We start from the raw sequence: 115,343 nt of genomic DNA, 5'->3' as shown, positions 1-115,343 counted from the left end.
GGTATTAGTTTGCGATATTAAAAAAATCCCCCGATCAAATGGCTTATCGGTACGTTTATCACTGCGTAAATAAACAAACTGTTTCTTAGGATTATAAAAAACTGGCTCATGCTGGGTTAGGATATTTTTTAATAAAAAATCTATAGGTAATTGCGTCGAATTATATCCTGGCTTGTGTGAGGGACTTTTTACAGCAAAAAAAGTATTGTATGTCTTCGTTATATTTATTGGAGTAAATGAGTAACTTTTTTTGCCACTTGGTTTGGGAGTACGGAAACCATGATCGCCGTGAATTATAATCGTACTGTTTCTTGTAGCGGGATTACTTGCCAAAACCGCAAGAAATTCCCCCATCATTTTATGGGTACATTTAATTTGGTCTATGTAAGTAGCTGACGTTTTCCCGCGATCGCCCATGTATTCGCAATTAGCATTAAACACATAAGGATAATGTGGCATTAACAAATGAATAAAGTAAGCATTGCCAGGCTCAGCTTCTTTGGCTAGTTTAAGAATTTCAGGAAAAATTTTGTAAGTTGCTGTTGAGGCTTCAACTACAGTCTCTTTCTTATTCCCCGGAAACAAAATAAATAATATCTTATGGCTCAATTTGTCCATTAATGGGACTGTAGAAAAAATATCATGGATCATTGCAATTGATTTTTCTCTGACACTTACTAGAGGTGAAGATATAGGTGTAGCATAATTATAAGTATTACATTTTTTAATGTTGACGTTTTTTCTATAGGTGCACAGATCAACATATGTACTCTGTAAGACATTAATTGCATAACCTTGCTTACTTAATAGCTCAAAAAGTTTATTCTTGGTGATTAAATTCATTCCTTTTTCTTGAAGTAAATAGTCGTCAAGCTGGTCTAAAGGTTTAAAATTAAGAAAACTCGCGAAAGAGGACAGGGTCTGAAAGTCTCGGCTATAGGCCTGACCATATACTGTGAAATCCTTTTTAACATAATCGTTGATTAACTCTCTAGAAAAATAATCCGCTTTTTTATCTTCTAAAAGCGTGCCTCCGGCAATCCCGATTTGTTCATCCAGGACTATTTCAATATATGGGGGTAATTGGGAGTTCCCTTGAGTTGAGTGGAATTGTTTAATTGAGAAGGGCGGGGTTTTTGCTGTAAAAAAAGCGCCAACCCAAAAGACAGTGAAAACAATAAGAAGAAGCTTGTCGAGTTTTTCACGGATGCAATATAAGACTGCCATAAGCCCCATAACGATAAAGGGCGCGCTATAACGGTACTTTAATCCAAAGGGCAAAACAGGTACTGCTTTCAATTGGCTTAATAGGAAAAGAAAAAGTAATCCTGAGAGGATAAGCAATCGTAATGCAGTTCCACTAAAAACCATAATGGCAGAAGGAGTCAAACCAAGTAGAAGTAATAACAGATAAGAATATAATGCCTCTGGACGCGTTATACTTATTCCATTATGTTGGAGGTATGCAGTACATAATGCAGTGAAAAATAAAGGAATTACCAAAAGATAACGCCAGTTTTCATTTAATTTTTTCAACATGCTATTAGCCTATTTTTTTCATCAAAAAAAGCATCCGCGAAGTTTCTTGAATCGAGCGCTCCTCTAAGATGGTATAGTAATTAGAAAAAGTATTTCTGAACGATTCTAAATGATAGTTCGGGAAAATATCCTCCCTACTTGCTAAAAGGCGTTGAACTTGTGAGTCTTCCTTAGGTACAAATTCTATAAGCAAATAATCACCTAATCGGGAGAAATATTCAGCAATATGCTCCAGAGGTACATTATTGGAAATTGCTAAATGGTGGATTAATGCCAAAGCCATAATTAAATTTACTTTGCCGCCTCGTTCAAGTAACCCATCCCGTTCCGTTTGTTGCCACCCAAGGCTTGAACTTGGATTAGTTAAATCCTGTAGTAAAGGTAGAATGGATTGGGTCTTATCTTTTTTTATTTTTTGATAATTTGTCTCGACTGCCATGGGATCAATATCAAAGCAAATAACATTTGCTCCTGCCTCAGCAATAACCCGACTGTAATAACCATTATTTCCCCCCAAATCCCAAGCAGAATTTGCTGTTGAAAGATGAAATAACTCTTTTACTGTCTCTGCCTTGTGTTTGGTTGCTACATCTGAATAATTAGTTTGATTATAATAGTCACCCCATTCAGTTTTTATTGGCGACCAATTTATTTTTTTAATTAAGGAACTTAGGTTATCTATTAGGCCAAGTAAATTTATTTTAGAAATTTTCTGAGTGCGCTTGGCTTTCATATTTGCAGCATTACTATATTTTTGCTGAACTTTTGCATGCGCATGAATGTGAGCAAAAATAGAAAATGAAAACTTGCTTTTAAATGGTAATAACTTACTTGCCAGATCAAGTGGTATGCCATCAATATATTGCTGGGAGAGCTTGCCCATGCGGATATCTACTTTAGCCATTAATAATAATGGAGCTAAAAAGTGCCGACAAAACTGATTATAAGCAACCCAAGGCTCCCCTTCCTTATAAAGCGCAAAAGAAGAAGTATCAATAAAAATAGGTTTTCCATGATGGAATTGGACATTATAAGCACTTGCATCTTTTAAAATCATTCCATATTCGATTGCACGCTTTGCAATTTCCAGGGTCAATAGTGCAGCATCTTTGAACTGAGAAAAGGACCATTCATAGCAATAAGATATACATCCTATTTCTTCCGGTTTTAAAACTACTCGAGCCTGTTTATTGAATGCCAATTCAAGGGCAACTTCCTGGTGAGGAATTAAATAACTTTTAGATTGTAATTCCTTATATAATCCAGAGGCCATAAGATGCTGATAATCGGGATAACCCGCTTCAGTAATTTGACGATATATTTCCCCATTCAACTTATAGATTTGCCCACAGGGATCACGAAAAGAAGAGCGATGACCTTCTACTTTATTGAGAACTTGCTTAGGCTTGTTGGCTGTCATTATCATCTTTTACTTTTTCACTCCTGGAAAACAATTTTGCCTTTAATTTATGCCAATAAGTCTTTAATATAAAAAGCCCACCCGTAATTGCTGCAATAGTGGACTGAATGATTAAACTACCTGTTCCTGGATCTAAATAAGCGTAAGCATTAGAAATCCAGATAAAGGATGAAAGTGCAATAAGAATGTATTTCATATTGTTCCTATATTATTACAAATAATTTTAAATTAATAAAAATTGCAGCAGAGTTTAATAAATTTTTACTTTATGGTAAATGATAAACGTCCCCATGTCCGCATTCTCAAATAAAATAACCCCTTCCTCAAAGAAGGCTTAGCTTTACTGTATTGCCTCAAACCCTCTAGAGGCTTCTCTACTAAATAAAAAACCACCCCACCGACTAAAATGGCAGATATCAAGGCTGCACTTAGGGCAAGAATACTATTAGGCCAATGTTGGAGGTATTTCACATAGACAAGCCAATGAAAAAGATAAATAGAATAGCTCCACTTACCTATTATTCGAAAAAAGGAAGCACCCAGAAGTCGCCCATACAAGCCTTTGCCTTCCAGAGTAAAAACAATAAATAAAGCCCATATCAATCCAAAATAAATAAATTGATTTGCCAAACTAAGATCTAAAGGAATTTTGAAAAAATAGAGTTTAGAAATTGGCAGGGAAACAAGACACCCTACCATGGTTGCAAAACCAATAAAACTTGCATTTGTTGATGTGGCATATGGTTTTAATCGCTCATAAATTGCAGCAAAAAAAACTCCTGTAGTAAAAGGGGTTAAATAGTAATTGACGTCAATAGAATTAATTGGGGTATGCCAATAAGGCCAATAAAGCTGCTCTATTGCAATGAAAGTCCCAAAAAAAAGCGTAGGGAATAAAAGATTGATCTTAGCTGATTGAATCAAAATAAATGCAAACAGGGGTAAATAAAAATAAAATTTAAACTCTACAGGAATGGTCCATAAATGTGAAAAACCTTGTTTTAGAAATAACGCATCTTCCACATTTCTCCATGAACTAATACCAGTTGTCCCTAAAAATTTATAAACAATAAGAGCTAACAAATAAAGAGGAATGATTCTTAAAAAGCGGCTTATCCCATAGTGTATCAGCTGAGAAGAACCAAAACCTGATGCTTTGAACTTTGTAGTCAATAAAAAAGCACTTAAAACAAAAAACAACCAACAGCCAATTTTTCCACTACCAGCAAGGTAGGGTGATGAGTTTATGAAAAACATCGTGATCGCATGAGTTATCAACACTATAAAACATGCCAATCCTCTTATACCATCTGCACAGGAAAAATAGAGCGAGCGAGGATGTATTTCTATATTTTTACTCATGATTCCCTATTATTCCTCCCTGATGAATTTTGAAATTATTGAAGGCTGAAATTATTCTATTTTGACCATATTACTCGATTAATATAATCAACATAACTCGTTACGATTCGAACCATTTTTTTCGAAACACAGCCCCCCTCATAATCTGAAACGACCTTAAAAGTGCGTGAGTTTTGATTATGTTGAGAAGTGACAATACGTACCGCATCCAAAACACTGGCTGATTTAAGTCCGCACATAATCAATGTCGTATCATCCATTCCCTCTGGACGTTCATGTGTATTGCGAATAGTAACCGCAGGAAGATTTAAAAGAGAGGCCTCTTCGGTGATTGTGCCACTGTCTGATAAAATACAAAATGCTTCCATTTGCAGTTTAATGTAATCGAGAAAGCCGAAAGGTTTTAAGAAGCGAATGCGCGAATCCAATTGGGTGACATTGAGACTCTCTAATCTCTTTCTTGTTCGCGGATGAGTGGAAACCACAACCGGCATATTATACGTTTGTGCCAAAGACTGTAATGTATCTAATAGAGCCTGCAAATTTTCGGGAACGTCTACATTTTCTTCACGGTGATTGCTGACTAAAAAATATTGCTGTGGTTGCAAATCAAGTTGTGCCAATATGTTAGATGATAAAATATTGGGCATAAAATGTTCCAGCACCTCGTGCATATGAGAACCGGTTTTAATGATTCTTTCTGCAGGGATTCCTTCATTAATTAAATAGCGACGTGCATGCTCGGACAACACTAAATTGATGTCGCTTAAATGATCTAGTACTTTGCGATTTAATTCTTCAGGAACACGTTGATCAAAACAACGATTACCTGCCTCCATATGAAATACAGGAATTTTACGGCGTTTGGCAGAAAGAACAGCGAGGCAAGAATTGGTATCCCCATAAAGTAGGAGCGCGTCGGGCTTTTCTTTTTCCAATACTTCATCGGCTTTCTCAATGATACGCGCAATTGCTTGAGCGGCTGTATCTCCTACGGCCTCTAAAAAATAATCCGGTTTACGGATTTCCAAATCATCAAAAAAAATTTGATTAAGCTCATAATCAAAATTCTGTCCCGTATGAACTAAGACATGGTTTGTATGTTTATCAAATTCAGCAATGACGCGTGACATCTTTATTAATTCAGGCCTGGTGCCTACTATAGTCATTACCTTAAGCATTTGGAATATCCTACTTTAAAACGTGATAAAGGGCGTAAACTATCATAAATTGAATCATAATAACAGGAGCGCTCAAGAGAACATTTAGTTCAATATAAGCGCCTCCACTACTCCCACAGTTTCCTGCACCAAAGGCAGATTTCCACGTGTTTCCACATTTAATCGTAAGAGAGGCTCGGTATTTGAAGCACGTAAGTTTAGCCGCATATGTTCAAATTCCAGACTAATACCATCGGTCCGGTCTATTTTGGGCTGTAATGCAGAAAAATGAGCTTCTACACGCTCCATCACTAACTTAGCATCGGCAACTTCATAATTGATTTCACCGCTGCAAGGAAATGCATTAACACATTCATCGATGAGGCTTTTTAATGACTTATTAGTGTGACTCATCAATTCAATCACTAATAACCAAGGAATCATTCCACTGTCACAGTAAGCAAAATTACGGAAATAATGATGTCCACTCATTTCCCCCCCATAAACCGCATTTTCACTGCGCATACGCTCTTTAATAAAAGCATGCCCAGTTTTACATTGAATTGCCTGCCCATTGGCACGCTGAGCAATATTAATAGTATTCCAAATAAGGCGCGGGTCATGAATTACTTTGCCACCAGGATGTTTCTTAAGAAAGGCTTCTGCTAAGAGGCCAACCAGATAATATCCTTCAATAAACTCCCCCTGAGCATTGAATAAGAAACAACGATCAAAATCCCCATCCCAAGCAATACCCATATCTGCTTGGTAAGCCTTTACTGCCGCCGCTGTTGCTTGACGGTTTTCCATTAGCAAGGGGTTTGGAATTCCATGAGGAAAATCACCATCTGCTTCGTGATGAATCTTAATAAAACTAACAGGGATATTTGCTACTTTAAAACGCGCCTCGATCGCATCGATGACATGCCCGGCAGCCCCATTACCCGCATCAACAACTAGTTTTAATGGTTTCAAGTGCTGTGGATTAATGTAACTTAGTAAATGATCGACATAAGCATCTAACACATTTAATTGCTTATATTGTCCTTTTTGTGCAGCGGGTTGAAATTCATTTTTTATCACAAGCTCTTCAATGGCCTTTAAGCCACTATCGCCGCTAATGGGGGCAGCCCCCTTACGGACTAATTTCATGCCGTTGTAATCAATTGGATTATGGCTGGCAGTAACTTCTATTCCGCCATCAACAGGTAAATGAAAGGTAGCAAAATACACCTCTTCGGTACCTGCCATGCCGATATCAATAACGTCGGCTCCGGCATCCATGATGCCGCGCGCTAAAGCCTGCTTTAATGGCTCACTGCTGTGGCGCACATCACTGCCGACTACCACGGAGTTTGCGTTTAGAAATTGCGTGTAAGCAAAGCCAATGCGGTATGCAAGCTCTTCATTCAATTCAATTCCAAGCTTACCGCGAATATCATAAGACTTAAAACAAGCGAGTTTCATGGAAATTAACCCCTTCCATAGTTATCTTGAAAACGCACAATATCATCCTCTCCCAGATAATCACCACTTTGTACCTCAATCATCACCAGATCAAGGACTCCTGGGTTTTCCAAACGGTGTTTGCAACCTGCGGGAATATAAGTAGACTCGTTAACGCGAACAAAAAACTCTTCTTCACCATTAACGACTTTAGCCATCCCGCTAACCACAATCCAGTGCTCGCTGCGATGATGATGCATCTGCAGGCTTAAGCTTGCTCCCGGTTTTACTTCAATACGTTTTATCTTAAAGCGTTCGCTTTGCTCCAGTATGGTATAAGTACCCCAGGGGCGATATACCGTACGATGTAATTTATAAGCTTCATGACCACATGCTTTTAATTGGGTATAAATATGTTTTACATCCTGCGCACGTGACTTGTCGGCAACGAGCAACGCATCCGGAGTATCCACAATTAATAAATTATCAAGCCCCACCGCGCCAACCAAACGATTATTACTTCTTATGTCGCAGTTGGTCACCTCGTGCAAAAACACTTCGCCGTCACCTTCCAAGCGGTTGCCTTGCGCATCAGGCTCAATCAACTCATCAATAGATGTCCATGAGCCCACATCACTCCAGCCAATTTGACAGGGTACCACAGCGATATTCTCAGCTTTTTCCATGACCGCATAGTCAATGGAATTATCTGGAACTTGAGCAAAGGTTTCTTCATCTAACTCCAAACCCACAACATTTTGATGATGCACCCAATGTGACTTAGCAAAACAAGCGCGCACGGCATGCAAAATTTCTGGACAATGCTCTTCTAGAGCGTGCAACATGGAACCTGCTGAGAATAAGAACATTCCTGAGTTCCAGAGGAAACGACCAGAAATTAAATATTCCTGGGCTTTGTCTAATGCTGGCTTTTCTACGAAACGTACGACTTGATTTGCCTCCGCTTCAATGTATCCATATTCTGTTTTAGGCTCGGTAGGCGAAATACCAAAAGTGACTAACTTGTCATTAATTGCCAATTCCAAGGCATCATTCACTGCAGCTTGAAATGCATCTTGATTCAGAATTAAATGGTCCGCTGCCAAAACAAGCATCATCGCCTGTTCACCATGCAAATTAATGGTGTTCAGGACAGCGGATGCAATAGCTGCTGCCGTATTACGGCCAAAGGGCTCCATAATGTAGGAGGTTTCAATATGATTCGCATTGACCTCGGAGCTTTCTTCAATCATTTTAAATAAAAACTCTTTATTCGTAACGATCATTGCTTCACGTACATTAGGTAAAGAAGCACCGCGAATAAATGCTTTTTGAAATAAACTTTGCCCGTCTGCAAGACGCATAAAGGGCTTAGGATGTAGTTCACGTGAAACTGGCCAAAGGCGTGAACCCGCGCCACCACAAAGAATGATTGGTATTAGTTGCATTCCTGAGTTCCTTTTTTTAACTGAACGTGCTTACGCACTCTGCTGTAATAGTTCTCGTGCATGTGAGCGCGTTTGTTCTGTTATTGTTAAGCCACCGAGCATGCGGGCGATTTCGTCGATTTTTTCTGCCTGCTGCAATAAGGAAATGCGAGTGAATGTCTGGGTATTATCACTACTCTTTTCCACCATAAAATGGTTGTGAGCCGATGCGGCAACCTGAGGTTGATGAGTAACGCAAAATACCTGCAAACGCTCGCCTAATTTACGCAGCATTTGCCCCACTAAAGCAGCCGTGATACCGCCAATGCCCACGTCTACTTCGTCAAATAACAAGGTTGGAGTAGCCCCTTGTTGAGCCGTGATCATTTGAATGGCTAAGCCGATTCGTGAGAGCTCCCCTCCGGAAGCAATTTTACTAAGTGCGTCAGGCTGCATACCAGGGTTGGTACATACTTTATATTCAACTTTATCCATACCATGAGCATATATCTTGTCTAAGGGGGTTATGTCAATTTCAACCCAACCCTTGGGCATTCCCAATTGTTGAATACTGGTGGTGATTTCCTGGGCCAATTTGGGACCATGCTCTTGTCTGGCACATCTTAAATTCTTTGCTGCTTGCTCATAGGCAGCTACCAGTTCTTGATGTTGGCGTTGCAAATCGGCTAATTTACCTTCACTGTCTTGTAATAGCGTTAATTCTTTTTGTAACCGTTGGGCATGTTCTGCTAGTTGACTGCTATCAACATGATATTTTCGCGCTAATTGATGAATGATGCTCATGCGGCTTTCTATTTCATGCAAACGCTCTGGATCAAGATGCACGCACTCAGCAAATTGCTGCATTTCGCCAATGGCTTCTTCACATTGGATTAAAGCACCATTAATTAATTCATAGGTGTTTTTAATTTGCGCTTGCTCTTGAGGTAGTTGGCTAAGCGATTGCAAAATATGATTTAAGCTCGTACACACATTAGGCTCATCCTCAGCATTTAATAAATCATGAATGTGTTGGCTGTGTTGCAAGTATTCTTTCGCGTGATGCAACATTTGATGCTCTTGATACAATGCCTCAGTTTCGTTCTCTTGCAGATTTAATGCGGAAAGCTCTTCGATTTGAAATTTTAATAATTCGATTCGATCAGCTTGTTGCTCTAAACTTTGTAAGGTAGCAATTTCTTGTTGAACTTTTTGGCACTGCTTGTAAAGCCGAGCCACTTCCTCAACCAAACCATAATTCTTGGCGTATTGGTCTAATTGCTGGCGATGGGTGGCGTGCTGCATCAGGGTTTGCGTCTGATGTTGTCCATGAATATGCACTAGTTTTTCGCTTAGTTCTTTAATTTTTTGCAGAGGAAAAGGTTGTCCATTAATGTACGATTTTGAACGCCCTTCGGCATAGATTACTCGGCGTAAATAAACCTCGCCATCATCACAAGGAATATCTTGCTCGGCAAGCCATTGTGCAGGCTCAGAATTTTGATGCACGTAAAAACCTGCAGTGATGTCGCATTTATCCTGACCGGGACGAATCACTGAAGCATCCGCACGTTCGCCTAAAGCCAGTAATAACGCATCGATCATAATCGACTTACCTGCCCCAGTTTCACCTGTAAAAGCAGTCATTCCCTGAGTAAAATCTAATTCCAGGTGTTGCACGATTGCAAATTGTTCAATGCACAAAGTTGTAAGCATGATTTATCCCTGATGTGTGGATTCCCAACCAAGCTTGGATCGTAATGTATCATAGTAATGATAATCAAGGGGATGCAACAATCGTAACTGATGTGCATCTTTTTGAATCGCAACTCGCTGGCCAGCTTTTACCATACGCGACTGATGTCCATCACAACTCACACACAGATCCGCTTCATTGCTTTCATTAATGTGTAATTCAATTTTTGACTCACCATCAACGACCAAAGGACGTGAACTTAAGCTGTGTGAAAACATCGGCACCAGCACTATTGCATTCAATTCAGGATGCATAATTGGTCCACCGGCAGATAAGGCATAAGCTGTAGAGCCCGTAGGCGTCGATAAAATCATACCGTCGGAGCGATAATGACTGACCAACTGCTCATTAACATATACTGAAAACTCAATTAAATGCGTTTCATTGCCACGTGATAAAACCACATCATTTACTGCATCACCTTCAAAATAGGTCTCGTTATCATCATAAATGCGAGCATGCAATAAGAAGCGCTTTTCTTCCTTATATTGTCCAGCCAATACTGCGCTAAGCTGGCTTTCAATATCATTAGGTAGGATGTCAGTCAAAAAGCCTAGGCGTCCGCGGTTGATTCCGATAACCGGCGTATTTACTTTCGTGGCCATGCGAGCGGCGGAAATCAAGCTACCATCTCCGCCAATCACAATGATCAAATCGTTTTTTTCACCCATCTCATTTTTAGTTAAGACCGGTAATTGCACGTCAAAACCCAATAAAGTGTCAACGTCTTGGTAGACACTAACCTTTTGGCTTTCCAAAAACTCAACCAAACGGTTTAAGCTGTCGTTAACCCCTGGGTTTGCACGATGTTGGCGTGCATATAAAATCACACGCTTAAATTTACTTTTATTCGTCACTGTTCGCTCTAGATGCTTTTTTGCGCTCATGCTCTTTCAACGCTTTTTTACGAATACGAATTGAACTGGGTGTTACTTCAACCAATTCATCTTCATCAATAAATTCCAATGCTTGTTCCAGAGTTAATCTAATTGGTGGCGTTAGAATAATATTTTCATCCGTACCTGAAGCACGCATGTTAGTTAATTGTTTTTCTTTGGTTACATTCACTACCAAATCATTATCACGGGCATGAATACCAACTACCATACCTTCGTAACAAGGGGTTTGGTGTTCGACAAATAAACGTCCGCGTTCTTGTAAGTTAAACAAGGCAAAAGCACGGGCAGCCCCTTGGCAGTTGGCGATTAATACCCCATTCACCCGCTTACCAATTCGTCCTTTATACGCAGGACCATAATGATCATACACGTGATACATTAAGCCAGTACCCGAAGTAGCAGATAAGAACTCGCTATGGAAACCAATAAGGCCGCGAGTTGGTATGATGTAATCTAAGCGTACTCGCCCTTTTCCATCTGGAACCATATCTTGCATTTCACCACGGCGCTCACCCAACTTTTCCATGATCGCACCTTGATGATTTTCTTCCACATCAACGGTTAAACGCTCATAAGGCTCTTGTTGCTCGCCATCAACTTCATGAAGAATTACCTCAGGCTTACTAATTGCAAGCTCATAGCCTTCACGACGCATGGTTTCAATGAGAATAGATAAATGCAATTCTCCACGGCCTGAAACTCGGAATTTATCCGGGTCGTCGCAATCTTCAACGCGTAATGCCACATTGTGTAATAACTCAGTATCCAAACGTTCACGAATTTTACGTGAGGTAACAAATTTACCGTCTTGACCGACAAAAGGTGAATCATTTACCTGGAAGGTCATGCTGATTGTTGGCTCATCAACCGAAAGTGCAGGTAAACCTTCCACCATGGATGGATCGCAAACCGTATCAGAAATTTTCAAGCCTTCGATACCGGTGATCGCTACGATGTCACCAGCGCTTGCCTCTTCAATCTCAACACGCTCCAAACCTCTAAAGCCTAATAGTTGCAATAAACGACCAGTACGAATGTTACCGTCTTTGTCCATGATTTTCACAGGCGATTTTGCTTTAATTTGACCACGGCTAATACGGCCAATACCAATAGTTCCTACATAAGAGGAATAATCCAGAGAGCTGATTTGCATTTGGAATGGGCCTTCAGCATCCACGTGTGGAGCCTCAACCTTATCAATAATGGTTTGCAGTAAAGCGCTCATGTCCGTAGCTTCATCTTCTAGATTCAGTTTGGCATACCCATTTAATGCCGAAGCGTAAACAACGGGGAAATCCAACTGTTCATCAGTTGCGCCAAGATTGTCAAATAAATCAAACACTTGATCCATAACCCAATCAGGACGTGCACCTGGACGGTCAATTTTGTTAATCACAACGATTGGATTTAATCCACGCGCAAATGCTTTTTGCGTTACGAAACGAGTTTGTGGCATAGGGCCATCTACCGCATCGACCAATAACAACACACTATCTACCATCGACAGAATTCGCTCAACTTCACCACCGAAGTCCGCGTGCCCTGGAGTATCAACAATATTAATTTGATGATCATTCCAATACACACACGTGTTTTTAGCTAAAATAGTAATGCCTCGCTCTTTTTCCAAAGCATTAGAATCCATAACGCGCTCGACTTTAGGAGCTCGTTCATTAAGAGTACCTGTTTGTTGTAAAAGTTTATCAACGAGGGTGGTTTTGCCATGGTCTACGTGTGCAATGATGGCAATATTGCGAATCTGTTCAATCATAAATAGCCTTTATAAGGAAAAAACAATGTATTTGTTCATACATTCGACATTATACATCAATAGACAACTAAAACCTATCCGGCACGTTAATTAAGCTCAATTCAATATAATCTACAAGCCAAAATCCCACGCCCTACAAAATAAAAATCATTGATTTACCTTAAAATACACAGAAATAGCAAAGCTTTGCTAGACTATTAGTGAGGAGCTTAAAAAGGGGGCTATATGCAACCATTAATTTTACATCCTACTGATATTAGCCAATGGCATGCCTTGGTTAATGAGGCTCAAGCTGCGACCCGGCTTGTACTCAATGAAAACACCGAAAGTTATTTAGTGTTTTTATTAATGCGCTTTTCTCAAGGAACTAAGCTCATTGAATCAGTTGTTGCGCTCGACTTTTTAGAATCGGTCCATAAGTCACGACCTATGAAAACGCAACATCTGCGAGATGTCGGCGATAAAAGCTTACTTTTCTGTGGTCTCTTCCCTGGAATCGCCAAACGACGTCACGTCAGCCTAAGTTATTTTTCAGAAATGGGACAGGCAGCTTATTTAAGCGTGAGTGAATTGGAGGAAAAGCCGTCCTCCGAGCTTTATATTGAACTTAGTGAGCAATTTATTAGCTTGCAAAAAATATTGCAGGCAATGCGTGGGCAATGTGTACAATTAATCCAAACCGATTGTAATCTGTTATCTTCAATTAAATTAACGTTACAGTAATAACGTGTTGCCTGGTTACTTGCGACTAAGACTTTTACTTAATGAAAATTTATAAAGGAAACATAGGCTGAGCTGAAACGCCCTGCAAACACAGTTTATACTACTTCACTACAGGGATTAACCGCCCAATCTACCCTAGGCGGGCCAGCCAAGTGCCCTTAGCCTGCTTCTTTATTTATGAAATAACATAGCCACATCAATCGCATCAAACAGGTATTCCTTGTTACAAAAATCACAACGAATATCTATTTTGCCCTGCTCTTCTAATAACTCCTGAGCCTCTTTCTCTCCTAGGACATTGATAACCTGCCGCATTTTATCCAGGCTGCAACGGCAATGAAATTCGGTGCGGCGGCTATCAAAAACGCGCACCTCAGTTTCATTATATAAACGATAGAGTAAGGTTTGGTTATCTAAGGTTAACAATTCTTCTTCACTTACGGTTTGCCCTAATTGCACGGCATACTCCCAGAACTGCTCGCGTTGTACCGTATCTTGTCCAGGCATTAACTGTAATAACATTCCGGCAGCAGCATTTTCATTTACCGCAAGCCAAACACGTGTAGATATTTGTTCGGACTGAGCAAAGTAGTTCATTAAATTTTCGCTCATTGAGGTAGACTGTAAGGGCACCACACTTTGGTATGAGTTGGTTTGATTATCTTGATTAATCGTCATCACCATCTGTCCACTAAGAAATGCTTTGGCATAATCCTCAGTTTCCAAAGATTCTTCAAAGCGCGCAAAAGCCCTTATATGCAACTCATGATCGCATTGCACCAAGAGTAAAGACAATCGCTTATCTCCTTGAAATTGTAAATTCAAACTGCCTTCAAATTTAATGCTGGATGCAAGCAACAAGCAGGAAACAATAGCCTCACCCAACAAATTCTTAACCATCGGCGGATAATTACGTTGCGCCATAATGGTTTGATACGTTTGTTCGATATGTACAATTTCGCCGCGGATGTTGGCATGCTCAAAAATAAAACGTTGCAAGGTATCGGATTCTTTCATAATGAACTCAAGTGCATAAATACGGGGTATTCTATCTTAGTTTATTGTCTAATGAATAACTTTTTATGCTTAGAATAGAGCATTAACGGCGAAAATCCAGCAATTTCTCTATATTTAAGTAAGTTACTGTTAACGTAATCGTATCGGCATAACTAGTTCCTGGCGTCACATTTTGAGAAACAGGCCTGATGTTAAATTGCCTAACTGTAGGTAACTATATAAATATAAATGCAGTAACAGTAATCCCTCTATCGTAAAGCCCAATAGGTGAAGCCAACTGGGAACTCCTGTCCTATTGCAAATACCCTCCGCATAGCAAACGCTAACACTATTTTTACTCTTTTTTAGTGGAGAAATCCCTATGGTGAACTATGCTTAAAGAATCCCACATAAAAAAAGAGGCCCTATCATGATTGATAAAAATATACTAATACCTATTATTAAAACTTTAGATAAAGTAATTTTAGGTATAGATGATGTTGAAGAATCTAAACCAGTAGATGCACGTCAACAATTTATTGAAATTGACACTGAAGAAGAGTTTGACGTAGAGCGCTCCATGAATTAATCATTGATTCATCCTGTCATAGAAGCAATAATCGCTCTTTTTTGAGTGAGAACCCGAAAGATGCTAAATAGCCAACAAATGGCAGCCGTAAATTATATAGACGGACCTTTATTAGTTCTTGCAGGAGCAGGCAGCGGCAAAACACGAGTCATCACGCAAAAGATAGGCTACCTAATTAATGAGTGTGGGTATGCAGCCAACAGCGTATGTGCTGTAACCTTTACCAACAAAGCAGCCAGTGAAATGCGTGCTCGAGTCGCCGCAGTTCTTCCTGCCGCAAATCGGCGGGGATTAAAAATTGCCACCTTTCATACCTTAGGTTTAAGCATGATAAAACGTAATCTTGCTTTATGTGATCTAAAGAAGGGGTTCTCCATCTTTGATAGCGAAGATTGCTTACAAATATTGCGCAGCTTTTTACCTGCCAATAAGGCAACTGAGCGTGATTTTCTTCTCCAGATTCAACAACGCATATCACGTTGGAAGAATGATCTACTTACTCCAGAGGAAGTCTTGCGAAATCCCTCTGATGCGCTTTTATATGCCGAAGCAGCCGTACTTTATCCACGCTATCAACAAGCATTAAAAGCATACAATGCGGTTGATTTTGACGACTTAATTCGCCTTCCAGTGACCTTGCTTAAGGACCACCCTGCGGTGAGGGAATATTGGCAAAATAAAATTCGCCACTTATTAGTAGATGAATATCAAGATTCAAATACCAGTCAGTATCTTCTGGTCAAACTACTCACCGGAATCCGCTCACAATTTACCGTTGTAGGCGATGATGATCAGTCCATCTATGCCTGGCGAGGAGCTAAACCAGAAAACTTAAAACAGTTGCAAGAGGATTATCCTCAATTAAGAATCATTAAATTAGAACAAAATTATCGCTCAACCAACATTATATTAAATGCTGCCAATCATCTCATTGCCAATAATCCGCATCTTTTTGATAAAAAATTGTGGAGCGATCTGGGGCAAGGCGAATTGTTGCGAGTAGTTCGTTGCAAAGATGAAAATGATGAGGCAGAACAAGTGGTTGCGGATTTAATTAGTCATAAAATGCGTGCTAGAACTGAGTATGGTGACTATGCAATATTGTACCGTGGAAATCACCAATCACGAATCTTTGAAAAAGTACTGCGTCATTATGGTATTCCCTACCGTATTAGCGGAGGCCAATCATGGTTTGCCAAAGCAGAGATTAAAGACATCTTTGCCTATTTAAAATTATTATGTAATGACGCAGATGACGCCGCTTTCTTAAGAGTCATCAATACGCCCAAACGAGGAATTGGAGAGGCAAGCCTCGATGTTCTAGGGAACTATGCCCAAAGCCGTGGCCTTAGTCTTTATAAGGTAATGGATCATTTGGCCCTTAGTGAAAGTATCGCCGACAAACCGCGGGCCGCCTTATTGCAATTTAAATCATGGATGGAGGAAATAAAAAAACGCATTGCATCATCCGCGGCCATTGTGGAACATTTGAAACAAATGGTTGAAGACAGCGGCTATGAAGCCTATATCTATGAGCAATGCGATACACCAGCTAAAGCGCAGAAACGGATGGATAATGTCTGGGAGTTATTGGAATGGGTAGGCCGTTTATTAGCCAAAAAACCAGAACACACCTTAACCGATGTAATCAATAAATTAATTTTAATTGATATCTTGGAGCAGTCTGATGAAGAAGATAGCGACTCAATCCAGCTCTTAACTCTACATGCATCAAAGGGATTAGAATTTCCTTTTGTGTACCTAGTGGGTATGGAAGAGGAATTACTGCCGCATCGAGTCAGCATCGATGATGATCAAATTGAAGAGGAACGACGTTTAGCCTATGTAGGTATTACTCGGGCACAAAAAGGCTTATGTTTTACCTTAGCAAATCAACGACGTAAAGCGGGAGAAATGCAAGACTGTCTACCCAGTCGGTTTCTAGAGGAATTGCCCGCAGAATATCTGGAGTGGTTTGGTAAAAAAGTGGCACCTTGTGAAGAGCGCTCTAAAAACCTAGCTAAATCACATTTAGCTGGTATCAAAAATATGTTGAATGGTTCCTAGGTCTGCTGACCTCAATAGTTGCGGTTTCGTTCCATATCTTTGCACCGAGCCGTGCCCGCACTCATGTTGGGCGAGGCCAAACCTACACGTTATTGTAAAATTTTCGTAACACGGTGGGTGTAATGACGGATCTCAAATGCCCTGATATACTGATTTTATGAAAAAAAATATTATCCTACTCATCGTTTCTTTTGCCATGTTCATGGAGGCTGTTGATACTACGATTATTAACACAGCAATTCCAGTTATGGCGCATAGCCTCAATGTAAACCCTATCGATTTAAAATTAGCCCTGATTAGCTATCTGTTAAGTCTGGCTATATTTATCCCCATTAGTGGCTGGATTGCCGATAAGTATGGTATTAAAAAAGTATTCATTACGGCCGTTTGTGTATTTACCTTAAGCTCAGCCTGGTGTGGTTTTACCCAAAGCCTTAGCGAATTAATTTGTGCTCGCATTATTCAAGGCTTGGGAGGCTCCTTAACTATGCCGGTGGGGCGGCTTATTATTTTACGAACTTTTGAGCGTCACGAACTCATTGCCAAAATGAGCCAAGTCGTGATGGTAGCCGCGTTAGGAATGATGTTGGGCCCCTTATTAGGAGGTATAATTTCCTATCATTTCTCTTGGCGCTGGATATTTTGGGTCAACATTCCTGCAGGTATATTGGCTATCTATCTTTCCCATAAACGCCTACCCTCAATGCCTTGTCGATCAGTTCCACCATTGGATAAATTAGGATTCGTACTTTTTGGCAGTGGCCTTGCCTTGCTAACCTTTGGCTTATCCATGCTCAGCGAATCAGACATTGACCGTTCACATACTCTGGTAGTTCTTATTTCGGCACTGATCTTACTGTTTGCTTACATCAAACATTCGCGCCATAAAAAACATCCTATCATTAAAGTAGAACTGCTGCAGTTACGTACTTTTGCTGTTGCCGTCACTAGTAATTTATTTTCTCGATTAAGCTTTGGTGGTATTCCATTTTTACTTCCCCTGCTCTTGCAAATTGGTTTGGGCTATTCGTCACAACTCTCCGGATTTTTACTTACGCCAATCGCCTTAGGGGTATTTTTGGTAAAACCCATGTCCGTCTACATACTGCGTTTGTTTGGTTATAAAAAACTACTCATCTTAAATACTATTTTAGTTAGCATCGCCTTATGGTCTTTGTGCCTCATAAATCATTCCTCATCAATTTATGAAATTAGCCTGCTTACCTTTATTTATGGTTTTTTAATCGCACTGCAATACACAGGAATGAATTCGTTAGCCTATGCTCAGGTCAGCGAAGACAATATGAGTGCGGCAACCAGCATTATGAGTACCATTCAACAATTGGCTCAAAGTTTTGGTGTTGCAGCCGCTGCAATCATTATTAGTATTTTTACGATCAATCAGCAATTGTCGATTAAAGCACTTCATCAAACCTTCGCGACGCTTGGTATTCTGACGTTTTTATCTGGGGCAATATTCTTGACGCTCCAAAAAAATGATGGCGAAGAATTACTTTCAGCTGAATTATGAGTTAGATATTTCGAAAATATATCCTCTATTATGCACGCCCATTATGGTTTTCTTTCCTTATTTTGAAAAAAATAAAAAATATTTAATAAAAAAACAGCACAATTAATAAAATAATGCTACAATGGGCTGGTAACAATTTAGGAAATTATCATGTCAGAAAAAATACGCGGTACAGTAAAATGGTTTAACGAGTCCAAAGGTTTCGGATTTTTAGAAAGTGGCGGCACAGATTATTTCGTACATTTCAGTGCGATCCAAGGTAGCGGGTTTAAAACTCTTGCCGAAGGTGCAACTGTAATGTTCAAAGCTAGCAAAGGTCAAAAAGGACCACAAGCTGAAGACGTAGAAGTAGTTTAACCTTATTTCTAGCGCCCCGTTCACATTTAAAATATTGCATTTTAGTGTGAACGGGGCGTTTTTTTTCTTCTATTTGCAAGCCCCACCAGTATACTCTAGAATTACGAATTAAATGATCCCGCTCCATTAATCAATACAAGGAACGTATGATGCGCAAAAAAATTGCCGTTATTGTTGGAAGTTTACGTAAAGAATCCTATAACCGAAAAATGGCACATGCGCTCATGGCCGTAGCTCCCGAATCATTAAGCTTAGAAATTATCGAAATTGGTAATTTACCTTTATACAACCAAGATCTTGATGATGAGAACAGACCAGCAGAAGCCTGGCTACATTTTCGTGATCAAATAAGAATGTCTGATGGAGTACTCTTTGTTACTCCAGAATATAATCGTTCGGTGCCTGGTGTTCTTAAAAATGCCATTGATGTTGGCTCCCGCCCTTACGGTAAAAGTGTTTGGTCTAAAAAACCCGGAGCAGTAATGAGTGTTTCTCCCGGAGCTATCGGGGGGTTTGGTGCCAATCACCACTTGCGACAATCCTTTGTCTTCTTAGATATTCCCGTTTTACAACAACCCGAAACTTATATAGGTGGCGTAGGAAACTTATTTAATGAGCAAGGTGAGCTGATTAATGAAGATACTAAGAAATTTATTCAGCAATTTATGAATACTTATGCCCAGTGGGTTGAATTAAATACAAATAGCAAATAGGATTTGTCGTAATTGCCCCCGCACTTGCCTCGATAACTTAGGTAAGTGCACGAAAATTCCATACCAACGACCATCCCCCGCTGTAAATAACTGGAAAAAATAAAGGTAAAAAGGTACATTGCAGCTCTTAGTAATACAAAATTCCCATTGAAGAAGAGAGGAATAATGCAAAAACCAGCACAACCAACAGAAAACCTACCAATTGTAGAATCCTTTCCGATTGCTATTATTGTAGGCGTATTCAATCGACACATAACTCAGAACTTGCAAGATGCGGTAATTAACCAGTTACAAAAGCGGGGCATTAAAAAAGAACACATCAGTGTTTATGAAGTTCCTGGTGCTATTGAAATTCCTTTGATCGCTAAAAGGTTAGCGATGGCGAATGCGGTGCAATCAATAATAACTTTAGGTTCCGTTATTCGCGGTGACACCAGCCATTATGATCTGGTCTGTAACATGACTAGTGAAGGCTGCATGAAGGTTTCATTAAAATACAATATCCCAGTCATTTTTGGTTTATTAACGACTGAAAATGAAGAGCAAGCGTGGGATAGATTAGGTGGAAAACACGGGCATAAAGGTATAGAACTGGCCAATGCGGCAATATCCATGCAACAGCTTTTAAACCAATTACCGCAGTAACAATAGGTAGGAACTCATGGCCAATCAATACGAACAATTTGAGCAGCGTAAACAAGATCACATTAAACTGTCTCTAATGCATGAAAACCAAACCGCTGACTTAAGTAAATTTGACAGCATTCATTTAACACATGATGCTCTGCCCGATCTTAATTTTGATGAAATTAATATAGAAGGCATGCGATTTGGCCAGGTTGTAGCCAAGCCATTTCTAGTTAGTTCGATGACAGCGGGACATCGCCGAGCAGAACATATCAATCATCATTTAGTTGAAGCCTGTTCACAAAGCGGCTGGGCCATGGGCGTTGGTTCTCAACGACGTGAACTAATGGATCCTAAAGCTGCATTCGAATGGAGCCATCTACGCCAGAGTTTTCCAAAGGTAAATTTATACAGCAATTTAGGGATTGCACAATTAATTCATACACCACTTGCCGACATTCAACGTTTAACTGATTCATTGCAAGCGAATGCATTAATCATTCATTGCAACCCATTGCAAGAATGTATGCAACCGGAAGGTACTACCGATTATAAGGGCTGCTGGCAAGCCTTAGAACTATTAGTTAAAAAGTTCCATTTACCCATTATTGTCAAAGAAACGGGCTGTGGTTTTTCTCAAAACACGATGCAACGTTTGACTGATATAGGTATTGCAGCACTTGATATAGGCGGATTAGGTGGCACCCACTGGGGACGAATTGAAGGACACCGAGCAACACAGGATCCCATACGTCATCAAGCAGCAATTACTTTTAAAAATTGGGGCATTGATACTGTCACTGCGGTTCAACAAGCTGCAGCATTAAATCCTACTTTTGAAATTTGGGGATCTGGGGGTGCAGCTAACGGTTTAAACGCTGCTAAGTTATTTGCGTTAGGGGCTTCTACGGTCGGTTATGCAAAGCCTTTGCTTGCAGCGGCCTTAGAATCTACAGAAAAAGTCCTGTTGCAAATGCTTACCATCGAATACGAATTAAGAGTTGCAATGTTTTGCACTGGTAGCCGTATTCTTACTGATTTAACTCAGAAATTAGCTTAGAGGCTCAGACTACGTTCGTGGCTATCTGAATTTGATTGGCATATGGAAAACCTGGTTGCTTGCAACCAGGCTACATTTTTTGATAATAGTTGTGCTTTTACTCGACTACTTCTTTCTTTTCTTCAAGGCTTCGCGATAAGCCAAGCTTCTCTTTCAAGCGTGCTACGGCATCAGGATCATATTGACGTGTTGTTTTATGCTTTACAACAACGGCAGATCGCGCAGGCTGGGCTGGAGCTTGTGCTGAATACGAGCGAGCTGGATATGTAGGAAAATAATCATCTGAAGCAAATGGTTGACTCGCTGTTTTCGGTTGATAGCTTGAAGATTGCTGGCTTGTACCATATGGAGCGGTACCTTTTTCTGCCATTATTTTGCGAGCATTGCGAACGCTTTTTTCAACCCGTTTTTTAATCTTCGCTGCAGCGTGATCTGCCTCTTCAGCACTGACCTCAGCTACATCATTACCCTGCAAATCGACGCGCATTTCACGAGCTTTTAAACATGCCAAGTAATCAAGGCGACGCGTAAATAAAACTACGGCCTCTCGGAGCTTACTCTTAGAAATACCTACCTCAGCAGCTTTATCGGCATGCAGCAAAATATCATTCATAATGCCACCCTTTAATGGGCGGATTCGTAATGAATTATCAAACGCAGCAGGGAAATTAGCCGCAAGCCATAACAATGCATCAGCGCGTGCTTTTTTAGACTGGTTTTTTTGAGTTTTATTAATAACAGCGGTGCGCGGGTGCAGCTCCTGTTTTCTCATCAGTGTACCCTTTAGAAATTGGTTGCCCTATCCGAAAATAATATGATCATTCACCTTCTGAATGAGCGCACAATGTACAATGTTTAAAGGTTGTTTGCAAGCACTCTAAGTAAGTTCATCTGTTTCCAATAAAAACCTCAAAACTCTGGGTAGAAAAAAATCCAATATTCAGCCTATAATTAATTTAAACTGAAACTACCATGTATATCCATGAGACGATTATTTATAGCTTTTCTTTGTGCCTTTCTGCCATGGGCTGTTTTTCTAATTAGTGATAACCCAGGTGGAGCCTTTGTTGCCCTAGTCATGCAAGCGACGCTGATTGGCTGGCCCTTTGCGTCTGTATGGGCTTGGCGTACTAAATATCCCCCCAAGGATAAAGAGATGCCAAAGAAGAACCCCTCAGATAAAAATCCTCGTCAATAATTCATATCGGAAATAAGGAATACCATGTTAACTCGTGTTATCGTAAATGGAGCCAGTGGTAAAATGGGGGAATTAGCTTGTGAGACACTCAATGTGCATCCTGAATTTACCTTAGTTGCTCAACTTGGCCGACAAGATAATTTAGCTCAAGCGATTCATGATACCCAGGCACAGATTGTGGTTGATTTAACACGAGCAGATACGGTGTATCAAAATAGTCTGACAATTATCAATAATGGGGCTCGCCCCGTCATTGGTACCTCAGGACTACTTCCCGAACAAGTTAAAAACTTAACCATCAAATGTGAAGAGCAAGGTTTGGGTGGAGTTATTGCCCCTAACTTTTCCATTAGTGCCGTTTTAATGATGCTTTTTGCAGCAAAAGCCGCTGAATACTTTTCAGAAGTAGAAATTGTTGAAACCCATCATCAGCAAAAATTAGATGCGCCTTCAGGTACTGCGTTAAAAACCGCAGAAATGATTGCTGCAGCAAGAAAATCCCCAAAAAATAAATTAATTTTAAAAGAATTAATTCCGGGAGCTCGTGGCGGCACGCATTGTGACATTAACATTCATTCACTGCGTTTACCCGGAGTATTAGCTCGCCAACAAGTTATTTTTGGTAATGCCGGCGAAACACTTTCTATTACAGATGACAGCATCAGTCGAAATTGTTTTATGCCTGGTATTGTCTTAGCTTGCCAAAAAGTTATGACTTTAAACGGTTTAATTTATGGTTTAGAACATCTGTTATAGGAATGTAGCCTGGTTGGTTACAGCCAGGCTATGTTGTTTTACAGTGAAAACTCAGTTACTTTTTTCGATTGCTTGTTCTTCTCAAATAGTTTGCTCCAATCCGCAGCGAGCTTATTAACGAGTTCCTCATGTTTTGATGCAGGTGCTTCGATTAATTGCCGCAACTCATAAACTGACTTTGTAGCCTCTGTACGTGAAGAGTCCTGCACGGGTCGGGATAATATAATCTTCATGATTCCTGCCATACGCACAACATTATTAGGGCCGGAGCGAGGATCATCCATTAACTTTTTAATTTCAACAATTCCTGAGGGCGGGCTGCGGTCAGAACTAAAAAACCATGACTTTTTCTTCTCCTCAGGAGCTGGTATAAATTGAGTCATATCGTTAAATAATAAAAATAAATTATCGTAAAGTGTTGTACATTTGGCTTCACCTAACGCGGCAGCAGTCAAATTACACACCAACTGTTCCTTAGGTAATATTGGAGACCCTGTAGTGATTTTTTTAATTTCATTATTTGTAGCAAGGCGATCATCATAAACTAAAGCCTTGTCATGGTTTAAACGTCTAATAATTTCCGCGGCTATATCGGAGGGTAAGTACTTGTACGGTGTTTTAATACCTTCAGATCCAGGGGAATTATGTCCTGCATGTTCATGATGATGGCGTGAGAGGTAAATATCTACGAAGATATTGATAAAATTAATGCGGTCTTGACCTATATCAGTAAACTCCGGCCAAAACCCATATTCGAACTTATACCGGCACATCGCGTCAGTATGAATTGATTCTATAGCCTTTCTATCCTTACCGCTGACGCATGAGCCAAAAGAATAGTCTTTAGAAACAAGAAACATTAATTGCTCTAAAGAACTTAAAAATAATTCTCGTCCATAATAATCAAAAAAATTTGTTGAACCAACCCCTGAATTTAATACGGCTTTATAGCTATCAAGCAGCGGTTTTAATTGCGGGATAGCTTTCTTCCGTATCTCCATCGCGCTCACCAGCGCCACGATATAAGGATCCGTAGCCACAGTATAAAGTATTACTTTTGCCGCATTAAATGGATGGTTCGTTTTTATTATTCGAGATGCTAATGGATGTTGTTCCATTTCAGCATCCGCTATGTTCTTTAAATCACCATCGGGCAGCAATTTTGAAATATTAACCAATGGTAGATGAATAGGACTAACTAAAGTTTGTACTAAAATGAATTGTTCAGGTTTAGCTTGGGCCATTGCCCGTGTTAGGTTTCTGGAAGTGTACAGGCGCATAACCTCGTCGGGCCATTTATTAACACCATCTCGAGGAACAACATGACTCCCACGATATTTTGCAGAATATAAATCATGTAAGCTACCGTCTTTATCAACGATATGTGAACTATGCACCGCATAATTTGGAAGCATCGGCAAAGTTCGATGACGACTACATATAAAAGAAAGTACCTCTTCCAAACTGTTGTTGCTTTTCAAAGCATATTCTAAAAAATGCTGTTGATGTTTAGGCAGAACCCAATACCACTGAGGAAGTTTCCTAACTTGCGCTAAAGTATCCTTGTATTCTTCACGCGCCAGCATCTGTTTAAATAAAACCAATCTTGCATCAATTTCTGATTCTTCTTCATTGGCAAGAGCAATAACCATTTTTTGTTGATGGCCAGGTAACTCTAAAAACCACACTGGCAAAGGTAATATGCATCCGGCAATCTGATGTAAATCATTATTGAGATTAATAGCATTAAATTTAATATCTTCCCATTTATATAGAAACTTATCCAAGTCATCGGTTAAATCAATAAGGTCTGAAGGTAAGTTGCAAAAATAGGCTTGACGGAAATGAAACGCCGGATCGGAGAGCTCCTGAAACCAGTGCGGTGTTTTCGGGCAATTTTCTGCTTTTATTTGACGAAACTCTTCTAATGTTTCTGGCTCATAGGGTAACAAGGCCTTATCCACTTGCACTGTGCCCATAGGCGTTAAAGTTACTAGATCAGGGCGACCTCGTAACATTAAAACATATTGTTCAGCTTCATTTAATAATTCAGTTGCATCATCTCCAGACTTATTCCAAAGCAAATGGATTGTGTCGACAAGACTGGTAGTAAAGATCTTCAACTCTTTTTGTAACTCAGAAACGCGCGTTGCTGTATTGGCGTTAAAAATATAAACCTGACGACACTGCTCGATATGATTTTTAATCACCTCATCAGGAAAAGGTGGGTCCGTCAATGGACGTGGGTATGCGTTGAGAAGATATTCCAGCGCTTGGCAATAACTGTCGACTTTTTTTTGATAACTTAAGCGATAGTCAGGCTTATGAGGATCATAGGTTTCCAAGACATAGCCAGGAAAATGGCTTTGTAAAATAGATACCAGCCCCGTCAAAGTACCCTTTGGTACACGCAAAATTCCTTTTGTCATTGATAATTTCCTTACTACTTATAGTCCATGGATTCCATCAGAAGTAATTTATTTTTAAATATTTTTTCAAATAAGTACTCCTGTATCATCACTATTATTGTATAAATATTTCCATGAAACAATTACAATGATCAACTTAAATTTATAAAAAAACATGAAAAGGAGTTTGGTAATGGGATACCTAGTGCAACATTATGTAGGTGGTCAATTTGTAAACGAAACGAGCACCACAAGTCACCCTATTTATAATCCTGCATTGGGCGAAATAATTGGACAACTACACTTCGCCTCCAAAACGCTTTGCGATAAAACCATCAGCACTGCAAAAGAAGCGGGCATTGCCTGGGCTCAAACACCAGCAATTAAACGAGCACGCATTCTTTTTAAATTTAGAGAATTAATGGAGAAGCATCAACTGGATTTAGCCCGCTTAGTAACCCAGGAACATGGTAAAACCCTTGATGATGCCAAAGGCTCCGTCGCTCGCGCTATTGAAGTGGTCGAATTACATTGCGGCCTGCTCAATCAACTTAAAGGCGATTATTCTACAGAGGTAGCCGGCGGTATTGATTGTCATACACTCCGACAACCACTTGGTGTTTGCGTAGGAATTTCCCCCTTTAATTTTCCCGTAATGGTTCCTGTATGGATGATGATTCCCGCGATTGCCTGTGGTAATTCCTTTATATTAAAACCCTCAGAACAAGATCCTTCTGCTTCAGTGCGTTTATTAGAATTATTAAGTGAAGCCGGTTTACCTGCCGGTGTTGCCAACTGTTTACAGGGTGATAAAGATACGGTGGATTACTTAATTACCCACCCTGATGTTGCTGCTGTTACCGCCGTTGCCTCAACGCCAGTCGCTCATTCCATTTATACTAAAGCAACGGCTCATGGCAAACGCGCCCATACTTTTGGCGGCGCGAAGAACCATTGTGTGGTCATGCCTGATGCGGATATGGATCAAGCCGCATCGGCCATTGTAGGCGCCGCTTATGGTTCTGCAGGTGAACGTTGTATGGCAATTTCAGTTGCAGTGGCGGTAGGAGATCAAGTAGCAGATACCTTAATTACCAAAATGACTCCCCAAATCCAAGCAATGAAAATCGATGCAGGTGATGTTGCTGACACTGATATGGGGCCATTAGTAAGCAGCGCACACCGCAAACGCGTTATGGCAGCTATTGATCAAGGTGTACACGAGGGTGCCCAATTAATCATTGATGGTAGAGACTATAAACAACCTAATCATCCCCAAGGCTTTTTCATCGGCCCCTGCCTCTTTGATAAGGTCACCGAGCAAATGTCTGTATATCAAAATGAAATCTTTGGCCCTGTATTAGTCGTCGTACGGGTTAAGGACTTTGAACAAGCGCTCAACTTAGTCAATAGACATCAATTTGGAAATGGTACCGCTATTTTTACCCGTGATGGATACAGTGCTCGTGAATATTGTCAACGTGTGCAAGCAGGAATGGTAGGTGTGAATATTCCCATCCCCGTACCTGTAGCAAACCATCCCTTTGGTGGCTGGAAACAATCATTTTTTGGTGACATTAGTCTACATGGTGATGAAAGCATTTATTTCTATACCAAATTAAAAACTGTGACCAGTAAATGGCCTACGCATGCCCTGAAAGGAAGCGCGTTTATTATGCCAACCCATGATTAAAACATAGGTCGCTCATTCAAACGGAGAATTAAATGGCAAAAATTGGATTTGTCGGGCTTGGCCACATGGGTTTACCTATGGCTATTAATCTCGTTAAAGCAGGACACCAGGTTACAGGATATGATTTACAGCAATCAGCCTTAAAAAATTTTGCAACAAGTGGCGGCTTAACTGCAAAAGACATTGCGGAAGTGGCCCGTGGGCAAGAGGTTGTCATTACTATGTTGCAAACAGGGCAACAAGTGCTGCAGGTTTGTCATGGAGCAGAAGGACTATTCAGTACCATTCCTAAGGGGGCATTATTTATTGACTGCTCTACAATTGATGTCAACAGCTCACGAGAAGTGCACCAGCTAGCTAAAGTAAAGCAGATTCAGGTGGTAGATGCACCAGTATCTGGTGGCACCGCTGGAGCTAATGCAGGAACATTAACCTTTATGGTAGGAGGAGAGAACGAGGCATTTCAGCTTGCCCAGCCAATCCTTGCCGCCATGGGGCAAAAAATAATCCATACTGGTGCAGCAGGAAGTGGGCAGGCAGCAAAGATCTGCAATAACATGATTCTCGGCATCTCCATGATTGCCATTTCCGAAGCATTTGTTCTCGCAGAACAATTAAATCTATCACCACAAAAATTATTTGAAGTAGTAAGCAATGCTTCTGGCCAATGTTGGGCAATGACTAAATATGCCCCTGTTGCCGGGATTCTGGAAAATGTACCTGCCAATAACGACTATAAACCCGGGTTTGCCTCAGCCATGATGCTTAAAGACTTATTACTAAGTCAAGACTGTGCTCATGCGGTCAATACCCATACACCATTGGCGGCAAAAGCAACTGCTCTTTATCAGAAATTTATCGATCAAGGGCTTGGAGATGCTGATTTTTCGGCTATTATCAAACTTATTGCTCAAGCAAAAGAGGTTTAACATGCATGCAAAGCCCTCACCCTATCCACTAACTCCTACCGAAGAATCTTTAGCTGAGTTCTGGTCTGAAATTGCCAAACAAACGATCCAGTGGATGCGTCCTTGGGATACCGTACTTTCTGGTGATTTTAAACAAGGAACAATTCGCTGGTTTGAGGGAGGAAAACTCAATGTTAGTGCCAATTGCCTAGATCGTCATCTACCCCATAAAGCAAATCAAATTGCAATTATCTGGGAAGGCGATGATCCCTCGCACCATAAAACGCTAAGCTTTGCACAATTGCATGCCGAAGTATGCCGTATGAGTAATGTACTCAAGAAGCTCCATGTTAAAAAAGGGGATAAGGTCGCAATTTATTTGCCGATGATTTCCGAGGCGGTTATTGCGATGCTGGCCTGCGCACGTATTGGGGCCGTACATACCGTGATCTTTGCTGGCTTTTCTGCTCATGCATTAAAACAACGTTTAATCGCCTCAGAATGCAAATGCCTCATTACTGTAGACAGCTTTTCCCGTGGGGGTAAACCCGTTGAACTAAAAGAACACGTTGACGAAGCCTGTGAAGGCCTATCTTTGCAACGCCTGATTATTAAAAATAGCAATGCCACGATTCACTTTGATAAAAATCAGGATCATTGGTGGCATGAATTAAGAGACCAGGTTAATGCTCAATGTGAGCCAGAACCCATGGATGCCGAAGCTCCCTTATTCATCCTCTATACCTCGGGCAGTACAGGCCAACCTAAAGGGGTCGTACACACGACCGGGGGATATCTTGTCCAAGCAGCTTATACTCATCAACTTATCTTTGATTGTAAAGAAGATGAGGTATTCTGGTGTACGGCGGATATAGGGTGGATCACGGGACACAGTTATGTCGTTTATGGCGCATTATGCAATGGAATAACCAGCCTGGTTTATGAGGGGATCCCCACCTGGCCAGATCCCTCGAGAAATTGGCAAATTATTGACAAGCATCAAGTCAATGTATTTTACACAGCCCCAACCGCCATACGTTCACTCATGCGTACCGGTAATCAGTGGCTTGATTCAAGCAGTAGAAGTTCTTTGCGCTTGCTAGGCTCAGTCGGAGAGCCAATTAACCCTGAAGCATGGGAATGGTACTACAAGCAAGTAGGTCAAAGTAAATGCCCAATTGTAGATACCTGGTGGCAGACAGAAACAGGGTCAATCATGATCAGCGCTCGCCCTTATGATCCCGCCATCAAACCTGGTTCAGCCAGACAACCAATTCCAGGAGTAGTTCCTGTCTTGTTGAATGAGCAAAATGAGGAAATCACCGGTGCTGGTGAAGGGTTTCTGGCCATGAAATATCCTTGGCCCTCTATGGCACGAACGATTGAAGGAGATCATCAACGATTTTGCCATACCTACCTACACCATGGTTATTACATTACAGGTGATGGTGCCAAACGTGATGAAGATGGCGATTATTGGATCACCGGACGTGTAGATGATGTCATCAACGTCTCAGGACATCGTTTGGGTACAGCAGAAATTGAGAGCGCATTAGTCAGCCATATCTCCGTCGCAGAAGCGGCCGTCGTCGGTATTTCCCATGATCTCAAAGGCCAGGGTATTTTTGCTTATGTCGTTCTCAAACAAGATATCTCCGTCACCAGTGTTTTAGAAATGGATTTAATTGAGCAGGTCAAAAAAGAAATAAGTTCCATCGCTAAACCTGATGTCATTCACTTCACCAGTGAACTACCCAAAACACGCTCGGGGAAAATAATGCGTCGATTTTTACGTAAAATTGCCTGCAAAGAAGTGCAGCATATCGACGAATTAGGCGATTTATCAACCTTAGCGAATCCTCAAGCTATTGAAATTCTAATAAGAGAGCTCAATAAATAAGCCATTTGTCCTGAGTGAAAGGATGCACTTAGGACAAATGATGAACATAATGCTGGATCTATTCCCACAAAAGCTGTATTATTAAATTACCGCATGCTTTTATTTGAGACACATTATGTTTAAAGTGACTTTGCATAAAGAAGACTATACTTCAATCGCCGAGGAAGTCAGAAAGCAATTGCGTAACGTATTTCCTAGTAGTGAATTTGCTCATGGAGAAATTCTTTTTGGTCCAGAGTTTATGGCCCCAGCCTTACGTATTGATACTCCATCTACAAAAGTTGAGTTTAGTGAGAAGGAGCAACAATATGTGAAGGAACTACGAAATGAAATTAATAAAAGCAATCTAAGTCACGAACAAAAGCGACAAAAACAACAACACTTAGATAGCATTGTTCTTTTTGGACAAATATTATTTGCCCAATCAGCATGCCTGCATTTCTTGAAAAAACCCTTTCATAAACCGGATGCAGCGATTCCAATAGAAGATATTCAAAAACTTGAGGCACATTTAGACAAGTTAAAAAAATTGGCCGAAAATGAGGGTATCCAACATACATCCTCGAGATTTGAGGTTTTATCAAGAAGAAAAGAGTTTAAGCAATACTTATCGGAAATCAAGCATGAGCTGAAAGACATGCCATTGAGTATGGAAGAGAAAAAAGGATTCCTGCGTAATTTACATAAGGCACGCGATTTTTATTTACAGGCGAACGATTTCAATTTTACTTATGCCAATAAATCAACCCGAAATTTTTCAGCCTTCTTAAATAATTATGAATATTATGGCTCTAAAGTTTCATTAGCCGCCTCACTGATTGCCGTGGCGGCCACCGCTCTTGCACTTATCCCACCATTAGCTCCCATAATGGGCCCTATTGCCCTCGCTGCGACGTGTATTGGTATGGCAATTGGAGTACCTTTGGCATTAAAAACCGTAGGTACAATGATTTATAATCTTATCCGCTTTGGTGCAGCCCCCACCCCTACTGAGTTGGCAACAACCGCATTAGTAGGTACCAGTATTGCCTTAATGGGCACTGGAAGCCTCGTGTCCGCGGCAGTACAACAAGGGTTAATAAGCACCACTGCAGCAACAGTAACGCAAAGTCTTAAAGCAGTAAACGATACTGTTAAAATGGCGGGTAGTATTGGCGGCAGTATTATGGCAGATCAAGCCCGTCAAAAAATTAATCAATATAAAGAAGAGCTAGCGAAAATACAGGAGGGGCCTAATAATGACTCAGCAGCAGGATACCAAATCCAGGCAGGTTAATCATTGCAAGAAAGAAGCTCCATCCAAGCCTGGATGTAATGCAGTGAAATCCGGTAACTTTAAGCGTTGCGAATTTATTTTGGTTTATGTGGAGAGAGCCTAATTGCCATCTTAAAAGAATACCTGGTTGCAGCCGGGTATTCTTTTAAGATGGTATGCATGTACTTAATGCAAATCAAGCCACTGATTTAACAAAAGAATTAACTCTTCTACGCCTTCTTTTTTTAAAGAAGAAAAAGCTTGGACGCTGATTAAATGACTAGCAAGTTCATAATGTTTGCGCACTTTTAAAACCGTATTTTTGACATCACTGCGGCTCAATTTATCTGCTTTAGTCAATAAAATGTGCACAGGCAATTCGCGATTCAATGCCCAATCGATCATCATTTGGTCTAGATCTTTTAAGGGATGGCGCACATCCATTAACAACACTAAGCCTCTTAAACTTTGCCTGACATCAAGATAATGAGCTAAATGCTTTTGCCACTCCATCTTTACTTGCAAAGCAACCTTGGCATAACCATATCCTGGTAAGTCCACTAAACGGCGCTCTTCATCCAGAGAAAATAAATTAATTAATTGGGTGCGTCCTGGTGTTTTACTGGTTCGAGCTAAGCCTTTAATGCGAGTCAAACAATTTAACGCGCTGGATTTCCCAGCATTGGAGCGTCCAGCAAAAGCAACCTCATAGCCTGTATCTTCAGGCAAATGAGTTACTCGCGCGGCGCTTTTTAAAAATACTGCTTTAGCATAAGGATTTTCTAACATAAAATATACGGCATCGGGATTTAAACCCAAGCAGTGTACCATTATTTTACGATTTTATATAATTTTTACAAAAATTAGGTACGATGACTTAACCTAGAGAGTTTCATGAAAAAATTTGCACTAGCAGTTATTCTGTGCGTCCCGCTAACCGTCTATGCACAAGAAAATACCCCAACAACTGCAAATAAAGCGATGGTGTGTGCCGCCTGTCATGGGCAATCAGGCAATAGCCTGAACCCTGAATGGCCCAATCTGGCCGGACAGCATCCTAAATACTTCATCAAGCAACTAAAAGATATGAAAGATAAATCACTCCGTGATGCGCCCACCATGAGCGCCTTGGTTGCAACCCTGAGTGACCAGGATATGGATGACTTAGCAGCATATTATGCTAAAATGCCTTTGGCTCAAGGAAGCACTCCTAAAGAATTTCTGCAACGCGGAGAACAGCTTTATCGAGGAGGCGACTTTACAAAACGGATAACTGCCTGTATTGCTTGCCATGGTCCGAAAGGTACGGGTAATGCTCAAGCTGGCTTTCCAGTACTTTCTGGTCAACATGCTGCTTATACGCTATTGCAATTGCTGGCATTTAAAGACGGCAAACGCAAGAATGATTTAAATCATATTATGCAGGACATTAGCAGCAGGATGAGCCGAGAAGATATGGAAGCTGTAGCACATTATATCGAAGGTTTACACTAGGGAATTTAAACATGTTAAAAAAACTATTTTGTTTCTTCTTACTTTTACCCACAATGGCTTTTGCTGCTGCTTTTGTTGAAGGCAAAGATTATGTTGTGGTCTCCAATCCTCAGGCAGTAAAGAGCAAAGCGCCTATTATTCAGGAATTTTTTAGTTATGGTTGCCCTTGGTGTTATAAAATAGAAGCACCTCTACATCAGTGGGTAAGCACCTTGGGGAAAGGAGTTCAGTTTGAACGTATTCCCGTAGTATTTAAGCCCAGCTGGGAATTGTATGCTAAAGCCTATTATACGGCGAAAACCCTCGCGCTGTCGGATAAATTAAATCCCGTGTTATTCAAAGCTATTCAGTTAGATAGAACACCTTTAGAATCAAAGCAAACGATGATTAATTTCTTTGTTTCGCAAGGCGTTGATCGAGAAATTGCGAAAAGCGCGTTTGAAAACTCACCCACCATTGATATGAAAGTACAAAGTGGAATGTCCTTAATGGGTGCTTATCAAATTAGTGCTGTTCCCGCATTTGTGGTCAATCAGAAGTACAAAACTGATTTGCAATTAGCAGGTAGCCCTGAGCGTTTGATGGAAATATTGAATTATTTGGCGAAGAAATCAGCTTAAGAATAGTGAAGTCCTGGTTGCAAGCAACCAGGCTATACCAATTTAATGTTCGACTCTATACTCCATCTCCGGGGTTTTCTAAGCTTAAAATTCCCGTGTTAAAGTCATAGGCAAAAAGCTCGGCGTAGCGCCCCCAATCAATCATGGTGCGTAAAACACGCTCTGCTTCTTTTTCACTTAAGTAATCTTCGAGCTTACTTAAGAAACGCTCTTCCGAAACACGATGCCCCACCTTCTCATCTAGAATGCGGCTAATGTAACGAGCGAGGGGTACTTTTTCTAATAAACGTTGGGCGAATAATTGCTTACGCTCTTGTAAATCCGCTTCAGAGAATTGTTTACCTAAATCACTTAACTGAATATCCCCAGCTGAAACTTTTGCAAAACCTAAAATTTCTAAGGTCTCTAAGATTGGAAACAAATCATCAATATTCATCATCAATTCATCGGCTAATTCTGGCAAATCGATGCGTTCTTCAAACGATGTCATGGTCTCAATCAAACCGGTTAATTCAGAAGGCTCCACATCAGGCAGACGATAGCCTAACCCAATTTGGCGTTCCCGTTGAGCACGCTGAGCCTTTTCTTTAGGACCAGTCGTCATTAAGGTATAAATTTTATCAACCAAGGCACGAAATTCCGGTGATTCCGGATCGCGTGGTTGAGGTAAAGTTACGGGTAACTCAGCGCGAATGTAACCAGGATCATTACCAAAAATAACGATGCGATCCGCAAGGGTAGCTGCTTCATCAATATTGTGGGTTACTAATAAAATACCATTAGTATTCGTTTTCTTTTCTTTCCATAACTCCAGTAAATCTGATTTTAAGTTTTCCGCAGTCAACACATCCAATGCCGAAAAGGGTTCATCCATTAATAAAACATCAGGATTAATAACTAAAGCTCTGGCAAAACCAACCCGCTGCCGCATTCCCCCTGAAAGCTCTTTAGGAAAAGCTGATTCAAAACCATCAAGACCAATAATATCAATCGCCTCAATTGCCCGGTGACGGCGTTCTTCACGGCCTACCCCTTGCGCTTCCAGGCCTAACTCCACATTTTCCAAAACAGTAAGCCATGGCATTAATGCAAAGGATTGAAATACCATCGCAATCCCGGCAACCGGGCTGCTAACCGGCATTCCCCGGTAGGTTACTGTACCACTTGTGGGAGGGATAAGACCGGCAATGATTCGCAGTAACGTGGATTTACCCGAACCCGACTTACCTAATAATGCGACGATTTCACCTTCTTGTAATTTAAAATTAACATCTTCAAGCACCAGCAAATCTTGCTCGGAAGCTTTTTTGAAGGACTTACGTAAGCTTTCTATAGCAATAATAGTTTCAGGCATAATCGTCTCAAGCTAGCGAAAAGGTAAACAGACCCTAATTAAAATTAAACCGCTCTTCTGCCAAACGGTACAATGGGCGCCAAATAAGGTGATTAAACATCAGTACATACAAACACATCATTGCCGTACCTAAAGCAATTTTTGGGAAATTACCCGTTGCGGTACTGGCCTGAATGTATGCCCCTAAGCCCGTTGCTTTCAAGGTAGTATTACCCCAACTCACCCACTCAGCAACAATACTGGCGTTCCAAGCACCACCTGCAGCAGTAATTGCACCCGTAATATAGAACGGGAAAATCCCTGGTAAGGCTAAACGCTTCCACCAAAGCCAGCCTTTCAAACCAAAATTATTGGCCGCAAGATAAAGATCGCGCGGAATTGATGAGGCACCCGCGATGACATTAAATAAAATATACCATTGGGTACCCAAAATCATTAAGGGAGTTACCCAGATTTGAACATTTAAATTAAACTCAACAATAGCAATGACAAATAAAGGGTAGAATAAATTGGCAGGGAATGCAGCAACAAATTGAATTACTGGCTGAATGCGTTGAGCAAGACGTGGTCTTAACCCTATCCACACGCCAACCGGAATCCAAATTAACGAACTTAATATAATCAGAGCAATAACCCGGGTACCGGTGGCAGCTCCCAACAAAAATACATGTAGTATGTCACTCACTTTCAGTTCGGCTAAGATAAAGCGTAATAAAAACCAACCGCCACTAATCACACACACTAAGACCGTGATATTCCAAAAACGGTCTAGGAGCTTTTGTTTTTTTAAATCGATTTCCTTAATTACCTTAGAGTCACTGAGGCGAAACCAACGCGCATTGACAAAACTGTCAGTCAAGACATTAATCATCTCCGCAAATTGCTTCATGAGACGGCTACCACGCATCCAGTCAACCAACCAAGATTGGTATTCTGCGTCATCGGGCGATACTTCAAACTTAAACTTTTCAGACCAGGCAATTAAAGGGCGAAAAAGTATTTGATCGTATAAAAAAATTACGATAACCATCGTTAAAATCGCATAGCCGACCGCATGCAAATCTTTTTGTTGTATTGCCAAAGCAATATAAGAGCCCACTCCAGGCAAACGAATATTTTGATGCGCCACGGAAATGGCCTCGGATAAAACCACGAAAAACCAACTCGCGGACATAGAGATCATCATATTCCATAATAATCCTGACATCGAAAAAGGAACTTCTAATTTCCAAAAACGCTGCCAAGCGGAAAGACGAAACATGGAAGAAACTTCCTGTAAATCATGCGGAAGAGTTTTCAGTGATTGGTAAAAACCAAAAGTCATATTCCATACTTGAGCACAGAAAATAGCAAAAATTGAAGCACATTCAGGGCCTAATAAGCTGTGCGGAAATAAATGGATAAACCCGGTAACTGTAATCGATAAAAAACTTAAAACCGGTATTGATTGTAAGATATCAATCGCGGGAATAATTATTTGCTCAGCACGCCGATTTTTAGCCGCCAAAAGCCCCACGGTAAAAGTGAAGACGATAGAAAAGAACAAGGCAATAAACATACGAATTACCGTACGCAGTGCATAAAAAGGGAGATTTTCTGGCTCTAAAGAAATGGGTATTTGGTCTCCTAATTGATAAGGAGTTGCCATTTGTGAACCCGCCCAGCCAAAAAAGAACAGTACTGCAAAAATTAGGATTAATAGCAGTAAGTCCCAGCGATTGATAAATCGACCAACTCTATCAGGATTAGCAAAGTAGAACCGACTGTTGCGCACAATGCCCCCTTAATAACTTTGTCGATATAAAACACAATAGGATAGCATAAAATGCCGGGTAAGTCATAGGTAAACGCCTTGTATTCACGTGAACATTTTCCGCTAACAATTAGTTCTCTTTGCATTATTTGGTTTATAGAAGACGGGGTTACGGTGACTGCCCCCGGTAATTCGAGGGCGAGGCCCTTACACCCTGATGTATCTTCTTGTAAACCAGAAAGGGCATCCACACTAATATAAAAAGATTCTCGCCAAAATCGTAAATAGCTTGAGTAGAATGTGGCCGAACAATAAATTCAAAATAATTTGACTTAAAATTGAACTTTTAGTTCCGCATAGTGTCAAAAGGTATGAGCATTTCCCCCGAATGCTTAGCTTCGCTTTACCCCCTCTTAAGCGAAGCGCAGTTTGGATAAAATTCCAAACACGTAATTTGCCCCGGTGAGTAACCGGGGATTTTTTTATTTAAAAAAAATGAGCTACACTGAAGCTATTGAGTTTTAACGCAATCGAGAAAATACATGAATAAACACGTTTTGAATGCCACACGCTCACTGGTTGTCACTTTGGCTCTGGGTTCACAGCTAGTTTATGCTGGGCCGGATCAAGCACCTTTAATCGTTTGGGTTAATGAAGCTGTGGTCGCTACCTATAACTACAGCTATAAAAATTATTTGCAAGATCAAAAACAAATTGCCAAATATTTTACAGCCGATGCCTGGATTGCCTATACCAAAGCACTAAATACATCTCAATTACCAGAGGCAGTACAGAAAAACCTTTATTATGTCAGCGCAATACCTACAGAACCACCAGTAATTACGCCTATTGATGCCACCCACTGGAAAGCAGTTACCAGTTTATTAGTGGTTTATAAAAACCCGCAGTATCAACAACAACAAACTCTTAAAGTTACGGTAAACTTTGGGGTTGCTCCATCTGGCCAAGGGGTTCGTGGTTATAGCATCACCAACCTGCAAACAGTCGTCGCTAAGCCGCCTTGCCAATGTCCTATTGAAGAAGAAACGGCGCTACCTTCTAATGTAGGCAATGCCACAAAATAAGCCCCAACTGCAAAACAATTAAGATGCCGATTAAAATTAAAATCACATTTAATTTCTTCGGCATGGTCACATCTAAAGCAGATTGCTCGGGATGATTAGGATTATAATAAATGTCAATTTCTTCCTCCTCTTTAAACGCGATCGCCGCTTTATACGCTATACGGCGCGCATATTTGCTGTTAGGAGTATTATGTGCTGTATCTAAAAAAAGATATTCACCGACTAAATCCTTATCATGTACTTGGTAGGTATATTCAATTTTTGGCCAAACACTGTGCCCCGCTTTAGTCCACTCACAACTGGTTACGTGCCCTTTTGCCTTTAACCACGTTTTTGCTCGCACTAAAGATTGCCGATCACGCCAAAAGTGTATGAATATGCCCAGCAAAACTACTAACCATCCTAAATCCAGCATCCATCGCCAAACAGTAAGCCAAGTCATGCAGGCATCCTATAAATGTCATGTATTTTATACAGTATATAATGAGTTAGAAGGATTTACTCTAATAGCGGTTCCTTAAATTAACTATACTAACAATAGGTGCTAAAAGCAGAGAAATAAGATGCCTGGACTCAAGTGGCTCAAACAGTAAGGGCAAAGAATAATTCTGGCTTTAGGTAGGCGACTGGACTGTAAAGCCCAGCCTATATTTATGATATGCGTCATCCCGAACTTAATGAATCTTCGTACTTTTTAAAGTAGCATTTTCAAGTATCTTGAGTATAATCTTTCTCAATCAAGACGCGAAAAAAGGACACACGCAATGACTGCTAAAACCCCACTGCATGCGACCCATTTAAAATGTGGTGCTAAAATGGTTAATTTTCATGGATGGGAGATGCCGCTGCATTATGGCTCTCAACTCAATGAACATCACCAGGTACGTCAAGACGCAGGGATTTTTGATGTCTCTCATATGACCATAGTGGACATACTTGGCGCCGGTGGTCGTCTATTTCTACGTAAACTTCTAACTAATGATGTTGATGCATTAGAGCATAATGGCAAGGCGCTCTACAGCTGTATGTGTAATGAACATGGCGGCATCATTGACGATCTAATCGTCTATCAACGTGCTTCCGACAACTACCGCATCGTGCTTAACTCAGCAACGCGGGACGAAGATTTAGCATGGATACGACAAGTAAGTGAAGGCTTTGCCGTAGGCTTACAAGAACGCAGAGAACTCGCCATGATTGCCGTGCAAGGCCCTAATGCCATCGCGAAAACCTGTTCTATTCTTAATCCTGCACAAGTCGATGCGGTATCAACCCTTACCCATTTTGAGTGCGTTGATGTAGAACAATGTTTTTTTGCACGCACAGGCTATACCGGTGAGGATGGTTTAGAGATTATTGTTCCTCAAGATCAAGTAGTGCAATTATGGGATGATTTGGTGCAAGCAGGAGTACAACCCTGCGGATTAGCTGCACGTGATACATTAAGGCTCGAGGCAGGAATGCTCCTGTACGGCCAAGATATGGATACCTCCACCACACCATTAGAGTCAGGCTTAGCTTGGACCATAAAATGGGAACCCACTGATCGCAATTTTATTGGTATGGGCGCTTTAGTATCCCAAAAACAACTGGGTATTAAACGCAAAATGGTCGGGTTAACCCTATTAGATAAAGGGATTATGCGTCAAGGCCAGCGTGTAGTCATTAATGGCCAAGCTGACGGCATGATTACCAGTGGTAGCTTTTCACCAACCCTTGGACATTCAATCGCTCTAGCACGTGTACCCGTTGAAACAGGTACTGAAGTACTGGTTGATATACGAGGCAAATTAATTCCTGCAACCGTAGGTAAACCGCGTTTTGTAAAATATGGGCAAGCCATATAAGCAAAACCAACCGTCCCCTCACTAAACAAGGGGATTTTGATATACGTTAGAAAATTAAGGATGAATGCAATGAACGATTTGAAATTTACCTCAACCCATGAATGGCTTAAAGAAGAACAGAGTGAAGTCATCATCGGAATTACAGACCATGCCCAGCAATTATTAGGCGACATGGTTTTTGTCGAACTACCTGAGGTAGGTGATGCAGTAGAAGCAGGGGATGAATTGGGCGTGGTGGAGTCGGTAAAAGCAGCTTCCGATTTTTATGCGCCAATTAGCGGTGTCATTACTGCAATCAACGAAGCAGTTGTTGAAAATCCAGCTATAGTTAATACAGACCCCTATCACGCTGGTTGGCTTGTTAAATTAAAACCTAGCAACCTCAGCGAAATTGACAATTTATTAACTGCTGAAGAATATCAAAATGAGACAGCAGAGGAACACTAATCATGCCTTATATTCCCCACACACCTAAAGATACCCAACAGATGCTTGAAGCGATTGGCGTGCATGACACCCAGGCGTTATTTGATGAGATTCCGGCTTCCTTACAATATGCAGGTTTTCAACAAATTCCCTCAGGCCTCAATGAAATGGAGATGTTAAACGAAGCACGCACATTGGCTGATAAAAACCATAATGGAATCTGCTTTATAGGTGCCGGATGCTATGAGCATCATATTCCTGCCGCCGTGTGGGACATTGCATCTCGTGGTGAATTTTTAACTGCTTATACCCCTTATCAAGCTGAAGCCAGCCAAGGTACCTTGCAGCTATTATACGAATTTCAAACCATGATCTGTGAACTAACCGGCATGGATGTGGCAAATGCCTCAATGTATGATGGCGCAACCGCTCTTGCGGAGGCGGTTTTAATGGCCGTAAGGGTAAATAAGCACAGTAAGTCGAACCGTGTTCTGGTTGCTGGGACCGTTCATCCCTTATACCGAGAAACAATTAAAACCATTCTCAACACACAACATATTGAAATGGTTACGCTTCCTTTTGATGAGCATCGAGGAATTACGGACTCTGCAATCATGGAGAATTACACCGGTGAAGACATTACTGCGTTAGTCATTGCTCAACCTAATTTTTTTGGTTGTCTCGAAAACGTGGATCAATTAAGCGATTGGGCCCATCAGAATAAAGTAATTAGTATTGCCTGTGTTAATCCCATTTCCTTAGCGTTATTTAAACAACCTAGCCAGTGGGGGGCACATGGAGTAGATATCGTCTGTGGCGAAGGCCAGCCCTTAGGTGCACCGATGGCATCTGGTGGCCCCTATTTTGGTTTTCTCAGCACCCGGATGGCACATGTACGACAAATGCCTGGGCGAATTATTGGTTGTACCGTAGACAAGGACGGTAAACGTGGGTTTACCCTAACCTTACAAGCACGCGAACAACATATTCGCCGCGCGAAGGCCACTTCAAATATCTGTACCAACCAAGGATTGCTGGTAACCGCAGCCACCATTCACATGAGTTTGTTAGGTGCAGAAGGATTGCGCGAAGTTGCTAACCAATGCTATCAAAACACACATGAATTAGCCGAGCTCCTAGGTCAAATTGACGGCGTAGAGCGTGTATTTAGCGCCCCTTATTTCCATGAAGTAGTTCTCAAACTGAATAAGCCCGTTAAAGACGTCTTAGAGCAACTAGCAGTCGCAGGAATTACTGGTGGCTACGCAGTCGAAACTCATTACCCGCAACTGCAAAATATGCTCGTAGTTTGTGCCACAGAAATGCGTACAGCCGAAGATTTAGCTCTTTATGGCAAAACATTGCAAACCATTATGAGTCAACGAGGTGCCTAAATGTTTGTTGTTCAATTAACTTATTTGGTACCTAACACGGAGGTAGATAAGTACCTTAGTGCACATAGGGAATTTTTAGATTATTACTATAAGCAAGGTTTGCTCGTGGCTTCTGGCCCGATGAAACCCCGTACCGGCGGCATTATTATCGCAGCAAGTAATGACCGAGCCTATATAGAGTCCATCTTTAAACAAGATCCTTACTACTTAGCAGAAATAGCAAGCTATGAATTCATCGAATTCACTCCAGTAATGCATCGAGATGAACTCAAAGAACTTATTCAAAAAATGGAAGGCAAATTATGTTGATTTTTGAATTATCCCAAGAAAACCGCAGAGCAGCAGCCCAGGCACCCAAAACGGCCCCTAGCAAATATACTATTCCAGAGGAGTTTCAGCGCAAAACCCCTCCAAGAATGCCTGCTTGCTCTGAATTACAAGTAGTTCGTCATTTTACGCGCCTTTCTCATAAAAACTTTGCCATTGATAGCAATTTCTATCCTTTGGGTTCATGCACGATGAAATACAACCCTCGTGGCGTGCATAAAGCAGCCTCCATGCCTAATTTTCTTAATCGCCACCCCTTAGCACCGGAGCAAGACAGCCAAGGCTTTTTAGAGCCGCTTTATCGTTTGCAAGAGCATATTGCGGAAATTACAGGAATGGCAGGTGTTTCGTTGACTCCAATGGCAGGCTCACAAGGTGAATTTGCAGGCGTAGCCATGATCAAGGCCTATCATCAATCACGCGGTGATACTGCACGCGATGAAATGCTTATTCCAGATGCGGCTCATGGAACCAACCCCGCCTCTGCAGTTATGTGTGGATTTAAAATCGTTGAAATTGCCACTGCACCCGATGGTGACATTGATCTGGAAGAGTTGAAAAGCAAATTAGGTCCTAAAACAGCGGGAATTATGCTCACCAACCCGTCGACCTTAGGATTGTTTATGCGCCAAATTAAAGAAATTGCAGCGCTCGTACATCAAGCGGGGGGGTTGCTCTATTATGATGGTGCCAATCTTAATGCTATTCTAGGTAAAGTAAGACCCGGAGACATGGGCTTTGATGTGATGCACCTTAATTTGCATAAAACTTTTGCTACCCCACATGGCGGCGGCGGCCCAGGCTCCGGTCCCGTTGCAGTGGGCAAGCGCTTGTTACCATTTATGCCCTTACCAGTGGTCAAAAAGACGGATACTGGCTATCAATGGGCCACGCGCGTAGATTACCCACAAAGTATCGGACGCTTATCCTGCTTTATGGGTAATGCTGGTATTTTGTTGCGCGCTTATTTTTACATTCGTGTTTTAGGTAAAGAAGGTTTATTACGTGTATCTGAATACGCAACCTTAAATGCCAATTATTTATTAAAAGAACTCACCAAAATCGGATTTACAGCAGCATATCCAACACGACGCGCATCTCATGAATTTATTCTCACTTTAAACCCAGAGAAGAAAGCTTATGGTGTTACCGCCATGGATTTGGCAAAACGGCTGTTGGATTACCGCGTTCATGCTCCAACCACTTATTTCCCACTATTGATCCCGGAATGTTTGCTTATTGAACCAACAGAAACGGAAAGTAAAGAAGAGTTGGATAATTTCGTGCAGATAATGAAAACCGTTCGTCAAGAAGCAATGGATAATCCGCAATTACTCAAAGATGCGCCGCATAGCTTACCGGTAAAGCGCTTGGATGATGTGAAAGCAGCAAGAGAATTGGATGTAAATTATTTTGCCACGCAAGATAAGTAAGTCAGACAAACCTGGTTACTTATACAACAAAGTGATCCGTCATTGCGAGAAACGTAATAAGGAAGTAACCCTAGAGTCCGCTGCACATAACCCTGGGTTGCTTCATTTCGTTCGCAATGAAGAGAGTTTTTTCTGCCAATAAACGACCAAATCTCTTGATTGTAAACGTCCGATAAGTGCCCCTTCATAGTAATAAAACCACGTTTAAGCTATTATTAGCGTTCCTTCGCTTTTTGGAATTTATATCATGCATACTGCTATTATTATTCCTGCACGCTATGCGTCAACTCGGCTCCCCGGAAAGCCTTTGGCCCTCATTCATGGTCAAACCATGTTACAACGTGTCGTAGCGCTTTCACGTGCCGCGGCAGCAGGCCTAAATGATGTCTCAATTATTGTCGCCACCGACGATCAACGCATTGCCCAACATGGCCGAACACTCGCAGTGGAAGTGGTAATGACCTCCGCGAATGCCCTTACTGGCACGGATCGCGTTGCTGAAGCAGTACAACAAATGGCTCGCAAGCCAGATTTTATTTTAAATATGCAAGGAGACGCCCCCTTAACGCCGCCAGATTTCTTACGCGCCTTAATTGATGCCTTTGCCACCTCCCCTTGCGATGTGGTCACTCCCGTAACCCAATTGTCGTGGAAGCAATTAGATGAGTTACGCCACAATAAGCAAACAACACCATTTAGTGGCACGACGGCTGTATTTGACGCACAAAGCGGAAAAGCATTCTGGTTCAGTAAAAACATTATTCCGGCCTTACGGAAAGAATCCGAATTACAGCAAACAACGGATAAAAGCCCCATATTTCGCCATATAGGCTTATACGGGTATTCCTTAGCCATGCTAGAAAAATTCATCACGCTGCCAGAAAGCACCTTTGAACAACTCGAAGGCTTAGAGCAACTACGCATATTGGAAAACGGTTATAGCATTCGTTGCATACCGGTAGACTACAAAGGTCGAGCCAACATGTCTGGGGTGGATAGCCCTCAAGATATCGCTCGAGCAGAAGCCCTAATTAGCCAACACGGCGAATTACTACCTATAGAGGCTTCCTAGATCATGACAACACGATTATTAATCGCACGCCACGGCAACACCTTTGCTGCCGGAGAGATAGTTCGACGTGTGGGAACTACCGATTTGCCTTTAGTTGAAAGCGGGCTACTCCAAGGATTCGCACTGGGAACCTATTTAAGGCAAGAGCAGCTTATCCCTGATGTCATTTTTACCTCGACCTTGCAACGCACCATTCAAACCGCAGAACAAGCTCAAAAAGCCATGGGCACACAACTCCCAATGGAACGCTTATCCATTTTTAATGAGCTCGACTATGGTCCTGATGAAAATCAACCAGAAGAGCAGGTCGTTGCGCGCATTGGCAAAGAGGCCCTCGCAGCCTGGGAAGCTCAAGCCCTCGTCCCCAATGGCTGGCATGTTTCTCCAGCGGAGATAATTACTAACTGGCAACATTTTGCAGCACATCTCTGCCAACAGCATCAGGGAAAAACCTGTTTAGTCATTACTAGTAATGGCATTGCCCGTTTTTCTCCCTATCTTACCGGTGATTTTGCCACGTTTAGCACCCAATACCCCATTAAAATTGCGACGGGGGCTCTTTGTATTTTTACCCATGAAACGGACTCGGCAACATGGGATTGTTTGGGTTGGAATGTGAAGCCACCGAAGTCTAGGCTGGACTGAAACGCCCAGCAAACTCCTTTGTGTCCTGCCCAATGCTGGGCTCAACAGCTCAGCCTACATTAAAGTAGAAATACGATAAGGTATTTTATTGGTATATTTCACCATTTTGTTCATAATTTGGTATAATGTATTTTGTTTTAATCTTCAGGGAGAAATAATGCGTGGCTTGATTACCCAAGTTTGTAATGGCGTCCTTCATGAAGAAGTTTACCGCTCTAGACCTAACGCCTTAGATCATGGGAATAGCGAAGTACTAGCTTCCAGCCTATTTATTCATTTTGATGAAGAAGGAAAAAGTATTGCTAAACCTAAAAACAGCGATGACAAATTAGTTATCGGCTATACCCAAGAAGGCATGGCCTTTCAAATTATCGTGGATGGCTTTTATGGCGGTGAGCGACAAGCAACTTTTGCATTCATTGATAACCATGTGGTGTCCTTAATGGAGCGCTACTCAACAGAGCTGAGTACCGCCTCTGCGGAAAAAACACCCCAAGACATTACCGAGCAATTAATCCATACCATCTATTCTTTACGCTTGCGACATGCAATAAATTCCGAATTTACAATGTCATTAAGCATGATGTATCAAAAAGAAGATGCATTTTATTGTGCTGGTTTTGGTATTGGTGATACGGGAATCGCCATCAAGCGCATTGATGGAACCATAGAGCAATTGACTTATCATACTGAAGTTGATGGTTCTAAAGATGCTTTTGATAATTATTCCTCACCCCACGTTGACTTAGTAATTCAACGAAACTCCATTTTTAATACACCGGTAACGCCAGGGGATGAGCTCGTTGGTTACACTTATCTCCCGCAAGAATTAGAAATAATAGAGCGTGAATTTAAGGTAGAAGAAACAACTAAACGGGGAGAAAAACTCCAAAAAGAAGTACAACAACGTCGTTTAGCTCCTCATCATTTTAATAATCAAGGTTCCTTATTTACTCAATTACTGGATGTAGTTGACACTACCCAACAGCAATTAATTAAGCAAGCGAAACAATCAGGGGAATATCATCGCTTTGGAGATGACTTTTCCGTAGCTCGTTTGGTTATCCCTGATGCTAATCTGATAAAACAATTACAAGCGAAAGCGACTTTACATGCGTTGCAACTAGGATTAACTGCTTATCTTGCTCAGGAAAATAAAGGGCTTTTGGGACTTTTAGATATCTTTACCGGTACAGCACAATGTAGACAGCGAGCCTCTCGTTATCAAAGCTTGCTGGCTAAATACCAAGATAATGATTTAATATGCGTACTTATTTTCTTAGCTCTCGCTTCTAATGATAAAGAAAAACCAATTCAAAAATATTTAACACCGTATCTGGAATTGCCCTCAGGGATAACTTTAGAGGCGAAACTTAGAGACAGTCTTAAGCGATTAGACTGCCCCGCAGCTAACGTTAAAGAATTAATGGAGCAAATTAGAACTTACATCAATGCCCCTAAGCAAGGGAATGTTGATTTGTTATCCACGTTTGAACAACAAGATAATTTTTCACTATCTCAAATAGGATCCTGAGACAACGCTTAACATAGGCTCGGCTGAAAAGCCCAGCAAATACCGGGCTTTACATCAGTCACTCATCGCGCGGATTATTCTTTTCTGTGCTGATATCCAAACTCATACCCCATTTTTTCTACCTGCTTGAATTCGGGGAAAACTCCCTCCATGAGAAAAAAGGCATGATATCAAGTCAGTTCGGCCGGCCTACAACTGAGCCGTAGGGAAGACCTATTCAGTAAGCGCTTATAACCAATTGATCATCTCTTAGCTGAGGTTCTTCGACCTGACTTATCTCGGATGTAGTATTCATTGTACCCAATGGATTGCCATACCCTATATTATCCTCAAGATTGGCATCTGCCTTCTGTTTACTAACAGTATTAGTGTTAGTTAATTGGGCCATGGGGCCGGTGTAACTGCTAGGCGCATTTTCGGTTCTAGAGGCAATAACCGTTTCTGGCGCCACATTATTTTTAGCAGAGAACCAATTACTAATTGCTTGTATTCCCTTATAGAGGCTATAACCAGCCACCGCTGCCGCCAAAAGTGCACCTACTGCCAATAATACTGCAGGAACAACTGCAACCCCGGCGACAACCCCTCCGGCCGCAACCAAGGGAGCCATTATTCCTCCCCCTATTAATCCCAAACCAAGGCTTATCGCAGCGACCGCAACAAAAGCAGTCGTCGTTAGAGCCATGCCTTTAAAAACACCCGCATTACGTGCAAAAAAGCCTGGTGTTTTTTCCGGACTAGGAGTTGCTACAGGACGAGGAGCATCTAATCGCTGCACACGTTGAATTGCTACCCCTCTAAGCCATTCCACCTCAGCCAGCATTTCCTGGGCTTCATCATAGGGCATTTCATCATGCTCTGACCTATGATCTGCATGCAATTCAAATCGCTTAGCCATTGCTTTATTACACAAGGCTGCAATGCGATCAATATCATTCTCTGGGAGCAATTTATTTTCACGTAAGAGACTGAGAGTCCCGAGCCCAGAAAGATGGCCGCCATCTTCACGATATAAACCAAATTCGGTACGCATTCCCATCAAAATAAAATCAAGCGGACGCATAATATGAGTTTTCACACTAACATGAGATGCGTTTTGGGATGGCGCTTTAAAGTCATGAATCGCTAAATTATAAAGTTTCTTCGCCGAGCAATACCCGCCTAACTCAGAATCATTTCTTATTTTATCGCATAATTGCTCGCCCAGTTCATAGCGGGGAAATATCGGTTTTGAAGAGACTAGTGAGCGTACCGTCGCCTCGGCATCGACAACCGCTCCATTTTGAAGTTGTTCATATAAACTTTCAGGTGTGCCAATAAGGCGGCTAGGATTAATACCGATGGGGTCAGGATATAATTGATTCGTAGTCGTAAACATACGTTGGCATAAATTATTTAAGGCATCAAATACCGGTTTAACCAGTTCAATATCCTCTTCCTTCTCCACGATAACAAACGCATCCAAATCAGAATATTGAGTTGCTTGTGCCTTGGCTAAAGAGCCGGCAAAATGAATTTCCATTTTGGGAGGAATTTTAATATTACTTGCATTAAACGCATCAAAAACCATATCCTTATAAATCTGACGTAAACCATTTTCCCATTCTTGCCAGGCCGAAAAATTAACATTATCATTATCTTGACTATGAACATATCGGTCTAATGCCGCAAGTTGTTCTAGATATCCGTTAAAGCGCTCTTGGGCCACAGGATCTAATTGTGCTTCATCGCGCTCATCACTATATAAATTTCCCAATAATTTGGTGCCGCTCATCTGCATCTCCCAAGAACTCACTAGACAAAAATAATAAAAAGAGATTTATTTACTTTATACAGATATTATACAAGACTAATTGTTAAGAAAGTATTAAATACGATGCATAAGTCCTAATTTGCCTTATTTGTAATCACTTTTTTTACGTCACTGCTTTATGCAGATTGCTCGGATTTTATCAATTTGGCATGTAGGCCTAGTGTAATTGACAGTGCCTGTGCCACCGCCTATTAACGCGTCGTTATTGAATCCAATTTTATTGCCCAACAGTTAAACGCTCAATGCTGGAACCCAATACAATCTACCTAATACAGAGGTTCGTATTGGTTTACCATCAAACACTGAATTTATGGTTTTACTACCAAATTATATTCACCAAACAACGGCCCCAAAGTCAGGATCCGCAGATATTTTTGCGGGAATGAAGCATTCCATAAATTACAGTGAGCAATGGCTTTTTGCAGTCATAGAGAACATTAATATCCCCAGTGGCAGCTATGATTATGGCAATTTAGGTTGGGGAGGCCTGATAAATGGGATTGCCGCGTACAACATCAATCAAAGTGGGGTATTAGCGGCATAGCCTTGATTACACTGCATTGCATCAAGGCTATGGAGTTTGTATTAACCTATATGAGCAAAAAGACGATCGCCTACGTGGATTGATTTTTTCACTAATTCGTCCATCTCTGGTGTAGGTTCGCATGATTGATATGCAGCTTTCAAGGGCGAAAGATCTACTTTTGAATGTGATACATCATTTTGTAAATAGCCATCAAGCGCTCTAAATGTTTGGTATTTATCTGTAGCAAACTCTTGGCAATTAGCTAAGGTTTCATCTTGGCAGATTGAGAAGCGGGTTAAATGTTCTACATGAAAAGGCTCTTGGCTTTTAGAGAAGAAATATTCCAGGGTGTAAAGTGTACTGTTTGAGCCAGCACAGAAATAATAGCCTGATTTAAATTTATTGTTTTCGAAAACATCGCCGCGAATAACTCGTCCTTCTCCTGGCTGGAGTCCTGCAAGAGTGACTGTATGATTAATCGATTTTGTGGGCTTAGCTCCTTCAGCAGCCACAGCACTTGATATAATCAAACCCAACGCTAATAAGATAATCTTTTTCATTCGCTTCTTGCTCCTAAATATAAATAGACTCGAATTTAAGCTCAGCATTATACCTCATTTTGGCCGAAGAAGATCCTTTTGTTTGCAAATTTATTACCATTTTTTTCATAAACAACCTAAATGGTCATATTTTCAACAGACACATGCTTTATACAGGCACCTCCTACTCTCAGTTAAATTTTTTATCTTTTTGGGTTGTCTTATGCGTCATCTTCTTTTAATGTATTTGCCCATAAAGCAAGTTAGTAGCATGAATATATTAACCATGCTTTTGATGAGTCATTAAAAAATTAGTTCAAACCAAGGCGCAAAGGATATGGATAGCCAAGACCTCACATTTGAAAAACAAATCAAGCAACTACAGAAGAAAGTCGCTCTTTTGGAAAAAGAAGCGCAGCATAACGCTGATCTAGCAAATAAAGCAAAAGCGGAATTTTTATCCAATATGCGGCATGATATTCGCGCACCATTATCGGGTATCATGGGTTTTTCAGAGTTATTAAGAGCGGAAACCAGCGAACCACGGATCAAAGAATATGCTGATAATTTAGTAGCATCCAGCCATGCCTTATTAAATCTAATGGATGAAATTTTGGAAACTGTGCGCGTGAGCACTGGAGATGTGCCCACGCAAAAGAAGAAATTTGATTTGCGCCAGTTATTTCAACACATTGAAGCATTATATAGAGCCCCAGCACTTGAAAAGCAATTAAAACTTAGTCTCATTTGGGATAAGACTCTCCCCCTTTTTGTAATTGGCGATAAAATAAGAATTCACCGAATTGTTCTAGAGCTTGTGGCTAATGCGGTAAAATTTACCAATAAGGGCTTTGTATCCATCCGAGTTGAATTAGCCAAAAAGCAAGGACGAAACTTTATCATGAAATTGATCATTCATGATTCGGGAATTGGCATGTCTCAAGAAAATCAACAGGATATTTACCTGCAATTCAAACGCTTAACACCTTCCTATCAAGGAATTTATAAAGGTTCGGGATTAGGCTTATATTTAGTAAAACAATTTATTGATGATTTGGCAGGAGAAATTTACGTTGCCAGTGAATTGCACAAAGGCACCTCTTTTACCTGTATTATTCCGTTGCAAGAATCCTTGTTAAATGATGAGCAAGGAGCTGATCAGGAGGCAATTGCTATTCCAACCTACCTCGAACCTGCAGCATCAATGATAAAAAATATCGGGACCAGGGTCTTAATTGTCGAAGATAATCGCATTGCTCAATCAGTAGCGCGTGCCTTACTCACTAATCTATCCTGTCAGGTGGATATCGCTGCAAATAGTTATGACGCTTTAGAATATTATGAGCGCACCGTTTATGATTTAATTTTTATGGATATAGGCTTAGGCGAAGGCATGGATGGTTATGAAATTACACAAAAAATTCGTAATAAGGAGGATGATGACCACCATACTCCAATTGTTGCTCTTACCGCCCACGCTCTTGAGGAAAGTAGGCAGCGCTGCATTGAATCAGGTATCGATGCGATTTTGACCAAACCATTAACTCGAGCTCAAGCCATAGACACCTTAAAAAGATTTGTGCCGGCCAGTATTGCCTATACCACCCCTGCTACCAGGAAAATCCAAGCAGACTTACCTGCACGTAGCGAGGAATTATTTCAATTAGAGCAATTTCCTTTACTGGAATATAAACAAGGACTAAAAAACTGTGGTACGAATTGTATGCTGGTAGAGCTATTAACCCTCATGATTACCCAAGAATTACCCGCTGATTTGGAGCAGATGAAGAAAGCTTTTGCGAAAAAGAATTATGATATGGTAGAACGAATCGCGCATAAGATAAAAGGCGGGGCAGTTTACGTAGGCACCACCCGGATGAAATATGCTTGCCAGTACCTAGAGCGCTATTGGAAAACAGGGGCGCGTGAACACTTTAATCGGTTATATCATCAAGCAATTACGGTTATTGATGAGACTTTTGCGCATATTGCCGATTGGCTTAAAAAAACGATCTGAGTTTTAGAATGGAGAAGCACTCCAGAGCGAAGCACGGAACCCTGGGTTGCTTCACCTCATTCGCAATGATGATCATGATTTTGAATTTACTTCCTAAGGTAATGCGCTCATTCCCACACACCTGTACTCCGCTGAACATTAAATTTTTTTCCCAAAATATTCTCAAATTACCACGTTATCTATAAATACAACGTGAAAAATAAGATATATGTGGATATCTTGGTCAAGGTAAACTAGCAAACAAATGCAGCTGCAAATTCAAAATAAAACCATGCTGCATACAGTATTCAGCAGCGTATTCATGATTACGTTGATTCTTTTGTAAGTCTAAAAGCTCAGGTTCCCAAAAACTAATGACCTCATTAATTTCTGAGCGCTCAGCCATAGTCAGATCTCGTCCTTCACCACGAATCATTTTTACACGTTGAGGTTCTTTTTTATAAATATTCATGGGGCTGACAAAAACGGGTTTATTGGTTTTTTCAGCCCACTCATGCGCCCACAGAGGTATTTCGCTATACGTTTGATAGCGTTTATCTTCCGGGGCTGACATCACAAACTTCAAACAATCGGCACGAGCTAACATTTTGACATTTGGCTCCAGATAACGAACCACTTTACCCTCATTCTCTAAGCATTTGGGACTTACAACCAAGGTGGTGCGCTCAGGGAGATTAGGCAAAACCGACGTGCCGTTGGACTCAATTTGTAGCGATTGAAAATGGGATTGTGCTTGTTCAAGAAAAGCGGATAGATTATTTTGCAATGAGGGTTCACCGCCAGTAATTACCAACACCACTTTTTTGGCCGCCCCCTGTGCCCATGCAGGAGTAGGCATACCGCGACGCGTAAAAAAGTCCTTAATGACCTCATCAGCCTCCGCTAACAAAGACGAAAAATTTCGCCATTCACCGGAATCGAAATAGGTATCGCAAAAAGAACACGCTAAATTACATTTAGCCAATCGGATAAAATAGGCAGGATGGCCGCGATATGGCCCTTCCCCCTGCAAAGTAAAGAAACGACTGGTTACAAAAAGTTCATCCGGCTTTGCATCTTTAAAAAAAGCTTTGCCTGTGATTGAATTAACCCCAAACATCTATGTCCTATGAAATTTTGCTTCTGCTTTTGCGTATCATATAGGGTCTATTTATAAACTCAACTTTTTATGATCAATTAACCCACTGGTCTCAAGGCATCATCCAGTTTTTCACGTCTATCCAGATCCACTATTTTACTATCAATACAACGAAGCATATCTGCTGAGGTTGCCGTGCGACCATAAGCACCTCGGATGTATTTCACAATCCAAATATCAGAGCGCAATTCTTTAATAAATTTCAATGCCCCCTTAGGTTCACTTGGCTTTAACTCTTCTTTTAACTGTAATAATTCTTCTTTACTTAAGTGTGCTTTATTCAAAAGTTCTAGGGCACACATTTTATCGTGTTTTAACGTGCTCATTGGTTGGCTACGAATACGTTCTAATTCCTGTTTGTATTCAGTTAAAGAGGTTACAAGCGGTTGTAAATTCATAGAACTGGTTTGTTTTGCCTCGGCAAACAATTTCTGAAATTCAGCGGTTGTTTTTGAGGTGCACACTGCCTTATATCGAGTTAAATCACAAATTACATCCGCATAATAAGTACGCATGCGTTGGTTATATTCCTGATGCTCTTCCGTACCCGCTTTCGCATTTACGTTGTCTGCATAAATTTCATAGTAAGTGATAGCCCAATCTAAAGCCGTTAAGCCTTGGCTATCTTTATTATTTAAATCGGCAGCAAAATACTCACTCGTCTCAAAGCAACGATAGGCTTGAGTAATAACCGCCGTATGCAAAGCCGTCTTAGAGGTACTAACCGTACTCGCCATTACGATGGATTTTAACGAATTGCTTACTTCTTCTCGGTAGGCGTTAATTTCGTCATTAGTGCAACCTAAACTAATGGCGTATTGTTGCAATTCATTAAGAATGAACTTTTCTGCTTCAGGCTGATTTTCCAAAATAAATTTTCTAAACTCAGGTACTTCGACTAAAGCTACTCGCAACTCACTAAATCGTGAACTGGTGGCTCGTTGCACCATCGCCAAAGTGCTTTTTGCTTCGGCTTTATTCGGAGCATCATCTAAAGTCTTTTTCAACCCTTTCCCAATGAGTTCGGTGGGAATAACCGCCTGTTTTAAGAATCGTTGCCATTTGGCAAATTCAAAATCAGGATCATTCTTTAGGGATTGATATGCAAGTCGGTCTTGCAGGCTTTGGTACGCTTTATCCCCCGCAACAAAAAACGCTTTCTTTGTTGGCCAATAATGGTTGCCTGAATGACGCAAATCGGGAAATCCCTGCAAATCAGCGGCATTAATACGAAACTCTTTTCCGGTATAGGTTAAATTAGCGAGACGCGCACTACGAGTTGACATCATTTTATCGCTAAACATGAGATCATGATCGATTTTAAAAAAGTGGAAACAAGGCTTATCATTTTTCAAAGTCACATAATAACCAATGTTCCCCTTGTGTAGATCATCCTCTTCAAGTCCATAGGCAGTAGTAAATACATCCGCCAGAGAGTCCATATCAATTGCGATGTTTCCTTTATTTTTTTCAGCCAATAATTTTGCAAAAAAGTTCTGCGGCAGTTTATCAAGGAAATTAAATCCCTTGCCAACACCAAGATTAGAAATATCAAACTCTTGCTGCACATTTGCTAAAAATTGATCATCACATTTGCGCTTTAAGGATTCCCACTCATAAATCATGGACAACAATTCGTGCTGATCTCGTGCGATAAGATCAACAGGCACTATATTGAGATCAAGAGGAATATCCTCATCCAGCAAGGATTGCACATAATCGGAACAGGCTAAAATAGTTTTTTCGTCTAATGGACCTACTGAGGCTACAGCGACATTGTGACGTTCTTGCCAATAATCCTGCAAGCGTTGAAAATAACCGACACCAAACTTTTCTAAAGCCTCTCGAGCATCATGAATAGCTTTAAACTCTTCCCATTTATTCGTCGCTTTTGGGGAATTGGCATCCTCTGCATTCAGTAAAGTCTCTTTTTTCGGCATAGGGGTTCGTATCCCAGTATCAGACCCGTAAGCCCAAGCCAAAAACTCAGCATCACTTACCTCAGTTGCAATCGGTTTATGGTCATCTATCCAGGCGTGAAATTCACTCTCACCTACTTCCGCACTTGACGTAAATTTTTTGTTTGCCTTCATAAAAACAATATTTTTGTCCGCTGCACGTAACCGCAGTAAGGCATGGGCAGCATGTTCTGCGCAAACACCCGCTATGTTACCTTGCTTATAGCGTACAATTTCTTGTTCTAAATTGCGTTGTGGGGCTGCAATTGCATTAGCGACCGCAGTAAAACAAGCCTCTAATTCTGAAGCTTGCTCTCCCAATCGCCCAGGATATTTATTTTTTTTGAAGATAACGTGCCGCGCTTGTCCTTTTTCATTATACGCGATAGTGCCAAAATGAGCTTCATGAGCACTTACATGCGCGCCGGTCTTACTGAAACCTAAAATTGCGAGTATCTGCATAATAGAAAGAAACTTAACAAGTCATTGTGCTCATATTATAAACTAAAATACGTTTTTTCAAAACCCCTTTGATTAAAAAACAATCAGCTCCGTGTTTGTGGTGTTAGTTTGCGCATGTTCAACTACTTAGCATAATGATAAGTTGCTGATAAGCGTTTGATTTCAATTTAAAAAATACTTTGCGATTAAAAAAAAATGAGTTATAACTCTTTGATGCTGGTTCAGGGATAGATCAGTGTGAGGACAGCATTTGATTTGCGTAATGCTGGATATTGTTTTTTTCACGGAGTGAGAAAATGAACAGTAAAGTGTTTTCGCAACGGTTCAATCGCGAATTAGCTACTTTAGGTTTTCCCGAAGAGTTATCGGAAAAAATCAAAGCAGTATCTAAAGTATTTGAGATATCTCGCCATTTGGCAAACTCTCTAATCTTTGGACACATTCTTCCAGAAAAGGACCAACTGGATAAGATTGCTTCGATTTTGGAAGTTTGCCCACAGTGGCTAAGTGGCGCAACCGATCGGAAGAAGGCTTATAGTAGTCGCGAAACTGCTGATAGCGAGTCATAGTGATATGACAGCAAAGTTGGGTGGAACATGTGAAGCCCAACTTTTCTCACCCAACTACCTGCTCAGTGATGCAACAAAATTTGAGCCCAATACCCAAAATATTGTATAATTATCCAGAACGCTCGTTAACTTATGTTCTGCTGCTCTATCAGCGAACACCATTTTATACCGTAGGTTACTACTATCATGGAATGTCTAAGCTTTTGTATCGCCAAATCAATTGATTTGTCACGTATTGATTCATATTTTAAAAATTCTCCTGCTGAATTTTCATCCTTAAAGACGCGTGATGTTCTCAAACTCACCTCGAATACCAATAAAAATCATACAATTTACGTCTTCAAAAATGGAACCGTAGTTTCTTGGGGAGTTAGGCGTTATAAAATCAATGATTATTTAAATACAATTAAACAATTGCTGGATAAGCCCGTCACCATGTCGGTGCATGATGAGTTTCATTTCCAAGCGGGCGAAAAAACCACAATAGAACCTCACGATTTTTTTGATGTGGATTGCCTGACAATTGAAGATGATAGTGATGAATTAAAACTAAGTCTTTCATATGGCTTTTCGCAATCGGTGAAATTACAATATTTTGAAACTATTATTGATGCGCTCATTGAAAAATATAATCCAATGATCCTAACCCTGTCACATAGCGGTGAAATGGCAATCAGTCGTACTCAAATCCAGCAAATTATTGGCGAAATTCTAGGAGCCAAAAGTGAAATGAATTTGATCAGTAATTTCCTTTATCATCCCAAATATTTTTGGCAGCATCCCACGTTAGAACAGCACTTTGCCATGCTTGAACGTTATTTACATATCCAACGCCGTGTTAATGCAATTAACCATCGCCTGGATACCTTGAATGAAATTTTTGAAATGTTTAATGGCTATTTAGATAACCGCCATGGGCATAATCTTGAAATCATCATTATTGTATTAATTATTATGGAAATTGTCGTAGCCGTATTAAACCTGCATTTTTAATGCATTCACGAAATGTGTAGCCCGGATTAGACGTAGTCCTAATATGGACTACAAAATCTGAACAATATGCTATTCTTTAAAAAAACCAAATAAATTAAATAGCCATGATTAGCACAACCAATCAATTGAATGAAAAACAGCTCCATGATTTGGAACAGCTAAAAAGCATCAGCAAAGCTGTCGACGGCAGCGTTCCTAATGTATACATGCATTTATTGGTACAACGCAGAACCTTACCCACGATTGCCCTATACTATGAAAATGAACAATTACTTGGATTTGTCAGTGTCTATTTTTTCTATGAAGATGCGGTAGAAATCGCATTGTTGGTGCACCCTGAATCACGACGCAAAGGCGTTGCAAAACAATTACTGCGTCATATTTTACCCATAGTACAAGAACATAACTATCCGAAGGTGATTTTTTCATGTCCAGCCCATATGAACGAGCGCTGGCTACCTACACAAGGCTTTTTATACCGCCATAGTGAATACTACATGGAACGACACAATTTGAGTCCCTTATTGGATCATAAAAAGCAACTCACCTTTCGTGCGGCCACAATCGATGATATTCCACAACTGTGCTTATTAGATGAGGCCTGTTTTTATAAAACGCATGCCGAACTTGAACCGCGTTTTCAGCATATATTAAGTGAACGTAACTATCAGATTATTTTGGCTTTTGAGCATAATCAGCTCATTGGTAAAGCCCATTTACGGTGGCAAGAACATGGAGCAACACTTTCAGATATTGCCGTGTTCCCAGAAAAACAAGGCCATGGATTAGGAACTGCACTGATTACTCACTGCATCAACTATGCATTAAGTGAAGGTAAACCCGATTTGAATCTTGATGTCGAAACCCATAATCAAAAAGCCCTCAATTTATATACACGCTTGGGATTTTTAACGCAAAATGCTTGTGATTATTGGATGATCGAAGTAGAGCAATTACAAAAACAAATTTCCAGTCCAATAAGTGCCGCAAGTTAGCCCCAGAAATTAAAATTGGTACAGAGAAGGAACATTGTCCTCTTGTGCATCAATATATGCCGCAGCCGTATAAGTAATCGGCATACTAAGTAATGCACCTATGGCTAAACAGCATGCAACACCAAAAGAAACCATTAACATTTGCGGTAAAATAGGTAATATGGTGGAGAATATAATGCATGCAGCCAACCCCAAAATATAATCTTCCGGTTCAGGCTCAGAACCAATAAACGCTTCTGTAATTAATGTATAAGGGCCTCTTGCTATATGACCACACGTGGTAAAAAAAGAGCCATAAAATTCAGTTAATGTACCAGTTGCTGACATAACTATATTCCTAACAGATCGTATTATTCTATGTTTTATAAAGCAGAATGCTACACTAAAAGCATTAAGGTAATATTAAGAAATGAAGATCTTGACAGAGTTTTCCCCCCCCCTTTAGTATTAGCCTGAAAAAATGCTTCATTATAAAAGGATTAGGGATGAAAAAGAGGGTAGTCATAACCGGAATGGAAATAACATCTTCCATAGGAACAGGGCTGAGCACCTTTTGGAGTGCGGCAAGCCAGGGGCAATGTGGAATCAAACGCATTAAAAGCTTCGACCCATCTCCCTATCCCACGCAAATTGGTGGAGAAATCACCGATTTTACCCTAGATGAGCTCCCTCAATTTAACAAAAGTAAACGCTATCCTCGTTCGGCTCAATATGCTTTATATTGCGCCCATCATGCAATTGCTCAAGCAGGCTTAAGTGCTAATGAATTATTTAGTGCCGGTACCTACATCGGCACTAGCATGGGAGGCCAGTCTGAAGCCGAAGAGGTGTATAAAGCGATTTACCTTGAGGGTTGGAAAAAAATGCCCGCTCTTTCCGTCTTACGTACCATGCCTAATTCAATAGCAAATTATATTGCGATCGAATTTGGTATTGGCGGTGCTAACTCCACCATTTCCAATGCATGTATTTCTTCTGCTGAAGCGATAGGAGCAGCCTATCAACAAATAACTGATGGGAGATTATCTACTGCTATTTGTGGAGGGACGGAATCGTTTATTTGGGAATCAATACTTGCCGCTTGGTGTAAATTAAGGGTGATGTCCACTAAAAACGAAACCCCTGCTAAAGCGTGCAGCCCATTTGATCTTAATCGAGATGGAATGGTTATTGCTGATGGAGCCGGGATTTTAATTCTTGAAGAATTGCAGCAAGCGAAAGCTCGCGGAGCTACAATTTATGCAGAAATTATCGGCTTTGGAGCAAGCTGCGATGCGTTTCATGTTACTGCCCCCCATTCCCAAGGGCAACAACGTGCCATTTTTTCAGCCTTGGATGATGCCCGCTTATCAGCAAATGACATACATTATATCAATGCCCATGGTACAGGCACCCAACTCAATGACAGTACAGAAACAGAAACGATTAAAGCCGTTTTTGGCCAGCGGGCCTATGAAATTCCTATAACCGCACAAAAATCGATGACAGGGCATGCGATTGGTGCGGCCGGCGCCATGGAAATTATAGCCACCACCCTTAGTTTGCAAAATAATCTGTTATTACCAACAATTAATCTAGATAATCCTGATCCTGCTTGTGATTTAGATTATGTAGCAAATAATGCACGCTCGAAGAGGGTCGATATTGCCTTATCGAATCATTTTGCCTTCGGCGGCGCAAATGCGGCATTGGTGTTAGGTAAGTATTTGGGTTAAAAATGAACGAGGTGTAGTCTGGGTGTAAGCAACCAGGCTACACCTCGTATCAGGGTACAATCAGCATGTCAGTCGGATTAACACGCACTAAACGCTCACTCACCCGCCCCATCAACACATAATACAAGGCCGAGTGGCCACGCGTGCCTAATACTACTAAGTGGGCCCCCCAATCTGTTGCAAACTGCGGGATGCTATTACCTGGATAGCCGCCAATAAATTTTACTGAAAAACGACTAGGATCCACCGCACAACTTGCCAAGAATTTATTTAATTTCTCTTGCAACGAATCATGCATATGCTGCTTAACCATCTTCGCATACCAAACATCAGCAACATGCAATACTAAAAACTCAGCCTGTGGATATGCTTTATAGGCGAATTCAATTGCTTTTTTACTGGAGTCAGAAAAGTCAGTACCCACTAGAATGCGTGTATAAGCCTCCTCTGGGGGTTGGCGTACCACATTCACAGGAATGGAGGCTTGCTTAAGCACCGCCGCCGAATTCGTGCCTAAAATAAAATCATTTAAATAATAAGTTCCATGTGCGCCCATAAATACCATATCAATGGCGTTATCCTGAATAAACTTCAGGATTTCATCGGGAACACGCCCATCAAGTACAGTAAATTGCATTGGAAATGGAGAGACGAGAGGTTTTAACTCTTGCTCATGAGCCTCCTCTGCTTTGTGAACCCAATCCTGCTCTACCGCCTCACCTCCATCCATCCAGCCTTGATTGATTACGTGTACACAATGGAGTTCGGCCTGAAAAGAACGTGCAAATTGAACCGCACGTTGAATTGCATAGAGAGAATGTGTCGAGAAATCTGTAGTAACTAATATCCTTTTAAACACAGAAGTATCCTCAAAAAGAAGTCCTTACGTAAGAGTATAGAATAAATAGCGAATATATTATTTATACTATAATAAATAACAGGTCCTAGGCTTATTATCCCTGGAAGGAGCATCTTGTGAAACGATTTCGTAGTATTCTTTTTGTGAGTAATGGTATTAAAAATGAAACTGAAGCCTTAGCTGAAGCAATCCGATTAGCGGAGTATAATCAAGCCTGCTTAGGAATTCTTGTTGTTTGCCCTCCCTTTTCCTCTGCTTTTGAACAGTATAAAGACTCATATGAGGCCTTTTTAAAAGAAAAGGCTCAAAAAGCGATTGCCGAAGCCCAAGCAAACCTTGCAGCTCATAAAAAATCCATCCCCGTAGATATTGTTTGGGAAAAAAACCCCAGTATTGCAATTATTCAACACGTTTTACGCCACTCTCATGATTTAGTTATTAAAGCCGCTGAAGATGAGAGCGCTAAAGGATTTAAAGCCTTAGATATGGCGCTATTACGTAAATGCCCCTGCACTTTATTTTTGCACCGTCCATTAAAAAATCGGAAGGCAGTCCAAATCGCGGTAGCCATTTCCCCAGAGAATGCAGAAACCTCGGAGCGGGATTTAGCCTGTAATCTGTTAAAATTAGCTCAGCATTTGGCCAAATTTTATCCCGGAAAAGCGAGCATTCTGTCCTGCTGGGAATTCGCCTTAGAGGGATTTTTACGTAACAGTGCTTGGATTGATATGCCTGCGGACGCTATTGAGGAAATGGTGCAACAAGAAGGTAATAGCAATTATTTGGCCTTACATCAATTGATTAAGCAGGCCAAGCTGCAAGAAAGTCCGACGATTTATCATTTAAAAGGAGATCCCATAGAGGTCATTCCAACTTGGGTAACTGAAAAAGAGATCGATGTATTAGTGATGGGTACAGTAGCACGAACTGGAATTTCTGGATTCATCATTGGAAATACCGCAGAAAATATTTTACAACAGCTTGATTGCTCGTTATGGGCAATGAAACCCCAGGGCTTTGTTTCCCCGGTGAAAGCATATTAAAGAGAATTAACACGGGTGTATGCACAAGCTCCAGGTTTTACTGTGTAGCATTGAGTTCATATTGCGCAGGGCCTGCCCAAATGCCCTTTCAACTCGTTTTCTTTTTGAAGCGTACCCGCTAAAACACCAATAATAAGATAGACATTAACTAAATAATCTTGTAAAAATTTAAACGTCTACTCATTTAAAAAGGATACTTTCTCATGGGTTATCTTTCTTTTATCACTACCCCAATAACCCAAATTTATCAGGGGACGTTAAAATTGTTAGGCGAAGCATCAGTGCAAGTCGTCAATTTTGGCCGCTCTTATATTTTCGGTGACTTGCCAGAATTAATGTGGCATGGCTTTAACCGGGATTGGATCTTAGATGAATGTTATCAGCGGATGAAAAATACCCCTGAGCGAGTAGGCATGCTAGTGGTTGGTCCTTATCTTGCTCCCAACTATCAATTAGCCACCTTAGTTATGGCTCCGGTTCCGGTAATAGCCAGTTATGGAGAAAATCCCATAGACTCCCAAGCACGGGAACCATTTCAAGTCATGGAAGCAGCTATCAAGAAAAAAACCATTGTCAACTTGTCCAGCAATGAAGCCATTCATGAGCGCACAAAAATAAAATCACACTTAGGCGTCACCCATCGCATCCATACCGAGACCCTAAAATTGATTAAACAGCAATGTGCCAACTGGCAAGTTGATGTGGATATAGAAACCCAAATTAGCTTAGTTTGCACCAATATTATTGGCAGCACGGTCTTTGGTCTCAGTCCTGTCGGCCTTGCAGACATACCTATTCTAAAGTCCATGAGCGAAAAAATAGTACATAGTCAACCGGGTAAAGCCGATTTTGAACAAGCAAGTGCGGATTTACTCTCTCTATCAACCAAACTTATCACCACCTCGGCTCATCGCATTATTCAAAAAAAATTGTACATCTATGACCAAGTCATCCCTCAAACTCTAGAGGAGAAAATTTTTTTAAACTTGTCTCCAATGCAACAAAGACAAATCCTGCAAGAAACGCATGGGGGTGCCGCACTAATCGTAGAAAGTAATTTATCTGCTTTATGTACCATTGCTTTAGCAAAAATAAGTGAAAACCCACAGATAAAAGAGCGCTTAGTTAACGAAATAAATGCGCTGCCGGGGCTTGGCGATTTTAAAGCACTCGATAAATTACCGTATTTAGATGCAGTATATGCTGAGGCTTTACGTTTTGTCTCGCCAACCTCGGTCATTGCTCGTAGAACCGGAGGCAAGGCCCTATTAGAAAAGGTAGTCGGCAACGATAACATAGAACGTGATGTCCCGGTTCCTAAAGGCAGTTATCTATTTAGCGCCATAAGGCGAGAACATTTTGACACAGATTATTGGGCTAACCCTCATGAATTCAATCCTGAACGTTTTACCGATAAGGTACCTCATTTTAGCGGCCCGCATTTTTTCCCCTTTTCCTATGGCCCTCGCTCCTGCCCTGCCGGCGGACAGTTTGTTAATGTGGTATTTAAAACCCTAATTGCATTTGTCCTGAAAAATTATACGTTAACACTTGATAAAACAGTAGAGGATATCCCCGTCAATGCCTTGCATCCACGCTGGACAAATAAATATTATGTGACGCAACTGCAGGAAACTACAGCGGCAACATCCTCAATGAGCATGTTGGAGCGTTAGCTCAAGTCCGGATTCCACAAAATATGGCTTTACTATGATACGGAGTAAACAGTTACACTAAAATGGCAACGCTAATAAGGGGTTGATTGCATTAATTAATTTACCAAACATCCATTTAATATCTTGCATCGCCTCATAAGTTTTGGCCTCAAAACGCACGGTTAAATAAGGCCCTGTATTGGATGGGCGAATAAGCCCCCAAGCATTGGTTAAATTTGCTCTTAACCCATCAATATGCACTAATTCTCCTGATAAGTACTCCGGAGCTTGTTGTACCACTTGTTGCATAAACTGGGCTTTTAATCCCTCAGTAATACCAATTTTTAATTCATCAGTACTTAATGACTTGGGAAATTGTTCAAAAAATCGATGACTATCTTTGGTTTGCTCGCTCAACATTTCTAATACTCGTGCCGCAGCATAAAGTCCATCATCATGGGGTAACCACCGATCGCTAAAATAAAAATGCCCACAATATTCACCGCCAATAGCGGCCCGATGCTCACTCATTGTGGCCATAATGTGTGCCATACCTGTTTTTGCCATAATGGCACGACCATTATGGGCACTTAAATAATCCTGCAAATGACGGGTACATTTCACATCAAAAACAACTGCTGGTTTTGCAATTGTTTTTAGTAGTGCATCAGCAAATGCCAAAAGCAAATAATCCGCGGCAATAACACAACCGTTTTTATCTACAACGCTTAGACGATCACCATCCCCATCAAAAGCAAGCCCCAAATTAGCTCGTTGTGTTTGAACCGCCAGGCGTAGACCACTTAAGTTTTCCTCTGCGGATGATGCTGATTGCTCCTGCGCGTAATGGGGAATAACCTCACAACCCAAGGCTGTTAATAATTGAGGGGCTAAACGACATGCAACACCATTGCCCCCCCCAATAACGACTTTTAATGGCTTAATCGCTCTTAAACTTCCTTTAACCAAACGAATGTACTTATTAATTACTTGTTCTTCAGGATATTCCACTACTCGTCCTCGCCCCGTATCATCAAACAAATATCGTTGCTCCATCATGCGTTGATGCAATAAACGTAATCGTTCACCATGGTAATTTTGTTTACCTAAAATGATTTTCAATCCATTAGAAGCCACAGGGTTATGGCTCGCGGTTATCATTAATCCTGACTGGCATTGCAAGTCATGCATCGCAAAATACAATACGGGAGTAGGTAAACAACCAATATCAATGATATTTGTACCCGTAAATAGTAAGCCTTTGATCAAGGCATCCGCAAACATATTGCTACTAGGCCTACTGTCGCGGCATAGCAGCAGCGTATGTAACCCATATAATTCCTGTAATTCACTACCAATGGCAACACCTAAGGTATAATACGTATTTTCGTTCAAATCCTCGCCAATTGGATGACGAATATCATATTCTTTAAAAATAGTTATTGGGGGTTTTATTAGATAGGACTTACTCATAATTTAGCTCCACTAGCTTAGCTAAATTGTCATACATTCAAGGATTTACGACGACATCCTTATCTAAAAAATCGCTCTGTACGATGACAAATAGTTTCACAATCATAATTTATGTGGATTTATTTAAAGAAATCCACAAGACTGTAGCTTCAAAACAAAGTGCGCAATAATTAAACAGTTTAGACGATGGATAAATATAATGCTAATTCATTTTATGAATTTTTATTAAATGAAAGGAAAATTAAAAATCAAGCCTGGCCATGCTAATAGTAGGCCAGGTTTTTTGACGAAAAACGCAATTCAATTAGATTCCTATAGATTGTTGTACTTTAGACCCGTTCGACTCTGGCGAATAAGTTAAGAACTCAACATGCGGAGCTCCAGATTTAAAAAATTGATATTGTGTTAGGGAAGAGCTACTAGATGCCGTATAGCCATATTTATTTGCAATAGATAATAGCTCGGGAGCCTTTTGTCTTAGATAAGCTTGTAAAGAGAGATGTTGCGTTAAAACAGCAAAATGCCATGCTGTATTGCCTTGATGATCACTATCTTTCAATTGTTCCACACCATGTTTTTCAACTAAGGCTACCAATTCCTCAAAGTTGCCCAGTCTGGCAGCTATTAAGATAGGAGTTTCGCCATATTGATTTAGCTCGGAACTCCGTGGTGAATGAGCACTAACAGACGCGCCAACAACTAGCCCCTGATCTAAATAATTTTGAATTTTGTGACTCGCCTCTACAGCAAAGCAATTCAACTCTTGCTGTGCTTTGGGTGTGAAATTCATCGGATAGCGTTTTTGAAACCACTTTTCTATTTCTTCAATTGAATCCGCACCTAAGGGATAATGATCGGAAAATGAGCCGCCAAAATAAGCGTTATGTAATTCATTTTCTGACTTCGAATCCAAAAGTCGAGCCATAATTGCATAGAAATAAGCCTTATAAAGGTGCCCTTCCTTTAAGTATAAAATCTCTTGCCGCTCGCTCATATCGTGTATTGCTAGGGCACTATTTATTTTCAAGCACATGCAATGAAATGAAAAGCTAGAGGCTAATAAATAGCCCGGTGTACCATGATACCTTACCTCATCACGTATCAACTCTTCATACTGAGCTAAATCTTCAGCAGGAGCAATATTTTGATTCTGGTAAAGTGAGTGAATCAGTATCTGCGTTCCTAAATGAAGTGCATACAAAGAATGATATTTTTTCGCCAGTTCAAAAAATGTCGCATACGAGGGTAGCGTATCCTGTCCAATTAATTGATTAGCGAGGAGATATCCCATAAGAAAATCTAATGAAGAGACATATTTTTGCTTTTTAAATGAAAAACTGGGGATTCTTGCTTCTACTGGCAAATTTGACAGCTCCTTCTCCCAGTAAAGTTCATAACGTGCGTGTTTTAGCTCTTCGCGTAAAAACTCATTATGAGCAAGTAAATTAACTAAATCAATTAAGGTAAAACTATTAAGGTACTTAAGTAGTTTTTCCTCATCTGATACGTTACCACCACTATTTACATTGCGTAATAATACATCTAATTTACTCACATAACTTGCAACATCAGTCATACACTAATCCTAAGCAATGTTCAATTGTGTTTCAGGAACTGGGATATTCCCCACTGTTTCATCGGTATCCTCTACAACAGATTCTTGAGCTAAAGCGCGCTGTGCTAAGCCCCATACTTGTTGCTCATTAAAGAATAAATGGCGATTTGCTTGCACACTCTGCTCAAGAATGCCACGATAACGATTGGGTGTTGAAGCCACCTCCTCCTTAATGAGCATCACAGCGGGCTTTTTCTGCTCTTCTAAAACAAAGGCCTGCTGAAGATTTAAAACCCCATTTTGCAAAGTAAATTGTTCTTTTAACAACTTTTGCGCGGCAACAACCGTCTTATAGTTTATAGACTCAGTCAAATCATGCGCATAGAGCTGTTGGTTTTCTTCTCTTTTTACAATAGAGTCTAAAATATCATCTATAGGATGGCGAGCCATGGTTTCACGCTTATAACTTGAATGAGTTTTCTTTTTCTTATTCCAGACTTTGGCATTCTGGTGAAGACCATACTTGTTGTTACCTAAATCGACAGCATCACCATAGATACCTTTTTCATGATTTTTAACAGGGTGGGGGTAATACTCATAACCTGTAACGCTCCCCCATTTAGTATATATAACGCCCACATCTAAAACACTGATAATCGCAGAACCATTATTGCGCATGCCCATATCATCCATGCGGCAAACATATTTACTTCTCTTCTTCAATAGCTCAAGCTCATGAAGCTCACACCAAGGATGAATCTCAAGGTAAGGATTATGCATTTTCTCTACCCGTAATTCGAGCTCCGCTTTTGCTTTTTTCCAATAAGTTTGCTTTTGCTTGCTATCCATAGCCTCATAATCAATAAAAGGCTCTTGAGGTTCAGCCTGATATTTTTTTAAATTCTCCCAACCATAACGCTCAGCAAAAAGTTTCTCCATTAATTTCGTATCTTGAGGATCACCGCTAATAATAACAATCCCCTTAAAATTATGTAAGCCGCTATCTGCCCTTTTTTTGAGCTCAATGGCAATCTCCAAAGCTTCTTCAAACCCCTTTCCAGGTCTAATCGTACCAAAACTAAGAATATTAGGTTCTTTTTGAATCACCTGTGCTGGTGCCAATAATGAAGTACCACTCAGCACTTGCGATGCCACCGTGAGTCCTACCTTATCTTCTAGTTTATAAATAGTGATGGGCCAATAATGATTATTTTTATGTTCTTTGTCCAAATCCCCATTCCGGGCGGCGCCCACAGCATTATTTTTATCTTTTTCGTTAAAAAATAGTACGGAGTCGGCTTGATGCAATAAATCATGGATCATTTTTTGTAAAAAGCGTCGGGTATAATTTTGCTTGTATTCATGTACCGTAATGTTGACTTTAATCCCAGCTTGCTGAAATAAAGTGATATCATCAGGCATAATAAATGCACCGGTATCCGGTGTTCTAATGTGAATATCAACAGCTAATTTTCTGCCTTCCCCGACCCTTATCATGGTTTTTACTAATTGCCTAATAATATTTTTTCTATCTTCATCAGCTTTAGCAATTTCCAAGACTTTATAAAACTCTTGAACGGCATCAGGCTTTGTTATTGGGCGTTGGCCAACACTCTTCTGGCTAAAATCATAAAATGATTCACAAGTTCCCGATAATTGCTCTAAAGCAGTAACGAGGCGGCTATTATGATAACGCGGTGCGTCAAAAGCCTCTAGCAAATTAATTAGTAACAGCCTAGCCTCATGCATCTCATGAAGCTGATTTGCAAATTTCTCTGCTTTCTTCACTTCCAGGGTCCAAGCCTTGATAATAGCGGATAAATACACCAATGGCTTCGCACTGTGCTCAAAATCTTCTTTAGTTGTTGTAACCACTATTCCACTTTTTTGCGAGTGCTGAGCCATCTGTCCAAATAATTCAACTGCTTTTTCTTTATCCGTGAGTTGTTTGGACGTGCTTGAAGGTGAAGCAGGGGTGCTATTTTCGTTTATTGATTCCCCAAGCAGAGGTGCATTTGTATGAAGCTCCGTGCTATTTTTTTTAGTTGAAAATAAAAGATGGTAAATCTCGTTTTTATATTGACTAAGCTGCTCAATAATGTCTTTTACTTCCTGTACTGTTTTTCCAACATAGTTCGTCTTAAGTTCTGTCAACTGCGCAGACACTAACTCGAGGCGTTCAGCCACGGCCTTACGCTCAAAAATTATTTTTTCAGTACCGCTCATAAAACCAATACACAGTAACTTGTTATCAGGACCGAGTATAACCTGCGGGGTTCGTAGAGTAATTTTGCGATTAATACAACTAATTGCCTCATTTAGCGAATCTTTAGTCTCACAGTAATAACCACTCAATACCGTACGCTCATTGGCCACAGGTTGAAGTACAAAGACCGTAGGGATGGAGTTTGCAGGTATAGGCTGAAGTCCTGAGGGGGATGGAATAGAATAATGCCCATCCTTTTGTTTTAACCAAATACAGGGCGTTGAGGAATATTGAGAAAATCCTTGAACTAAAGTTTGTGCATATTGGCCATCGCCGGTACGCGCATCTTCATCAAAAGGGGCTGTTAATAGAAAAATCGTCTCCGGCGCTTTGATATCCAAAAGTGTTAAAGTTAGCTCTATATTTTCCCTAATATTCGTCAGCACAGGCCGCTGGGTCAAGTTCTCTGCATTACCAATAATAAATTCTGTTTGCTGCAGCAACAATTGCCGAACCTTGCATGGCACCCTCACAGACTCTTCAATAGCTGCTTTAAACTGGTTAAAACCTTCAAGAACGTCATACACGTTAGATTGCGGACTCGTCTCTTCAGCCTGCTCTAACTGATGCAACATGTTTAACAAGATCCTCGATAGACGAAATACTTTTTTCCTGTTCACAGCGGTCACTATAAATACAAAAAAGAAATAAATTATACAAATAAATTATTAAGAGAGCATTAAGAACTCAAGAAGTACTGCTATAAGTTGACGCTGTTTTGAGGCGTATTAGGCTTTTTCAGCACAGACTCGAAAAGACACCATAAGGAGTATATAATCAGCCAATTTTGCAAATTTTAGAGGCCAATAAAATGAATGCTTCGCTTCATGAGATAGCATGTTTAGTACAAGGGACCGTAATCGGCGATGATTCACTACGGATTTCCGCATTATCCCCTATTGATGATATTGCCCCCGGGACACTGGCTTTTGCTGACAGTACAGATAACCTGAAAATCGTAGAAGCATCTTCCGCTGCTGCAATTTTAGTGGCTCAAGGTATGGAAAGCTCTGAAAAACCAGTAATTCAAGTAGCACATCCACTTAAAGCATTTATTTCTCTTCTCCATCATTTTCATCCTGCCCCCAAAATTCAGTCAGGAATTCATCCTACAGCAGTTATTGGGGAGGATGTACAATTGGGAGCGAATGTCTATGTAGGTCCTTATGTAAACATTGAAGCCGGTAGTATTATTGGAGATCAATGCGTACTCAAAAGCCACATACATATTGGCCATGGCGTTACGATTGGTGCGAATACAACCATTCATCCGCATGTGACGGTGTACGATCACTGTCAAATCGGCTCACGAGTTATTATTCATGCATCCACCGTTATTGGTTCTGATGGCTTTGGCTATACCTTTGTTGATGGTAAGCACTTAAAAGTACCTCATATGGGTAAAGTGGTTATTCATGATGATGTGGAAATTGGTGCTAATACCGCTATAGATCGCGCAACCATGGGTGCTACCGTTATTGGTGAAGGAACAAAGATTGATAATCTAGTACAAGTTGCTCACTCAGTAAAATTAGGTAAACATAATATTCTTTGTGGTTTTACCGGCATTGCCGGTAGTTGTACCACGGGCAATCATGTGATATTTGCCGCGAACGTAGGCGTCAGTGATCACGTGACCATTGGCGATGGCGTTGTTTTAGGAGCTCGCTCCGGGGTGGCTCCTAAGAAGGAGCTCAAAGCAGGAGTGGTCTATTTTGGTAACCCTGCACGCCCCAAAGATATTGCCATAAAACATGAACTGGCAGTTAATCGCATTCCGTTAATACGTAAAAATATAAAAACTCTTTCGGAGCAAGTTGCCATTCTAAGCGCACAATTATCCAAGCTCGAGGTAGAGTAAATAATGAAGGCACGATTAATTCTCATCGATGGATCATCCTATTTTTTCCGCGCATTTCATGCGCTTCCCCCTTTAACTAACTCCAAAGGACAGCCCACAGGGGCAGTCTATGGGGTTGCAAACATGATTAAAAAACTAATTAAAGATTATCAGCCAGAAGAATTGGCGGTAGTGTTTGATGCAAAAGGAAAAACATTCCGCGATGAATGGTATCCGGAATATAAAGCCAATCGCCCTCCTATGCCTCATGAATTAAGCTCACAATTTCAGCCCTTAATTCAATTATTAGAAGCAATGGGCTTACCCCTGTTGATTGTTGAAGGGGTGGAAGCAGATGATGTAATTGGCACACTGGCACAACAAGCCACGAAGCAAGGAATTCCGGTAGTAATTTCCACCGGGGATAAAGACATGGCTCAATTGGTTAACGAGCATATTAGCCTGATTAATACCATGAGCAATTCCACCATGGACATTGTCGGGGTGAAAGAAAAGTTTGGCGTGGGACCAGAACAAATCATCGATTACCTTACTCTGGTTGGCGATACGTCAGATAATATTCCTGGCGTTACTAAATGTGGCCCCAAAACAGCGGTGAAATGGCTAACTGAATATCAAACTCTCGAAAATTTAGTAGAAAATGCGGAGCAAGTTACTGGAAAAATTGGTGAGTATTTACGCGCCAGTATTCCTCAACTGCCCTTATCAAAAAAATTGGTAACCATTAAAACCGATTTAGAATTACCCCTAAACATACATGAGTTAAAACCGCAACCGGTAGCTAAAGAATCGCTCGTTGCCCTCGTTCGTGATCTTGAGTTTAAAAACTGGCTAAAAGAACTTTTGGAGCCCCAAAAAAGCCATTCTGAGCAAGCAACAGAAACAAGTAGCATCAATGCAACTCATGAGCTTGTAACCACCAAGGAGCAGCTCGCTCCCTGGATGCAGCAACTGGAACAATGCCAAGAATTTTGCATCGATACCGAAACAACGGATATCGATATTATGAAAGCAGAAATTGTTGGTGTCTCGCTAGCAATTGAGCCACAAAAAGCCGCATACATCCCATTTACGCATACCGATGGCAGTCCACAATTAAACCGAGAAGAGATATTGACCCTATTAAAACCTATTTTGGAAAATCCCCAAATTAAGAAAATCGGGCAAAATATTAAGTATGATTACTCTGTATTAAAAAACCACGGTATTCACCTACAAGGCATTGCCTACGATACCATGCTTGAATCTTATGTGTTAAATAGCAGTGCCGGTCGTCATGATATGGATTCCTTATCCTTAAAATACCTAGGACATAAAACCATTACCTATGAAGAAATTGCTGGTAAAGGGGCAAAGCAATTACGTTTTGACCAAATCCCGGTTGATAAGGCTGGTATTTATGCGGCAGAAGATGCAGAGGTCACACTTCAGTTACACCATAAGTTATTCCCGATGATGGAAGCATCATTGCAAAAAGTATTCAATACCATTGAAATGCCGCTAGTAACGGTGCTTGCGGATATGGAATTACAAGGTGTATTGATTGATGCAGAGACTTTAGAACGCCACGGCACACGCCTCAAAGAACGCATTCAAGAGCTTGAAGCAGAAGCGTTGCGGCTGGCGGGAAGACCTTTTAATTTGAATTCACCCAAACAATTACAAGAAATCTTGTTTGATGAACAAAAGCTCCCAATAATTACGAAAACACCAACAGGCCAACCCTCAACCGCAGAATCAGTGTTGCAAGAGTTAGCTTTTGACTATCGTTTGGCTGCAGTTATTTTGGAATATCGTGGTTTAAGCAAATTGGTATCTACCTATATTGATGCCTTACCTAAAAAGATCAGCACCGGAACAGGCCGAGTACATACCTCATATAATCAAGCAGTGGCGGCAACTGGGCGTCTTTCTTCAAGTGAACCCAATTTGCAGAATATTCCCATACGTAATGAAGAGGGCCGCTTAATCCGTACGGCATTTATTGCGCCTCCTGAACATCTCATTTTGGCAGCAGATTACTCACAAATTGAGTTACGTATCATGGCGCATTTATCCGAAGATGATAGCTTGCTTACCGCCTTTGCTAATGGCTGGGATATTCATACGGCAACTGCTGCAGAAATTTTTCAAATACCCCGCGAGGAGGTAAGTTCAGAATATCGTCGTCGAGCCAAAGCGGTTAACTTTGGCTTGATTTATGGCATGTCCGCTTTTGGACTGGCCAAGCAAATTGGCGTAGAGCGTCAAGATGCGCAACGTTATATTGATACTTATTTTCATCGTTATCCCAAAGTATTAGAGTATATGAATCGTACCCGGCAACAGGCTCATCAAAATGGCTATGTGGAAACTCTATTCGGACGACGACTATATTTACCTGAAATTAATACACGTAATCTGATGCGCCAGAAGGCAGCTGAACGTACTGCGATTAATGCGCCAATGCAAGGCACTGCTGCGGATATTATTAAAAAAGCCATGATATCCATTGCCGACTGGCAAAACAGTCAAGTAAACCCGCCTGCCAGAATGATTATGCAGGTACATGACGAATTAGTGTTTGAAGTGGCAAAGCCGCACGTTGAAGCCTGTACGCAAAAGATTCGTCACCTGATGGAGCATGCCGCGCAACTCTCAGTTCCCTTGCTTGTTTCGATTGGCACGGGAAAGAACTGGGATGCAGCTCATTGAAAATCTTGACGAGGCAAACCAGAACGATACTAGGTTAAAGGCTCGATCCTGGGTTGCTTCACTTCGTTCGCAATAACGGCAACGTTTTATAAAGCAAAACCAATATAGCCGGTATTAGGATAGAATAATACCGGCTATGTGGGCGATTTAGAGAATGTTACAGGAAAAGAGCTGTTCGTCTAAATTTAGCCTCTCATAAGCTTTATGAAGTGCATAATTCCTGATCTCATAACTATTCTTTAAAAGCGTGTCTAGTAATCGTTTGTTTACTACTTCATGCTGATTAAAATAAATACGATAAACATTTTCTCGGTTTGAATCCGTCTGATCTGCCGCCTTTTCGCTTGTCAATGTTAAGTAACTCTCTCCATTAGCAAAAACTGAAACTACTTTTTTATTATTAAAAAACTTAAGTTGTACGGGTAAAGGATCTCGTTTTACACGTGTTACATCATGTATAAGATTTCTTTCTAAAAGATTTTCCCCCCAACCAAAATAAAGCAGACCTCAGCTTATCTGAACGGGGATGAGGGAAAAATTAGTCTGGGAGCAGTGCAAAAATAATGCTTCGAGCCCGTACGTCATGCTAATACGGGCTACAGCTCCCCAAACTATGAGGTTAGGTCTCGAGATCATGCGCGAGTAATCGTCTATTGGCGCGGAAATAAGTTATAGGGGAACACTCCAATAAATCAGATAATTTTTCCATATAGATGCAGGCGAAACGATCTACCTGATACGCAAAATAGCTTTCCTCAGCACCCGCACGGAATATTCGCTCCCATTTAGGATTGAAAAAAGCTTGCTGCTCTTTGATTAGTTTGGTCAGTTGCGCATCCACACGGCTAATTTGCGCCTGTAATTCCTGCAGTTCTTCCTGATATTTTGTCGATCCTTCATCAATACTTTGGGTATGTAAGTGCACGTAGTTCGACTCTAAATCTTTTTTCACTTCCATCATTTCACTAATTTGCCGCTCAATAGGCATAGCTCGTATTTGTGCGTCAATCTCTTCACCTAACTCCTCGACAACCAACGCGGTACGCCAATTACAATCTTTTTTCAGGCGAAGAATATCGCCATAGATATGATCCCCAATGTACAGGATCTCATCTCCACGTACCCGTAAATCCTCAGTAAATTTTTTAGCATTCCCTCCCTGGTAAATACCAGGAACAATAGGGCCGATGAGATTATGCATGGCACCATCAGCCGGATTTACGCCTAAAAAGCGCAAATTATCGTAAAAAAATCGTGGCTTATTGGCTAAGGTAATTACAAACTCAAATAAATCAGCCCAACGTTCCCCTTTGTTGAGGAATGGAGTGATTGCATAATCTAAAAGAAGTTTGGTATACGAATATTCAGAATTAGTTAGTATAAATATTCTTTTGCCATGATGAATGAAATGTTTTAAACCATCCACCAAAACACGATCTTTGATTACATAGGTAGATAAGTTTTTGCTGATAATCGATTTTAAGCTACCATCTGAATGTACCTTGTCCACACAAGCTTGCACATCTTGAGCTATTCCTGGATAGTTGGGCATACCATCGCCTAGGGTATCTTTAAGCTCCACTAATTGCCCATAGAGGACACAAAAGGCAATAGAAAATGAGGTATCGATTGCCATATAGTTTGGGTCGCCTAAATCCACATAGGTACTGCGATAAATTTTCTGCTGCTCAGCATAATCAATTAATTTAGTACCATGGAAACTTTGTCTAATAGCCCCATAGCGACTTAGCTTTAAAATATTACCGTTTTTACGATCAACCACTAAACCACGAATTGCATCATGGTAATTAAAATTTAACTTTTTAATTGCTTCCGGATAATGTTTTGTTGCTACTAATTGTTCTTTGACTAACTGGTACACGAGAGACTCAAAGTTCTCGGAGTGATAACGAATCAAGGTATGGTCCATGTCCAGACCAATTAATTTGATTTTTTTCATGTTGAGGATTCGATTTACAAATACTTTGCACTTACCCATGATTCTAAAACCTTAGTTAAATTGCTTGAAACTTATTTTTTTCATCCTTTCTTCCGCGCTAACAGCTGTCAACTTAGGGGATTATAGGCATGTGGGGGCCCATAACCCAACCTACATGCCTACATTCGGAGGAGAGCGTTTAACGATATTCAATTACCCTTTTAATTTCTTGATACCCTCGTGCGAAGCAACCAATATAACATCGGCTAAACGATGAGCAAATAACCCATTCTCAACCACGCCAGGAATTGTATTTAAGCGATCTTCCAACGCCTGCATATTATCAAAATTTAGATTAAACACATCGAGGATAATATTTCCATTATCAGTAACAAACCCATCTCGATATTCAGGATCCCCACCTAATTGCACTAAATGTCGAGCAACCATGCTCCGTGCCAGGGGAATCACTTCGATAGCCAGTGGAAATTGTCCTAACTGCCTGACGACCTTTGACTCATCCACAATACAGATAAACTTTTTGGCTACTTCAGCAACAATTTTCTCCCGAGTATGCGCCCCGCCACCGCCTTTAATCATTTCACCATGAATGACCACCTCATCGGCTCCATCAATATATACTGGCAACTCTTGCACTGAATTTAAATCTAGCACGGGAATGCCTTCAGCACGTAATCGCGCTTCAGTGGCTTTGGAACTGGCAACACAAGCATCGATTTTATGTTTGATTGTTGCGAGCTCTTTAATAAAAAAATTAACCGTAGACCCGGTGCCTATGCCAACTACTGTATCATTTTCAATATAATCTAAAGCAGCTTTTGCCGCTTTCATTTTTAAATCACTCATTAAAACCCTCTCCCTTTCCTTTGCCTTAGTACTTCATACAAAGAAACGCCAGTCGCTACCGATACATTCAAACTATCAACGCTGCCTAGCATGGGTAAAGAAAATAAGCCATCGCAATGTTCGCGGGTTAGGCGGCGTAAACCCTCACCTTCAGCCCCCATTACAATAGCCATCGCACCAGTGCAATCTGTTTGATATAGTGATTGCGTCGCCTCTCCAGCCGCGCCATAAATCCAGACCCCCTGCTCTTTCAACAACTCCATACTGCGCACTAAATTAGTAACTCGCACCAGCGGTACCGATTCAGCAGCACCACATGCAACCTTACTGACTACAGGAGTAATGCTGGCATTTTTGTCTTTAGGAATGACTACAAAATCAACACCGGTTGCATCGGCGCTACGTAAACAAGCCCCAAGATTATGCGGATCGGTAACGCCATCAAGAATTAAGATCAATGCCGGACTTTTGCTTGCTTCGAATAAGGCAAGAAGATGCGACTCATTATAGTCTGGCAATGCAGAGGCACTAGCCACTATCCCCTGATGGTTAAAATCAGCAAAACGCTGATTCATTTGTTGCGCACTTAGCTTTTCAATACTGACTTTTGCCTGTGAGGCTTTATCTAATAAATCCTGCACGCGTTTATCCATACGCTCCTGACTGATAAACAGCTTACGGATAACTCGATGTGGATTAGCTAATAAAGCAGAAACAGCGTGCACCCCATAAACAAATTGCTCACTCATGGCTTTTTGTGTCCTCTACAACTGGCTCAAAATCGATTTTACGTTCATCTAAATCAACTCGAGCAACTAAAACGGTCATTTTATCGCCCAAACGATATACTTGGCCGCCTCGGGTACCAATAAGTCGATGTTTTACAGAGTCAAAAGTATAATAATCATTCTTCAATGAAGTAACATGCACTAAACCTTCAACAAAAATTTCATCTAATTCAACAAAAATCCCAAAACTGGTTACAGCAGAAATACGTCCTTTAAAGACTTGCCCCAGCTTATCCTGCATATATTCACATTTAAGCCAACTCACCACTTCGCGAGTCGCATCATCTGCGCGTCGCTCTGTCATCGAGGAGTGTTTGCCTAAACGATTCATGTCATCATGCGAATAGTCAAACTCAGGAACTGGATGCTTATCCAAGAGATGTCCTATCGCGCGATGAATTAATAAATCCGGATAACGACGAATAGGCGAAGTAAAATGGGTATATGCCGAATAGGCAAGCCCAAAATGCCCCTCATTAGCCTCAACATAATGCGCTTGTTTTAAAGAGCGCAACATCACCGTCTCAATCAAATGCCTATCAGGTCTATCAACAATGGCATTCATAGTGCGCTGGAAATCTTTAGGTCCCGGCTTTTTACCCCCAGATAATTGTAATCCCAACTCCCCTAAAAATTGCCTTAAAGCTGTAATTTTATCTTCTTCCGGAGCCGCGTGTACCCGATATAAAGTAGGAATTTCTGCACGTTCAAGAAAACGAGCTGTCGCCACATTAGCTGCTAGCATGCATTCTTCAATTAATTTATGCGCATCGTTACGAATCACGGGGACAATGCATTTAATTTTTTTATTCTCATCAAATTCAATACGTGTTTCAGTCGTTTCAAAATCCATGGCGCCACGAATTTTACGCGTGGCTAATAAAACTTTATATAAATCATAAAGCCCGCTAATCATTGACCATAGCGGTGCATGTTTTTCATCACTAGCACCCTGCTCCAACCAATTACCGACCTGGGTATAGGTTAGCCGAGCATGAGAATGAATCACGGCACGATAAAAACGTGAGCGTGCAATTTTACCTTCTTTGCTAATTGCCATTTCAGCAACCATACATAAGCGATCGACATGGGGATTTAGTGAACATAAACCATTGGACAAAGCCTCAGGTAGCATCGGTACTACTTTACCCGGAAAATACACTGAGTTACCACGACGAGCAGCTTCTTTATCTAAAGCAGAGTTTGGTTGGACGTAGTTACTCACATCTGCAATGGCAACATAAAGCTGAAAACCGCCCTTGGGTTTTGCATAGCAATAAACGGCATCGTCAAAATCTTTAGCATCTTCACCATCGATGGTCACAAAAGGTAAAGAGCGTAAATCGGTGCGTCCTTTAATCTGATCTTCAGTTACTTGCTGCGGGATTTTTGCTACTTCGAGGCTGACATCATCAGGCCATTCAAAAGGAATGCCGTGAGCATGGATTGCAACTTGGATCTCCATGCCTGGAGCCATATGCTCTCCCAATACATGAATAATTTTACCAATAGCTTGCGCCCGTTTGCTGGGAAAAGCGATCACTTCAACCAAAACGATTTGGCCATTTTTAGCGCCATTAACAAACTCTTGCGGAATGGAAATATCTTGCGTTAAATGCTTGCTGTCCGGCAAAACAAAAGACACGCCATGCTCGGTAAAAAACCGCCCCACAATGGACGCATTAGCATGTTCTAAAACCTCATGAATTTTAGCATCTGGCCTTCCACGTCGATCGACCCCTACCTGATAGGCTAAAACAATATCGCCATGCATTACGGCGCGCATTTCCTTGGCGGAGAGAAACATATCATCCGAACCATCATCCGGTATGAAAAAACCAAAACCATCTGGGTGGCCTTGTACCGTCCCCCGGGATAAATTAATTTTTTGTAGAAGGCAAAAGCGTCCGCGACGATCTTGCATAATTTGCCCGTCACGCAACATGGCCTTGAGTCGAAATCCCAGTGTCTCTTGCTTATGCTCATCTAAATGTAGCTTTTCAAATAAATGGTTGCGCGACATCGGCTTGCCGTATTCATTAAGTACATCCATAATGAATTCACGACTAGGGATGGGATCGGCGTATTTTTCACTTTCCCGCTCATGAAAGGGATCTTTTGGTTTTTTACTCACTATTCACCACATTTATATTTATTGTCATAGTATAACTTAATCATAATTTGCTCTCTTCTACCACTTATCTTTATAAGTAGCAATGATTTATCCGTTAGTGAGGTAAGACATAACCTCGACCACCAACTGCAGCTTTTAATGCAGGTAAAGACATATTCTCTGCAGCCCAAAACGTTCCTTGCGCATTTTCAGGAAACTTCACTTTGTTCCATTTGCACACAGCAATGGTGCCTTCACAAGGAACTTGCTGCTCATGACCGGGTCTGGATTCAATACAAGTCAATGCAAAGGGACCTTTTTCTAAGGACAGTGCCGCCCATTTTCCGCCTTCTAAGCGGCTGGTCCAACCGGCACTCGCTCCGGGATTTTTCACCGGATGAGTCACCCACATATCAATAGCCGTAATATTATGGATAAAAACTAAAGCTTTTTTATCCGCTTGAATGGTTACCGCATTCCCCTGCACCATCACCGGCTGACAGCCAACGGGTAATTTAGATTCGGCCGCAATAACTGATGAAGACAGCGCCAATAATCCTAAAATTGCTATAACCTTCATGTTTGTTCTCCATAGATGCTTTATCACTTTATAATAAAAATTATATAATTACCCTGTACTGCTTACTAGTACCGTTTTCGAAATGGTACCCGCTTTAACTGTCAAAAAAGGAACAACCCAACATGCACATCTGGATAGATGCCGATGCCTGCCCCAAAGTCATTAAAGAAATTTTATTTCGTGCGGCAAATCGCACTAAAACATCAATGACTTTAGTCGCTAATTCCTTTATCAACTATCCGAACTCTCCCTTCATTCGTGCCGTGCAGGTAGAAAAGGGGTTTGATCGAGCCGATCATTATATTGTAACCCATGTTCAAGCACATGATCTGGTGATTACTGCAGATATTCCGCTGGCAGCAGAAGTAATTGCCAAACATGCCCTCGCTCTTAACCCACGGGGTGAACTTTATACTGCAAATAATATTAGGCAGCGTTTAAATATCCGTGATCTCAATGAACAACTACGTGCTAGCGGCCATAATATTGGAGGACCACCTACTTTAAGCATCAAGGAAAGAACTGCCTTTGCGAATGCACTCGATCGTTGTCTGGCCAAAAAATAATTGTAAAATCAAATAAGCTTTCGTGAGTTTGACACCAATCTCTTTGCAGCCTAAATTTAAAAATATATCCATCATGGATGCTTAGCATGAAGCTTATCACCTTTTTAGCATTTTTATTGGGAAATATTTTCGCATTTGGAGCTCAGGTTGAGGTTGGTGTTTTAAGATTTGTTCCACCATTTGCCTCAGAAGTTGGCCATACTGGGCAATTCTATGGTTTTTGCATCGAATTAATGAATGAAATCTGTAAACGTACTGGCAATACTTGCACTTATAAAGCCACTGATGTGGACAAGCAATTAGCTGCTTTGCGCATAGGCAATGTGGATATAGCATTCTTGCCCGCGCCCGTAGTATTGACCCCCAATGAGGATTACCTGTATAGCCTTCCCTATTTACCCAGCCAAAGTCAATTTATGATTTTAAACAGTAATACCACCATCCATTCCATAGATGATATCAAAGGCAAAAAAATCGGTGTGCTAAAATCAAATAACATCAAAAATACCGTGTTACGCAAATTTACAGCAGCAGATAACATCATTGAATATGATGGAATTAATGGATTAGTTTCTGGAATAACCTCTGGGCAAGTTGATGCTTTACTCCTCAACCCCAGCGTGAGTAAGTACGTTACCAATAATGTACAGAATCTAAAGATGATTGGAAAACCGATTGATATTGGCATGGGTTATGGCATCGTCGCCTTGAAAAAGAATGCCCAACTAATCAATAAAATTAATGCCGCATTATTACAAATGGAGGCGGATGGAACGTATGAAACCATTTACAAAAAATATTTTGGCTACTAAACGACCACTTTTCTATAGATCCCATTACTTTTTTTAGGGTACACTTCGTGTTTTTTATATTTGCAGGATAAAATATGTCGGAACAAATTCAGACATCAACCATTACTGAACTACATCACGCATGTATTAATCAATGGAAAGCCTCTGGAGTCTCATCTCAACATAATGGCTTCTATCGTCTAGTTGAAGAAAATCACGCTTTTAATTATCAACTCTGGCATGCGGAAGATCGCGCCCGTCGTGATGATATGGGCTCTGAATTTGTCTATCAGGCTAAACGGGAAATTGACCAATGCAATCAAGCACGCAATAACCGGATGGAAGCAATGGATACATGGCTTTTTAACCTTTTACAGCCTGCGACCCACGACCAATGCCCGGTTAACTCAGAATCGCCAGGAATGATCATTGATCGATTGTCTATTTTAGCGCTTAAGTCATACCATATGGCCCTACAAACCAAGCGTCAGGATGTAAACGATGAGCATCGTCGCACGTGTTACGACAAGTTAATAGTGATTCAGCAACAATTAGAACAATTGGCTTTTTGTTTAGATACTTTTTTGAATGAAATTTTAGCAAAAAAACGTACTTTTAGAGTTTATCATCAATTTAAAATGTATAACGATCCTACGTTAAACCCTGAACTTTATGCTCCCGCGGAGTAACTGTGGGTGATGGTGTCTCATTTGGTCTGAAAAAGTTGTAAATGTTTTGAAAGGAAAGAGTTCTTTTAAGGGAAGCAGGCGGAGAATTTTTAGAACTCTCGCTTGATTCCCCGGCGACCTTGGTTTTCGTTCCCTCATCCACTGTTTTTTCTACACTCAGACTTTCTTTATTTTTAGCCTTATTCTCTTTCCCTAATCCACGTGCTAAAGCCCGCAGCGATAAAACTGCTGAAAATACCGCCGCACTCGCGACAGTAAGCATGAGCATAGCCGATGGACCATGATCGTGGTCTTGAGGATCCGTCTGTAAGAACGCTAAGGCAATTAACGTGGCAAAATTATTTCCTTTGGAAATACCAGAAAAGAAGGAGCGAAAAACTTCCAGCCACTCTTGTGTTAACGACTTTTGAGTGTCTGCGGGCTTACGCACATCACTGAGCCATTGTTTTAATGTTTCAAATGAGGGTACTGTGCAATTGTCACAGGTTATATTATTCTGTAACTGGCTAAGCTGCTGGAGCGACTCATCAGCAACCGTATGCTTCTGGCTTTGCTCCTGCAAATATTGGTGATGAGCGTGCATCAAAAAAGCGGTAACACTGATAATTGATGCAATACCCGATGAAATAATAGCAATTAATAATGCAGGTGGGAAAAGGGCTGTACTTACGCTAAATACAGACGTAGCCATAAATAAAAAGCTGGTTAATACACCATAGGCGAATAAACCATTTTTGACCCCTAAAAAAAATACTGTGCCATAGCTTGGGGTCGTTTGTTCTTTTAATTCTTGTTGTAACAAAATAAATTGTGCAATTAAGCGGGATACGTCACTCTTCATATCTTGGGAATAGACATTGTCAGAGCGCACTAACTTTCCATACGTCGTTTCTAGTTCTTTAGCAACTAACGCAAGCTTACAACGCGTTTGAGTTGCCAATAGCTCTCGCTGCGCTTCATATCCTTCATAAATACGTGCAGCAACACAAGCCATGGAAAAAATGATTGTGAATCCCGACATAACGGCAAATAGTTGAGGTGTTAAGACGGCCAGACTAACTACGCCGGCATACAAATAAAGACTGTCAATCAAACCACCTAAGGCACGTGCAATCAAGTCCATTGCGCGTTCGCTCATCGTTTGATACTGGATTTTACTTGGGTCGTTTAAATAATCTTCATGCTCTTCTTTAGTTAAAAAAGGCATGCTTTTATCAGAGAGACGCTTTAACAGGTCTTTATTAGCATTCATTTTCTTTTTACGCTGCTCTTCCGTCGAACGCTGTAGAAAACGGTTAAGGGTCGCCACCAGCCCTAAGGCCAATCCAATAGGAATGATGAGAAACTTTAGATCTGCGGCATTTAAAATACCAATAATTTGAACTAAGCTTTTCCATCCCTTATATGCATTTTTCATCCCTTTCATCATGTCGCGAAAATAGGGCCAGGAATTGGCAATAAGATATTTCATCTCATCGCGTTTTCCGGATTCTTTGTTTTTTTCTTTTTCAAAATAACTTGCGAAAAAAGCAAAGCTAACTAAAAACAGGGCTTCGCCAATAAATAAGGACATTCCTTGGGGGGAACACAAGACTCGACGCATTAAATCAGGATCATTACTGCTGGAAATGCAAACTTCAAAAAAGAATTTGAACATGCTATAAGAAGAGCTGAGGGAGTCAAAGACGTTATAGACGTGGTGAATGGTACGATCTTTCTCCAGCTCTTGGGCTAGGAGAACAGTTTGCGCATCGATAAGATTGGCAATAGCCAACAAGAACACCAATTCTTTACGCTTTTTCGACGAATCTTCTTCATTCTTAAGAGACATGCGTCACACGGGCCATCAGTTAAGATTGAAAGACATTATATTCTTTACCATCCTTAATGTCAATTATAAATCCACACTGAATCAAAAAAATACAATCTCGCCGACCATCGTTAATGATAACACAATCTTCTCCGGACAAAAAATATTTAATGAAACCCATTTACAGACTGTGACTTAGAGTGCAAACCTGCTACGATATTGCTCCAACACGTTTGAAACCTCTATACCTTGATAATTTTTAAGGTATATACAACTCAGGAACGAGGATTAAATGAGAACAATATCTGCTCTCTTTATTTTTATGTCACTAATGACTGGACCCCTTATGGCAAAAGATGCAGTACACATTTATGGTTATGTTGAAAAAGTCTCATTCCCGGAGAAAGACTTAGTCTTATCTGCAAAATTAGATACCGGAGCTAAATCAGCATCATTAAATGCAACCAATATTTCAGAAGTCAACGTAAAAGGGGTACCCTATTTACGCTTTACCGTGCCCACTAAAAATGGAGACTACATTTTCGAAGGGGAATATAAAGGCCGTGTAAAAATTAAAGTCCGTGTAGGGGAAAATGGCTCCGGCTTATTACCTCATGAGCCCATTAAACGTCCTGTAGTATTACTTGCAATGCAGCTTGGAGATCAAGTTAGAACAATTAAAGTGAATTTAACTAACCGCAAACGTTTCAATTATCCTTTATTATTGGGTAGAGATGCCATTATTGCCTTTAATGGGGCAGTAGATCCTGCCTTAACTTTTACCGTTAAAACCCAGAGCAGTAAGAAATAATGAAAAACAATACGCGTCACGTTTATGGTCTTATCCTCACGTTATTTATTTTAGGAACGGGAATCTTTTTGTATCGGCATCTCGTACTGGACGTGCCGCTAACGGATACAGAAACAGTCAATAGTTGGATGGTAGAGTCTAACTTACGCTTTGTTGCTGACCCCAGCACCCCCATTAAAGCAAGTTTCAATATTCCCTACTTACCCCCGCACTTCGCCATTCTCGATGAGTATTTTGTGTCGCGAAACTATGGAGTGACCACTAACCTCAATGGGGATAACCGAGAAACAGTGTGGTCCATACGACGAGCACATGGCGCCCAGTCCTTGTATTATCGAGCAATATTCCGACAAGCTGAAGCCAATGATTCCCCCTTAGGCACTCCCACTGCAATTAAGTCACAGCCATTGAATGAAAGCCAGAAATCTGCAGTAGAAACAATTACCAATCAAGTAAGGCAAACTTCCGCAGATATTAAGACTTTCGCTCAAAGTACGGTTAAAGAATTAAATAAGCAAGATGGAAATGCCAAGCTATTGGTGGGTAACGAATTCTCTGATGAACAAATCATTAATGCCTCCATATTAATTTTGAATCAATCAAAAATTTCGGCAATGCCGGTAAAAGGTATTTACTTATCGCAGCAAAATAAAGCCGAGCTAAAATTCTTTTTAGCCGTGTTTAATGGTAAAAACTGGATTTACATTAATCCCAAAACAGGCGGCGCAGGCTTGCCCAAAGACTTTTTGATCTGGCAGTACGGCAATGAACCCGTATTTAATGTTACTGGTGGTAAAAAACCATTATTTAATATTACGGTATCACCAACCCCCATTAATGCCTTAAGCATTGCAAAATCCCGGGGTTTACAGTCCGATTCTCAACTATTACGTTTTTCGTTGCTGCAACTTCCCGTAAATGTACAAGCACTCTATAAAATCTTACTCACCGTCCCTATCGGTGCCTTTATTATCTTAATTCTCCGTAATTTTATCGGCATTAAGACGTTTGGGACCTTCATGCCGGTATTAATTGCCTTAGCTTTTAGAGAAACCCATGTCATTTGGGGTATCTGTCTGTTTGTAACGGTTGTGTCCTTTGGACTGCTAGCACGCTTTTATCTCGATCAGCTGCGGCTGCTTTTGGTACCGCGATTGGCTGCCATTCTTACGGTAGTCATCCTGCTCATGATCTTTATTAGTGTGGTCAGTCAAAACCTTGGATTGGATGCAGGTTTATCCGTAGCCCTCTTCCCCATGGTTATTTTAACCATGACTATTGAGCGTATGTGCATCACTTGGGATGAGCGCGGTGCGTCAGAGGCAATCAAATCAGGCGCTGGTAGTTTATTTGCTGCGGTAATTTCTTATTGGGCAATGAGCTATGAGCCTCTTCAGTATTTAATTTTTGCATTCCCCGAATTACTTTTAGTATTACTCGCGCTGATTTTATGGTTTGGCCAATATCGTGGCTATCGGTTGTTTGAGTTAAAACGCTTTAAAGCGCTTGCGAGAGAATAATGATTAATTTGTTTCGCCGTTTAAAAGATCATGGGATATTAAGCATCAATCAACGAAATACAGATTTTGTATTACGTTATAATCCAAGAAAATTGTTTCCCTTGGTTGATGATAAACTTAAGACTAAGAAATTAGCCCTGCAAGCCGGTATTGCCGTTCCCCCCCTATATGAAATCATCGAAACAGAGCAGCAAATTAAATCAATTGAAACCCTGTTTGCGCCCTACGATGATTTTGTCGTGAAGCCTGCTCGAGGTTCTGGGGGCGATGGCATTTTAGTATTTAAAGATAAAGTCTACGGACGTTATCGCCAAATTAATGGAAAGCTTACTACAGCCCAAGAGTTGAGCTACCATTTATCGTGCTTATTATCTGGTGCTTACAGTCTGGGTGGTTCTTCGGACTACGCTATTATCGAAAAACGCGTGGTAGTAGATCCCATCTTTGCCGAGGTAAGTTATGAAGGCATTCCTGATATTCGCATTATTTCATTATTAGGCTATCCCGCGATGGCAATGGTGAGACTTCCCACCCGTTTATCTGGCGGTAAAGCAAACCTGCACCAAGGTGCCATTGGCGTTGGCGTGGATTTAGCGTCAGGGAAAACATTAGGTGGGGTATTTCATAATGACACAATTGATTATCACCCGGACACCCTAAACCCTATTGTTGGAATCAAAGTTCCCTATTGGAATGAAATATTGGAGATCGCATCCAGTTGTTATGATTTAACTGGTTTAGGTTATCTTGGCGTGGATATTGTGCTCGATAAAGACCATGGTCCTTTAATGCTGGAACTGAATGCACGTCCGGGATTAAACATTCAAATTGCAAACCGGGAAGGTGGTCTTAAGCGTTATCGCACCATTGAAGCCCATCAAAAAGAACATCCTAATGAATCTGTAGCAGAAAAAGTGGCGTTTAGCCGTCGCACGTTTGCTCGTGGCGAGTAGGATAAATACTTCCTCGTGTTTATCCCTAGGCTGCGCTGCCAAGCCCAGCCTACATAAGACACAAACGGGTGTTTAATCCCCCAAACACCTCAACTTACACCGCGAGCGTGTTGAATAAACAAACGCTTAAGCGGCATAAAAGAATTACAAAAGTCCAAACCCAATCCCCGTAAAGTCACCATAGGGGTAAACGAATTACTAAATAATCGCTTGAATCCCTCCATCAGCGCGATCGTTTGCCATACGGCATATTTGCGTTCACGTTGATAGGAGCCCAAGGCCTTTTTAGACACTAAATGGCCTTGAGCAGCATCCAAACATTGCAACCAGGAATGAATGTCCGCTAGCCCTACATTTAAACCTAGACCGGCTAAAGGATGTATCGTATGAGCAGCATCTCCAAGCAGTAACCAACGAGCACCGGTATACTGCTTCACATGTCGCATTTGCAAAGGAAATTGATGACGAGTACTGATTAAATGAGCCGAACCCAACTTTTTAGCAAATGCCTTAGTTAACTCCTCATTAAATTGCTCATCCGTACATTCCATCAATTTTTTAGCACGTTCGGATTCGGTCGACCAAACAATAGAGCATTCATTAGAATTTGCCAACGGTAAAAAGGCTAAAGGGCCATCAGGATTAAATACTTGATATGCTGTATGCTGATGCGCTTTTTCTACAGCTACTGTCGCCACAATTGCCTGCTGCTGATAAGGCCAAGTGGTTAATGGAACCTTAAGTTTTTGCCGGGCCGGTGAATTAGCGCCATCGGCAACCATTAATAACTGTCCGTCCCAGCTCTGTTGCTGGCTACAGACCTTAATACCCTGAGACTCCTCATGCACTGCATCCACACAACAGCCTGGAAATAAATGAATTTCAGAATATTGGGCAGCTTGGTGTAATAATGCCTGCTTGAGTACGGATTCTTCAATAATCGTGCCCAAATGTGAACTGGCCACACAACGTGAATCAAAATCGATATGGGCACCATTTACTCCATCCCAAACATACATTTGGCTGTAGGGTGAAAGGCGAGATTGTTCTAACTGCTGCCATGCACCTAATTGCTGTAGCAAGGTCTGTGAGGCTTGATTAATCGCATAGACACGTAAATCGGTTTTACTCATATCAACCGTTAACGAACCGGCATCAATTACTGCGATAGTATAACCACGTTGTGCCATGGCAATCGCTGCAGTTAATCCAACAACCCCACCACCAATGATTAATACGTTAAACTGCAAACTCATTTTATTTACCTCTAGGCTTATGCGTCATGTTCGTTTAACGCAATCTCACAGACTAAATCGGGAACAACACCACCAAATCCACGAGCGTAGCGTGCTAAAAGACCTTTTAAGCTAGGAATATTATCAAGAGCGACTAAACCTAAGCCTCGAGCAATTCCTAAACCAGGTAAGCGACTGGTAAATAGGTTAATTAAACCATCGGTGAAGCGCGTAATGATACGTTGATCATGGACTCTTAGTTGCACATACTGCGACAACATTTCCGCATTTAAGCCATGCTTTGCAATACATTGTGCTAAAGTAGCTACATCTCTAAGCCCTAAATTAAATCCTTGGCCTGCAACCGGGTGTAAGGTATGTGCAGCATTTCCCACAAAAACCACAGATTCTTTAACTTGTTGCGGCATTAACACTTGCTGTAAAGGAAAAGAGGAACGCTTGCCGGTTTTAGTAAAACGGCCCAATCGGTATCCAAAAGTCTGTTGCAATTGACGTAAAAATTCATCATCAGATAATGCCAGCAATTGACTTGCTTCTTTAGCAGGCACCGCCCACACTAAAGACATTCTATTTTCTTGCATGGGCAATAACGCCAAAGGACCATGAGCAGTGAACCGTTCATAAGCACGTCCAGCATGTGGCTGGCTCAAGCCAATATTGGCAACAATCCCCTGTTGTCCATACAACTTCGTTTGTGAAGGCAAGCCGCAGAAACGTCGTACGGCAGAATGAGTTCCATCAGCCGCAACAATTAAACGGGCAGCAACATTTATTTGTCCAGCATCCGTATTAATCGTTACTGTCTTCTTACTGAGATCGAGGGACTCAACCGTAGCTGGGGCCAAAATCTGCTGAGGCTCCAACAGTTGATGCAGAGCACGGTTGATGTATTGCATTTCCACAACATGGCCTAAAGGCGCATCAACTTCACCATATAAACGCGATGCCCCAAAATGAGATTGATCTGAAACATGAATCATCTCGATGGGTGTTGCTTGCGTCTCTAAATGCTTCCAAACACCAAGCATGGTTAAAATACGCTGACTCGCGGGAGAAAGTGCCAAAGAACGAGCATCAAAATCAGGATTGATTTTATGCCCAAAAGCATGCGCATCCACTAACAAACAACTAAATCCAAGCCCTTGCAACGCCAACATTAACGTTGCTCCAGTTAGGCCCCCACCAATAATCAGAATATCTATTTCTTTACTAGTCACGCATTAATGCCTCAATGTCAGCCACATCAACAGGTAACGCCCCAGTCAATACTTCATGACCAGTAGCAGTTACTGCCACATCATCTTCGATACGTACCCCAATACCCCACCAACGCTTATCGACGCCCGGGATATTCGAGCTAATATATAGACCCGGCTCAACCGTTAATACCATTCCAGGTACTAGAGGACGCCAGTCACCGTCTATTTTATAAAGACCACTATCATGCACATCTAAGCCAAGCCAATGCCCCGAATTATGCATATAGAAAGGTCTATAGGCATCCTGCATAATTAACTCATCGACTTCGCCCTGCAAAATACCGAGCTCACATAAGCCTTCTGTTAAAACGCGAAGGATGGTTTGTTGTACTAAATTCCAGGGCGCACCTGGTTTTACCACCGCAATACCTGCTTTTTGTGATTTAAGTACGAGCTCATAAATACTTTTTTGTTCTGGACTGAACTTACCACTAATGGGGAACGTTCGGGTAATGTCTGCAGCATAATTTTCATATTCGCCACCGGCATCAATCAACACCAAGTCTCCAGAATTTAACGGATGGCTATTGTCAGTGTAATGCAATACACAAGCATTTTCACCACCACCCACAATCGGATCATAGGCCACGCTACGGCAACCCTGACGGCTGAATTCGTAAATCAATTCGGCCTCTAATTGGTATTCGGTACGCAGCTCTTTGCATTGACGCATGGCACGCAGATGAGCATCTACTGAAATACGCGCCGCCTGACGCATTAAATCCAATTCTGCCTCGCTTTTAATTAAGCGCATTTCACCTAAAATAGGCTCCAAATCGCAAAGGCAATGTGGCGCTTGAACCCCTCGACGCACCTGATCTTTGAGTACCGCCAGGGAATCCATAATCAATTGTTCCAACTCAGCATTACGGGCAAGGGAATAATAAACGGCTGATTTACCACTCAATAAGCCTGGGAGCTCTTCGGCGACTTCATCAATAGAAAACGCCAGTTGCATTCCTAACTCTTCTACAGCACCTTGTTGCCCTAAACGTCTACCTGTCCACTGTTCCGCAGCCGGATTCCGTGGGCGATTAAAGAGAATACTTTGACTTTCTTTGCCAGCAATCAGCACTAAGATGGCATCCGGCTCATTAAAGCCAGTTAAGTAATAAAAATTACTGTCTTGACGAAAACGATAATGGGCATCCCCATTGCGTAACTGTTCATGTGCCGCGATAATAATCGCAACACTGCCTTCGGGTAACTGCTGCGCTAATTTATTTCGTCTTGCCTGATATTCTTGCTGAGTAATCATACCAACATCCTTATTAATGGGTTACACCACGATTTCGTTCATTCATCATTAAATCACCGTGCAAACGAATTACCGCCATGCGTGCGTATTCGCTTACTTCCATCAATGCACGTTCATCTTCTTCGCCTACATCTAAAGTATCACAATCCAATTCGGCAAACTCAAGCATATGTTGTAAGGCATCTTGCGCCTCTTCCTCATTGAACTGATCAGCCCCAATTCCACATAAAGTTAATGCCTGGGTGAAGCCTTCACACCATTCACTAAATGCCAACGCGCGCTCCAACAAAGATTCTTGCTCATCAGGAAGCATCATTTGAAAATTAAAATCAAAATGAGTTATTTGTTGTTGGCTAATAGAAAAAACTGCGAATAAGGCTAACAAAGCACTACGGCTTTGCTCATCTTTTTTATTATTCAACAAGGCGCGCAAATACGATTCGCCTTGAGAATCCTCTCCGGCGCAAAGGTAGCCACACATCATTCCATGTAATGAACTGGCAGAAACCGGCAATGACAAAAAAGAAATCGCATCAACAAAATGATCGTAATCAGGTAAGGTCCAATGTTCATTTTCAGCAGACATAATTAACTCATCTATAAAAAAATGCCTCATGATAACCGATTTGGCGCAGCGGTTCACCTCAGTATTTGCTGCTTGCAAGCAAAATTGCTACTATTTACTCCATACCTCTAGCGATTCGAAGGCCTAATTATGACACAAACAAAATCATGCTCTATTAAATTACTAAATAAATCTTATGAAATTAAATGCCCAGAAGGTGAAGAGGCTAATTTAGTACTCGCAGCGCAAAAGCTTAATAATCAAATCATGCTTAATAAAAAGAAGACCAAACAACTGGATGATTTCCACACTTTATTGTTGGCCGCCCTGGATATTAGTCATGAGTTAGTAGTGTGCAAAAGCGAGCAAGCACAACAACACCATCAGGTCACCCAATTTATTACTTCTTTAGAACACAAAATTAATAAGATGGTAAATGGCGAGATTGAGCGCGCTCCAGAAATGGATTAATTGGGCCCCGGCTCAACGAGGTATCGAACCACACAGGAACTCAATGTTGGGCCATGGGTCCAACCTACAAGGCATAAAATAAAATCCTTAGGACGCCTGTAAATTAAAAGGAGTTAGCGATGAGACGCCAATGGTATCTCGGTTTTGGAATCATTTTATTAATCGCACTTGCGATATTTATCATGTTGAAAGATATCAGGTGGTTTCTGGTATTTCTCGCCCCCGTCATCATTCTGTGGATTTATGACGTAACCCAAAAAAAACACACGATTTTACGTAATTTTCCAGTCTTGGGGCATGTTCGCTACTTTCTAGAATTTATCCGTCCGGAAATTCAACAATATTTTATTGCAACAGATGAAAGTGAGCTCCCCTATAACCGGGAAACACGCTCTTTAATCTACGAACGAGCTAAAAATACCCGAGATACGATCCCTTTTGGCACCGAACGCGATATTTTAAGTGTAGGTTACACCTGGGCTTTGCATTCTCTGGCACCGAAACATGCATCGGAAGTCGAAGCCCGTATTATAGTCGGTGGCCCTGATTGCCTACAACCATATAAAGCTTCACGCCTTAATATTTCCGGCATGAGTTTTGGCGCATTATCAGGGAAAGCCATAATGACCATGAATAAGGGCGCGCTGATCGGAGGTTTTTACCAAAGCACAGGGGAAGGGGGTTTAAGTCCTTATCACCTACAAGGTGGTGATCTGGTTTTCCAAATTGGTACAGCCTATTTTGGTTGCCGCACTCCAGAGGGGGAATTTGATGAAAAGGAATTTGCCGTAGAAGCCAATCGTAACGAAGTAAAAATGATTGAGATCAAACTTTCTCAAGGTGCCAAACCGTCTCATGGTGGGATATTACCTGCGGCAAAACTTACTGAGGAAATAGCTAAAGCAAGAAAAGTCCCTATGGGCAAAGATGTCTTATCCCCTATTGCCCATACCGCATTTACAACCCCCGTTGGGTTAGTTCAATTTATTAAAAAATTACGCGATATATCAGGGGGCAAGCCCGTTGGCTTTAAATTATGCGTAGGTCGTAGAGATGAGTTTTTTGCGATTTGTAAGGCGATGTTAGAAACAAAAATTTTCCCTGACTTTATCACAGTTGATGGTGCAGAAGGTGGTACTGGAGCTGCTCCAGTAGAATATACCAACTTTATTGGCACGCCCTTAGAGGCGGGCTTAGTCTTTATACATAACGCCTTAGTGGGAATTAATGTTCGAGATAAAATCCGTATTATTTGCAGTGGAAAAGTAGCTAATGGCTTCGACATTCTCACCAATATTGCCCTTGGTGCCGATATGTGTAACGCGGCTAGAGCCATGATGCTCGCCACTGGATGTCTGCAAACCAAACAATGTAATGCCAATACCTGCCCTACCGGGATTACCACTCAAAATAAACGCTTGCAATATGGCTTGGTTGTTGACGAAAAAAAACATCGTGTCGCTAATTTTCATAAAAATACAGTCAAAAGCTTTTTAGAAATGGTAGGGGCATTAGGCTTGGACAATCCTAGTGATTTAAAACCTTCGCATATTATGAGACGTACGGGGGTGGATGAGGTTAAAAGCTTTGACCAGATTTATGAGTACTTAACACCAGGGCAATTGTTAGGTTCTGATATTCCTGAAAGCTACAAAAAGGATTGGGAAGTTGCTCATTCAGCACATTTCTAAAGGAAACCCGGTTGCTTGCAACCCGGTTTTCTTTATAGGCGATTAAACTAAGCCGCATCATAGCCACCAGCAACCGCGGTATATACTTGCACAATGCCATCAAGCAACTGCGCTTTTTCTTGAATTAAACTCAACTTACTGCGTTCTAGATTGATTTTGGCATTAATCACAGTGCGATAATCTTTCGCTCCTGATTTATATTGAGTTAAAGCCAGCTCATAAGATCGTTTAGCGGCCAAATATCCTTTTTGCGTTTGCAAATATGCTAGCTCATTTTTTTGCTCATTCGTCAAAGCATCATCGACATCAGCAAAAGCGCTACGTAGTGTTTCTAGATAATTGTAATAAGTTGCTTTAAACCCTGCTTTCGCTGAGTTAATGTTTTGATAGGCGCTCGGATTAAAAACTTTCATTGAAGCTATCGCCTGAGTCACCCACAAATTGGTACTTATTTTTAAAAGATTGGTTAAATCCACGGACGCCTTACCCACTAAACCAGTTAAACTAATTGTTGGGAAAAACTCTGCATAAGCAACGCCTATTTGCGCATAAGACATTTTGACATTATTGCTTGCAATCATAATATCAGGACGGTTTTTTAAAACAGAAGATGGCAACTGTTTTGGAATAATCTGATTTACATTCAGTGTTAGTAAACTACGCTGTGTCTTCACAGGCCCGGGGTTTTGATTCAATAAGAGCTGAATAGTATTTTCACTTTGAGCAATAATCCCCTCAATCTGAGGAATCTTAGTTTCTTCTTGCGCTAATTGTTGATCAATACTGGTCAGCGTTTCTAAATCACTAGCCCCCTTTCGGAAACGTACTTGCTCTAGTTGACGCAATTTTTTCAAATCACGACTCAATGCCCGTTCCACGGCCAACTGTTCGCGCTGACTCAAGAGCATAAAATAGGTACCACTCATTTGGCTGATGATACTCAATTTGGTTGACTGCGCCTGTGCTTGTTGTATCGCTAAAGCAGCTTTAGCAGATTTAATATTGCTGATATTGCTTAAGGCATTCAAGGTATAACTGGGTACAAAACCTGCATAATAGCCTCTAAATCGTGGTCTGGGGAAGTTGGCAAAAAATGAGTTATTAGCCAATTGGCTACTAGGAGTAACATGAGCATTCCAAGTGCCACCAGTAAAACCGCTCGCACTGGCATCAAAAGTTGGAATCCACGCATATTGGGCGGCTTTAAGCTGGGCTTGTGCTTGTTCAATGGTTGCGAAGGAGCCTTTAATACTGTTATTGGTTTTCAGCGCCTGAACAATAAGATGTGTCAATTGAGGATCATTTATTTTGCTCCACCAGGCAACTCGATTTAACTCCCCTCTATCCTGGACATATTTAACCCCACTACGGGTATTTTTGGGGTATGTCACTGGGTCATTGACCTTACAGTTTTTGCAACAACCTCCTAGCAAAATAATCAACAAGGTGCAGAAAATAATCATTTGTTTCATTAGGGTATGTCCTAAATTAAATAGTCCTTATCGACGACCGAATTACCAAAAATTGACCAGCTATACTGGATACCGTGGTCAAAGCCGCGGTAATACAGAAGTAGCGTGGCAAGTAAAACTTAAAGCTAATTGGAGGGCGTACTCCTCCACATTTTAATCAAGTTTTGTTCTAAATATTTTTCCTGTTAAGAAAACTAAAACCACCGCGATCAAGATAATTGGTAAAATATTGGGTACAATCTGGCCTATCGTATTGCCTTTCAATAAAATTCCCCGTGTTATCCGCGTAAAATAAGTCATGGGCATGCATCTTCCGATTCCTTGAGCCCATCCCGGCATGCCATAAAAAGAAAAAATATAACCAGACAAAAACATAGAGGGTAATTGATAAAAAACACTAAGCTGCATGGCTTGCATTGGCGTACTAGCTAGGGTGGAAAAAATCATGCCAACCATTAAGTTGGCGATAATAAAAGGGGCGGCGGCAATATAAAGCAATAAAACACTGCCTTCGGTGGGAATATCAATGAGTAACTTACCAAAAACTAAAATACTGGTTAATTGCAAATAACCTAAAACAATATAGGGTATCACTTTACCCACAATAATCTCGGTTGGTTTTAACGGGGTGCTTAACAGCATTTCCATCGTACCGGCTTCTTTTTCCGAGGTAATGGCAGTGGAGGTCAACATCACCATAGTTAGGGTAAGTAATACGCCGATAAGTCCAGGAACAATATTGTAAGAACTAATGTTGGCTTCATTATAGAGCCGATGGATAGTTAGATTCACACTTCTGGACGATTTTATAGGAGACGGTGAACCTAAACCTTGTTTATTAAAGGTATCTAATGTTTGATTTAATATAGGCAGCGCATTACCTAATGCACTGGCACTACTTCCCGGGTCGGAACCATCAATTTCCACCAATAATTGCGGGTTTTCATTACGAATATATTTACGCATAAAATTAGGGGGAATGGTAAAAGCCAAACTGATTTTACTATTTGCAAAATCTTGATCTTTTTCATACTCAGTGGATGCTTTAGTCTGCACGTTAAAATAACCCGAAGCCTCAAGCCCGCTCACGTAACTTCGCGTTAATGGCGTGTTGTCATAACTAATAATGGTAGTGGGTAAATGCTTAGGATCAAATTCAATAGCAAAACCAAAAAGAATGAGCAACATAATAGGTAAAATAACGAGCATGGCAATGGTGCCGCGATCACGGGTGATCAAAATAAACTCTTTCCGGATTAAGCCTGTAAGACGTGCTAGAGAAATAGCGTGAGCAGGGATCAACTTCATCGCATTAACCCAATAAAAACCTCTTCAAAAGAGGGCGTTACTTCTTTAAATGATACCTCAGCATGCTCCTCGATGAGTTTCTGCAAAGTCTCATGATTACGAGAGGAAATCCGTAACTCATTATTAACAATGGAAACCAAAACATTCGGATAGCTGCCATTAATTTGTTCCATTAATGAATTTTGCTCTTCTCGTGTTATCTCCGGCACATAGGTTTTAACATGGGATTGTGGAACCAAATCTTTGGTACGTCCCGCGTACAATAATTTCCCAATGTTGATGTAAGCCAAATCCGTACACTTTTCAGCCTCATCCATATAATGGGTGGTTACTAGAATAGTGGTACCATCACGGGAAGAGATCTTATACAAATAATCCCAAAATTCTTTTCGCGCCTTAGGATCAACTCCGGCAGTGGGTTCATCTAAAAAGAGCATTTTCGGTTGATGCAGTAAACTACAAGCCAAAGCCAAACGCTGCTTCCAACCACCAGATAAATTGCCGGCTTGTACTTTGCGATAACGCTCCAGCTCCAAATCATTGATCATTGCCTCAATGGCTTGCTTTGAATTTTTTACTTGGAAAATATCAGCAACAAAACGTAGGTTTTCATAGACCGTTAAACCGGTATAAAAACTGAATTTTTGCGGCATATAGCCGGTGTGTTTTTTGATCTCATCACTTTGCGTGCGAATGTCATAACCTAAGCAATAACCTGAGCCATCCGTAGGAGATAACAAACCGCAAATCATACGAATGGTAGTCGTCTTACCACTGCCATTAGAACCAAGAAAACCAAATATAGCGCCCTTTTCTACTTGTAGAGAAATATGGTCTACTGCCAGTTTTTTATCAAACTCTTTTGTTAAATTAGTTACATCAATCGCAAGATCACTCATCAGCTAATTCCAAAGTTACTGGCTGCCCAAGATGTATTTTTTCTAAATCGGGAGTATCAATCCTCGCCTCAACTCTAAAAACTAAGCGTTGACGTTCTTCACGGGAATAAATAATAGGTGGCGTGTATTCGGCAATGTTGGAAATATAGTAAATGTGCCCTGTCGCAAAACGCTCATTGGCATTAGTTTTAATATTAATTTTTTGATTAAGCCGGACGCGGTTTAATTGGGCCTCCGGAACGAAAAAAATCGCTTTGATATTATTTTTGGTAATCAACGAAAGGACCGGATAACCTGCTTGTACAAACTCGCCGCGGGTATAGTAAGTATCAAAGATAATTCCACGATCAGTAGCAAAATTTTCTTTGCGGGTAACTTGCCATTTCTTATCGGCCGTATCTACCTCACTGCTTTTAATTTTTGCATCAAGATCAGCCAATTGTTTCTTAGAAACAGTTAAATCTCTTTGCGCTGCGTCCAAATCATTTTGGCTTGCGGCATTTTGTTTGCGCATATCCACAATACGACGATAATTCACATCATTATAATGAATTTGGCTGAGGATTTGTTCGCGTTGAGCTTGCAGTGATTGTTTGGTTAACTCACTCCTATCTACGCTATAAAGCTCACTGGTTTGCTCCAGTTTAAAGAGAAATTGATCCTTGGGTACTAACTGACCTCTAAGCACCGCAAGCTCGGTAAGCCGCCCCCCAAAATCTGCGGACAAATAAACCAGGTCGGCATCGACATAACCGCTAAACAATTTATCTTCCTTCTTGCAAGCCGTTAGTGATAGAAAAATCAGCCCGAAGAACCACAACTTACGCATGTCACACCCATCCTGAGTTTTATTGCTTCGCCCCAAATTTTAAGCTTTCTATCATATGCTTAAGAGAATTTCATGTCAAAATTGGATGTACTCGTATTTGCATAGGCAAGTACCATAAGCTCCCGTATCACGACTATGTCTAATACGGGCTACACATTTTAGGCTTTCCACTTGATGTTGCATCCTATACTTGGCTTTTGCTCAGCTCTTACTGGTTTTCCAGCTAAAAGACAATCTAAAGCGGCTTGCAGGTGCTCCCCAGTAAGTGGCTTATTATTTCCGGGGGTTGAATCATCGAGACACCCACGATACACACACAACAAATCCTTATCAAACACATAAAAATCAGGAGTACACGCCGCCTGATACGCCTTCGCGACATCTTGGCTTTCATCATACAAATAAGGGAACGGATAAAGAGCATGCTCGGCTTCAAGACGCATTTTTTCCGGGCTATCATCGGGATATTTTTCCACATCGTTGGAACTAATCGCAATAAAGTTTATCCCTTTAGGTTGGTAGCGGTTTGCTAATTCAACCAATTTAGGTTGTACATGTTTTACATAAGGGCAATGATTACATAAAAACATAATTACTGTGGCAATAGCTGATTTACCTTCAGAAAGACTCAACATTTTGTTGTTGCGGGTGTCTAATAAATTAAAGTCGGGTGCTTTAGTACCTAAAGGTAGCATCGTCGATGGTGTTGCAGCCATAATAATTCCTCCTTAATTAGCGATAGGCTATAGTGCTCTTGTTTATTTATTAAGTAAAGACTATGAGCCCTTGACTTTATTCGAGCGAACAGTGTTATACTTAAATTAACCCGGTGGGGAGTGATTTTCGAACCAATGCTAACAGCATGGGAGACATCCTGCAGTCGGTGTTGTGCAAGCCCACCTTAGAGTGGGAAGCCTGAACCGATTCAATCGTCACCCACTTGAACCTCAGGGTTCAAAATCCATGCCTATCGGGCTACCTTTATATATTTCTGCACATGCTCGGCTTGATGCCGTGTTCTTCATAAGAACGATACACAAAGTTTTTAAAAAAAGTGTCGGCAGAAATGCCGTGACGATTAAATAAATACTTTTTCGGCAAGGTGTGCGCGTAATCCTCTCCAATATTAATAACTGATGCTTCCATTTTTCGGTTCCGCGCTTTTTCCTTTTCCTCGTATTTTGTCTTTTTTAACTCATTCAAGGTATTGGCATTAACCTGGTCTTCATTTTCACATTTAGTAATTTGTGTATCAATATTCCCTTTTATCTCTCTACGCTTATCTCTTAAGCCAAAATGCAGAGAACCTTCATGGGGTATAGACAGATCATCCTGACTATCTACACTACGCTCCGCTCTAGGAGTGCGTACCAGCATGTAATCACGAAACTCCCCAGGAATATCCTGAAACAGTTCAGCAATAGAAGCATACCAGGCTGAATTAAAAATGATAAGCGTACATAGAAGACTAAGTATCCCACCAAGAATAGGTATGCCCTCGACATGGCTCAAAACAAGCTTTAAGCTTGAAGCAAAAGACCGATCATTAAATAAATTAACCTTCTTACCCTGTCGATGAAAATACCAAGCCACACAAGTAGCAATCCCCCCACCAATAGATAAGCCATTTAAAGTAATATTTTCAGGTGAAACTCCCTGATCTAATACTCGCTGAACCTGGGCAATACCATCAATAATTAAATGACACATGAACTTAACCTGGCCTTGGCTTCGGCCAACATTACGATAGTTAAAACCAATGACATTCGTTTGCAAGTCACGTGCATTTTCTTGCATCTCAGCTAGAGATTGCTCATAAACTTTAAAATTGCAATTAAAGTTTATGATAAAGGTTTGATACTGAGGTTCTAGTTCTTGTTGAGCTCTATGTCTTATTTCCAAAGTATCAAGTTGGGCCTCATCAAAGGTCACTATCGTATGGCGTTCATGCCGCAAGACTTCATCATCAAACTGGCTCGGCTCCCCAATGAATAAGGAGCTAAAATCCTTAGTCTGGGAAGGTAGAGCATACCCGCCTAAAAAAGCATCGAGCCAACCTGGAGTCGCTGAGAAGTCAAATAAAGGATAGTGTTGATAGGGAAACGGTAATTTACTGGGTTCTGGGGCACGATAGAGCACGATAACAAACCTAAATCATGAAACGAGACAAGATTATTTCTATTTTATTTACCACTTGTCAAACTTTAGCTCATCTAATGATTAAGGAAATTTGACAATCACCTGTGGTTGGAGCCATGGCTCCACAGAAGATCGATACACTCCATAACGTCATGTTGGGCTATAGGCCCAACCTACAGCGTATAATTAAGTCGTACCACTCTTAATCAATTGCTCTTTCAGTAAAAGATACTGATCCCGTACCTTAGCCGCAGCCTCAAACTCCATATTTTTAGCATGCACATACATTTGCTTTTCTAAAGTATTAATATGTTTTACCAATTCTTGAGTAGACCAATGTAAATACTCAGGAGTCGGCTCAGCCACGGCCTCTTTGCGCTTACCAATATAAGCACCCTCCATAATATCCTTGATGGATTTATTAATTCCTTTGGGAGTAATCCCATGAGCGTCATTAAAGGCCTTTTGTTTGTCACGACGTCGACTCGTCTCATCCAACGCCCGCTGCATGGACCCAGTAATCTTATCTGCATAAAGAATCGCACGTCCCTTCACATTACGTGCAGCACGACCAATGGTTTGGATTAAAGAACGATCTGAACGTAAAAAGCCTTCTTTATCGGCGTCGAGGATGGCAACTAAAGCCACCTCAGGCATATCCAAGCCCTCGCGCAATAAGTTAATTCCAACCAACACATCAAAAACACCTAAACGTAAATCACGAATAATTTCCATACGCTCTACGGTATCTATATCCGCATGCAAATAACGAACTTTTATTCCATGTTCGTTTAAATAGTCGGTCAAATCTTCCGCCATACGCTTGGTCAGAGTAGTGACTAAAACCCGCGCTCCCGTCTGAATCACGTGACGTGCCTCAGACATTAAATCATCGACCTGAGTCCGTACCGGTCGAATTTCGACCTCTGGGTCAATTAATCCTGTAGGACGAACCACCTGTTCAGCTATATTATCAGAATGCTCTTTTTCATACGGACCCGGTGTTGCAGAAATATAAATCGTTTGTGGGGAACGTCCTTCAAATTCCTCGAAACGTAAGGGGCGATTATCCAGTGCCGAAGGCAGGCGGAAGCCATATTGCACCAAGGTTTCTTTACGCGAACGATCTCCGCGATACATCCCACCAATTTGCGGGACGGTCACATGGGATTCATCAATAATCAGCAAAGCCTCTGCAGGCAAATAATCAAACAGGGTTGGTGGGGGTTCTCCAGCATTACGTCCCGATAAATAACGGGAATAGTTTTCAATCCCCGAACAATACCCCAACTCCAACATCATCTCGACATCAAAGCAGGTGCGTTGCTCCAAGCGCTGCGCTTCCACTAACTTATTTTGCGCATTGTATTCAGCCAGCCGTTCTTGCAATTCGTCTTTCACCCAATCTACCGTTTGTAAAATACGCTCTCGCGGGGTGACGTAATGTGTTTTAGGGAAGATGGTAACCCGAGGTAACCGTTGTATCACCTCCCCGGTCAAGGGATCAAATTGGGCAATATTCTCGACTTCATCGTCAAATAATTCAACGCGAATAGCAATGCGGTCAGAATCAGCTGGAAAAATATCGATGACATCGCCATGCACTCGAAACTGCCCTCGTTCCAAGGCCATATTCGTGCGAGTATATTGCATTTCGGCAAGGCGTTTTAAAATTTTACGTTGTTCAGATTGTTCTCCACGGGAAAGATGTAATACCATACGCAAATAAGAATCAGGATCGCCCAAACCATAAATTGCAGACACCGTAGCAACAATAATTGCATCTTTACGCTCAATTAGTGCTTTCGTGGCAGAAAGGCGCATTTGTTCGATATGCTCATTAATGGAGGAGTCTTTTTCAATAAACGTATCAGAAGAAGGCACGTAGGCTTCAGGCTGATAATAATCATAGTAGGAAACAAAATATTCTACTGCATTATCAGGAAAGTATGCTTTAAACTCACCATAGAGCTGTGCGGCCAAAGTTTTATTTGGCGCCATAATTAAGGTTGGGCGTCGCATGGCCTGAATGACATGGGCAATGGTAAATGTTTTACCCGAGCCAGTAACCCCCAGAAGGGTTTGCTTGGCTAAACCGGATTTTAAGCCGTCAATTAACGAGGCAATGGCTGTTGGCTGATCACCAGCCGGCTCATAATTGGCATAAATTTTGAACAAATCTTTCATACGTATAAGTATATCTCATAGGAGTAGTAAATGGATATCGTATTAGCAAATCGCGTGCAAAAAGTGAAGCCTTCACCAACATTGGCTGTAGCTGCCAAAGCTACCCAATTACGTGCACAAGGATATGATGTGATTAATTTAGGCACTGGTGAGCCTGATTTTGACACACCCGCGTACATTAAGGAAGCCGCGATTAATGCGATTAACCAAGGGTTTACCAAATATACGGCCGTAGATGGTATTCCTGAGTTAAAAGAAGCCATTAAAAACAAGTTCAAAAAAGACAATGGCTTGGATTATCAAACAAACCAGATTTTGGTTTCTGTAGGTGGAAAACAAAGTTGCTATAATCTTTGCCAAGCTTTATTAAATCCTGGCGATGAAGTAATAATCCCTGCGCCTTATTGGGTTTCTTATCCAGATATGGTGTTATTAGCTGATGGTGTACCGGTAATTATTCCAACTACACCTGCGCAACGTTACAAAATTAATGCGCAACAATTAGCAGCAGCAATTACTCCCAAAACCCGTTTGTTGTTCTTAAACAGTCCATCGAATCCTTCAGGAGTTGCGTATACTTTAGATGAATTAAAGGCATTAGCAGAAGTACTGAAAAAGCATCCACAAATTATTATTGCTACTGACGATATGTACGAACATATTATTTGGAGCCAATCATTTGTAAACATCCTAAACGCATGCCCGGAATTGTATGAGCGCACCATAGTATTAAATGGCGTATCCAAAGCCTATGCAATGACCGGCTGGCGCATCGGCTATGCGGCAGGCCCCCTCCCCTTAATAAATGCCATGAAAACTATTCAATCCCAATCCACTTCCAACCCATGCTCTATTGCACAACGCGCTGCAGTAGCAGCCTTAACCGGTGGCAATGAAACAGTTTTATCGATGGTTGAAGCCTTCCGCCAACGCCATGATTATGTGGCAGACCGCTTACAAAAAATCCCAGGTGTTGAAGTCATTCCTGCCGATGGCACCTTCTATATATTCCCAAGCGTACAAGAAGTTATCAACAAACGCGGCTATGCCAATGATCTCGAGTTTTCGGAAAAATTATTAACTGAAGTAGGCGTTGCCTTAGTACCTGGTTCCGCATTTGGCAACGAAGGCTGCATCCGCCTCTCGTTTGCAACCAGCATGGAAATACTCAAAGACGCAATGGATAGACTAGAACGTTTTTGCAAATAATCCACACTGTCGTCATTACGAACGAAATGAATGAACCCAAAGCCGGGGGCTTTGGGTTCATTCATCACTAGGTTCTCAGATGACTGAGCTTTATTTTAGCGAACCCCTAGTCGCTGCGAGCGAAATTTATATGCCAATAGAAACCTTATGCCAATAACATCTTAGCGGCCAACCACCATCGTTTTATTTTGTTACCCGCACAGCAGAACGATTTTTTTCCTTTTTGAAAAACAAAAAAACAAAAATAAAAATATCCATAAAATTATTACAATATATGCTTGACCGATGCACAGAATCGTTTTAAGATTCGCACATATTCCCCGGTAGCTCAGTCGGTAGAGCGGATGACTGTTAATCATTAGGTCACAAGTTCGAGTCTTGTCCGGGGAGCCATTTAAGTCAAGTAGTTGCAAATCCTTCACCAAAAGAAAAAACTCCATATAAAAGCACCTGTGAAAAAATGAAGGATAATTTATTTCTTTGAATAGGTAAGTCCCAGTTTATTTCTTAATAATCTGTTTAAAATCAATTTAACTAATTGATAAAGGAAGGAGCAAAATGTATAAGGAAATTAAAACTAAGCCCATTTCGTTGGTGGAGCTTCTTATTTGCATATGGATTGTCTGTGGTACTTTTCTAATGCTGCTCTTAAATCAGCCGTATGCAGTTTTCCCTTCCCTCTATACTTTCTTCAGCCACAATCCAACCTTCCAAGTTCTCTATACCTTTATTCACTCGTTTTTGTTTAGATTCAACATTTGGGGAGGGTAAGGTTACTATGCTTTCCTTGGTAATTGCTTTGTGGTATGCATTCACGAACCTCTTATTAGGATTGGCCTGCCTGAAATTTTTTTCGCCTGCCAGCCTGAACAAACGAGCAATTTGTTCGACTTCTTTTATGATTGGGCAGTTCATTTTTGTCAATTTGTGGTTACTTTTGGGGTTGACATCTCATTTCGAAATTAACTTAATCCTAGGTTTATCTGTGCTTATTTTTATAACAAGTCTTTATTTTACCAAAGATTGTTATAAGTCTTTAATTCCTAATCTACAGAATAGATACCAGAACATTCTTACACTTGGTTTGTTTTGGAAAGTAATGCTTATTATCATACTTTGTGTATTGTGCCTGCTTGGTATGGCTTCTGTATCATATCCACCAGTTGGAGATGCCGAAGCCTTTTATATGGTTTTACCTAAGATCATGGCGGCCTCCCATCGCCTAAAACCAGTAAATAATTACTATGCTTTTTCACAAATTGGACTTTTTGGTGAGTTACATCACGCTGCGTTAATGGCGATAAGCAGTGAACAAGCTGCGAAGTTTTTTGTCTGGCTCACGGGCTTTGCGGTCATTGGTTTTATTTTAGCTCTTTGCACTGAAGCAGGTGTTCAAGCCAGAGGAAAAATTATTGCATTGATCCTGCTAATTACTTCCACTACTTACACCTTCTATCTTTATGATGGTAAAGTGGATATTTTTGCAACGGCTTTAGGACTAGGTGCTTGTTATTGGGCACTACAAACGAATAAAACCGCTGAGCTAATGCCTTACATTTTAACCGGATTATTCACGGGACTGGCCTGTACAGCTAAATTTTCATACATGCCCGTACTGTTAAGTGCTGTTTTTTTAATTTTACTCTGGAATCATTGGAAGTCTTTGTTCCAATTCAAAACATTGCGTTCTATTGGAATACTAGGCGCGATGATTTTTATAGCGGTTCTGCCCCATCTTATTAAAAATGCCGTTCTATTTAATGAACCCTTTGCTCCTTTTTATTTCTTTAAATCAGCAGGACATAATTGGACAGATCAGATTTGGTATACTCCTGAGGCGATACGCTATATTTTACTGACGTATCCCTTCGCTCTAACTTTTGGAAAATACTCTCTCCTTGGGGGAAATCTTTCACCACTGGTCCTCTTATTTATTCCATTGTTCCTTCTAGTAAAGAAAGAACAATGGAAATTACCAAAACAACTGATTCAGCTGATAGTCGTATCAATTAGCTGCTTGGTGATTTGGATGATTTGCCGACCCTCTGTACTTTGCCCAAGATGTATTCTACCGACCTTATTGCTTTTCATTCCAGTTTCTTCCTGGTGTACCGAGAAAGTACTACTTTCGAAGAATTATAATGTATTAAAAATAGCTATCTTTTTCAGCCTCATTATTGCTCTATACACGTGTCTACCCGCAGGGATTTTGCCGGTCGAGACTCTGGCATCTAAATTCTCTGGCTGCTTAAAAAGCAATTTTCATGACGTAAAATGTTCCAAATTATATCCTCCTCAGAGTGTGTCACAAGAGCTGGGAACCGGAATGCAATATGTCAATCAAATTGCAAAGAAGGGAGACCGAGTTTTTGTTATGGGGTGGTATACCTACCATTTACGTGAAGATTTATTACAGTGCATTAACGGCATTCAAGACTCAAGCGCCTACTCGGCTGATAAACGCTGGGTTCATTTATTCGAAAATGGTTTTAAATTTCTCGTGGTTCAAGATAATAACACTTTTGAAGTAGGTGAGGTTCCTTCGTGGTTGACAATAAATGAAGTGTACAAAGATCAGAGAACAAAGATATACACAATTATTGCAAAGGATTCTTTACACAAACCTAAATATGCAAGTCGCCTAAAAGATCATGGGCCAGAATGGGAGATAGTCCCATTAACGTAAAAAAAATACTGCCGTTCTCGGGTTTTGTGATAGCCCCATTATTTTTGTTCTATACCTGTTGGCATATGGATTGGAATGAATTTATCTCGGTTTTAAAGAACATAGAGACTAAGTGGGCCCTAGCAATGATGTTTGCTCTTTTGGCTTCCATGTTTTTAAGAAGCTTGCGTTGGCAAATCATCGCCGCATTACCATGGAGCGATACAGGCAAGGTTTGGAAAGCCTCTTGTGCAGGCTATTTTGGTTCTGCTATTTATCCAGCGAAGGCCGGCGAAGTTTTAAAAATTGTACGTATACAACAGCTTACAGGTATTAGGGGCGGTGAAGCCGTTGTAAGTGCGTTATTTGATAGAATCATTGATGCTATAACTCTTTTTCTCTTACTTGCAATATTAGTGAGCACAAAAAGTGGGTATTTTAATGTATCCTCTACCACAAAGATTGCCATCTGGGGTTTAATTGTACTCCTTACAGGGGTAACTTTCTACTGCATAGGTGAGCGCCGCTTAGAGCAGTTTTGGCTATGGATTGCCTCTAAAAACAAAATGGGTAAATGGCTATATACGATGTATCAAGAATTTTTAGCTGGCCTGCAATTGTTAAAGTTAAAGCGCTTCATAGCACCCTGCCTAATACTCCAACTTATAATCACATTTTTGGATGTTGCTGCTTGTTGGCTTCTTTTCTACGCGCTTGGTTGGACGGAGTTACCTATCATTGCAGCCGTAACTGTGTTGGTTTATTTAGCTGCCATCTTTTGCGTCCCAGCCACCCCAGGATACATCGGAGTTTATCAAATCGCGGCTATATTTGCCTTAGCTAGTTTTGGCATTAATAAATCGGAAGCAGTGGTCTATGGCACCGTGTTTCAAATCATCGCTTTTATTCTGGCTGTAGGAGTAGAAGTAGAGAGAAAGCTTAATCAGTTTTTACTTAAATTTTTTTAAATAAGGGATTGTAATGAAAGAACAATTAGCTGTATTTGGAGGAACGCCTGTGCGTGAAACCTTGCTTCCTTACGCACGTCAATCCATAGATGAAGCAGATAAAGAAGCCGTGAAAACGGTCTTAAATGGAGATTGGCTGACAACAGGCCCTATGGTAAAAAAATTTGAGGAAGCAGTTTGCACGTATACGGGCGCGCAAGAAGCAATTGCTGTTAACACCGGTACGGCAGCGCTACATGCGGCGGTATCTGCAGCGAGCATTGGCCCAGGAGATGAGGTAATTGTTCCAGCAATCTCATTTGTTGCTACCTCTAACTGTGTTTTATATGCGGGGGCTACTCCTGTTTTTGCTGATCTTTCACCTGACACACTCAATATCGATCCAGCGGATGTTGAAAGGAAAATTACATCAAAAACCAAAGCCATTATTGCCGTAGATTTTGCAGGCCATCCCTGTGATCATGATAGACTGCGCGCCATCGCTCAAAAAAATAACCTATTAATCATAGAGGATGCTGCACACTCCCTTGGAGCAATGTATAAAAATCAAAAAGTAGGAACGCTCCAAGATATGACCATACTTAGTTTCCATCCCGTCAAACATATTACGACAGGGGAAGGAGGCATGGTTTTGACACAAGATCCGTTGCTTGCAAAAGGCATGCGCTCCTTTCGGCATCATGGCATAGATTTAGATATTCACCACCGTAACACCAATCAGTCCTGGAAATATGATGTGATTAGCCTAGGATATAATTATAGAATTCCTGATATTAATTGCGCGTTAGGTGTTAGTCAGATACAAAAATTAGATCAGTGGCTAGAACGTCGACGTTTTATCGCAACTGTTTATCAGGAAGCGCTAGGAGACCTCACTGCATTAGAACTACCGTTCGAACGCCAGGATTGCCAATCAGCTTGGCATCTCTTTGTAATACGCCTGCGTCTTGAGCAACTACAGGCAAACAGAGAAGAAATTTTTACCGCATTACGCGCCGAAGGCATAGGAGTTAATGTTCATTATCTTCCCATTCCTTGGATGAGCTATTATACACAGCTGGGTTATAAGAGAGGCAACTGGCCAGTAGCTGAAGCAGAGTATGAACGAATAATAAGCCTACCCATATTCCCTGCCATGAGTAATCAAGATATGGAGGATACTATCCGCGCCGTGAGAAAAGTACTCTCTGCTTATCAAATATCTTAAGTATTTATTATGACAAAGCTTCCGATTAAAATGCGCCGCGCCAACAAGGAAGATAGTTCTGACTTATTGTGCTGGCGTAATGACCCACTGACCAGAATGATGTCACGCAATCAAGATAGAGTAGAGCCTGATGTACATGAGAGATGGTATCAAAAGGTATTAGCTGATTCTAAATGTCTTTTGTTAATTGGTGAGTTATCAAACCACTCTATAGGAATGGTGCGCTTCGATGGTATGCAGACAAAAAATTCTTGGGAAGTGAGCATTATGTTAGCTCCGATGCATAGAAAAAGAGGGCTCAGTAAGCCTCTATTATACGCAGCGATATGCCATCTTCGCCTATTAAAAGATAAACAACTAGTTAAAGAAAATGAATTAATTGATTTAATAGCAGAAATAAAACCGGATAATACAGCAAGCAAAAAATTATTTGAAAATATCGGATTTAAATGCATTTCAGATAAGACTGATATGCTTAAATATTTTTATTCAATAGCACCTTTAGATTAAGAGAAATTTATGGATGAAGTTAGCCCTCAACGGGTAGACAAGTATTTTAAAAATATCGGTTTTTTGTTTAAGGGCTTTTTAGGGTACCTTGCATATGTTGCGGTTATTCCGCCATGGCTTCCTGCCTGGCTCCATAAAAAACGTGGAGTTAATATAGACAAATACCGCACAGTTTACATTGCCCCGAATGTTCTCATTGACACTACATTTCCAGAGCATGTTTACATCGAAGATAATGTGTACATTACTCGCGGAGCCAAAGTAATATCACATACAAGTTTCTCCCCACCTACCCAACTAGAAACGGGGGTGGAATATACAGTGGGGGATGTTGTGATTGAATATGGTGCGTATATTGGGGTCAATGCTATAGTGCTGCCTAGCGTACGAATTGGTCGTTGTGCTATTGTTGGAGCCGGAGCGGTAGTTACAAAGGATGTTCCTCCTTACGCCATAGTCGGGGGAAATCCTGCGCGTCAGATAGGCGATGTACGACATATCAAAAACAAAAATAAAGGAGATTCTCGTGAATAAAAATAATGTTCTGGTCATTATTCCAGCTTATAACGAGGAAGAAAATTTAATATCTCTTTTACAGGAAATACAGAAGTTAGGGTATGATATGGTCGTCATTGACGACGCATCCCGTGATACAACAGCACAAGTTGCCAGACAACAAGGAGTCAAAGTGCTTTCCTTGTCAGCTAATCTGGGTATTGGTGGTGCCGTACAAACGGGCTTTAAATACGCGAGCAGGAAGGGTTACAGTATCGTTGTACAAATAGACGGTGATGGCCAACATAATCCTGCATGGATAGAATCAGTTATCAAGCCAATCTGTGATAACCAAGCAGATTGCGTTATTGGTTCTCGCTATGTTCCTAATCACCAAGATAAAGCCTATAAAACCTCTCTGCCAAGACGTATTGGCATGTATTTTTCAACAAGTATATTATACCTTGCCACTAGGCTCTATATTTCTGATACCACTTCTGGTTTCCGTGCATTAAGTCGCGAAGCCTTTGAGTATTTTGCTAAATGCTATCCAGTAGATCATCCAGAAGCAGAGGCTCTTTTCATGTTACAGCGAAAGGGCTTTAGAATACTCGAAATACCTATCACCATGCGGGGTCGTGTGCATGGCCAATCCTTATTTAATTTTACTAAGGCATTTTTGTATCCATTTCGTGTCCTCATTGGTTTTATGGGACTTTTTCTCAAGACGAAAAATGATTTTTAAATAAAGAGGTTTCTATGACAGCAGGTTTATTAGGCATAAGTTTAATTTTCTTTGTTTTTATATATACAGTTTCTCTGATTCGTTCAGGCAAGCTGAGTGCTCACATGGCTATAAGCTGGATAATTATTGAGCTGGCTTTTTTAATCATTATGATAAGTGACAATCTGCGTGGAGCTGTTCGCAGTTTCCTTGGCGAACAAAATGCACCCTACAGCCTATTTTTACTGGGCGCTATTGGGATGGTATTCCTCATGCTTGAAAGTCTTACCATCATTTCTTCGCTTACGTCAAAACTTAAGCAAGTTAATCAAGACCTAGCCCTAGCTACAGAGAGAATAGAATGCCTTGAAAAGAAACGTGACTCAACAACCGAACCTTGAGTCATCTAGAGAAAATAATAGGTGTAAATCGCCCCCCTAGCCTGAATATTGCTTGCTGTATCTTTAGAACTAATGCACAAGAATATAGGGGTGTTGGTTCTTATCAAGCCAACGGAGCATTCTTAATAAATGTTTTTTATCCAAAGCAATGCATCCCGATGTTGGTGTATTCGGTGAGCTCCATAAGTGTATAAAAATAGCGCTTCCAGCTCCAGGGATGGTTGGGTTCATATTGTAGTTTATAATGGCACCATAAGTATAAGGCTCCGTTAGCATTGCTTCATAACTTTTCGCATCCGTAGGTCCAGAAACCCACGAGTTATAGTCTTTATGATGGATATCATCAATAAATTTGTCATCCTTAGTGATGTATTTATAGTCCATTTTCAGCGCCATGGGATACGCTCCAAATGCTTCACCAATAGGATATAAGCCAGCGGGAGTTTTTAAATCACCTTCTTTTTTCTCTCCGGGTAAAGCGATCCCTTTTTTTCCAATAACCACCTTAAAGGAAGATATGAGTTTAGGCTCCCATAGAACGCCTTGCCGTTGGCATAATGTCATCTTAGCCTTAACACCTCCTAAAGATTTAATCACAATAATTTGTGACGAATGCGATAATGTTTTGTTTACCTGTTGAGAAGTGCTCAGTATTCGGCAAGCATTATTCGCCGTACTTGAAACCGCGCTGGTCCAGTTAAAGATAGAGAAAATTACGAAATATATCTGATATTTATAGTGCATTTACCACCACTCGACACTGCCCAATAAATTGACACATCGTTCATTTAAAGGTATCGTATGCCTCTTTTTATTATGTAGCAGAGTGTTATGAACTATAACATATTTGGTAAGCGACATTTAATGAAATTTATTTTTGCTCTATTATTATTTTTCGATTTTGCCGTATGCGTTGCAATGGAGGTCCCTATTTATGACTTTCCCATCACGACGTATTCTCAAAACGCAAATGACTATTTATCTCCAGATAGAGAGGACTATAATAAAGCCTTATTAAGCTCTGAATATCAAAATGCACAGTTAAAGCAATTTTATAACCACTATTACTCAACAGAGACTCAAGGATTATCGCCTTGGAGCAGGCAAATGGTAATGTCTTCCTTAGCCCTGATAAAAAAAGTTGAGTCCGAAATATTAGAAGATTTTAACAATCAAAACAAATCGAATGAAGGCAAACATTATGCTGAGAACTTCAAGGAGCACGATCACTCTTGGTGGCGAAAAATCAGAAACAACATGGATTTATATGCTCTAGCCTCAAGTGAGTTCAAAGAAGAAAATAGAGCCATTTCCGTTACAAATACTTATGCACGTGCCTTGCCTGATACGGCACCTGATTTTTTTCATGCCAGCCTGGCTGGTCAAGGATTTCCTTTTGATAACTTGCAAGAATCAGCAATCTGGGCAGGCACGCCACTCTATGTCGTTAGTGTGTCAAAGGACAAAGCCTGGTCGTTAGTTTTAACACCAGATAGTTATTTTTCCTGGGTTAAAAGTAATGATATTGCCTATGCGTCTCCAGAGTTCATTAAGCATTGGCAAGTCGCCGCACAACACCAGCTTATCGCAGTCACACAAACAGAAACAAGCATTGTTGATGAACAACAACAATTTCAATTCACCGGATATATTGGTGCGGTATTTCCCCTGATTGACCAGAATAGCCAACATGCGACTATTTTAATCCCTGTTAAAAATCAACATAATCAAGCCATGATAAAAACTGGCCTTATTAATACAAAGGCATCAAGTATAATGCCTTTAACCGCCACGCCCCGAAACCTAGTCAAAATCATTAACCAATTAAAAAACCGGCCTTATGGTTGGGGGGGAGCGTTCTTCTTTAATGATTGCTCTCAAGAGATAAAAAGTATATTCACCCCATTTGGGATTTGGCTACCCAGAAACTCAGCACAACAAGCGCGATTAAGTTCAACACTAGACTTATCAAAAAATGATAGTGATGAGCGTATCAGCTTGCTAAAAGAAAAAGGACATCCCCTGATGACCATTATTTATATTAATGGTCATGTGATGCTCTATATTGGCACTCAAGATATAAACGATAATAAAGCGACGGCCATTACCTACCAAAATATATGGGGCCTATCTCCTGAAAGCCATGATAAGCGCTATATTATTGGTCAATCGTTATTTTTCCCTCTGTTGAAGCAGTACCCAGAAACCCCTGATGCTAGCTCATTAGCGAGTAAGGCTAATTTTAAACTGATTTATCTTGATGAGCTTAATTTAAAGGCAAGCACCCCTCAGGATTTTGCGAATAATTTTTTAAAACAACGTACTATCCAAAATTAATCATGCAAGCTTATTGCAGTGACAGCATTTGGACCATCAGAATGACCTTGATAATGCCCGTATGCATAATCAAGGTCGTTGGTTAATAATGTAAACCCTATAAATAAACTACTTTGAACCGGAAGGAATCCAAATCTCTCCCTGTAAATACAATTGACTGTATCCCGCTAAAATAACTCTATCCTGATTTAACTCACACCACAGCTCCCCCTGGCGGTTCCCGCCTTGGTAAGCATGAATCTTTTTCTTATTAAGACGTGCACACCAATAGGGAGTAATAACACAATGAGCCGAGCCAGTCACCGGGTCTTCAGGAACATCACAACCAGGATAAAAACAACGTGAATACACATCAGCGTCAATTGTGGGAGCGGAGAAAATAATGCCTCGACAGGCCATATTTGCCAAAGCATTTAAATCAGGCTTTGCTTGTTTAACAAGCTCTGCATTATTAAAAATACATAAAATATCAAATGTGCTTTGATATATTTCATCAGGAACTATTTTTATCGCTTCTAGGAGTTCCACACTAGGCTCTATCTTCGCGAAAGGCAAGGCCGGAAAATCCATCTGCAATAGATTTCCATCTTTTCTTACTGTTAAGAGACCACTTTTGCTTTTAAAACGGATTTCTTGCCCTTGATATCCTAGCAACTCAAATAAAACAAAAGCACTAGCCAATGTAGCATGGCCACATAAATCAACTTCTGTATTGGGAGTAAACCAGCGTATTTGATAATGCCCATCATAAGGAACAATAAATGCGGTTTCAGACAGGTTGTTTTCTCTGGCAATAAGCTGCATTAGATTGTCATCTAACCAAGACTCTAATGGACAAACAGCGGCCGGATTTCCCATATATAGGGTGGAGGTAAACGCGTCTACCTGAAAAATTGGTTGCTTAATCATTACACGCCTCTTCTTTAGTAAATAACTAGATTAATTTTACATAGCTTGCTAATATATAGCAAGCTATTCAATTGTGAGAAAAAAAATGCATCCATCAACGCTAATAAAAAAAGCTAGCCGCCTATTAATTAAAAGAGCCAACGAACTGTTAAAACCCTATGGCCTTACTGATGCCTATACTTATTTTTTAATGGCGCTCTATCAACAAGATGGTTTAACTCAATCGGAACTGTATAAACAAATCGGCATTGAACAACCTACAGCGGTGAGAACACTTGATCGCATGGAACGTGATGGACTGATTAAAAGAACTGCAAGCACGACAGATAGGCGAGCAATTGAAATTAGATTGACCGAAAAGGGGCGAAATTGCCAACAAATTATTGAGCAATGCGCGGAAGAGCTAAATCAATTTGCTTTAAGTGGGTTTAAAGAAGATGAAAAACACACTATAAAACAGCTTTTAAAAAGATTAAATGATAATTTTTAAGGCTCTAACTTCAGCTTGCATGCCGCGACTGGTCCGTGAAACGTAGACACAAATTAGAGGGCACCAAATAAGCCCACAAGGACTCAAAAAATTCAAATAGACCCATTTTGCTCTTGCAACAGAAATGTCTAAATGATAGTCTGAAAGACCACTAGAAATACGTTAAAGATTTTAAATGACCAACTCGGCGTCCCATCATAACATCGCTGTTTTACCTTCTCAGGTAATTGGTCTTTTATTATCAATTTTTTTTGTGATTCTCTTCTGCGAGCCGTTCGCCTGGTAGGTATTTCATCTGCGCCCTTCCAGGCGTAGCTCCCTGTCAGATGAACAACTTACTCGTTTTAATTTTTGAGGATAGGATCATGAAAGAAAAAACCGAACAAAATACCCCCTTCGTGACAAAGATTGCTGAATCTCCCTGGGTAAAAGGACCTGTTTTAGGAGCGGGGGTAATGGCGCTGTTGACCCCTTTATTAAAGTGGACAAACCATGTATATAAAGGTGAAAAAATGCCCCGAGGAAATTATTTTTCCGGTTCTGGGGCGTATGCTTTATCGGCAGTCCCTGGGTATGCCACCACCTTTGCTTTTAAAGCCTTGTTGAATAAAAAACCCGGCGAAATCTCCCAATGGTATGAGTTAGTTAGCTCATTTGCTGCAGGTAGTCTATCTGGGCTTGTATGTACCCCGTTTGAAGCTTTAGCTCAAAATAAACAATTAGCCCATAGCTCATCCTTAAAAGAGACCGCCCACCAAATGCGTACCCATCATGGCTACAGTGCTTTTTTTCGCGGCGCAATGAGCGTGATGATGAGAGAGGGGCTTTGGTCAACTGTTTATATGACCGCAATTCCCATGGTGTCCTCATCATTACAAAAACAGGGCATGGAAAAACAATACGCCGAACCCTTGGCAATGTTGATGATTGCTGGGGCCTATGGCTTGTTTAGCTCACCCTTGAATCAATTGCGCTATCGCAAACAGGAAGGGTTAACAACACCTGGGAGCAACAAAAGTTACCTTGAGCATGCCAAAGATATCTTTAATCAAGATCTTAAGGCCAGCAACTTGGCTCGTATAGGATTTTTCTTTAAAGCAGCGGTTCCCCGGGCGATTACCACTACTGTAGCTGCGGGTTTAATGGTAAAAGGCTCGGAGTATTATAATCAAGCTGTTGATTCGTGCAAAAGGTAAAACGCACAGGAATCTGATTTGGTGGCACACGCCCTCTCCTCTCGAATCCCCGTGGCTTGACCATGGGGTTTATTTTAAATTTTAAAACTAAGTTGCATATCTTTATGAGGTATACCCGCATCCATATATTCATCACTACAGATTTCAAAGCCTAATTTTTCATAAAATGCAATCGCATAGGATTGAGCGCCTAACTTTGCTTTTTTAACTTGCGGATTCTTCCGAATGGTTTCAATTATAAAGTTCATCAACACATGCCCGAAACCCTGGCCTTGATAGGCATCTAAAATAGCTACGCGCTCAATTTTAACAACATCATCAATATAACGTACTCGGGCAGTGCCGGCAGGTTGTTGATTGAGAAATAAAAGATAATGCTCACTCGTTGCATCAAGTCCATCAACCTCTTCGTGAAGCGGTACATTTTGCCCTTCGACAAAAACCTGGTGCCGGATGGCATGACAAATTTTTATGTCGGCTACCTCAGAGATTTTCGTTACCAAAACATTCATCTGTGACTTCATTCGTTACATCTCCTGGAGTGTTGAGCCCTTTATTATATATCTCAGACAGAGACAAGCGTAGCCTTGGATTCAGCCATATTTATGATTCAAACTCCTCTGGCCAGCCAGTAATTTTAATATTTAAATGATTGAGCAATCCGATTACATCTGGGAAGGAAAAGCGAGCATCGGTTAAGGTATTGTTTTGAATATCAATATTGTAATTTATCGCATCTGTAAAATTAGCACGCTTTAAACTGGTATGCATAAATAAACTATTCTGTAAGTCTGT

General features: G+C 40.9%; 101 protein-coding genes, 1 tRNA gene, 1 other RNA gene and 1 pseudogene (2 of these 104 running past the window's edge). 56 read left to right on the top strand and 48 right to left on the bottom strand.

Annotated features, from left to right (window positions below):
* The 10 genes from E1P08_RS07745 to typA all read right to left on the bottom strand — a co-directional run.
* Positions 1-1,539, bottom strand: the 5' portion of a protein-coding gene (locus E1P08_RS07745; protein WP_133136459.1) for a sulfatase-like hydrolase/transferase. The gene continues 33 nt to the left of window position 1, outside the view; 1,539 of the gene's 1,572 nt are visible here — the first part of the coding sequence; its start codon is at positions 1,537-1,539; its stop codon lies off the left edge, out of view.
* A gap of 4 nt (positions 1,540-1,543) precedes the next feature.
* Positions 1,544-2,959 carry a class I SAM-dependent methyltransferase gene (locus tag E1P08_RS07740; RefSeq protein WP_133136458.1) on the bottom strand — a complete coding sequence of 472 codons (1,416 nt, stop codon included), beginning with the start codon at positions 2,957-2,959 and terminating at the stop codon, positions 1,544-1,546.
* Entirely contained in the window at positions 2,940-3,155 is a 216-nt protein-coding gene (locus E1P08_RS07735; protein ID WP_133136457.1) for a hypothetical protein, read from the bottom strand. Before E1P08_RS07735 ends, E1P08_RS07740 begins: the two co-directional genes overlap by 20 nt.
* Before the next feature lie 65 nt (positions 3,156-3,220).
* Positions 3,221-4,321, bottom strand: coding sequence for an acyltransferase family protein (locus tag E1P08_RS07730; protein ID WP_133136456.1), 1,101 nt, complete (start codon positions 4,319-4,321; stop codon positions 3,221-3,223).
* Positions 4,322-4,377: 56 nt separating this feature from the next.
* Positions 4,378-5,502, bottom strand: a complete 1,125-nt coding sequence (gene wecB, locus E1P08_RS07725) for a non-hydrolyzing UDP-N-acetylglucosamine 2-epimerase (RefSeq protein ID WP_133136455.1) — start codon at positions 5,500-5,502, stop codon at positions 4,378-4,380.
* An 84-nt stretch (positions 5,503-5,586) separates the two neighbouring features.
* Positions 5,587-6,948 carry a phosphohexomutase domain-containing protein gene (locus E1P08_RS07720; RefSeq protein WP_133136454.1) on the bottom strand — a complete coding sequence of 454 codons (1,362 nt, stop codon included), beginning with the start codon at positions 6,946-6,948 and terminating at the stop codon, positions 5,587-5,589.
* 5 nt (positions 6,949-6,953) lie between these two features.
* A complete protein-coding gene (locus tag E1P08_RS07715; protein ID WP_133136453.1) occupies positions 6,954-8,375 on the bottom strand; it encodes a mannose-1-phosphate guanylyltransferase/mannose-6-phosphate isomerase in 1,422 nt (473 codons plus the stop codon).
* A gap of 30 nt (positions 8,376-8,405) precedes the next feature.
* On the bottom strand, positions 8,406-10,070 hold the full coding sequence (recN, locus tag E1P08_RS07710; protein ID WP_133136452.1) for a DNA repair protein RecN: 1,665 nt from the start codon (positions 10,068-10,070) through the stop codon (positions 8,406-8,408).
* Positions 10,071-10,073: 3 nt separating this feature from the next.
* Positions 10,074-10,997, bottom strand: a complete 924-nt coding sequence (locus E1P08_RS07705; protein ID WP_133136451.1) for an NAD(+) kinase — start codon at positions 10,995-10,997, stop codon at positions 10,074-10,076.
* Positions 10,957-12,780 (bottom strand): translational GTPase TypA, encoded by a 1,824-nt coding sequence (typA, locus tag E1P08_RS07700; protein WP_133136450.1) that lies wholly within the window; start codon positions 12,778-12,780, stop codon positions 10,957-10,959. The genes E1P08_RS07705 and typA overlap by 41 nt, the downstream gene beginning before the upstream one ends.
* A gap of 225 nt (positions 12,781-13,005) precedes the next feature.
* Between typA and E1P08_RS07695 the strand changes: the two genes are divergently transcribed.
* Entirely contained in the window at positions 13,006-13,503 is a 498-nt protein-coding gene (locus E1P08_RS07695; RefSeq protein ID WP_133136449.1) for a hypothetical protein, read from the top strand.
* A gap of 171 nt (positions 13,504-13,674) precedes the next feature.
* Here the strand turns inward: E1P08_RS07695 and hslO are convergent, their stop codons facing one another.
* Positions 13,675-14,520 (bottom strand): Hsp33 family molecular chaperone HslO, encoded by an 846-nt coding sequence (hslO, locus tag E1P08_RS07690; protein ID WP_133136448.1) that lies wholly within the window; start codon positions 14,518-14,520, stop codon positions 13,675-13,677.
* 409 nt (positions 14,521-14,929) lie between these two features.
* Between hslO and E1P08_RS17160 the strand changes: the two genes are divergently transcribed.
* The 7 genes from E1P08_RS17160 to fni all read left to right on the top strand — a co-directional run bounded on the left by E1P08_RS17160 (position 14,930) and on the right by fni (position 21,443).
* Entirely contained in the window at positions 14,930-15,088 is a 159-nt protein-coding gene (locus E1P08_RS17160) for a hypothetical protein (RefSeq protein WP_165485125.1), read from the top strand.
* A 60-nt stretch (positions 15,089-15,148) separates the two neighbouring features.
* The gene (locus E1P08_RS07685) at positions 15,149-17,155 is read left to right on the top strand and encodes a UvrD-helicase domain-containing protein (RefSeq protein ID WP_133136447.1); all 2,007 of its coding nucleotides are present in this window, start codon (positions 15,149-15,151) and stop codon (positions 17,153-17,155) included.
* A gap of 157 nt (positions 17,156-17,312) precedes the next feature.
* The gene (locus E1P08_RS07680) at positions 17,313-18,686 is read left to right on the top strand and encodes an MFS transporter (RefSeq protein ID WP_133136446.1); all 1,374 of its coding nucleotides are present in this window, start codon (positions 17,313-17,315) and stop codon (positions 18,684-18,686) included.
* Between the two features lie 150 nt (positions 18,687-18,836).
* Positions 18,837-19,043, top strand: coding sequence for a cold-shock protein (locus tag E1P08_RS07675; protein ID WP_058534402.1), 207 nt, complete (start codon positions 18,837-18,839; stop codon positions 19,041-19,043).
* 149 nt (positions 19,044-19,192) lie between these two features.
* The gene (locus E1P08_RS07670; protein WP_133136526.1) at positions 19,193-19,756 is read left to right on the top strand and encodes an NADPH-dependent FMN reductase; all 564 of its coding nucleotides are present in this window, start codon (positions 19,193-19,195) and stop codon (positions 19,754-19,756) included.
* Positions 19,757-19,921: 165 nt separating this feature from the next.
* Positions 19,922-20,401: a 6,7-dimethyl-8-ribityllumazine synthase gene (gene ribH, locus E1P08_RS07665; protein WP_133136445.1), complete on the top strand. Its 480-nt coding sequence runs from the start codon at positions 19,922-19,924 to the stop codon at positions 20,399-20,401.
* A 16-nt stretch (positions 20,402-20,417) separates the two neighbouring features.
* The gene (gene fni / locus E1P08_RS07660; RefSeq protein ID WP_133136444.1) at positions 20,418-21,443 is read left to right on the top strand and encodes a type 2 isopentenyl-diphosphate Delta-isomerase; all 1,026 of its coding nucleotides are present in this window, start codon (positions 20,418-20,420) and stop codon (positions 21,441-21,443) included.
* A gap of 97 nt (positions 21,444-21,540) precedes the next feature.
* Here the strand turns inward: fni and E1P08_RS07655 are convergent, their stop codons facing one another.
* A complete protein-coding gene (locus tag E1P08_RS07655) occupies positions 21,541-22,215 on the bottom strand; it encodes a ProQ/FinO family protein (RefSeq protein ID WP_133136443.1) in 675 nt (224 codons plus the stop codon).
* 210 nt (positions 22,216-22,425) lie between these two features.
* On the opposite strand from E1P08_RS07655, the gene E1P08_RS07650 reads away from it, so the two are divergent.
* Together E1P08_RS07650 and dapB are read left to right on the top strand one after the other, a co-directional pair.
* Positions 22,426-22,641, top strand: a complete 216-nt coding sequence (locus tag E1P08_RS07650; RefSeq protein WP_133136442.1) for a hypothetical protein — start codon at positions 22,426-22,428, stop codon at positions 22,639-22,641.
* 24 nt (positions 22,642-22,665) lie between these two features.
* On the top strand, positions 22,666-23,397 hold the full coding sequence (gene dapB, locus E1P08_RS07645; RefSeq protein WP_133136441.1) for a 4-hydroxy-tetrahydrodipicolinate reductase: 732 nt from the start codon (positions 22,666-22,668) through the stop codon (positions 23,395-23,397).
* Positions 23,398-23,435: 38 nt separating this feature from the next.
* Here the strand turns inward: dapB and E1P08_RS07640 are convergent, their stop codons facing one another.
* Positions 23,436-25,826, bottom strand: coding sequence for an oxidoreductase (locus E1P08_RS07640; RefSeq protein WP_133136440.1), 2,391 nt, complete (start codon positions 25,824-25,826; stop codon positions 23,436-23,438).
* A 172-nt stretch (positions 25,827-25,998) separates the two neighbouring features.
* Here E1P08_RS07640 and E1P08_RS07635 point away from each other — a divergent pair, with 172 nt between their 5' ends.
* The 4 genes from E1P08_RS07635 to E1P08_RS07620 all read left to right on the top strand — a co-directional run bounded on the left by E1P08_RS07635 (position 25,999) and on the right by E1P08_RS07620 (position 31,582).
* On the top strand, positions 25,999-27,498 hold the full coding sequence (locus E1P08_RS07635; RefSeq protein WP_133136439.1) for a CoA-acylating methylmalonate-semialdehyde dehydrogenase: 1,500 nt from the start codon (positions 25,999-26,001) through the stop codon (positions 27,496-27,498).
* Positions 27,499-27,530: 32 nt separating this feature from the next.
* Positions 27,531-28,427 carry a 3-hydroxyisobutyrate dehydrogenase gene (mmsB, locus tag E1P08_RS07630; RefSeq protein WP_133136438.1) on the top strand — a complete coding sequence of 299 codons (897 nt, stop codon included), beginning with the start codon at positions 27,531-27,533 and terminating at the stop codon, positions 28,425-28,427.
* A 1-nt stretch (position 28,428) separates the two neighbouring features.
* A complete protein-coding gene (acs, locus tag E1P08_RS07625) occupies positions 28,429-30,306 on the top strand; it encodes an acetate--CoA ligase (protein WP_133136437.1) in 1,878 nt (625 codons plus the stop codon).
* Between the two features lie 115 nt (positions 30,307-30,421).
* Positions 30,422-31,582: a hypothetical protein gene (locus E1P08_RS07620; RefSeq protein WP_133136436.1), complete on the top strand. Its 1,161-nt coding sequence runs from the start codon at positions 30,422-30,424 to the stop codon at positions 31,580-31,582.
* Positions 31,583-31,747: 165 nt separating this feature from the next.
* Here E1P08_RS07620 and yihA read toward each other — a convergent pair whose 3' ends face one another.
* Positions 31,748-32,350, bottom strand: coding sequence for a ribosome biogenesis GTP-binding protein YihA/YsxC (gene yihA / locus E1P08_RS07615; RefSeq protein ID WP_133136525.1), 603 nt, complete (start codon positions 32,348-32,350; stop codon positions 31,748-31,750).
* A 105-nt stretch (positions 32,351-32,455) separates the two neighbouring features.
* Here yihA and E1P08_RS07610 point away from each other — a divergent pair, with 105 nt between their 5' ends.
* Both E1P08_RS07610 and E1P08_RS07605 read left to right on the top strand, forming a co-directional pair.
* Positions 32,456-33,055, top strand: a complete 600-nt coding sequence (locus tag E1P08_RS07610) for a c-type cytochrome (RefSeq protein ID WP_133136435.1) — start codon at positions 32,456-32,458, stop codon at positions 33,053-33,055.
* An 11-nt stretch (positions 33,056-33,066) separates the two neighbouring features.
* Positions 33,067-33,675 carry a thiol:disulfide interchange protein DsbA/DsbL gene (locus tag E1P08_RS07605; RefSeq protein ID WP_133136434.1) on the top strand — a complete coding sequence of 203 codons (609 nt, stop codon included), beginning with the start codon at positions 33,067-33,069 and terminating at the stop codon, positions 33,673-33,675.
* A 55-nt stretch (positions 33,676-33,730) separates the two neighbouring features.
* On the opposite strand, the gene E1P08_RS07600 is transcribed toward E1P08_RS07605, so the two are convergent.
* On the bottom strand, positions 33,731-35,029 hold the full coding sequence (locus E1P08_RS07600) for an ABC transporter ATP-binding protein (protein ID WP_133136433.1): 1,299 nt from the start codon (positions 35,027-35,029) through the stop codon (positions 33,731-33,733).
* Positions 35,030-35,063: 34 nt separating this feature from the next.
* On the bottom strand, positions 35,064-36,803 hold the full coding sequence (locus E1P08_RS07595; protein ID WP_133136432.1) for an ABC transporter permease: 1,740 nt from the start codon (positions 36,801-36,803) through the stop codon (positions 35,064-35,066).
* 521 nt (positions 36,804-37,324) lie between these two features.
* Here E1P08_RS07595 and E1P08_RS07590 point away from each other — a divergent pair.
* Positions 37,325-37,867, top strand: a complete 543-nt coding sequence (locus E1P08_RS07590) for a DotI/IcmL family type IV secretion protein (protein ID WP_133136431.1) — start codon at positions 37,325-37,327, stop codon at positions 37,865-37,867.
* Here the strand turns inward: E1P08_RS07590 and E1P08_RS07585 are convergent.
* Positions 37,842-38,309: a DUF3592 domain-containing protein gene (locus tag E1P08_RS07585; protein WP_133136430.1), complete on the bottom strand. Its 468-nt coding sequence runs from the start codon at positions 38,307-38,309 to the stop codon at positions 37,842-37,844. The two genes, E1P08_RS07590 and E1P08_RS07585, sit on opposite strands and share 26 nt — an antisense overlap.
* A gap of 322 nt (positions 38,310-38,631) precedes the next feature.
* Here E1P08_RS07585 and gcvT point away from each other — a divergent pair, with 322 nt between their 5' ends.
* The 8 genes from gcvT (at position 38,632) to E1P08_RS07545 (ending at position 46,545) form a co-directional block, all read left to right on the top strand.
* Entirely contained in the window at positions 38,632-39,714 is a 1,083-nt protein-coding gene (gcvT, locus tag E1P08_RS07580; protein WP_133136429.1) for a glycine cleavage system aminomethyltransferase GcvT, read from the top strand.
* Between the two features lie 69 nt (positions 39,715-39,783).
* Positions 39,784-40,161, top strand: coding sequence for a glycine cleavage system protein GcvH (gene gcvH, locus E1P08_RS07575; protein ID WP_133136428.1), 378 nt, complete (start codon positions 39,784-39,786; stop codon positions 40,159-40,161).
* A 2-nt stretch (positions 40,162-40,163) separates the two neighbouring features.
* Complete coding sequence (gene gcvPA, locus E1P08_RS07570) at positions 40,164-41,534, top strand: aminomethyl-transferring glycine dehydrogenase subunit GcvPA (RefSeq protein WP_133136427.1); 1,371 nt, start codon at positions 40,164-40,166, stop codon at positions 41,532-41,534.
* Positions 41,535-41,843 carry a YciI family protein gene (locus tag E1P08_RS07565; protein WP_133136426.1) on the top strand — a complete coding sequence of 103 codons (309 nt, stop codon included), beginning with the start codon at positions 41,535-41,537 and terminating at the stop codon, positions 41,841-41,843. It begins immediately after the preceding gene.
* Positions 41,837-43,294 carry an aminomethyl-transferring glycine dehydrogenase subunit GcvPB gene (gene gcvPB, locus E1P08_RS07560; RefSeq protein WP_133136425.1) on the top strand — a complete coding sequence of 486 codons (1,458 nt, stop codon included), beginning with the start codon at positions 41,837-41,839 and terminating at the stop codon, positions 43,292-43,294. Before E1P08_RS07565 ends, gcvPB begins: the two co-directional genes overlap by 7 nt.
* Positions 43,295-43,541: 247 nt before the next feature.
* A complete protein-coding gene (gene kdsB, locus E1P08_RS07555; RefSeq protein ID WP_133136424.1) occupies positions 43,542-44,366 on the top strand; it encodes a 3-deoxy-manno-octulosonate cytidylyltransferase in 825 nt (274 codons plus the stop codon).
* A gap of 3 nt (positions 44,367-44,369) precedes the next feature.
* Positions 44,370-45,011, top strand: a complete 642-nt coding sequence (locus E1P08_RS07550; protein WP_133136423.1) for a histidine phosphatase family protein — start codon at positions 44,370-44,372, stop codon at positions 45,009-45,011.
* A 157-nt stretch (positions 45,012-45,168) separates the two neighbouring features.
* Complete coding sequence (locus tag E1P08_RS07545) at positions 45,169-46,545, top strand: deAMPylase SidD family protein (RefSeq protein WP_133136422.1); 1,377 nt, start codon at positions 45,169-45,171, stop codon at positions 46,543-46,545.
* Positions 46,546-46,762: 217 nt separating this feature from the next.
* Here E1P08_RS07545 and E1P08_RS17635 read toward each other — a convergent pair whose 3' ends face one another.
* On the bottom strand, positions 46,763-48,319 hold the full coding sequence (locus E1P08_RS17635) for a hypothetical protein (protein WP_133136421.1): 1,557 nt from the start codon (positions 48,317-48,319) through the stop codon (positions 46,763-46,765).
* A 349-nt stretch (positions 48,320-48,668) separates the two neighbouring features.
* Between E1P08_RS17635 and E1P08_RS07535 the strand changes: the two genes are divergently transcribed.
* The gene (locus E1P08_RS07535) at positions 48,669-48,902 is read left to right on the top strand and encodes a hypothetical protein (protein WP_133136420.1); all 234 of its coding nucleotides are present in this window, start codon (positions 48,669-48,671) and stop codon (positions 48,900-48,902) included.
* A 41-nt stretch (positions 48,903-48,943) separates the two neighbouring features.
* Here E1P08_RS07535 and E1P08_RS07530 read toward each other — a convergent pair whose 3' ends face one another.
* On the bottom strand, positions 48,944-49,444 hold the full coding sequence (locus tag E1P08_RS07530; RefSeq protein ID WP_133136419.1) for a hypothetical protein: 501 nt from the start codon (positions 49,442-49,444) through the stop codon (positions 48,944-48,946).
* Positions 49,445-49,760: 316 nt separating this feature from the next.
* Between E1P08_RS07530 and E1P08_RS07525 the strand changes: the two genes are divergently transcribed.
* Positions 49,761-51,440 (top strand): ATP-binding response regulator, encoded by a 1,680-nt coding sequence (locus E1P08_RS07525; RefSeq protein ID WP_133136418.1) that lies wholly within the window; start codon positions 49,761-49,763, stop codon positions 51,438-51,440.
* Positions 51,441-51,663: 223 nt separating this feature from the next.
* Here the strand turns inward: E1P08_RS07525 and E1P08_RS07520 are convergent, their stop codons facing one another.
* Positions 51,664-52,539: a 7-carboxy-7-deazaguanine synthase QueE gene (locus tag E1P08_RS07520; RefSeq protein ID WP_133136417.1), complete on the bottom strand. Its 876-nt coding sequence runs from the start codon at positions 52,537-52,539 to the stop codon at positions 51,664-51,666.
* 77 nt (positions 52,540-52,616) lie between these two features.
* Positions 52,617-54,998 carry a hypothetical protein gene (locus E1P08_RS07515; RefSeq protein WP_133136416.1) on the bottom strand — a complete coding sequence of 794 codons (2,382 nt, stop codon included), beginning with the start codon at positions 54,996-54,998 and terminating at the stop codon, positions 52,617-52,619.
* A gap of 296 nt (positions 54,999-55,294) precedes the next feature.
* Here E1P08_RS07515 and E1P08_RS07510 point away from each other — a divergent pair, with 296 nt between their 5' ends.
* The 3 genes from E1P08_RS07510 to E1P08_RS07500 all read left to right on the top strand — a co-directional run bounded on the left by E1P08_RS07510 (position 55,295) and on the right by E1P08_RS07500 (position 57,555).
* Positions 55,295-55,567 (top strand): hypothetical protein, encoded by a 273-nt coding sequence (locus E1P08_RS07510; RefSeq protein ID WP_133136415.1) that lies wholly within the window; start codon positions 55,295-55,297, stop codon positions 55,565-55,567.
* A gap of 186 nt (positions 55,568-55,753) precedes the next feature.
* Positions 55,754-56,560 carry an RMD1 family protein gene (locus tag E1P08_RS07505; RefSeq protein WP_133136414.1) on the top strand — a complete coding sequence of 269 codons (807 nt, stop codon included), beginning with the start codon at positions 55,754-55,756 and terminating at the stop codon, positions 56,558-56,560.
* A 104-nt stretch (positions 56,561-56,664) separates the two neighbouring features.
* Entirely contained in the window at positions 56,665-57,555 is an 891-nt protein-coding gene (locus tag E1P08_RS07500; protein ID WP_133136413.1) for a GNAT family N-acetyltransferase, read from the top strand.
* A 9-nt stretch (positions 57,556-57,564) separates the two neighbouring features.
* On the opposite strand, the gene E1P08_RS07495 is transcribed toward E1P08_RS07500, so the two are convergent.
* Positions 57,565-57,882 (bottom strand): hypothetical protein, encoded by a 318-nt coding sequence (locus E1P08_RS07495; RefSeq protein WP_133136412.1) that lies wholly within the window; start codon positions 57,880-57,882, stop codon positions 57,565-57,567.
* Between the two features lie 158 nt (positions 57,883-58,040).
* Here E1P08_RS07495 and E1P08_RS07490 point away from each other — a divergent pair, with 158 nt between their 5' ends.
* A complete protein-coding gene (locus tag E1P08_RS07490; protein WP_133136411.1) occupies positions 58,041-59,270 on the top strand; it encodes a beta-ketoacyl-[acyl-carrier-protein] synthase family protein in 1,230 nt (409 codons plus the stop codon).
* Positions 59,271-59,319: 49 nt separating this feature from the next.
* Here the strand turns inward: E1P08_RS07490 and E1P08_RS07485 are convergent, their stop codons facing one another.
* On the bottom strand, positions 59,320-60,129 hold the full coding sequence (locus E1P08_RS07485; protein ID WP_133136410.1) for a universal stress protein: 810 nt from the start codon (positions 60,127-60,129) through the stop codon (positions 59,320-59,322).
* 116 nt (positions 60,130-60,245) lie between these two features.
* On the opposite strand from E1P08_RS07485, the gene E1P08_RS07480 reads away from it, so the two are divergent.
* Positions 60,246-61,172, top strand: coding sequence for a universal stress protein (locus E1P08_RS07480; protein WP_133136409.1), 927 nt, complete (start codon positions 60,246-60,248; stop codon positions 61,170-61,172).
* A 203-nt stretch (positions 61,173-61,375) separates the two neighbouring features.
* Complete coding sequence (locus E1P08_RS07475; protein ID WP_133136408.1) at positions 61,376-62,848, top strand: cytochrome P450; 1,473 nt, start codon at positions 61,376-61,378, stop codon at positions 62,846-62,848.
* Between the two features lie 57 nt (positions 62,849-62,905).
* Here E1P08_RS07475 and E1P08_RS07470 read toward each other — a convergent pair whose 3' ends face one another.
* From E1P08_RS07470 to E1P08_RS07460, 3 genes are all read right to left on the bottom strand, one after another.
* Positions 62,906-64,300 carry a phosphomannomutase/phosphoglucomutase gene (locus E1P08_RS07470; RefSeq protein ID WP_133136407.1) on the bottom strand — a complete coding sequence of 465 codons (1,395 nt, stop codon included), beginning with the start codon at positions 64,298-64,300 and terminating at the stop codon, positions 62,906-62,908.
* Positions 64,301-64,604: 304 nt separating this feature from the next.
* Positions 64,605-65,876 (bottom strand): DUF5630 domain-containing protein, encoded by a 1,272-nt coding sequence (locus tag E1P08_RS07465; RefSeq protein WP_133136406.1) that lies wholly within the window; start codon positions 65,874-65,876, stop codon positions 64,605-64,607.
* Positions 65,877-65,885: 9 nt separating this feature from the next.
* Complete coding sequence (locus tag E1P08_RS07460) at positions 65,886-68,696, bottom strand: hypothetical protein (protein WP_133136405.1); 2,811 nt, start codon at positions 68,694-68,696, stop codon at positions 65,886-65,888.
* 236 nt (positions 68,697-68,932) lie between these two features.
* Here E1P08_RS07460 and lpxD point away from each other — a divergent pair, with 236 nt between their 5' ends.
* Positions 68,933-69,982: a UDP-3-O-(3-hydroxymyristoyl)glucosamine N-acyltransferase gene (lpxD, locus tag E1P08_RS07455; RefSeq protein ID WP_133136404.1), complete on the top strand. Its 1,050-nt coding sequence runs from the start codon at positions 68,933-68,935 to the stop codon at positions 69,980-69,982.
* Between the two features lie 3 nt (positions 69,983-69,985).
* Positions 69,986-72,676, top strand: coding sequence for a DNA polymerase I (gene polA, locus E1P08_RS07450; protein ID WP_133136403.1), 2,691 nt, complete (start codon positions 69,986-69,988; stop codon positions 72,674-72,676).
* Positions 72,677-73,295: 619 nt separating this feature from the next.
* Here the strand turns inward: polA and E1P08_RS07445 are convergent.
* The 5 genes from E1P08_RS07445 to E1P08_RS07425 form a co-directional block, all read right to left on the bottom strand.
* On the bottom strand, positions 73,296-74,675 hold the full coding sequence (locus E1P08_RS07445; RefSeq protein ID WP_133136402.1) for an HAD-IG family 5'-nucleotidase: 1,380 nt from the start codon (positions 74,673-74,675) through the stop codon (positions 73,296-73,298).
* Between the two features lie 153 nt (positions 74,676-74,828).
* Entirely contained in the window at positions 74,829-75,482 is a 654-nt protein-coding gene (gene rpiA, locus E1P08_RS07440) for a ribose-5-phosphate isomerase RpiA (protein WP_133136401.1), read from the bottom strand.
* Entirely contained in the window at positions 75,482-76,231 is a 750-nt protein-coding gene (gene rlmB, locus E1P08_RS07435; RefSeq protein ID WP_133136400.1) for a 23S rRNA (guanosine(2251)-2'-O)-methyltransferase RlmB, read from the bottom strand. The genes rpiA and rlmB overlap by 1 nt, the downstream gene beginning before the upstream one ends.
* Positions 76,224-78,404 carry a ribonuclease R gene (gene rnr / locus E1P08_RS07430; RefSeq protein WP_133136399.1) on the bottom strand — a complete coding sequence of 727 codons (2,181 nt, stop codon included), beginning with the start codon at positions 78,402-78,404 and terminating at the stop codon, positions 76,224-76,226. The genes rlmB and rnr overlap by 8 nt, the downstream gene beginning before the upstream one ends.
* A 94-nt stretch (positions 78,405-78,498) precedes the next feature.
* The gene (locus E1P08_RS07425; protein ID WP_133136398.1) at positions 78,499-78,963 is read right to left on the bottom strand and encodes a hypothetical protein; all 465 of its coding nucleotides are present in this window, start codon (positions 78,961-78,963) and stop codon (positions 78,499-78,501) included.
* A 122-nt stretch (positions 78,964-79,085) separates the two neighbouring features.
* Between E1P08_RS07425 and E1P08_RS07420 the strand changes: the two genes are divergently transcribed.
* The 3 genes from E1P08_RS07420 to E1P08_RS07410 all read left to right on the top strand — a co-directional run bounded on the left by E1P08_RS07420 (position 79,086) and on the right by E1P08_RS07410 (position 81,009).
* Positions 79,086-79,529 carry a YaiI/YqxD family protein gene (locus tag E1P08_RS07420; RefSeq protein WP_133136397.1) on the top strand — a complete coding sequence of 148 codons (444 nt, stop codon included), beginning with the start codon at positions 79,086-79,088 and terminating at the stop codon, positions 79,527-79,529.
* 86 nt (positions 79,530-79,615) lie between these two features.
* Positions 79,616-80,341 (top strand): transporter substrate-binding domain-containing protein, encoded by a 726-nt coding sequence (locus E1P08_RS07415; protein ID WP_165485124.1) that lies wholly within the window; start codon positions 79,616-79,618, stop codon positions 80,339-80,341.
* 74 nt (positions 80,342-80,415) lie between these two features.
* Positions 80,416-81,009, top strand: coding sequence for a DUF4254 domain-containing protein (locus E1P08_RS07410; RefSeq protein WP_133136395.1), 594 nt, complete (start codon positions 80,416-80,418; stop codon positions 81,007-81,009).
* On the opposite strand, the gene E1P08_RS07405 is transcribed toward E1P08_RS07410, so the two are convergent.
* The gene (locus E1P08_RS07405; RefSeq protein WP_133136394.1) at positions 80,972-82,840 is read right to left on the bottom strand and encodes a hypothetical protein; all 1,869 of its coding nucleotides are present in this window, start codon (positions 82,838-82,840) and stop codon (positions 80,972-80,974) included. The two genes, E1P08_RS07410 and E1P08_RS07405, sit on opposite strands and share 38 nt — an antisense overlap.
* Before the next feature lie 271 nt (positions 82,841-83,111).
* On the opposite strand from E1P08_RS07405, the gene E1P08_RS07400 reads away from it, so the two are divergent.
* From E1P08_RS07400 to E1P08_RS07390, 3 genes are read left to right on the top strand one after another with little or no spacing between them, the layout of a single operon-like run.
* On the top strand, positions 83,112-83,630 hold the full coding sequence (locus E1P08_RS07400; RefSeq protein WP_133136393.1) for an ATP-dependent zinc protease family protein: 519 nt from the start codon (positions 83,112-83,114) through the stop codon (positions 83,628-83,630).
* Positions 83,630-85,150: an inactive transglutaminase family protein gene (locus E1P08_RS07395; RefSeq protein WP_133136392.1), complete on the top strand. Its 1,521-nt coding sequence runs from the start codon at positions 83,630-83,632 to the stop codon at positions 85,148-85,150. Before E1P08_RS07400 ends, E1P08_RS07395 begins: the two co-directional genes overlap by 1 nt.
* On the top strand, positions 85,150-86,103 hold the full coding sequence (locus tag E1P08_RS07390) for an alpha-L-glutamate ligase-like protein (RefSeq protein WP_133136391.1): 954 nt from the start codon (positions 85,150-85,152) through the stop codon (positions 86,101-86,103). The genes E1P08_RS07395 and E1P08_RS07390 overlap by 1 nt, the downstream gene beginning before the upstream one ends.
* A gap of 89 nt (positions 86,104-86,192) precedes the next feature.
* Here the strand turns inward: E1P08_RS07390 and E1P08_RS07385 are convergent, their stop codons facing one another.
* The 4 genes from E1P08_RS07385 to E1P08_RS07370 are packed head-to-tail and all read right to left on the bottom strand — an operon-like array spanning position 86,193 to position 90,462.
* Positions 86,193-87,359 carry an FAD-dependent monooxygenase gene (locus E1P08_RS07385; protein WP_133136390.1) on the bottom strand — a complete coding sequence of 389 codons (1,167 nt, stop codon included), beginning with the start codon at positions 87,357-87,359 and terminating at the stop codon, positions 86,193-86,195.
* A gap of 17 nt (positions 87,360-87,376) precedes the next feature.
* Complete coding sequence (gene ubiH / locus E1P08_RS07380; protein ID WP_133136389.1) at positions 87,377-88,576, bottom strand: 2-octaprenyl-6-methoxyphenyl hydroxylase; 1,200 nt, start codon at positions 88,574-88,576, stop codon at positions 87,377-87,379.
* Positions 88,569-89,876, bottom strand: a complete 1,308-nt coding sequence (gene pepP / locus E1P08_RS07375; protein ID WP_133136388.1) for a Xaa-Pro aminopeptidase — start codon at positions 89,874-89,876, stop codon at positions 88,569-88,571. The genes ubiH and pepP overlap by 8 nt, the downstream gene beginning before the upstream one ends.
* A gap of 13 nt (positions 89,877-89,889) precedes the next feature.
* On the bottom strand, positions 89,890-90,462 hold the full coding sequence (locus E1P08_RS07370; RefSeq protein WP_133136387.1) for a UPF0149 family protein: 573 nt from the start codon (positions 90,460-90,462) through the stop codon (positions 89,890-89,892).
* Between the two features lie 129 nt (positions 90,463-90,591).
* Between E1P08_RS07370 and E1P08_RS07365 the strand changes: the two genes are divergently transcribed.
* Both E1P08_RS07365 and E1P08_RS07360 read left to right on the top strand, forming a co-directional pair.
* Positions 90,592-90,912: a cell division protein ZapA gene (locus tag E1P08_RS07365; RefSeq protein WP_133136386.1), complete on the top strand. Its 321-nt coding sequence runs from the start codon at positions 90,592-90,594 to the stop codon at positions 90,910-90,912.
* 119 nt (positions 90,913-91,031) lie between these two features.
* The gene (locus E1P08_RS07360) at positions 91,032-92,603 is read left to right on the top strand and encodes an FMN-binding glutamate synthase family protein (RefSeq protein ID WP_133136385.1); all 1,572 of its coding nucleotides are present in this window, start codon (positions 91,032-91,034) and stop codon (positions 92,601-92,603) included.
* 47 nt (positions 92,604-92,650) lie between these two features.
* Here the strand turns inward: E1P08_RS07360 and E1P08_RS07355 are convergent, their stop codons facing one another.
* The 5 genes from E1P08_RS07355 to E1P08_RS07335 form a co-directional block, all read right to left on the bottom strand.
* A complete protein-coding gene (locus tag E1P08_RS07355) occupies positions 92,651-94,075 on the bottom strand; it encodes a TolC family protein (protein WP_133136384.1) in 1,425 nt (474 codons plus the stop codon).
* Positions 94,076-94,228: 153 nt separating this feature from the next.
* The gene (locus E1P08_RS07350; RefSeq protein ID WP_133136383.1) at positions 94,229-95,383 is read right to left on the bottom strand and encodes an ABC transporter permease; all 1,155 of its coding nucleotides are present in this window, start codon (positions 95,381-95,383) and stop codon (positions 94,229-94,231) included.
* Positions 95,380-96,282, bottom strand: a complete 903-nt coding sequence (locus tag E1P08_RS07345) for an ABC transporter ATP-binding protein (protein ID WP_133136382.1) — start codon at positions 96,280-96,282, stop codon at positions 95,380-95,382. The genes E1P08_RS07350 and E1P08_RS07345 overlap by 4 nt, the downstream gene beginning before the upstream one ends.
* Entirely contained in the window at positions 96,275-97,111 is an 837-nt protein-coding gene (locus E1P08_RS07340; protein ID WP_133136381.1) for an HlyD family secretion protein, read from the bottom strand. The genes E1P08_RS07345 and E1P08_RS07340 overlap by 8 nt, the downstream gene beginning before the upstream one ends.
* 158 nt (positions 97,112-97,269) lie before the next feature.
* A complete protein-coding gene (locus E1P08_RS07335; RefSeq protein WP_133136380.1) occupies positions 97,270-97,827 on the bottom strand; it encodes a thioredoxin family protein in 558 nt (185 codons plus the stop codon).
* Positions 97,828-97,931: 104 nt separating this feature from the next.
* Between E1P08_RS07335 and ssrS the strand changes: the two genes are divergently transcribed.
* Positions 97,932-98,092: non-coding RNA, 6S RNA (gene ssrS, locus E1P08_RS07330), on the top strand.
* Here ssrS and E1P08_RS07325 read toward each other — a convergent pair.
* A complete protein-coding gene (locus E1P08_RS07325; protein ID WP_133136379.1) occupies positions 98,093-99,250 on the bottom strand; it encodes a hypothetical protein in 1,158 nt (385 codons plus the stop codon).
* A gap of 186 nt (positions 99,251-99,436) precedes the next feature.
* A complete protein-coding gene (gene uvrB, locus E1P08_RS07320; RefSeq protein ID WP_133136378.1) occupies positions 99,437-101,437 on the bottom strand; it encodes an excinuclease ABC subunit UvrB in 2,001 nt (666 codons plus the stop codon).
* Between the two features lie 30 nt (positions 101,438-101,467).
* Here uvrB and E1P08_RS07315 point away from each other — a divergent pair, with 30 nt between their 5' ends.
* Complete coding sequence (locus E1P08_RS07315; protein WP_133136377.1) at positions 101,468-102,646, top strand: pyridoxal phosphate-dependent aminotransferase; 1,179 nt, start codon at positions 101,468-101,470, stop codon at positions 102,644-102,646.
* Between the two features lie 317 nt (positions 102,647-102,963).
* Positions 102,964-103,039: transfer RNA gene (locus tag E1P08_RS07310), tRNA-Asn, on the top strand.
* 255 nt (positions 103,040-103,294) lie between these two features.
* On the opposite strand, the gene E1P08_RS17155 is transcribed toward E1P08_RS07310, so the two are convergent.
* Complete coding sequence (locus tag E1P08_RS17155; protein WP_165485123.1) at positions 103,295-103,570, bottom strand: hypothetical protein; 276 nt, start codon at positions 103,568-103,570, stop codon at positions 103,295-103,297.
* Positions 103,571-103,745: 175 nt separating this feature from the next.
* Here E1P08_RS17155 and E1P08_RS07305 point away from each other — a divergent pair, with 175 nt between their 5' ends.
* The 7 genes and pseudogenes from E1P08_RS07305 (at position 103,746) to E1P08_RS07275 (ending at position 109,616) form a co-directional block, all read left to right on the top strand.
* Positions 103,746-105,332, top strand: a complete 1,587-nt coding sequence (locus E1P08_RS07305) for an ArnT family glycosyltransferase (RefSeq protein WP_165485122.1) — start codon at positions 103,746-103,748, stop codon at positions 105,330-105,332.
* Complete coding sequence (locus tag E1P08_RS07300; protein ID WP_133136375.1) at positions 105,308-106,279, top strand: lysylphosphatidylglycerol synthase transmembrane domain-containing protein; 972 nt, start codon at positions 105,308-105,310, stop codon at positions 106,277-106,279. The genes E1P08_RS07305 and E1P08_RS07300 overlap by 25 nt, the downstream gene beginning before the upstream one ends.
* A 13-nt stretch (positions 106,280-106,292) precedes the next feature.
* Positions 106,293-107,486: a UDP-4-amino-4,6-dideoxy-N-acetyl-beta-L-altrosamine transaminase gene (gene pseC, locus E1P08_RS07295; protein ID WP_133136374.1), complete on the top strand. Its 1,194-nt coding sequence runs from the start codon at positions 106,293-106,295 to the stop codon at positions 107,484-107,486.
* 9 nt (positions 107,487-107,495) lie between these two features.
* The gene (locus tag E1P08_RS07290) at positions 107,496-107,996 is read left to right on the top strand and encodes a GNAT family N-acetyltransferase (protein WP_133136373.1); all 501 of its coding nucleotides are present in this window, start codon (positions 107,496-107,498) and stop codon (positions 107,994-107,996) included.
* Between the two features lie 324 nt (positions 107,997-108,320).
* A pseudogene (locus tag E1P08_RS17885) lies at positions 108,321-108,473 on the top strand (LbetaH domain-containing protein); the annotation flags it as partial.
* 49 nt (positions 108,474-108,522) lie between these two features.
* Positions 108,523-109,236, top strand: coding sequence for a glycosyltransferase family 2 protein (locus E1P08_RS07280; protein WP_165485121.1), 714 nt, complete (start codon positions 108,523-108,525; stop codon positions 109,234-109,236).
* 14 nt (positions 109,237-109,250) lie between these two features.
* Positions 109,251-109,616, top strand: coding sequence for a DUF2304 domain-containing protein (locus E1P08_RS07275; protein ID WP_133136370.1), 366 nt, complete (start codon positions 109,251-109,253; stop codon positions 109,614-109,616).
* A gap of 69 nt (positions 109,617-109,685) precedes the next feature.
* Here the strand turns inward: E1P08_RS07275 and E1P08_RS07270 are convergent, their stop codons facing one another.
* On the bottom strand, positions 109,686-110,360 hold the full coding sequence (locus tag E1P08_RS07270; protein ID WP_133136369.1) for a L,D-transpeptidase family protein: 675 nt from the start codon (positions 110,358-110,360) through the stop codon (positions 109,686-109,688).
* A gap of 87 nt (positions 110,361-110,447) precedes the next feature.
* Here E1P08_RS07270 and E1P08_RS07265 point away from each other — a divergent pair, with 87 nt between their 5' ends.
* On the top strand, positions 110,448-111,953 hold the full coding sequence (locus E1P08_RS07265; protein ID WP_133136368.1) for an SH3 domain-containing protein: 1,506 nt from the start codon (positions 110,448-110,450) through the stop codon (positions 111,951-111,953).
* Between the two features lie 108 nt (positions 111,954-112,061).
* Here E1P08_RS07265 and E1P08_RS07260 read toward each other — a convergent pair whose 3' ends face one another.
* Positions 112,062-112,862, bottom strand: a complete 801-nt coding sequence (locus E1P08_RS07260) for a PhzF family phenazine biosynthesis protein (RefSeq protein WP_133136367.1) — start codon at positions 112,860-112,862, stop codon at positions 112,062-112,064.
* A gap of 85 nt (positions 112,863-112,947) precedes the next feature.
* Here E1P08_RS07260 and E1P08_RS07255 point away from each other — a divergent pair, with 85 nt between their 5' ends.
* Both E1P08_RS07255 and E1P08_RS07250 read left to right on the top strand, forming a co-directional pair.
* Positions 112,948-113,352, top strand: a complete 405-nt coding sequence (locus E1P08_RS07255) for a MarR family winged helix-turn-helix transcriptional regulator (protein ID WP_133136366.1) — start codon at positions 112,948-112,950, stop codon at positions 113,350-113,352.
* A 365-nt stretch (positions 113,353-113,717) separates the two neighbouring features.
* On the top strand, positions 113,718-114,548 hold the full coding sequence (locus E1P08_RS07250; RefSeq protein WP_165485120.1) for an MC/SLC25 family protein: 831 nt from the start codon (positions 113,718-113,720) through the stop codon (positions 114,546-114,548).
* A gap of 74 nt (positions 114,549-114,622) precedes the next feature.
* Here the strand turns inward: E1P08_RS07250 and E1P08_RS07245 are convergent, their stop codons facing one another.
* Both E1P08_RS07245 and E1P08_RS07240 read right to left on the bottom strand, forming a co-directional pair.
* Positions 114,623-115,072, bottom strand: a complete 450-nt coding sequence (locus tag E1P08_RS07245; RefSeq protein ID WP_242602402.1) for a GNAT family N-acetyltransferase — start codon at positions 115,070-115,072, stop codon at positions 114,623-114,625.
* A 79-nt stretch (positions 115,073-115,151) separates the two neighbouring features.
* Positions 115,152-115,343, bottom strand: the end of a protein-coding gene (locus E1P08_RS07240) for a pentapeptide repeat-containing protein (protein ID WP_133136364.1). The gene runs 426 nt beyond the window's last position; only the last 192 of its 618 coding nucleotides appear in the window; its start codon lies beyond the right edge, outside the window — the gene reads right to left on this strand; its stop codon occupies positions 115,152-115,154.

The organism is Legionella rowbothamii (genome assembly GCF_900639985.1).
Lineage (GTDB): Bacteria > Pseudomonadota > Gammaproteobacteria > Legionellales > Legionellaceae > Legionella > Legionella rowbothamii.
The sequence above is the reverse complement of the archived record's forward strand: the minus strand, read 5'-3'. Positions and strand labels throughout refer to the sequence as shown.

What these genes read in the sequence shown, in the direction of transcription:
- E1P08_RS07460 (WP_133136405.1), bottom strand. Translation starts at nt 68,696, where the DNA reads ATGTTGCATCAGTTAGAGCAGGCTGAAGAGACGAGTCCGCAATCTAAC.
- E1P08_RS07640 (WP_133136440.1), bottom strand. Translation starts at nt 25,826, where the DNA reads ATGACAAAAGGAATTTTGCGTGTACCAAAGGGTACTTTGACGGGGCTG.
- yihA (WP_133136525.1), bottom strand. Translation starts at nt 32,350, where the DNA reads ATGTTAGAAAATCCTTATGCTAAAGCAGTATTTTTAAAAAGCGCCGCG.
- E1P08_RS07515 (WP_133136416.1), bottom strand. Translation starts at nt 54,998, where the DNA reads ATGCAGATACTCGCAATTTTAGGTTTCAGTAAGACCGGCGCGCATGTA.
- E1P08_RS07445 (WP_133136402.1), bottom strand. Translation starts at nt 74,675, where the DNA reads ATGGGTAAGTGCAAAGTATTTGTAAATCGAATCCTCAACATGAAAAAA.
- E1P08_RS07405 (WP_133136394.1), bottom strand. Translation starts at nt 82,840, where the DNA reads ATGTCTCTTAAGAATGAAGAAGATTCGTCGAAAAAGCGTAAAGAATTG.
- E1P08_RS07335 (WP_133136380.1), bottom strand. Translation starts at nt 97,827, where the DNA reads ATGGCTGCAACACCATCGACGATGCTACCTTTAGGTACTAAAGCACCC.
- pseC (WP_133136374.1), top strand. Translation starts at nt 106,293, where the DNA reads ATGAAAGAACAATTAGCTGTATTTGGAGGAACGCCTGTGCGTGAAACC.
- E1P08_RS17160 (WP_165485125.1), top strand. Translation starts at nt 14,930, where the DNA reads ATGATTGATAAAAATATACTAATACCTATTATTAAAACTTTAGATAAA.
- E1P08_RS07715 (WP_133136453.1), bottom strand. Translation starts at nt 8,375, where the DNA reads ATGCAACTAATACCAATCATTCTTTGTGGTGGCGCGGGTTCACGCCTT.
- E1P08_RS07565 (WP_133136426.1), top strand. Translation starts at nt 41,535, where the DNA reads ATGTTTGTTGTTCAATTAACTTATTTGGTACCTAACACGGAGGTAGAT.
- E1P08_RS07510 (WP_133136415.1), top strand. Translation starts at nt 55,295, where the DNA reads ATGAACAGTAAAGTGTTTTCGCAACGGTTCAATCGCGAATTAGCTACT.
- E1P08_RS07670 (WP_133136526.1), top strand. Translation starts at nt 19,193, where the DNA reads ATGCGCAAAAAAATTGCCGTTATTGTTGGAAGTTTACGTAAAGAATCC.
- wecB (WP_133136455.1), bottom strand. Translation starts at nt 5,502, where the DNA reads ATGCTTAAGGTAATGACTATAGTAGGCACCAGGCCTGAATTAATAAAG.
- E1P08_RS07550 (WP_133136423.1), top strand. Translation starts at nt 44,370, where the DNA reads ATGACAACACGATTATTAATCGCACGCCACGGCAACACCTTTGCTGCC.
- E1P08_RS07305 (WP_165485122.1), top strand. Translation starts at nt 103,746, where the DNA reads ATGCTTATTATCATACTTTGTGTATTGTGCCTGCTTGGTATGGCTTCT.
- E1P08_RS07270 (WP_133136369.1), bottom strand. Translation starts at nt 110,360, where the DNA reads ATGCACTATAAATATCAGATATATTTCGTAATTTTCTCTATCTTTAAC.
- dapB (WP_133136441.1), top strand. Translation starts at nt 22,666, where the DNA reads ATGTTAACTCGTGTTATCGTAAATGGAGCCAGTGGTAAAATGGGGGAA.
- E1P08_RS07590 (WP_133136431.1), top strand. Translation starts at nt 37,325, where the DNA reads ATGAATAAACACGTTTTGAATGCCACACGCTCACTGGTTGTCACTTTG.
- typA (WP_133136450.1), bottom strand. Translation starts at nt 12,780, where the DNA reads ATGATTGAACAGATTCGCAATATTGCCATCATTGCACACGTAGACCAT.
- E1P08_RS07415 (WP_165485124.1), top strand. Translation starts at nt 79,616, where the DNA reads ATGAAGCTTATCACCTTTTTAGCATTTTTATTGGGAAATATTTTCGCA.
- E1P08_RS07695 (WP_133136449.1), top strand. Translation starts at nt 13,006, where the DNA reads ATGCAACCATTAATTTTACATCCTACTGATATTAGCCAATGGCATGCC.
- E1P08_RS07290 (WP_133136373.1), top strand. Translation starts at nt 107,496, where the DNA reads ATGACAAAGCTTCCGATTAAAATGCGCCGCGCCAACAAGGAAGATAGT.
- lpxD (WP_133136404.1), top strand. Translation starts at nt 68,933, where the DNA reads ATGAATGCTTCGCTTCATGAGATAGCATGTTTAGTACAAGGGACCGTA.
- E1P08_RS07470 (WP_133136407.1), bottom strand. Translation starts at nt 64,300, where the DNA reads ATGAGTAAGTCCTATCTAATAAAACCCCCAATAACTATTTTTAAAGAA.
- E1P08_RS07355 (WP_133136384.1), bottom strand. Translation starts at nt 94,075, where the DNA reads ATGAAACAAATGATTATTTTCTGCACCTTGTTGATTATTTTGCTAGGA.
- rlmB (WP_133136400.1), bottom strand. Translation starts at nt 76,231, where the DNA reads ATGAGTGAGCAATTTGTTTATGGGGTGCACGCTGTTTCTGCTTTATTA.
- E1P08_RS07255 (WP_133136366.1), top strand. Translation starts at nt 112,948, where the DNA reads ATGCATCCATCAACGCTAATAAAAAAAGCTAGCCGCCTATTAATTAAA.
- E1P08_RS07385 (WP_133136390.1), bottom strand. Translation starts at nt 87,359, where the DNA reads ATGAGTTTGCAGTTTAACGTATTAATCATTGGTGGTGGGGTTGTTGGA.
- mmsB (WP_133136438.1), top strand. Translation starts at nt 27,531, where the DNA reads ATGGCAAAAATTGGATTTGTCGGGCTTGGCCACATGGGTTTACCTATG.
- E1P08_RS07250 (WP_165485120.1), top strand. Translation starts at nt 113,718, where the DNA reads ATGAAAGAAAAAACCGAACAAAATACCCCCTTCGTGACAAAGATTGCT.
- uvrB (WP_133136378.1), bottom strand. Translation starts at nt 101,437, where the DNA reads ATGAAAGATTTGTTCAAAATTTATGCCAATTATGAGCCGGCTGGTGAT.
- E1P08_RS07410 (WP_133136395.1), top strand. Translation starts at nt 80,416, where the DNA reads ATGTCGGAACAAATTCAGACATCAACCATTACTGAACTACATCACGCA.
- E1P08_RS07535 (WP_133136420.1), top strand. Translation starts at nt 48,669, where the DNA reads ATGGTTTTACTACCAAATTATATTCACCAAACAACGGCCCCAAAGTCA.
- E1P08_RS07340 (WP_133136381.1), bottom strand. Translation starts at nt 97,111, where the DNA reads ATGCGTAAGTTGTGGTTCTTCGGGCTGATTTTTCTATCACTAACGGCT.
- E1P08_RS07345 (WP_133136382.1), bottom strand. Translation starts at nt 96,282, where the DNA reads ATGAGTGATCTTGCGATTGATGTAACTAATTTAACAAAAGAGTTTGAT.
- gcvPA (WP_133136427.1), top strand. Translation starts at nt 40,164, where the DNA reads ATGCCTTATATTCCCCACACACCTAAAGATACCCAACAGATGCTTGAA.
- E1P08_RS07490 (WP_133136411.1), top strand. Translation starts at nt 58,041, where the DNA reads ATGAAAAAGAGGGTAGTCATAACCGGAATGGAAATAACATCTTCCATA.
- E1P08_RS07360 (WP_133136385.1), top strand. Translation starts at nt 91,032, where the DNA reads ATGAGACGCCAATGGTATCTCGGTTTTGGAATCATTTTATTAATCGCA.
- E1P08_RS07620 (WP_133136436.1), top strand. Translation starts at nt 30,422, where the DNA reads ATGTTTAAAGTGACTTTGCATAAAGAAGACTATACTTCAATCGCCGAG.
- E1P08_RS07275 (WP_133136370.1), top strand. Translation starts at nt 109,251, where the DNA reads ATGACAGCAGGTTTATTAGGCATAAGTTTAATTTTCTTTGTTTTTATA.
- hslO (WP_133136448.1), bottom strand. Translation starts at nt 14,520, where the DNA reads ATGAAAGAATCCGATACCTTGCAACGTTTTATTTTTGAGCATGCCAAC.
- E1P08_RS07420 (WP_133136397.1), top strand. Translation starts at nt 79,086, where the DNA reads ATGCACATCTGGATAGATGCCGATGCCTGCCCCAAAGTCATTAAAGAA.
- recN (WP_133136452.1), bottom strand. Translation starts at nt 10,070, where the DNA reads ATGCTTACAACTTTGTGCATTGAACAATTTGCAATCGTGCAACACCTG.
- rpiA (WP_133136401.1), bottom strand. Translation starts at nt 75,482, where the DNA reads ATGAGTGATTTAAAAATGAAAGCGGCAAAAGCTGCTTTAGATTATATT.
- E1P08_RS07495 (WP_133136412.1), bottom strand. Translation starts at nt 57,882, where the DNA reads ATGTCAGCAACTGGTACATTAACTGAATTTTATGGCTCTTTTTTTACC.
- E1P08_RS07265 (WP_133136368.1), top strand. Translation starts at nt 110,448, where the DNA reads ATGAACTATAACATATTTGGTAAGCGACATTTAATGAAATTTATTTTT.
- E1P08_RS07475 (WP_133136408.1), top strand. Translation starts at nt 61,376, where the DNA reads ATGGGTTATCTTTCTTTTATCACTACCCCAATAACCCAAATTTATCAG.
- E1P08_RS07260 (WP_133136367.1), bottom strand. Translation starts at nt 112,862, where the DNA reads ATGATTAAGCAACCAATTTTTCAGGTAGACGCGTTTACCTCCACCCTA.
- gcvT (WP_133136429.1), top strand. Translation starts at nt 38,632, where the DNA reads ATGACTGCTAAAACCCCACTGCATGCGACCCATTTAAAATGTGGTGCT.
- E1P08_RS07705 (WP_133136451.1), bottom strand. Translation starts at nt 10,997, where the DNA reads ATGAGCGCAAAAAAGCATCTAGAGCGAACAGTGACGAATAAAAGTAAA.
- E1P08_RS07500 (WP_133136413.1), top strand. Translation starts at nt 56,665, where the DNA reads ATGATTAGCACAACCAATCAATTGAATGAAAAACAGCTCCATGATTTG.
- E1P08_RS07585 (WP_133136430.1), bottom strand. Translation starts at nt 38,309, where the DNA reads ATGACTTGGCTTACTGTTTGGCGATGGATGCTGGATTTAGGATGGTTA.
- E1P08_RS07610 (WP_133136435.1), top strand. Translation starts at nt 32,456, where the DNA reads ATGAAAAAATTTGCACTAGCAGTTATTCTGTGCGTCCCGCTAACCGTC.
- E1P08_RS07505 (WP_133136414.1), top strand. Translation starts at nt 55,754, where the DNA reads ATGGAATGTCTAAGCTTTTGTATCGCCAAATCAATTGATTTGTCACGT.
- E1P08_RS07530 (WP_133136419.1), bottom strand. Translation starts at nt 49,444, where the DNA reads ATGAAAAAGATTATCTTATTAGCGTTGGGTTTGATTATATCAAGTGCT.
- fni (WP_133136444.1), top strand. Translation starts at nt 20,418, where the DNA reads ATGGCCAATCAATACGAACAATTTGAGCAGCGTAAACAAGATCACATT.
- E1P08_RS07685 (WP_133136447.1), top strand. Translation starts at nt 15,149, where the DNA reads ATGCTAAATAGCCAACAAATGGCAGCCGTAAATTATATAGACGGACCT.
- E1P08_RS07425 (WP_133136398.1), bottom strand. Translation starts at nt 78,963, where the DNA reads ATGAAGGTTATAGCAATTTTAGGATTATTGGCGCTGTCTTCATCAGTT.
- E1P08_RS07350 (WP_133136383.1), bottom strand. Translation starts at nt 95,383, where the DNA reads ATGAAGTTGATCCCTGCTCACGCTATTTCTCTAGCACGTCTTACAGGC.
- polA (WP_133136403.1), top strand. Translation starts at nt 69,986, where the DNA reads ATGAAGGCACGATTAATTCTCATCGATGGATCATCCTATTTTTTCCGC.
- E1P08_RS07520 (WP_133136417.1), bottom strand. Translation starts at nt 52,539, where the DNA reads ATGTTTGGGGTTAATTCAATCACAGGCAAAGCTTTTTTTAAAGATGCA.
- gcvPB (WP_133136425.1), top strand. Translation starts at nt 41,837, where the DNA reads ATGTTGATTTTTGAATTATCCCAAGAAAACCGCAGAGCAGCAGCCCAG.
- E1P08_RS07525 (WP_133136418.1), top strand. Translation starts at nt 49,761, where the DNA reads ATGGATAGCCAAGACCTCACATTTGAAAAACAAATCAAGCAACTACAG.
- E1P08_RS07370 (WP_133136387.1), bottom strand. Translation starts at nt 90,462, where the DNA reads ATGTCTGCTGAAAATGAACATTGGACCTTACCTGATTACGATCATTTT.
- E1P08_RS07545 (WP_133136422.1), top strand. Translation starts at nt 45,169, where the DNA reads ATGCGTGGCTTGATTACCCAAGTTTGTAATGGCGTCCTTCATGAAGAA.
- E1P08_RS07605 (WP_133136434.1), top strand. Translation starts at nt 33,067, where the DNA reads ATGTTAAAAAAACTATTTTGTTTCTTCTTACTTTTACCCACAATGGCT.
- E1P08_RS07365 (WP_133136386.1), top strand. Translation starts at nt 90,592, where the DNA reads ATGACACAAACAAAATCATGCTCTATTAAATTACTAAATAAATCTTAT.
- E1P08_RS07465 (WP_133136406.1), bottom strand. Translation starts at nt 65,876, where the DNA reads ATGACTGATGTTGCAAGTTATGTGAGTAAATTAGATGTATTATTACGC.
- E1P08_RS07245 (WP_242602402.1), bottom strand. Translation starts at nt 115,072, where the DNA reads ATGAAGTCACAGATGAATGTTTTGGTAACGAAAATCTCTGAGGTAGCC.
- gcvH (WP_133136428.1), top strand. Translation starts at nt 39,784, where the DNA reads ATGAACGATTTGAAATTTACCTCAACCCATGAATGGCTTAAAGAAGAA.
- E1P08_RS07600 (WP_133136433.1), bottom strand. Translation starts at nt 35,029, where the DNA reads ATGCCTGAAACTATTATTGCTATAGAAAGCTTACGTAAGTCCTTCAAA.
- acs (WP_133136437.1), top strand. Translation starts at nt 28,429, where the DNA reads ATGCATGCAAAGCCCTCACCCTATCCACTAACTCCTACCGAAGAATCT.
- ribH (WP_133136445.1), top strand. Translation starts at nt 19,922, where the DNA reads ATGCAAAAACCAGCACAACCAACAGAAAACCTACCAATTGTAGAATCC.
- E1P08_RS07635 (WP_133136439.1), top strand. Translation starts at nt 25,999, where the DNA reads ATGGGATACCTAGTGCAACATTATGTAGGTGGTCAATTTGTAAACGAA.
- E1P08_RS07315 (WP_133136377.1), top strand. Translation starts at nt 101,468, where the DNA reads ATGGATATCGTATTAGCAAATCGCGTGCAAAAAGTGAAGCCTTCACCA.
- E1P08_RS07300 (WP_133136375.1), top strand. Translation starts at nt 105,308, where the DNA reads ATGGGAGATAGTCCCATTAACGTAAAAAAAATACTGCCGTTCTCGGGT.
- E1P08_RS17635 (WP_133136421.1), bottom strand. Translation starts at nt 48,319, where the DNA reads ATGAGCGGCACCAAATTATTGGGAAATTTATATAGTGATGAGCGCGAT.
- E1P08_RS07655 (WP_133136443.1), bottom strand. Translation starts at nt 22,215, where the DNA reads ATGAGAAAACAGGAGCTGCACCCGCGCACCGCTGTTATTAATAAAACT.
- E1P08_RS07675 (WP_058534402.1), top strand. Translation starts at nt 18,837, where the DNA reads ATGTCAGAAAAAATACGCGGTACAGTAAAATGGTTTAACGAGTCCAAA.
- E1P08_RS07720 (WP_133136454.1), bottom strand. Translation starts at nt 6,948, where the DNA reads ATGAAACTCGCTTGTTTTAAGTCTTATGATATTCGCGGTAAGCTTGGA.
- E1P08_RS07730 (WP_133136456.1), bottom strand. Translation starts at nt 4,321, where the DNA reads ATGAGTAAAAATATAGAAATACATCCTCGCTCGCTCTATTTTTCCTGT.
- E1P08_RS07390 (WP_133136391.1), top strand. Translation starts at nt 85,150, where the DNA reads ATGATTAATTTGTTTCGCCGTTTAAAAGATCATGGGATATTAAGCATC.
- kdsB (WP_133136424.1), top strand. Translation starts at nt 43,542, where the DNA reads ATGCATACTGCTATTATTATTCCTGCACGCTATGCGTCAACTCGGCTC.
- E1P08_RS07740 (WP_133136458.1), bottom strand. Translation starts at nt 2,959, where the DNA reads ATGACAGCCAACAAGCCTAAGCAAGTTCTCAATAAAGTAGAAGGTCAT.
- E1P08_RS07395 (WP_133136392.1), top strand. Translation starts at nt 83,630, where the DNA reads ATGAAAAACAATACGCGTCACGTTTATGGTCTTATCCTCACGTTATTT.
- E1P08_RS07650 (WP_133136442.1), top strand. Translation starts at nt 22,426, where the DNA reads ATGAGACGATTATTTATAGCTTTTCTTTGTGCCTTTCTGCCATGGGCT.
- pepP (WP_133136388.1), bottom strand. Translation starts at nt 89,876, where the DNA reads ATGATTACTCAGCAAGAATATCAGGCAAGACGAAATAAATTAGCGCAG.
- E1P08_RS07735 (WP_133136457.1), bottom strand. Translation starts at nt 3,155, where the DNA reads ATGAAATACATTCTTATTGCACTTTCATCCTTTATCTGGATTTCTAAT.
- E1P08_RS07400 (WP_133136393.1), top strand. Translation starts at nt 83,112, where the DNA reads ATGAGAACAATATCTGCTCTCTTTATTTTTATGTCACTAATGACTGGA.
- E1P08_RS07680 (WP_133136446.1), top strand. Translation starts at nt 17,313, where the DNA reads ATGAAAAAAAATATTATCCTACTCATCGTTTCTTTTGCCATGTTCATG.